This is a genomic window from Photorhabdus hindustanensis (assembly GCF_002968995.1).
Classification (GTDB): domain Bacteria; phylum Pseudomonadota; class Gammaproteobacteria; order Enterobacterales; family Enterobacteriaceae; genus Photorhabdus; species Photorhabdus akhurstii.
Map to the genome: position 1 here is coordinate 1 of NZ_PUWT01000013.1, position 92,524 is coordinate 92,524.

General features: G+C 41.5%; 75 protein-coding genes, 3 pseudogenes and 1 riboswitch. Of the genes and pseudogenes, 48 read left to right on the plus strand and 30 right to left on the minus strand.

Annotation, left to right across the window (positions count from 1 at the left end):
- Window positions 1-136 (minus strand): transposase family protein (locus tag C6H66_RS05205; protein WP_146111023.1); only part of this gene is annotated, 136 nt, incomplete at its 3' end.
- A gap of 284 nt (window positions 137-420) precedes the next feature.
- Here C6H66_RS05205 and glk point away from each other — a divergent pair.
- The 3 genes from glk to pgm all read left to right on the plus strand — a co-directional run bounded on the left by glk (window position 421) and on the right by pgm (window position 4,531).
- Window positions 421-1,386: a glucokinase gene (gene glk / locus C6H66_RS05210; protein WP_105394986.1), complete on the plus strand. Its 966-nt coding sequence runs from the start codon at window positions 421-423 to the stop codon at window positions 1,384-1,386.
- Between the two features lie 920 nt (window positions 1,387-2,306).
- Window positions 2,307-2,831: a replication initiation negative regulator SeqA gene (gene seqA, locus C6H66_RS05215; protein WP_036782502.1), complete on the plus strand. Its 525-nt coding sequence runs from the start codon at window positions 2,307-2,309 to the stop codon at window positions 2,829-2,831.
- Between the two features lie 59 nt (window positions 2,832-2,890).
- A complete protein-coding gene (gene pgm / locus C6H66_RS05220; protein ID WP_105394987.1) occupies window positions 2,891-4,531 on the plus strand; it encodes a phosphoglucomutase (alpha-D-glucose-1,6-bisphosphate-dependent) in 1,641 nt (546 codons plus the stop codon).
- Window positions 4,532-4,592: 61 nt separating this feature from the next.
- Here pgm and C6H66_RS05225 read toward each other — a convergent pair whose 3' ends face one another.
- Window positions 4,593-5,021 (minus strand): EamA family transporter, encoded by a 429-nt coding sequence (locus tag C6H66_RS05225; RefSeq protein WP_105395038.1) that lies wholly within the window; start codon window positions 5,019-5,021, stop codon window positions 4,593-4,595.
- Between the two features lie 682 nt (window positions 5,022-5,703).
- Here C6H66_RS05225 and C6H66_RS05230 point away from each other — a divergent pair.
- From C6H66_RS05230 to C6H66_RS05255, 6 genes are all read left to right on the plus strand, one after another.
- The gene (locus tag C6H66_RS05230) at window positions 5,704-6,936 is read left to right on the plus strand and encodes an MFS transporter (protein ID WP_105394988.1); all 1,233 of its coding nucleotides are present in this window, start codon (window positions 5,704-5,706) and stop codon (window positions 6,934-6,936) included.
- Window positions 6,902-7,297, plus strand: a complete 396-nt coding sequence (locus tag C6H66_RS05235) for a ParB N-terminal domain-containing protein (RefSeq protein WP_105394989.1) — start codon at window positions 6,902-6,904, stop codon at window positions 7,295-7,297. Before C6H66_RS05230 ends, C6H66_RS05235 begins: the two co-directional genes overlap by 35 nt.
- Window positions 7,290-8,486, plus strand: a complete 1,197-nt coding sequence (locus C6H66_RS05240; RefSeq protein ID WP_105394990.1) for a SidA/IucD/PvdA family monooxygenase — start codon at window positions 7,290-7,292, stop codon at window positions 8,484-8,486. Before C6H66_RS05235 ends, C6H66_RS05240 begins: the two co-directional genes overlap by 8 nt.
- Before the next feature lie 113 nt (window positions 8,487-8,599).
- A complete protein-coding gene (locus tag C6H66_RS05245) occupies window positions 8,600-10,456 on the plus strand; it encodes an aminotransferase class I/II-fold pyridoxal phosphate-dependent enzyme (protein WP_105394991.1) in 1,857 nt (618 codons plus the stop codon).
- Window positions 10,453-11,127, plus strand: a complete 675-nt coding sequence (locus C6H66_RS05250; protein ID WP_105394992.1) for a formyl transferase — start codon at window positions 10,453-10,455, stop codon at window positions 11,125-11,127. The genes C6H66_RS05245 and C6H66_RS05250 overlap by 4 nt, the downstream gene beginning before the upstream one ends.
- Window positions 11,128-11,158: 31 nt before the next feature.
- Entirely contained in the window at window positions 11,159-11,971 is an 813-nt protein-coding gene (locus C6H66_RS05255) for a Cof-type HAD-IIB family hydrolase (protein ID WP_105394993.1), read from the plus strand.
- Window positions 11,972-12,036: 65 nt separating this feature from the next.
- On the opposite strand, the gene kdpE is transcribed toward C6H66_RS05255, so the two are convergent.
- The 7 genes from kdpE to C6H66_RS05290 all read right to left on the minus strand — a co-directional run bounded on the left by kdpE (window position 12,037) and on the right by C6H66_RS05290 (window position 20,808).
- Window positions 12,037-12,702 (minus strand): two-component system response regulator KdpE, encoded by a 666-nt coding sequence (kdpE, locus tag C6H66_RS05260; RefSeq protein WP_246550781.1) that lies wholly within the window; start codon window positions 12,700-12,702, stop codon window positions 12,037-12,039.
- Between the two features lie 23 nt (window positions 12,703-12,725).
- Window positions 12,726-15,419 (minus strand): two-component system sensor histidine kinase KdpD, encoded by a 2,694-nt coding sequence (gene kdpD, locus C6H66_RS05265; protein WP_105394994.1) that lies wholly within the window; start codon window positions 15,417-15,419, stop codon window positions 12,726-12,728.
- 8 nt (window positions 15,420-15,427) lie between these two features.
- A complete protein-coding gene (gene kdpC / locus C6H66_RS05270) occupies window positions 15,428-16,009 on the minus strand; it encodes a potassium-transporting ATPase subunit KdpC (protein WP_105394995.1) in 582 nt (193 codons plus the stop codon).
- 11 nt (window positions 16,010-16,020) lie between these two features.
- Window positions 16,021-18,087 (minus strand): potassium-transporting ATPase subunit KdpB, encoded by a 2,067-nt coding sequence (gene kdpB / locus C6H66_RS05275; RefSeq protein WP_105394996.1) that lies wholly within the window; start codon window positions 18,085-18,087, stop codon window positions 16,021-16,023.
- A gap of 20 nt (window positions 18,088-18,107) precedes the next feature.
- Window positions 18,108-19,814 carry a potassium-transporting ATPase subunit KdpA gene (kdpA, locus tag C6H66_RS05280; protein WP_105394997.1) on the minus strand — a complete coding sequence of 569 codons (1,707 nt, stop codon included), beginning with the start codon at window positions 19,812-19,814 and terminating at the stop codon, window positions 18,108-18,110.
- Window positions 19,815-19,904 (minus strand): K(+)-transporting ATPase subunit F, encoded by a 90-nt coding sequence (kdpF, locus tag C6H66_RS05285; protein WP_105394998.1) that lies wholly within the window; start codon window positions 19,902-19,904, stop codon window positions 19,815-19,817.
- Window positions 19,905-20,424: 520 nt separating this feature from the next.
- The gene (locus C6H66_RS05290; protein ID WP_105394999.1) at window positions 20,425-20,808 is read right to left on the minus strand and encodes a hypothetical protein; all 384 of its coding nucleotides are present in this window, start codon (window positions 20,806-20,808) and stop codon (window positions 20,425-20,427) included.
- Window positions 20,809-21,210: 402 nt separating this feature from the next.
- Here C6H66_RS05290 and C6H66_RS05295 point away from each other — a divergent pair, with 402 nt between their 5' ends.
- Together C6H66_RS05295 and C6H66_RS05300 are read left to right on the plus strand one after the other, a co-directional pair.
- Window positions 21,211-21,420: a YbfA family protein gene (locus C6H66_RS05295; protein WP_065390558.1), complete on the plus strand. Its 210-nt coding sequence runs from the start codon at window positions 21,211-21,213 to the stop codon at window positions 21,418-21,420.
- A 66-nt stretch (window positions 21,421-21,486) separates the two neighbouring features.
- Complete coding sequence (locus C6H66_RS05300) at window positions 21,487-22,230, plus strand: type 2 GTP cyclohydrolase I (RefSeq protein ID WP_181150150.1); 744 nt, start codon at window positions 21,487-21,489, stop codon at window positions 22,228-22,230.
- A gap of 434 nt (window positions 22,231-22,664) precedes the next feature.
- Here C6H66_RS05300 and C6H66_RS27585 read toward each other — a convergent pair.
- Window positions 22,665-22,775 (minus strand): annotated as a pseudogene (locus C6H66_RS27585) (IS200/IS605 family transposase); the annotation flags it as partial.
- 59 nt (window positions 22,776-22,834) lie between these two features.
- On the opposite strand from C6H66_RS27585, the gene C6H66_RS05305 reads away from it, so the two are divergent.
- Window positions 22,835-24,004, plus strand: a complete 1,170-nt coding sequence (locus C6H66_RS05305; RefSeq protein WP_105395001.1) for an RNA-guided endonuclease InsQ/TnpB family protein — start codon at window positions 22,835-22,837, stop codon at window positions 24,002-24,004.
- A 72-nt stretch (window positions 24,005-24,076) separates the two neighbouring features.
- Here C6H66_RS05305 and C6H66_RS05310 read toward each other — a convergent pair whose 3' ends face one another.
- The gene (locus tag C6H66_RS05310) at window positions 24,077-25,360 is read right to left on the minus strand and encodes a citrate synthase (protein ID WP_036780850.1); all 1,284 of its coding nucleotides are present in this window, start codon (window positions 25,358-25,360) and stop codon (window positions 24,077-24,079) included.
- 867 nt (window positions 25,361-26,227) lie between these two features.
- Between C6H66_RS05310 and sdhC the strand changes: the two genes are divergently transcribed.
- From sdhC to sucD, 8 genes are all read left to right on the plus strand, one after another.
- Window positions 26,228-26,617, plus strand: a complete 390-nt coding sequence (sdhC, locus tag C6H66_RS05315; RefSeq protein ID WP_105395002.1) for a succinate dehydrogenase cytochrome b556 subunit — start codon at window positions 26,228-26,230, stop codon at window positions 26,615-26,617.
- A complete protein-coding gene (gene sdhD, locus C6H66_RS05320; protein WP_036780845.1) occupies window positions 26,611-26,958 on the plus strand; it encodes a succinate dehydrogenase membrane anchor subunit in 348 nt (115 codons plus the stop codon). The genes sdhC and sdhD overlap by 7 nt, the downstream gene beginning before the upstream one ends.
- On the plus strand, window positions 26,959-28,725 hold the full coding sequence (sdhA, locus tag C6H66_RS05325; RefSeq protein WP_105395003.1) for a succinate dehydrogenase flavoprotein subunit: 1,767 nt from the start codon (window positions 26,959-26,961) through the stop codon (window positions 28,723-28,725). It abuts the gene before it with no gap.
- 36 nt (window positions 28,726-28,761) lie between these two features.
- Entirely contained in the window at window positions 28,762-29,478 is a 717-nt protein-coding gene (locus C6H66_RS05330; protein WP_036780842.1) for a succinate dehydrogenase iron-sulfur subunit, read from the plus strand.
- Window positions 29,479-29,742: 264 nt separating this feature from the next.
- Window positions 29,743-32,550: a 2-oxoglutarate dehydrogenase E1 component gene (gene sucA, locus C6H66_RS05335; RefSeq protein WP_105395004.1), complete on the plus strand. Its 2,808-nt coding sequence runs from the start codon at window positions 29,743-29,745 to the stop codon at window positions 32,548-32,550.
- A 14-nt stretch (window positions 32,551-32,564) separates the two neighbouring features.
- Window positions 32,565-33,782 carry a 2-oxoglutarate dehydrogenase complex dihydrolipoyllysine-residue succinyltransferase gene (odhB, locus tag C6H66_RS05340; RefSeq protein WP_105395005.1) on the plus strand — a complete coding sequence of 406 codons (1,218 nt, stop codon included), beginning with the start codon at window positions 32,565-32,567 and terminating at the stop codon, window positions 33,780-33,782.
- Window positions 33,783-33,950: 168 nt separating this feature from the next.
- A complete protein-coding gene (sucC, locus tag C6H66_RS05345; protein ID WP_036812840.1) occupies window positions 33,951-35,117 on the plus strand; it encodes an ADP-forming succinate--CoA ligase subunit beta in 1,167 nt (388 codons plus the stop codon).
- 3 nt (window positions 35,118-35,120) lie between these two features.
- Entirely contained in the window at window positions 35,121-35,996 is an 876-nt protein-coding gene (sucD, locus tag C6H66_RS05350; RefSeq protein ID WP_011145738.1) for a succinate--CoA ligase subunit alpha, read from the plus strand.
- Window positions 35,997-36,258: 262 nt separating this feature from the next.
- Here the strand turns inward: sucD and C6H66_RS05355 are convergent, their stop codons facing one another.
- The 4 genes and pseudogenes from C6H66_RS05355 to C6H66_RS27230 all read right to left on the minus strand — a co-directional run.
- Entirely contained in the window at window positions 36,259-38,046 is a 1,788-nt protein-coding gene (locus C6H66_RS05355; RefSeq protein ID WP_105395006.1) for a Hint domain-containing protein, read from the minus strand.
- A 718-nt stretch (window positions 38,047-38,764) separates the two neighbouring features.
- The gene (locus C6H66_RS05365) at window positions 38,765-40,534 is read right to left on the minus strand and encodes a Hint domain-containing protein (RefSeq protein ID WP_105395008.1); all 1,770 of its coding nucleotides are present in this window, start codon (window positions 40,532-40,534) and stop codon (window positions 38,765-38,767) included.
- Window positions 40,535-41,207: 673 nt separating this feature from the next.
- Window positions 41,208-42,506 carry a phage tail protein gene (locus tag C6H66_RS05370; RefSeq protein ID WP_105395009.1) on the minus strand — a complete coding sequence of 433 codons (1,299 nt, stop codon included), beginning with the start codon at window positions 42,504-42,506 and terminating at the stop codon, window positions 41,208-41,210.
- A 302-nt stretch (window positions 42,507-42,808) separates the two neighbouring features.
- Window positions 42,809-42,913: pseudogene (locus tag C6H66_RS27230) on the minus strand (tail fiber assembly protein); the annotation flags it as partial.
- Between the two features lie 771 nt (window positions 42,914-43,684).
- On the opposite strand from C6H66_RS27230, the gene cydA reads away from it, so the two are divergent.
- The 11 genes from cydA to fbaB all read left to right on the plus strand — a co-directional run bounded on the left by cydA (window position 43,685) and on the right by fbaB (window position 54,871).
- On the plus strand, window positions 43,685-45,253 hold the full coding sequence (gene cydA, locus C6H66_RS05380; RefSeq protein ID WP_105395011.1) for a cytochrome ubiquinol oxidase subunit I: 1,569 nt from the start codon (window positions 43,685-43,687) through the stop codon (window positions 45,251-45,253).
- Window positions 45,254-45,267: 14 nt separating this feature from the next.
- Entirely contained in the window at window positions 45,268-46,407 is a 1,140-nt protein-coding gene (gene cydB, locus C6H66_RS05385; RefSeq protein ID WP_105395012.1) for a cytochrome d ubiquinol oxidase subunit II, read from the plus strand.
- 12 nt (window positions 46,408-46,419) lie between these two features.
- The gene (gene cydX / locus C6H66_RS05390; protein WP_072165129.1) at window positions 46,420-46,542 is read left to right on the plus strand and encodes a cytochrome bd-I oxidase subunit CydX; all 123 of its coding nucleotides are present in this window, start codon (window positions 46,420-46,422) and stop codon (window positions 46,540-46,542) included.
- Entirely contained in the window at window positions 46,533-46,826 is a 294-nt protein-coding gene (ybgE, locus tag C6H66_RS05395) for a cyd operon protein YbgE (protein ID WP_105395013.1), read from the plus strand. The genes cydX and ybgE overlap by 10 nt, the downstream gene beginning before the upstream one ends.
- A gap of 112 nt (window positions 46,827-46,938) precedes the next feature.
- Window positions 46,939-47,343 carry a tol-pal system-associated acyl-CoA thioesterase gene (gene ybgC, locus C6H66_RS05400; RefSeq protein WP_036780827.1) on the plus strand — a complete coding sequence of 135 codons (405 nt, stop codon included), beginning with the start codon at window positions 46,939-46,941 and terminating at the stop codon, window positions 47,341-47,343.
- Window positions 47,340-48,035: a Tol-Pal system protein TolQ gene (gene tolQ, locus C6H66_RS05405; protein WP_036812848.1), complete on the plus strand. Its 696-nt coding sequence runs from the start codon at window positions 47,340-47,342 to the stop codon at window positions 48,033-48,035. Before ybgC ends, tolQ begins: the two co-directional genes overlap by 4 nt.
- Before the next feature lie 14 nt (window positions 48,036-48,049).
- Window positions 48,050-48,475: a colicin uptake protein TolR gene (tolR, locus tag C6H66_RS05410; protein WP_036780822.1), complete on the plus strand. Its 426-nt coding sequence runs from the start codon at window positions 48,050-48,052 to the stop codon at window positions 48,473-48,475.
- 45 nt (window positions 48,476-48,520) lie between these two features.
- Window positions 48,521-49,591: a cell envelope integrity protein TolA gene (gene tolA, locus C6H66_RS05415; protein ID WP_105395014.1), complete on the plus strand. Its 1,071-nt coding sequence runs from the start codon at window positions 48,521-48,523 to the stop codon at window positions 49,589-49,591.
- 338 nt (window positions 49,592-49,929) lie between these two features.
- Window positions 49,930-50,067 carry a YegP family protein gene (locus C6H66_RS26615; RefSeq protein ID WP_248000610.1) on the plus strand — a complete coding sequence of 46 codons (138 nt, stop codon included), beginning with the start codon at window positions 49,930-49,932 and terminating at the stop codon, window positions 50,065-50,067.
- Window positions 50,068-50,265: 198 nt separating this feature from the next.
- Window positions 50,266-51,627, plus strand: coding sequence for a prephenate-dependent tRNA uridine(34) hydroxylase TrhP (gene trhP / locus C6H66_RS05425; RefSeq protein ID WP_105395015.1), 1,362 nt, complete (start codon window positions 50,266-50,268; stop codon window positions 51,625-51,627).
- 2,194 nt (window positions 51,628-53,821) lie between these two features.
- The gene (gene fbaB / locus C6H66_RS05435; protein ID WP_105395017.1) at window positions 53,822-54,871 is read left to right on the plus strand and encodes a class I fructose-bisphosphate aldolase; all 1,050 of its coding nucleotides are present in this window, start codon (window positions 53,822-53,824) and stop codon (window positions 54,869-54,871) included.
- 142 nt (window positions 54,872-55,013) lie between these two features.
- Here fbaB and thiD read toward each other — a convergent pair whose 3' ends face one another.
- Together thiD and cspE are read right to left on the minus strand one after the other, a co-directional pair.
- Window positions 55,014-55,814: a bifunctional hydroxymethylpyrimidine kinase/phosphomethylpyrimidine kinase gene (gene thiD / locus C6H66_RS05440; RefSeq protein WP_181150151.1), complete on the minus strand. Its 801-nt coding sequence runs from the start codon at window positions 55,812-55,814 to the stop codon at window positions 55,014-55,016.
- 40 nt (window positions 55,815-55,854) lie between these two features.
- A riboswitch (TPP riboswitch) is annotated at window positions 55,855-55,947 on the minus strand.
- 114 nt (window positions 55,948-56,061) lie between these two features.
- Window positions 56,062-56,271: a transcription antiterminator/RNA stability regulator CspE gene (cspE, locus tag C6H66_RS05445; RefSeq protein WP_036781809.1), complete on the minus strand. Its 210-nt coding sequence runs from the start codon at window positions 56,269-56,271 to the stop codon at window positions 56,062-56,064.
- A gap of 603 nt (window positions 56,272-56,874) precedes the next feature.
- On the opposite strand from cspE, the gene pagP reads away from it, so the two are divergent.
- Window positions 56,875-57,498, plus strand: a complete 624-nt coding sequence (pagP, locus tag C6H66_RS05450; RefSeq protein WP_036781808.1) for a lipid IV(A) palmitoyltransferase PagP — start codon at window positions 56,875-56,877, stop codon at window positions 57,496-57,498.
- A 67-nt stretch (window positions 57,499-57,565) separates the two neighbouring features.
- On the opposite strand, the gene C6H66_RS05455 is transcribed toward pagP, so the two are convergent.
- The gene (locus C6H66_RS05455; protein WP_036805075.1) at window positions 57,566-58,945 is read right to left on the minus strand and encodes an amino acid permease; all 1,380 of its coding nucleotides are present in this window, start codon (window positions 58,943-58,945) and stop codon (window positions 57,566-57,568) included.
- Between the two features lie 169 nt (window positions 58,946-59,114).
- The gene (gene mgrB / locus C6H66_RS05460; RefSeq protein WP_082300881.1) at window positions 59,115-59,258 is read right to left on the minus strand and encodes a PhoP/PhoQ regulatory lipoprotein MgrB; all 144 of its coding nucleotides are present in this window, start codon (window positions 59,256-59,258) and stop codon (window positions 59,115-59,117) included.
- A gap of 315 nt (window positions 59,259-59,573) precedes the next feature.
- On the opposite strand from mgrB, the gene C6H66_RS05465 reads away from it, so the two are divergent.
- From C6H66_RS05465 to C6H66_RS05475, 3 genes and pseudogenes are all read left to right on the plus strand, one after another.
- Window positions 59,574-59,957, plus strand: a complete 384-nt coding sequence (locus tag C6H66_RS05465) for a helix-turn-helix domain-containing protein (protein WP_105395019.1) — start codon at window positions 59,574-59,576, stop codon at window positions 59,955-59,957.
- Window positions 59,958-60,165: 208 nt separating this feature from the next.
- Window positions 60,166-60,774, plus strand: a pseudogene (locus C6H66_RS05470) (RNA-guided endonuclease InsQ/TnpB family protein); the annotation flags it as partial.
- A gap of 273 nt (window positions 60,775-61,047) precedes the next feature.
- Window positions 61,048-61,482, plus strand: coding sequence for a DUF805 domain-containing protein (locus tag C6H66_RS05475; protein ID WP_105395020.1), 435 nt, complete (start codon window positions 61,048-61,050; stop codon window positions 61,480-61,482).
- A gap of 353 nt (window positions 61,483-61,835) precedes the next feature.
- Here C6H66_RS05475 and C6H66_RS05480 read toward each other — a convergent pair whose 3' ends face one another.
- The 3 genes from C6H66_RS05480 to C6H66_RS05490 all read right to left on the minus strand — a co-directional run bounded on the left by C6H66_RS05480 (window position 61,836) and on the right by C6H66_RS05490 (window position 67,678).
- Window positions 61,836-62,654, minus strand: coding sequence for an N-acetylmuramoyl-L-alanine amidase (locus C6H66_RS05480; protein ID WP_105395039.1), 819 nt, complete (start codon window positions 62,652-62,654; stop codon window positions 61,836-61,838).
- Window positions 62,655-62,904: 250 nt separating this feature from the next.
- A complete protein-coding gene (locus tag C6H66_RS05485; protein ID WP_105395021.1) occupies window positions 62,905-64,377 on the minus strand; it encodes an alanine/glycine:cation symporter family protein in 1,473 nt (490 codons plus the stop codon).
- Window positions 64,378-66,784: 2,407 nt separating this feature from the next.
- On the minus strand, window positions 66,785-67,678 hold the full coding sequence (locus tag C6H66_RS05490) for a LysR family transcriptional regulator (protein WP_046395875.1): 894 nt from the start codon (window positions 67,676-67,678) through the stop codon (window positions 66,785-66,787).
- A gap of 656 nt (window positions 67,679-68,334) precedes the next feature.
- Between C6H66_RS05490 and folE the strand changes: the two genes are divergently transcribed.
- Both folE and C6H66_RS05500 read left to right on the plus strand, forming a co-directional pair.
- On the plus strand, window positions 68,335-69,030 hold the full coding sequence (folE, locus tag C6H66_RS05495; protein ID WP_105395022.1) for a GTP cyclohydrolase I: 696 nt from the start codon (window positions 68,335-68,337) through the stop codon (window positions 69,028-69,030).
- A complete protein-coding gene (locus C6H66_RS05500) occupies window positions 69,027-69,611 on the plus strand; it encodes a 6-carboxytetrahydropterin synthase (protein ID WP_105395023.1) in 585 nt (194 codons plus the stop codon). Before folE ends, C6H66_RS05500 begins: the two co-directional genes overlap by 4 nt.
- A gap of 196 nt (window positions 69,612-69,807) precedes the next feature.
- Here C6H66_RS05500 and C6H66_RS05505 read toward each other — a convergent pair whose 3' ends face one another.
- On the minus strand, window positions 69,808-70,182 hold the full coding sequence (locus tag C6H66_RS05505; RefSeq protein ID WP_105395024.1) for a hypothetical protein: 375 nt from the start codon (window positions 70,180-70,182) through the stop codon (window positions 69,808-69,810).
- 322 nt (window positions 70,183-70,504) lie between these two features.
- Window positions 70,505-71,758, minus strand: coding sequence for an NADP-dependent isocitrate dehydrogenase (gene icd, locus C6H66_RS05510; protein WP_105395025.1), 1,254 nt, complete (start codon window positions 71,756-71,758; stop codon window positions 70,505-70,507).
- A 138-nt stretch (window positions 71,759-71,896) separates the two neighbouring features.
- On the opposite strand from icd, the gene rluE reads away from it, so the two are divergent.
- The 8 genes from rluE to C6H66_RS05550 all read left to right on the plus strand — a co-directional run bounded on the left by rluE (window position 71,897) and on the right by C6H66_RS05550 (window position 79,778).
- Window positions 71,897-72,526, plus strand: coding sequence for a 23S rRNA pseudouridine(2457) synthase RluE (rluE, locus tag C6H66_RS05515; RefSeq protein WP_036806471.1), 630 nt, complete (start codon window positions 71,897-71,899; stop codon window positions 72,524-72,526).
- Window positions 72,519-72,968: an NUDIX domain-containing protein gene (locus C6H66_RS05520; protein WP_105395026.1), complete on the plus strand. Its 450-nt coding sequence runs from the start codon at window positions 72,519-72,521 to the stop codon at window positions 72,966-72,968. Before rluE ends, C6H66_RS05520 begins: the two co-directional genes overlap by 8 nt.
- 84 nt (window positions 72,969-73,052) lie before the next feature.
- Window positions 73,053-74,156: a tRNA 2-thiouridine(34) synthase MnmA gene (gene mnmA / locus C6H66_RS05525; protein WP_105395027.1), complete on the plus strand. Its 1,104-nt coding sequence runs from the start codon at window positions 73,053-73,055 to the stop codon at window positions 74,154-74,156.
- 2 nt (window positions 74,157-74,158) lie between these two features.
- Window positions 74,159-74,785, plus strand: coding sequence for a high frequency lysogenization protein HflD (hflD, locus tag C6H66_RS05530; protein ID WP_105395028.1), 627 nt, complete (start codon window positions 74,159-74,161; stop codon window positions 74,783-74,785).
- Window positions 74,786-74,808: 23 nt separating this feature from the next.
- Window positions 74,809-76,179 (plus strand): adenylosuccinate lyase, encoded by a 1,371-nt coding sequence (purB, locus tag C6H66_RS05535; RefSeq protein ID WP_105395029.1) that lies wholly within the window; start codon window positions 74,809-74,811, stop codon window positions 76,177-76,179.
- A gap of 242 nt (window positions 76,180-76,421) precedes the next feature.
- Window positions 76,422-77,090, plus strand: a complete 669-nt coding sequence (phoP, locus tag C6H66_RS05540; RefSeq protein WP_036781478.1) for a two-component system response regulator PhoP — start codon at window positions 76,422-76,424, stop codon at window positions 77,088-77,090.
- Between the two features lie 19 nt (window positions 77,091-77,109).
- Window positions 77,110-78,573 carry a two-component system sensor histidine kinase PhoQ gene (gene phoQ / locus C6H66_RS05545; RefSeq protein ID WP_105395040.1) on the plus strand — a complete coding sequence of 488 codons (1,464 nt, stop codon included), beginning with the start codon at window positions 77,110-77,112 and terminating at the stop codon, window positions 78,571-78,573.
- An 83-nt stretch (window positions 78,574-78,656) separates the two neighbouring features.
- On the plus strand, window positions 78,657-79,778 hold the full coding sequence (locus C6H66_RS05550; protein ID WP_046395885.1) for a ribosomal protein uL16 3-hydroxylase: 1,122 nt from the start codon (window positions 78,657-78,659) through the stop codon (window positions 79,776-79,778).
- Window positions 79,779-80,018: 240 nt separating this feature from the next.
- Here C6H66_RS05550 and pepT read toward each other — a convergent pair whose 3' ends face one another.
- The 5 genes from pepT to lolC all read right to left on the minus strand — a co-directional run bounded on the left by pepT (window position 80,019) and on the right by lolC (window position 85,429).
- A complete protein-coding gene (gene pepT, locus C6H66_RS05555) occupies window positions 80,019-81,284 on the minus strand; it encodes a peptidase T (RefSeq protein WP_105395030.1) in 1,266 nt (421 codons plus the stop codon).
- A gap of 55 nt (window positions 81,285-81,339) precedes the next feature.
- Entirely contained in the window at window positions 81,340-82,191 is an 852-nt protein-coding gene (gene cobB / locus C6H66_RS05560) for a Sir2 family NAD+-dependent deacetylase (protein WP_105395031.1), read from the minus strand.
- A gap of 91 nt (window positions 82,192-82,282) precedes the next feature.
- Entirely contained in the window at window positions 82,283-83,530 is a 1,248-nt protein-coding gene (gene lolE, locus C6H66_RS05565) for a lipoprotein-releasing ABC transporter permease subunit LolE (protein ID WP_105395032.1), read from the minus strand.
- A complete protein-coding gene (lolD, locus tag C6H66_RS05570; RefSeq protein ID WP_036781490.1) occupies window positions 83,530-84,234 on the minus strand; it encodes a lipoprotein-releasing ABC transporter ATP-binding protein LolD in 705 nt (234 codons plus the stop codon). The genes lolE and lolD overlap by 1 nt, the downstream gene beginning before the upstream one ends.
- Window positions 84,227-85,429, minus strand: coding sequence for a lipoprotein-releasing ABC transporter permease subunit LolC (gene lolC, locus C6H66_RS05575; RefSeq protein WP_105395033.1), 1,203 nt, complete (start codon window positions 85,427-85,429; stop codon window positions 84,227-84,229). The genes lolD and lolC overlap by 8 nt, the downstream gene beginning before the upstream one ends.
- Before the next feature lie 197 nt (window positions 85,430-85,626).
- On the opposite strand from lolC, the gene mfd reads away from it, so the two are divergent.
- The 3 genes from mfd (at window position 85,627) to C6H66_RS05590 (ending at window position 91,683) form a co-directional block, all read left to right on the plus strand.
- Entirely contained in the window at window positions 85,627-89,073 is a 3,447-nt protein-coding gene (gene mfd / locus C6H66_RS05580) for a transcription-repair coupling factor (RefSeq protein ID WP_105395034.1), read from the plus strand.
- Between the two features lie 721 nt (window positions 89,074-89,794).
- A complete protein-coding gene (pvcA, locus tag C6H66_RS05585) occupies window positions 89,795-90,772 on the plus strand; it encodes an L-tyrosine isonitrile synthase (RefSeq protein ID WP_105395035.1) in 978 nt (325 codons plus the stop codon).
- Window positions 90,773-90,837: 65 nt separating this feature from the next.
- Window positions 90,838-91,683, plus strand: a complete 846-nt coding sequence (locus C6H66_RS05590) for a TauD/TfdA dioxygenase family protein (protein WP_105395036.1) — start codon at window positions 90,838-90,840, stop codon at window positions 91,681-91,683.
- A 516-nt stretch (window positions 91,684-92,199) separates the two neighbouring features.
- Here the strand turns inward: C6H66_RS05590 and C6H66_RS05595 are convergent.
- Window positions 92,200-92,524, minus strand: a 325-nt coding sequence (locus tag C6H66_RS05595) for a DUF2569 family protein (protein WP_105395037.1), incomplete at its 5' end; no start/stop codon positions are given.

Consider the following 92,524-nt stretch of genomic DNA (forward strand, 5'->3'; position numbering starts at 1 on the left):
CACTCCAGCCTTCTGCGCCCGCAATCACGGCACACAGTGACGAAAACAGGATGTCAAATAAAGGATAGGTGACTTTCGCACTCTGGCGAGGGTCTTGGATTGCCGAAAAATGAAGGGTAAAGTTCTCAAGGCACATGATATAGGTTTTCACTCTCAAAAGAGAGTATAAGATCACAGTGCTTTATTTGAAGCAACCTATTTTATTTTTGGCTAAAAAACATTCGTGATCTTGCCCTGGTTTTAGCGCGTTACTCTTCAATTAACACAATCAATCTATCCTCTAAAGCACAAAATATCAACATGCGGGGTACTCATGCTAAATGGACGATATTATCAGATAGTTAAACGATCTATACCAATAATGCCAGATGGGATAAGCTTTACCTAATTGTTGTACTAGCTGATTATTAGGATATAAAAATGAATCTCTACGGACTTGTTGCTGATATTGGCGGCACCAATGCCAGATTAGCACTTTGCAATTTGGAAAATGGGGCTATTGAGCGGATCGAAACATATAGTGCAAAACAACACACGGGATTAGAGTTCATTATCAGTCACTATTTGGCGGAGCAAAAAACAGTAGTGACTTATGCATGTATCGCTATTGCTTGCCCGATAAATGGTGACTGGGTAGAAATGACCAATCACCAATGGGCATTTTCGATTAGTGAGCTGAAACAGACGCTTGGGCTAGAAAAATTAGATGTGATCAATGACTTCACGGCTGTATCTATGGCTATTCCAATGCTGACAGAAGAACATAAGGTTCAATTAGGCGGAGGAGAAGCGGTTAAAGACAAACCGATAGCGGTTTACGGGGCGGGGACTGGCCTTGGTGTAGCTCATTTGATCAAAGTAGACAAACAATGGGTAAGTTTGCCTGGTGAAGGTGGTCATGTAGATTTTGCAGCGAATAGTGAAGAACAAGATGCAATATTGGCTGTTTTACGGCGTAAATTTGGGCATGTTTCGGTAGAAAGAATCTTGTCCGGTAGTGGGTTGGTAAACCTTTATCAGGCGATTGCTATCTTGGATCATCGTCAGCCGGAAGATTTAGAACCAGAAACCGTGACGCAACGAGCATTGGATGAAAGTTGTCAATATTGCCATCGTGCCTTGACACTATTTTGTGAAATTATGGGGCGATTTGGCGGAAATTTGGCGTTAAATATGGGGACTTTTGGTGGTGTGTATATCGCCGGTGGTATAGTGCCGCGATTCCTTGAGTTCTTTAAGCAATCGAACTTTCTTCATGGATTTGAAGATAAAGGGCGTTTTAAAACATTAGTACAACAGATTCCTGTTTATTTGATTACTCATCCACAACCAGGATTATTAGGTTCAGGTACCTATTTACGACAACAACTTTCACTTATTGATTAAATTATAAAGGCAGATATATACATTTCAAAATTAATGATTGTATATATCTGACTGAAATTTTATAAAACATCACCATTTCAACTGTATATTAATATTGAAAGCTATGGAAATCTATTTTATTTTCTAGTATTTATATGAAATCTTGGTTTAATAATATTGTTTTGAATTTGTGGGAATAAATTTAAATAATAGATATTATGATTTATACAATTAATTGGGGGTTATTGTATCTATAATTCACATTGAAAACAGGATATGGAATTTTAGTTTAAAATCTTAATGCTATAAAATGGAATAATAATAACATTGCCAATTTTTTCATATAATTTATATGGTTACGATTTATTTTGGCAAGTGGTAAATATTATATTTAAATAAAAGGTGTGTAATTTACTAAAATGCATTTCCTGTAAAGATTTAATAGCAATAAACAGACATCTCCATGAATTTAAACTGTTTTACCGTCTATAATCAATTTTCCCCTTCGCTGCTTAATCTCCTTTGATTAAATTTATTGTCGGCAATGTTGCAACCAGGTTTTATCATTATCTGGGGGTAATCTCAGAATAAATCATTATGTGACTATCGACACCTAAATAGGTAGTATTAAAAGATTGATATGACATTTTACAATGAATAAATAGGTTTTGTGACATTCTTTACTATCATCATAAAAACTTTCTGTAATATAGCGATGATTTATTCTCCGGCTTGTGGGAAGTCTTTAACATGGTAATGAGATTTATATTCACAATATTTATGTAACTGATTGATTTATTTTAAATGAAAAGTGGATATTTTATTATGCTGTTTTTCATGTTTAAATACTTTTAAGTTATTGAAATTTTAATTGTTTTGTTTTTTCTTTTTATACTTTATAATCTGTCTAAATTTTTTATTTAGAACAGTACTGGATAGAAATGAAAACGATAGAAGTTGATGAAGACCTTTACCGCTATATTGCCAGCCACACACAACATATTGGTGAAAGTGCATCTGATATTTTACGGCGAATGTTGAAATTTAACGCCGAACAGCCAGTACAAAATGCACAACCTATCAGTGCCGTGGAGAAAGCGCCGGTAGCCCGCCAGCGTGATTCTGTCCGTGTGATGCGTGAATTGTTACTTTCAGATGACTATTCTGATAAGAAAAAATCTGTTGAGCGTTTTATGTTGATCTTATCTACATTATATAGCTTGAACAGTGAAAGTTTTTCCCAGACGACTGATGCTATGCATGGTCGTACCCGCGTTTATTTTGCTGGTGATCAACAGACATTACTCGCCAGTGGTAAACAAACTAAACCTCGTCACATTCCGGGCACACCTTTTTGGGTGATTACTAACACCAATACTGATCGTAAGCGTAATATGGTTGAGCAAATTATGCAGGATATGAAATTCTCAGCCAATTTTATCGACAAGGTATGTGGCACGATTTAACTGATTAAGGCTGTGCTGACACAAAGTGCAGCGCAGCTCTTGTCCAGGGGAGATTTAAAGTGGTAAATCATCCGCGTGCGGGACAGATTGCCCGCCAAAGTGATCTGATAAATGTAGCGCAGCTTACATCACAGTATTACACCTTACATCCTCAGCCGGAGAACTCTGAGCATAAGGTTAAATTTGGTACATCCGGTCATCGTGGCAGTTCTCAGCGTCACAGTTTTAATGAGGCGCATATTCTGGCAATTACTCAGGCTGTTGCAGAAGTTCGCAAGCAACGGGGAATCAATGGCCCTTGTTATGTGGGTAAAGATACCCATGCTTTATCAGAATCGGCATTTATTTCCGTATTGGAAGTCCTAACGGCTAACAGCGTCAATGTGATTGTGCAGGAAAATAATGGATTTACGCCAACACCTGCGATTTCTCATGCCATCCTTTGTTATAACCGCTTGGGGAAAGCGTTGGCTGACGGGATTGTTATTACCCCTTCCCATAATCCACCAGAAGACGGAGGGATTAAATATAACCCACCTGATGGCGGCCCGGCAGATACGGATTTGACAGCAATTATAGAACGTCGTGCGAATGAGTTGCTTGCAGAAGGTCTAAAAGGCATTAAACGCTTGCCATTTGTTCAGGTATTGAACAGCGAATATTTGCATCAGCAGGATTTAGTTGAGCCGTATGTTAGTGCGTTGGGCGATGTGGTTGATATGGCTGCTATCCAACAGGCTGGGCTGAAAATCGGTATTGATCCTTTAGGGGGTTCTGGCATTGCATTTTGGCAGCGTATCGGTGAGCGCTACAATTTGGATCTGACGTTGGTTAACGATCAAGTCGATCAGACATTTCGTTTTATGCACTTGGATCATGATGGCGTCATTCGTATGGATTGCTCGTCCCCTTGGGCAATGGCGGGTTTGTTAGCCATGCGCGATAAGTTTGATTTGGCTTTTGCAAACGATCCTGATTACGACCGCCACGGTATTGTCACTCCCGCCGGTTTGATGAATCCGAACCACTATCTGGCAACCGCGATAAATTACCTCTTCCGCCATCGTCCGCAATGGTCAGAGAGTGTTGCGGTAGGTAAAACATTGGTATCTAGCGCCATGATTGATCGGGTCGTCGCCGATCTTGGTCGCAAATTGGTGGAAGTGCCTGTAGGTTTTAAGTGGTTTGTTGATGGGTTGCATAAAGGTGAGTTAGGCTTTGGCGGAGAGGAGAGCGCGGGAGCTTCTTTCCTGCGTTTTGATGGTACGCCGTGGTCTACAGATAAAGATGGGATTATCTTGTGTTTACTGGCGGCAGAGATGACTGCGGTAACGGGGGAAAATCCGCAGCAGCATTACAATAAGTTGGCGGTTCGTTTCGGTACGCCAAGTTATAGCCGCATTCAGGCGTCGGCAACTTATCAGCAGAAGGCATTATTAGCCAAGTTATCGCCAGAAATGGTGAAAGCGGATAAGCTTGCTGGTGATCCAATCACAGCCCGGTTGACAAAAGCTTCTGGTAACGGAGCGTCAATAGGCGGCTTAAAAGTGATAACAGAAAACGGCTGGTTTGCCGCTCGCCCATCGGGGACAGAAGAAGCCTACAAAATTTATTGTGAAAGCCTCCTTGGTCCTGAGCACCGGCAGAAAATTGAGCAGGAAGCACTGGATATCGTTAACCAGGTTTTTGCCGCAGGTTGATCTTTTATTCGATTAAAAAGAATCCGCAATGGTGAAATGGCTTTTGCGGATTTTTTATTTTTCAGCCCAAGGCAACCATTAATGCGCCGGCAGTGATCAGTGCAACACCACCTGCGGCCATAAATGATATCTTTTCACCAAATAAGATAACGGCCAAGATAACAGCAAACACGACACTGAGTTTATCAATCGGGGCAACCTGAGAAACATTGCCGTTTCTGATTGCCAGAAAGTAGAACAGCCATGACAATGCCCCCGCCACACCGCTTAAAACGATAAAAAGCAACGCCTTGCGATTTGCCAGCACTTCACTAACCAGATTTAATTTTCCCTGTACTACAACGACGCCGACAAGAAACAACGCCATAATGACTGCGCGTATTGCTGTTGCTGTATTGGCATCAAGATTTTGCAAACCGATTTTTCCGAAGATAGCGACCAAAGCGGCAGTAAACGCTGATAATAAGGCATAGACAAGCCAGGTACCCATCGCGAGTAATCCTTCATAGTTAGTATCAAATGAGTTGAGATGATAAGACAGTTCTCTTGGTTTGAATATACCATTACTCTCATTAAGGAAATTAAAGAATAAACTCATTACTAATCCCAATTTTAGTTATTGAATATTTTGGGCCTGTGAAATAGTTTCCAGTTTTAATCTCAGATGGCTTCATATAAATCTATAAATAATAATTATCCCCACCAGAGTTTAGCTATTAAACTAAAATACAATTTTATTTATCTATTTCACTTTGAATATAATATTACAGTTTATTTTGGGATTAGATTAAGCTGAGTTTTGATTGCTATTTGAATAGATAAAGATTGAACTGAAAGGTATCTATCTGAGATTAAAGGCCCTTTTTACCTGCGTTTTTGCCGGTTAAAGTGCAAAGTACTTATGTCATTATGTTGCTTACTAACATCACCAGCATTTGATCTACGTTTAACATGTAACAAAAGTGTCATATTTCGTTTGCAATTAACATCTGTTTTGATAATATATTAAGAATAAATCATATATCATTGGATTTGCTTTATCGTACAGATCATCCTAGTACTTTCCTCTACATTTTATTTTTTGTAGAGGAAAGTGGGTTTTATGTACTTTCATAAGTATTTTAAATGATTGTCTTAAAAGATATCAATATAAATAATATAAGAACATAGCAATGAAAAATTTTTCTCTTAATAATTATACATCCATACCGGCATGTATATGGGGTCTATTTCTGGGGACTTTTGTAACAAGATCAACATCAATGATGGTGTGGCCTTTTATATCCATCATATTATATACAAAGTTCCATTTTACTGCATCGATGATTGGATTAGTTCTCTCTTTATCCATTGCGATTTCATCAATATTAAGTTTTTATGCAGGCTATTTCTCTGATAAAGTCGGCCGGGCTAAGATCATCATTATTGGATGTCTTATATCTTCATTGGCATATTTAATATTATGGTTATCTGAACATCAGTCTGGTTTTATTATTGGCACTTTATTAGCGAATATTTCTTGGGCGCTGGTGAATAATCCAATAAAAGCCGTTATCGGTGATATTATTGAAGAAAAACAGGTAAGAGAGAATGCCATGTACTTAAGGTATTTATTTCTGAATGCGGGTGCGGTAGTCGGGCCTTATTTAGGGGTAAAATTAAGCCTGGATATTAATTCTATTTCTTTTCTGATTGTTTCGGTATCCTATGTGATCTTTATGATCCCTGTTTATCTGTTTGGTAAGAAAATAAAAATAAACTTAACAAATAATGATGACTTTAAAGGTACAATAAAGATTTTATTAAATGACCGTGTGTTTTTAATGTTGGTCATCAATAATATTCTCATGATGTTTATTTTTGGTCATTTTGATTCAACTTTGCCACAGTTAATTACTTCATTAGGATTTAATGGGTATGCTGAGTTTATTGCTTCGCTTATTATGTTACATGCGATAACTATTGTCGTTATGCAGTTACCGTTTTCCATGTTAACGCAAAAAATGGCGTTAGAAACGAAAATAAATATAGGGTCTGTATTACTCATTTTATCTGAATTTATGTTCTTTATTTCATTCAAGTATTATGATGTTTATTTATTGTGGTATATGGCTGCTTTTACCATGAGTATCAGTCAAACTATTTTGTTTCCGTGTGTGAATGTTTTTATTGATCGTTTGGCGCCAAATGATTTACGTGGCGCATATTTTGGTGCAGCGTCACTTTATAGTATTGGTTTTTCTATATCGCCGTTGGTTGGTGGTACTATTATTCAATTATTTGATGGTGGAGTGTTATTTCAATTATTAGCGATATTAAGTGTGTTGATGTTGGTAATTTTCTATCGGATGTTTAAACTAAGGGATAAACATGAAATTAATATTAGAAGAAGTCTCAAATCTTAGACCAACTGAATTACATTGTCCTGTTCGTGTCGAGCAGTTAATCGAAAAAGTTAAATTTGAAGGTTTCTGGACTCAACCAATCTGGATTGATGAAGCAACGAATGTGGTTATTGATGGTCATCATCGGCTTGAATTAGCCAAAACATTAAAATTAAGTTGCATTCCTTGTCTGGCATTTGATTATGAGAAGGAGCTATTGGTTTATTCCCGCAATGAGAATAAAACAATTAATCATAGTGATGTTATTAAGGCGGGTTTGGCTGGGAAACCTCTTGGTTATAAACAGACTCGTCATGAGTTTGCCGGAAATGTTATTGAAACACAAATTTCGTTAAAAATGTTAGGGTTTGTCAATGAATAAACAGTTTTATGATGTGGTAATGTGTGGTGCGGGGCCTGCGAATATTTCATTAATCCCGGATTTATTAAAAGATGAAGCCATAAAAAATTGTCTGATTTTAGAAAAAACAGAGATGGTGGGTTCTGGCTCATTAAAGAAATATAAAATTACCGCGAACTCTTTAGGTAGTGTATTTTTAGAGAAGTTTGACGGTTGTGATGACGAACTTAGTCAATATATAAGATCGACATCAGAGTGGGAACATTTTAGCGCCAATAGAGATAAGCCAGTTGAATTGAGATTTGTCGGCCAATATTTGGAGAGAATTGCCCGCTTTATTCAGGAAAACAAATATGGAGAGCGGTTTAATATTTTGACTGATGCGGAAGTAAAAAAGATTAAGCAGAATGAAGATGGTAACTACGATATAACTTATCATAAAGAGAATGAAGATTATATTGTATCAGCAAGAAAAGTACTGTTTAATATAGGTGGAACTCCAAACGAATCCAAATTATTGCATACTAGCAACAATATTACCTCAGGTGATTTCATTAAAGGTTTCTATGATGAAGTTATAAATAAAGGTGATATAAAAAGTATATCAATATTGGGTTCGTCACATAGTGCTGTTTCTTGTTTAATTCGGCTGATAGAGCAATTAAAGTTTACTGGTAAGATAAATGTTCTGGTTAATAAAGATTTTAAATTGTTCTTTGATTCACCTGCAAGTGCAGAATCTTACGGTTATGCTTTCACTCAGGAAGATATCTGTCCTTTAAGTGGGCGGGTTAACCGATATTCAGGTTTGAGATATGATTCTTTTGTATTTGCTCAAGAACTTAAAGAAAGAAGACATAAAAATATTTCTATTTTAAATATCTCAGAAATATCGAGTGACGAAGTTATGCAACGTATTAATTGTGATGATTTATTGATTCACTGTACGGGATATCACTCAAAACTTGTTGAAATTATTGATAAAAATAACATTACTCTTGAATTTAAAAGTGATAAATATGGTTTGTTGATCAACGAAAAATTAAATCCTGTATCAACGTCAGGTGAAGCGCTCAATAATTTTCATACATTTGGTCTGGGGGCTGGTGTAAAGACGGGTGGTGAAAATGGTGGTGAGGCAAGTTTCCACGGAAGAATTGATGGGGTTTGGGTATATCAGCATGTTATATATGACCTCGTATTTAATTAATATTTAATTCAATATCAATTTTATATCATTATTAACGGACTATATTTTAGGTTAATTATTATCTAAGAATAAAATAACCTTTTAACATCAATTTAAAATAATTTATTAAGACTATGAATAAAAAAACAGCAATCCTTCTCTGTGCCGGAAGAGGCAGCCGGTTATCTACCAGAACATCAAATAAACCAAAACCTTTGGTAGAAACAAATCAAACATCATTTATCGATAATGCGCTGAAAAATATCGAAGCTGTCGGTATTAAGAAAGTGATTATTGTGGTGGGTTATAAAAGTGATATTTTAATGTCTCATATTAAACAAAAGACATATAATCTGGATATTGAATTTGTTAATAGTGAAAAGTGGGAATCAACCAATAATATCTATTCTTTATATCTTGCCAGGAATTGGATTAAGCAAGATACGCTGATCCTTGAAGGGGATATCTTCTTCACAAAGAAATGTTTGGAAACAGTGATGTTAAAAGCAGGCGATCTCAATGTGCTTGTTTCTCCTCTTAGTGGCAATATGGAAGGGACTTATGCAAGAATAGATAAAGATAATATTATTGCATTAAATTCTACTAAGGATAGCCATTATCAGGTTGAAGAAGGTCAATATAAGACGGTAAATATTTATAATATTTGCACAGCCAATTTTGCTGAACATATTACTAAGGAATTGGAAAATTATGTTAGTAATGGGTCGACAGGGCTATATTATGAGGATATATTTAAACAGTCTTTACTGAATAATGTGGCTGAATTTAAAGCAACTATTGTTGATCATTCTCAATGGTATGAGGTAGATAACACTTATGATCTTACTATTTGTGACTTTATCTCAAGTAATAATAAATTAGATCTTATTCAAAATAGGCACGGTGGTTACTGGCGTTATCCTATTATTGACTTTGGCTTAATTTATAATTTCAACTTTCCACCTAAGAAATTGAAAAATGAAATAAAGAATAATTTTGATGAAATATTTTTAAATTATCCTGGTGGGAATCGTTTAGTCGAACATGCTTTATCTGAATTTATTGGGATAGAGAGAACGCAATTATGTATTGCAAATGGTGCTGCTGAGATAATTAAACGGCTTCCTGATGTTTATACAGGTAAAGTATTAGTCACGGTACCTTCATTTAATGAATATGCTAATTGCTTTGGTAAAGACAGAACAATATTTAGCTATAGTAAAGAGAGCAGAGATTTTGAGATAGATATTGATGAACTATTAACGTTGGCGAAAGAAGAACAGCCAAATGTGGTAGTGATTGAATCACCAAATAATCCGACAGGTAAACTGACACCTATTGATAGTCTGTTATATTTGGCTGGCGAATTGTTAGCATTAAATATCCACTTAATTGTTGATGAGTCTTTCTTGGATTTCTCTAAAATGCGTGATAATACAATATTAATGCATTTAGATAACTATAAGAATTTATCTGTCATTCGCAGTATGAGTAAAACCTTCGGGATTGGTGGTATTCGTATCGGATATATTGCCACTGCAAATCAGGAATTACTTAGTAAAATAAGAGCGGTATTACCCATTTGGAATATTAATGGTTTTGCTGAAGAGTTTTTATTGAGATTACCTCAATATAGAGAGAGTTATAAATTAAGTTGTGAACAAGTGATTATTGATACGTTAAAATTACAGCAAGAATTAAATTCAATCGAAGGTATTACTGCCTATGAAACGGATTCTAATTTTGTTTACTGTAAATTGCATGTTTCTGATGCAAAAACGATATCACAGTTACTTTTAGATATTCATGGGTTATATGTAAAAGAGTGTTCTGGCAAAGGAAATGTAGACTCTGATAGGTATTTGCGTATTTCTTGCCGAACACCAAGCGATAATGAAATTTTAATACGTTCATTGCGTATGGTGATGCAGGGACTAATTAATATTAGTGATATTAGAGTGGTTAAGGAAATTAACGAGGTTTGCGAATGAGTCATCCAAAAACAGTGGTAATTTGTGGTAAAGGAGAATTGGCAATTTTCATTTGTCAATATTTCTTAAATCATAAAGAGTATAAAATATTGCATGTGGTGGCAGATAAATTCGAACCTGTGAGTACTGATCAGACATTAATCGAATTCTGTTATAAAAATAATATTTCTGTTATTGAGGATAATAAGGTTGAGAATCTACCCGGCTATGACAGCGGTGATTTCACTTGTGATTTATGCTTTGTCGTGTTTCATAAGCGGATATTACCGTTAAAATTCATTAATTCTTGTAAGAGAATCTTGAATATCCATTTGTCCTATTTGCCTAAATATCGCGGCGTAAGGCCGGTAAACTGGGCTTTGAAAAATGGAGAACAGTCCCACGGTGTGACGATCCATGAAATTAATGAAGGTATTGACGCGGGGCCAATTGTCAATCAGATCTCATTTTCTATTTACCCTGAATTTGAAGAGGTTATTGATACTTATACAAGGGCTATTAACTATTCCAGACAATTATTCCTTGACACAATGCCAATATTGGAAAAAATAACTCCAAGACCTCAGATTGATTCAGAGGCAACAATTTATTATGAAAAGGATAATCATAGTCTGGAAGAAAGGATGACATTTACCAAGCAGGCATCGCTCGAATTGCTTAATAAAGCTTAGATGATAATTGCCCTTAATACTGGAACACTCTATGTACAATCTCATTGCCACAGATCTTGATGGAACGCTTCTTCTTCAAGGAGATACAATTGGTAAGTTTACCCGTAAAGTGCTTACTGATTTATCAAGTATGGGAAAGCAAATTGTATTTGCAACCGGCAGGCATCATGCTGATGTAAATTCCATTATTGGTGATTTTGATATACCTGTGCATTTGATTACTTCGAATGGCGCTAGATTAACCAGTGCTTGTAATAACTTGGATATTAGACAACATTTGCCAAGTCACGTCGTAAAAAGAGTGATTGAGGAAACGCAGGCGGATCAGGATTTAGTGATTAATATGTATTGTGGTTCCCAATGGTTAACCAGTGAGCTACACCATAGTTTCAATGATTTTAATCAGAATGATAATTTTAATCCCGCGGTTAGACAGGCTGGTGAAATGCCTTGTGATGCGGTTGAGAAAATCTTTTTCATTCACAAGATGAGAGATCATGATGCGTTGGTTAAATTAGAACGTCATTTAATTGATCTATTTTCTGATAATGTCAGTGTCGCTTTCTCATTTCCTTGGTGTCTAGAGGTAATGGGTAGTGGTGTTTCGAAGGGGCAGGCTTTAATTCAGTTAGCTGAGTTTCTTGACGTCCCAATCAATCAAACTATTGCGTTTGGCGATGGTATGAATGATGTAGAAATGCTTTCAACCGCCGCTAAAGGGGTCATCATGGGCACGGCACAGGATAGGGTTAAACAAGCGCTTCCGGGTGCCGATATTATTGGTTCTTGTTGCGAAGAGTCTGTCGCTTATTATTTATCTGAACATGTGTGTCAGGTGAAATAAGCTAAGTTTGGCTGAGAGATGTTAATTGCCTGAGACATGAAGAGATTCGATTTGTGTTTCAGGCATTAAGGCATAAACCGATAGCCAATGCCGGTTTCAGTCAGTAAATGTTTTGGTCTGGTTGGATCGGTTTCTAATTTTTGTCGTAAATGCCCCATATAAATCCGTAAATAATGGTTGTGTTCAACATAATTAGGGCCCCAAACCTGGTTGAGTAATTGGCGTTGGGTGAGTACTTTGCCGCTATTCGCCAATAATTCACCTAGTAACCGGAATTCAATCGGGGTGAGATGTAGTTCTTCATCGTTTTTGGTGATTCGGCGGTTAACCAGATCGACAACGACATCAGAAAAATGAACGATCGATTCTTCTTTATTAGTTCTGGCAAAACGACGTAAGGCAACCCGGACTCTTGCCAATAGCTCACTGATGCCAAAGGGTTTACTCAGATAGTCATCAGCGCCGACATCCAAGGCCGCAACTTTATCCGCTTCTTTATCACGGGCAGAGAGAACAATAACGGGTATTGAGCTCCACTGGCGCAGATCACGGATCAGGTTAATACCGTCACCATCCGGCAAGCCCAAATCAAGAATAATTAAGTCAGGCTTACGGGTTCCCGCTTCAATCAGGCCCCATTTCAGGGTATCACTGTCAAATACGCGATAGCCTTCACCTTCCAACGCTAGCCGGACAAAGCGTCGGATCTCTTTTTCATCTTCAATAATCAAAATGGTGTTATTACTGGTAATAATTACATCTCCTCAGTGATAATTTCAGGTGGCTTCTCTAACGGTAAAACAAAGTGAAAACTTGCTCCACCTTTTTCGTTATTGGTCGCCCAAATCTTTCCTTGGTGGATTTCAATAATTGCCCGGCAAATTGCCAATCCAAGGCCCACTCCGGGAATGGCGGACTCTTTACGAGCGCGGGAGAATTTATCGAAAATTAACTGTTCTTGTTCCGGGGGAATGCCTTTACCCGCATCCCAAACTTCAATATGAATCTGGTTTTTTTCTGTTGTCGCTTTGATGCCCAGTGGTGTTTGATCATCGGTATATTTGATTGCGTTTTCCAACAGGTTGATAAATACCCGCTCCAGTAAACTGGCATCACAATGCAACAGCAAATCGGATGGCAGGGAAACCGCGACTGGGTGACGGTTGAGCGCATATTCCAGAGAACGTAAGGTACTGCCGACGATCTCTTCCAGCGATTGCCATTCCAGATTGAGCTGAATTCCTCCCGATTGGATACGCGCCATGTCCAGTAAGTTATTAACCAGACGGGAAGTGCTGAGAATTTGTTGGCGGATCTGATTCACCTGTTTGGTATGTGGAGAGCCTTCGGCAGATAAATCTAACATCAGGATTTCCGCTTGTCCGAACAGGACTGTCAGCGGCGTGCGTAAATCGTGAGACAGGGCCGCCAGAAGCGAGTTACGTAACTGTTCCCGCTCTGTATCCAGCTTCGAGGATTCTGCCCGGCGTGAGAGTTGCAATCTTTCCAAGGCATTGGCGATGAGGCCGGTAAATGTTTGCAGTAATCGCTGTTGTTCAGGGATCAGTAACTGGCGCAAATAAGATGGCTCAATAGCCAATACAGCCAGTGTCTGAGAAGGTGTAGCAATAGGCTGTAGTTGGTAAGGTACGCTAGGTAGCGTATCGGTTCCCGCTCCGGCCGGCAGATTTTTATCAAAGCTCCATTTTGCAATGGCATCATCAATCAGCATATGACCGCCATTATTTGTCGTCAATTGATATAAGTTGCCATCGTCGTTGGGTAAAAAGAGGCCGGTTTTAGCCTGAAAACTATTGGTAAGAAAATGGTAGCTGGTGCGGGCAATATCTTCTTCATTCAGCGCTCGGCTCAGTTCACGGGTCATTTCATAGAGATTGCGGGTTCGTTGTTCGCGGTAACGGGCAATTCGCGCCTGATATCTCATTCCCGCTGTGAGGTTTCCAACGACGACGCCCACTATCAGCATGACACTAAAAGTCAGCAGGTATTGCATATCGGTAACAGCAAGAGACCAATGAGGCTGTACAAAGAAGATATCGAAACTAATAACATTAATAAAAGCGGCGAAGATTGAGGGTCGGTGTCCGTAAAATAGCGCAATAATGACGACGCCAAGCAGATAAAGTGTGACAAGATTGGCTTTATCAAGGGTCAGCAAGAATGTTCGGGAGAACAGGGTGATAAGTGTACAGAGCGCAATAGCGATTAAGCAGCCCTGAATCTGTACTCGCCATTTTTCACTCACAGGGCGGTTGTCATGCTCTTTATCCCATTGGCTGCGTTCTTCTAATGCGACAATGACCAGATCCAAATCTGGCCCTAGTTTTCCCAGTCGGTCAGCAAAACCTGGACGCCATTGCCAGCCAAATAGCTTCTGTTTGGAGGTACAGCGACGGCCTATCAGAATTTTGCCGAGGTTATGTTCTCTGGCATAACGTAATACCGCTTTTTCTTTGTTTGAATCGGAAAGTGTCGCGGTTTCAGCACCCAATTCATGCGCTAATCTGAGTGCTTTTAAAATAGTACGCCGTTTACCTTCGGGTAATTGGTACAGCTTTGGGGTTTCAACATAGATGGCGTGCCAGATACAGCCTAATCGGGCCGCAAGGCGAGCGGCGGTGCGGATGAGTTTCTCATTACCTGAGCTATTACCAATGCATAGTAGAAGATTATCACGGGTATGCCAGACCGGTTCAGGCCCTTGTGTGTCGCGGAAAGCACGCATTTGATCATCAACGCGATCAGCCGTCCGGCGTAAAGCGAGCTCCCGCAATGCAATCAAATTACCTTTGCGAAAAAAATTTTCGATGGCACGTTCTGCTTGGCTAGGAATATATACCTTACCTTCATGGAGCCGCTGGCGCAGATCATCTGGAGGCAGATCAACTAAGACAATTTCATTCGCCTGATCAAAGATGTGATCCGGGATAGTTTCCCTGACCCGGATACCGGTAATATCACCCACAACATCATTGAGGCTTTCCAGATGCTGAACATTGATGGTCGTCAGGACATCTATGCCAGCCTCAAGCAACTCTTCAACGTCCTGCCAGCGTTTGGGATGGCGGCTGGTGTGGGGATTACTGAATGCCAACTCATCCATCAAAATGATGGCCGGGTGACGGGCAATGGCGGCATCAAGATCAAAGGCGGTGGTTCTGCGCCGTCGGTAGTGGATCTGTTTAAGTGGCAGTTGTGGCAGACCATTAAGTAAAGCGGCAGTTCCTTGCCGCTCATGGGTTTCGACTACGCCGATAACCACATCCAGCCCCTGAGAACGCAATCTTTGCGCTTCCTGCAACATGGCGTAGGTTTTTCCCACGCCAGCGCAGGCCCCGAAAAATATTTTTAATTTACCGCGCTGTTTCTCGTTAACCAGTGTCAGTAATTCATCCGGGTTAGGGCGCTGTGGTTCGTGTTGATCCATGTTCAACCTTACTGTTTTTTCTTGTGCAAATTATCAAGGGCAAGATTAAGTTTTAACACATTAATCACTGGCTCACCGAGGAATTCCGATGGAGGTGGCTCAATATTATCCCTGATTAATTGTTTTACTACTTTAACCGGTAAATGGCGGGCATCAGCGACTCTCTGTGCTTGGAAGTCAGCGGCGGCGGGTGAAATGTGAGGATCAAGCCCGCTACTGGATGCGGTGACCAGATCAACCGGTACAGGAATGTCTGGTTGGCGGTTAAATTGACGCAGTTGCTTAACTCTGCGTTTGATTTCATCATCTAATATCGGGTTGGAGGGCGCTAAATTGCTGCCGCCAGAGGCCAGAGCGTTATAGGGATAATCTACGGTAGCAGAAGGACGTCCCTGAAAATAGGTCGCTTTAGTGAAGGGTTGACCAATCAGTTCAGAGCCAACGGTTTGACCCTCTTGTTTTACCATAGAGCCTTGTGCTTGATAAGGGAACATCAGTTCTGACAAACCTGTTGCCAGCAATGGATAAGCTACGCCGGTAATCAGTGTCAGAAATATCAACAACACAACAGAAGAACGTAACCAAATCATTTTCATCACCTTTATTTAAGTATCAGCAAAGTGAGCAACATATCTATTAGTTTGATGCCGATGAAAGGCGCTATCAGACCACCCAGACCATAAATCCACAAGTTGCGACGTAAAAGCGACAAGGCATTCATTGGTCGGTAGCTCACGCCTTTGAGAGCCAATGGGATCAGGAAAACAATAATCAGTGCGTTAAAGATAACTGTCGATAAAACCGCCGAAGTGGGCGAATGCAGGTGCATGATATTCAAGATATTTAATTGTGGATAAGTGACGGCAAACGCCGCCGGGATAATGGCGAAATATTTTGCGATATCATTGGCGATACTGAATGTGGTCAGAGAGCCACGTGTCATCAACATCTGTTTACCAATATGGACAACTTCAATCAGTTTGGTTGGGTTGGAATCCAGATCCACCATATTGCCGGCTTCTTTAGCTGCCTGAGTGCCTGAATTCATAGCAACGGCAACATCGGCCTGAGCAAGTGCCGGGGCATCATTAGTGCCATCACCGGTCATGGCGACCAGACGGCCTTCGGATTGATATTGGCGGATCAGGGCTAGTTTGGCTTCTGGGGTGGCTTCCGCCAGAAAGTCATCGACTCCGGCTTCTGCGGCAATCGCCGCCGCGGTCAGACGGTTATCGCCGGTAATCATAACGGTCTTGATTCCCATACGGCGCATTTCATTGAATCGCTCTTTAATACCGCCTTTTACGATATCTTTTAGCGCGACAACTCCCAGTACTTGTTGATTTTCTGCGACAACCAGCGGGGTGCCTCCTTTACGTGCCACTGTCTGTACCAAAATTTCCACGGCTTCTGGGAATTTTCCGTGATTGACTTCGATATGGCGGCGGATCGCATCGACAGCGCCTTTGCGGATCATGCGGTTTTCCACATTAACGCCACTCATTCGAGTCATGGCGGAGAACGGCACAAAAGTTGCGTTCAGGGAGCGCAGATCACGTTCACGCAGATTGAATCGCTGTTTTGCCAGAATGACAATGCTGCGGCCTTCTGGTGTTTCATCGGCTAAAGAAGAGAGTTGGGCGGCATCCGCCAACTGCTGTTCTGTTATGCCGGGCACGGGCAGAAACTGAGAGGCTTGGCGATTTCCCAAGGTGATGGTACCGGTTTTATCCAGTAGCAACACATCCACATCACCTGCTGCTTCAACGGCTCGTCCGCTGGTGGCGATAACATTCGCGCCTAGCATGCGGCTCATACCCGCGACGCCAATTGCAGAAAGTAAACCGCCAATAGTGGTAGGAATAAGACAGACTAATAACGCTATCAATACCGTGACAGTGATAGGTTGACCAGATTGGTTAGCTTCCACGCTGAATATTGAAAAGGGCAGCAGGGTGACACACACCAATAGAAAGATGATTGTCAGAGCCGTCAACAGGATAGTCAGTGCGATCTCGTTTGGGGTTTTACGACGTTTAGCCCCTTCCACCATTGAAATCATGCGGTCAAGAAAAGTTTCACCGGGATTAACCGAACATTCAACCACCAGCCAGTCAGATAGCACATGGGTGCCGCCGGTCACAGAGGAAAAATCACCGCCAGATTCGCGGATAACTGGGGCAGATTCTCCGGTGATTGCACTTTCGTCAACAGAAGCGCCGCCTTCGATAACTTCACCATCGCAAGGGATGGTTTCACCGGCTTCAATAATGACTATATCCCCTTTACGAAGGCTGTCAGAAGGGACTTTCTCTCTGGCTGCATGACGATTGGATGAAGTGAGTTTGGTTGCCCAACTGGTTTTTCTTACTCCTTTGAGACTGGCGGCTTGAGCTTTGCTTCTCCCTTCTGCCAGTGCTTCGGCAAAGTTAGCGAATAGCACAGTAAACCACAACCATAAGGCGATGCTACCGGTGAACAATGCATTTCCCTTGAATTGACCCACTAACATGGCAATCCATAAAATGGTGGTTAACCCACTGCCTAGATAGACGACAAACATCACTGGGTTACGCCACTGTGCGGCCGGATGACATTTTTTGACTGAATCAATCAGGGCATTACGAATCAAAGCAGGCTCGAATAATGTCTGTTGCTTGTTGGTCATGGTATTCCTCTCTTTGGCTCTTATCGGGCCATTAGCCAGATTTGTAAATGTTCAATTACCGGGCCAAGGATCAGAGCCGGAATAAAAGTCAAGGCACCGATTAGCATGATGGTCAAAATCAATAGACTGATAAACAGTGTGCTGTAGGTGGGAAGTGTACCGTTGCTGGCAGGCTGGCGTTTTTTTACGACCAAAGAACCGGCAATAGCAAGTACCGGCAGGATCATGCCAAAGCGACCTAAAAACAGGATGATGGTTAGCAACAGATTGTAGAACATACTGTTGGCATTGAGGCCCGCGAAAGCACTGCCATTATTGTTGGCAGCGGAGGAGAGGGCATAGAGCACTTCACTGAAACCATGAGCGCCAGGGTTCAAAATACCGGCACGTCCACTGGTGGTGGAGATGGCAAGCGCTGTACCTAAAAGAGCCAGTGTCGGGGTAACCAGAATCGCCAGCGCCACCATTTTTATCTCGAATACTTCGATTTTTTTACCGAGATATTCAGGGGCGCGGCCTATCATTAAACCGGCGATAAAAACGGTCAGCAGAACGAACAGTAACATACCGTATAAACCAGAACCGACACCGCCAAACACAACTTCGCCAATTTGTATCAACCACATTGGGATCATGCCGCCAAGCGCAGTGAAAGAGTCATGCATAGCATTGACTGCCCCACAGGAAGCGGCGGTTGTGACTACGGCATAGATTGAGGTTGCGAGGATGCCAAAGCGATTCTCTTTACCTTCCATATTGATATTACTGTTGGCGCCTAACAGGCTGAAATGGGGATTCCCTTTCAGTTCGGCATACATGACTCCTACGGTGGCAATGACAAAGATGATACTCATTGCCCACAATAGAGCGTGCCCTTGACGGTTATCGCCAACCACTTGCCCAAAAGCAAAGCAGAGTGCGCAAGGGATCAAGAAGATAGAGAGTATCTGAACGAAATTGCTGATAGCGGTTGGATTTTCAAAGGGGTGTGATGAATTAGCATCAAAGAATCCACCACCATTGGTTCCCAGTAATTTGATGGCTTCTTGCGAGGCGACAGGACCCATCGGAATTAATTGCTGTTGGCCTTCAATGGTATGAGCTAATTGATACGGTTCGAAATTCTGAATCACTCCCTGACTGACAAAAACGAGCGTGATAACTATAGACAGCGGTAATAGCAGATAAAGTGTGATACGCGTGATATCAACCCAGGCGTTGCCTACGGTTTTGACGCCATGACGGGAAAATGCGCGTATCAGCGCAAATGCCACGGCAATACCGGTCGCCGCAGAAAGAAAGTTCTGCACCGTTAGACCTGTCATCTGGCTAAAGTAACTGAGGGTGTTTTCTCCACTGTATGACTGCCAATCGGTATTGGTGATAAAGCTGACGGCTGTATTCAGCGCCAGATCCCATTTGAGTCCGGGGAAATGTTCAGGATTAAGGGGGAGGGCGTGTTGTGTGACTAAAAGCGTGAATAGCAGCAGTAGTCCGGTCAGATTAAAGATAATGATAGCTAATGCGTATTGCCGCCAGTTCATCTCTTTGACGGTGCCGCCAGGTTTTTGTAAGCCACAACAACGCCAAAGGTTTGACTCTGTTTTAGTCAGCCCGCGCGGAATATTACCGTCGATCAGGTTGGCGATAACGTTTCCGAGTGGCTTTGCCAGTACCATCAAAATCAATAAGAAACTGGTGATCAATAAAAAAGCGGATGCGGCCATTTAAAAATCCTCCGCATGAAGTAGCGCATAAATCAGATAAGCCAATAACAGGGCTACTAATAACGTGCCGGAAATGAAGAATATGCTCACTGCTTATCTCCCGAAAACTTGGATGGATAAAGATTAGGGAAGGGAATGCAAAGATGCTGATAAAAGAGTGAATGGATGTGTAAAAAAAGTGTAAAAACGACTAATAACAGAAGACTTAAATAGAAACCTATCTTGTTTAGAACTATAAAAATAATTCTCTTTTTCAGCAGAAGATACACTTATGAGAAAATGAATGGTTAGGAACATTAGGTGATTTTAAATTAATGGATAATCCTGCATATAAATGTTCTGATTATTCATATATTATTGATGATGTTGATAAAGTAATTGGATTATTAAAATTTTGTGTATAATATGCATATTTTACTAATTATAACGGCTCGTATTGTAAATTAAATTGATTGCTATTTTATAGGATAGGGTAAATCATTTTAATTATTATGCGAATCCACCGTTTAGTATTAATGTGATTGTTAGGGTTGACAAGAAATACTCCATATGTGAATTGTTTGAAAAATATTTAAATAATGGCTTTTTGACACAAAAAAGCCATTATTTTTCAATTAATTAAATGCTTTTCTATTTCTTCAAATTTTATATTTGAATTTATTGCTTGATAGAAACCATTTTCAACATGCATTGGTGTAATGATATTGGTATTTTCTAATATTGGTTTATTGTTGAAGAAAACAGATAGTTTTTTTCCTACGTTTTGCTTTATAAAAAGATTAAATGGTTTACTGCAATGAGAGTTGTTTTTTACTTTAATGAAAATGGAATAGTAATTATCCCCTTTTTTCGGGGTAATTTCCTCTATACATAATGGAGTTAAATGAAAAGTTTCACCATTTGCTTTATAGTCAATAGAAAAAGCGTGTTTTTTGGAGACACAACCTGAAACATTTATTATTAATATTAATAATATAACAGTTAATACCTTCATCTTTCCTCCTATTATCTGTCATAGTTAATCCACAATCATTCTGGAAAATAGTATGGCGCAAAGAATAATATCGTTTTTCTGTGCTTATTAAAATGATTATCAATGAAAGTCTTCATATTGGCAATCCTTGCTTTTATCGCTAGCGTCAAACGGATATTTTCAAATGCCTGTATCGTTAATCTCATTTTCACTGACTGTTAATAAAATGTTTGTAATATTACATTTTTATCATATTTTATGTAATAAAATTACATAAAATAGAAAATGTAGCGATAATAACGGCTTAAAAGCGGTCTGATAAGTGGTAAATTTTCATTTTTTGCGATAAAATTTTAAACAACTTACATATTGATTATTTTTAAGATTCTGCGGAAAAGTGGGATCATTTTAAGGAGGACTAATATGTCTTCATATCGTGAATATCCTTGGTATCAGGTTCTTTTACGTCGTATTGGCGCTGTCACTTTTGGTATCCTGGCGTTGCCGGTGATGTTGTTTCGTCGTGATCGCGTCCGTTTTTACAGTTACTTGTATCGTATATGGATAAAAACCAGCGATAAACCTGTCTGGTTAAAGCAATCAGAGCAGGTTATGACTGTCAGAAACGGCTAACAACTGACAATTAGCGGCAGGTAAAGGTATATTACTGTCATACAACTAATACACAGGACGAATATGATGCGTAATATTGAGCTGGAAAATGTGATTAACCAAGAACTGAATGTTGGTGAGTTTCAGGATTACGCCCCCAATGGTTTACAAGTTGAAGGGCGTACTCATATTCAGCGAGTCGTTACCGGTGTGACCGCTTGTCAGGCTTTATTAGATGAAGCGGTTCGTCATCAGGCTGATGCTATTATCGTTCATCATGGCTATTTTTGGAAAAATGAGCCAACGGTGATTCGTGGTATGAAACGTAATCGTCTGAAAACTCTACTCGGTAATGATATCAATTTATACGGCTATCATCTGCCGCTTGATGCTCATCCATCACTGGGAAATAACGCGCAATTGGCCCGTCTGATGAATGCGAAAGTTGTTGGGTTGATTGAACCATTCGTACCGCATGGGGAATTTGATCAGCCGATATCACCGGTGGAGTTAGCTTCACGTATTGAACAGGCGCTTGGTCGCAAAGTGTTGCATGTGAGCGATAACGCACCTGCGGAGATTCGCACGCTTGCCTGGTGCACTGGCGGTGGGCAGGGTTTTATTCAACAGGCGGCTGAATTTGGTGTTGATGCTTTCATTACCGGTGAAGTGTCAGAGCAGACGATTCATATCGCCCGTGAAATGGGGCTGCATTTTTATGCTGCGGGCCACCATGCCACTGAACGTTATGGTATTAAGGCTTTAGGGGAGTGGTTGGCGGATAATTATGGTCTGGATGTCACTTTTATTGATATTCCAAACCCGGCGTGATCACGTTCTTCTAATGCTGACATTGAAATAAGCGAAGCCCACCGTTGGTGGGCTTCAAAGCTTTTGACAAGCTTTTCATAATTAACGTTTTTTTTATCAATAACGTTATTCTATCCGATTCATAGAACTGTGAATTTTGATCCGGGTGATCTCGCTACACACGCAAGTAGAGGCTACGTTTGATAATTTAGAGAGCAAGTCGCTTGTACCTACTCTTGGATAACGAGCATACACAAGGAAGGTGATGAGATCAATTTTTACAGTGCCTTAAGCCGTACTGGTATGGCATCAAATTTCACCGAACGATCTTTCCAATTAAATAAAGCCCTAGCTATTAAGCTAGCAAAAACTGCGGTAAACCCTTGTATCTTGAAAATTGATTACAACGTCAACATGATTAGATTTGGCACGGTGTGTGCAGACCGATAAACCCTTTCACATCCCAGCTTTGCCACCGCTGAACTGAATGCCTCACGTAACGGGTGTATCATCCGTCCATCAAAGCGCTTTCGACGGGATTTTGTCGTGAATATCAAATGTACAACCCGTTGATATATTCCTGTCACAGGCTAAAATGAAGGCACTTTCTCAATGAGCGCTGAATATGTTAAGAGCGACCAAAGTCCGCCTCTACCCCACACCCGAACAGGCCGCGTATCTTAACGGCCAGTTCGGTGCGGTCCGTTTTGCGTACAATAAGGCGCTGCACATCAAAAAGCATGCTTATAGACGTCACGGTGTGAGTTTAAATCCGCGCAAAGATCTTAAACCGCTACTGGCGGTCGCGAAGAAATCACGCAAGTACGACTGGCTCAAGGCATATGACGCCATCGCGTTACAGCAGGCGGTGATCAATCTGAATACCGCGTTTGATAATTTTTTCAATCCGAAGTTGCAAGCCAAATTTCCCACGTTCAAACGCAAACACGGCCGGCAATCCAGCTATCACTGTATTGGGGTGAAAGTGCTGGATGGCGCCGTGAAGATCCCGAAATTGTCACCGATAAAGGCGCGCATACACCGAGAAATTGAAGGGCAAGTGAAGAGCATTACGCTCTCCCGAACAGCTACGGGAAAATATTTCGCCGCTATCCTGTGTGACGATGGTTGGGATGTACCGGAAAAGCCGGGCGTTATCACCTGCGTGACAGGGTGTGATATGGGTTTATCCCACTATCTTATCCAGTCGGACGGGGAGAAGGTGAATAACCCTCGTCACCTTATCAACGCCGCCCGTAACCTGCGTCGCAAGCAGAAAGCCCTGTCCCGAAAACAGAAAGGCAGCGCCAACCGTCGAAAGGCACGTTTACAGGTCGCCGCGGTACACGAACGGGTAGCCAATGCCCGTGCCGATTTTCAACACAAACTCTCCCGGACAATGGTTGACGAAAACCAAGCGGTCATTGTCGAGACGCTGAAATCGGCCAATATGATGAAGAATCACCACCTTGCTCGGGCTATCGGGGATGCTGGCTGGCATGGCTTCATCAAGAAACTGGAATACAAAGCCGCGGCGGCGGGCGTTCATCTGGTCAAACTGGATCAGTGGTTCGCCAGCTCGAAAACCTGCCATTGCTGCGGCCACAAAGTGCCGGAAATGCCGCTGCATAAGCGGATCTGGCTATGCCCTTGCTGTGGTGTCGAACATGACCGCGATATCAATGCGGCGCTCAACATCCAGTGCAAGGGCACAACAGAATTACAGGCGGCGGGACTCGTCGTTTCTGCCCACGGAGGCCCGCGTAAATCCGTTATATCGACGGTGGCGGCCTGAGAAGTGGGAAGCCTCGCCGTTTGCGGCGTGGAGCAGTCACAGCTTGGCCCTTATCGTAATCGGATTTTATTATTATTTTTCAAGCTGGCTTTTGAAATCACGTTTTGTGTAGCCGGTATAGAGTTGACGTGGGCGAGCAATTTTCACGCCATCATCATGCATTTCATTCCAGTGAGCGATCCAGCCGATAGTACGGGCAATGGCGAAAATAACAGTGAACATGGTGGATGGAATCCCCATTGCTTTCAGGATAATGCCTGAGTAGAAATCCACGTTGGGATACAGTTTCTTCTCAATAAAATAGGGGTCGTGTAGAGCAATACGTTCAAGCTCCATAGCAACTTCCAGCAGGCTGTCATTCAGGCCGAGTTCATCTAGCACTTCATGGCAGGTTTCACGCATGACGGTTGCGCGAGGATCATAGTTTTTGTAAACACGATGACCAAATCCCATCAGACGGAAAGCATCATTCTTATCTTTGGCCCGGTTAATAAATTCAGGAATATGTTCAACTGACTGGATTTCTTCCAGCATACGCAGACAAGCTTCGTTTGCACCGCCATGAGCCGGTCCCCAGAGAGAAGCGATACCTGCGGCAATACAGGCGAATGGGTTGGCGCCGGAAGAGCCTGCGGTACGTACTGTTGAGGTAGACGCGTTTTGTTCATGGTCCGCATGCAGGATTAAAATGCGATCCATAGCGCGTTCCAGCACTGGGTTCACTTTATATTCTTCACATGGTGTAGCGAACATCATGTGCAGGAAATTGCCTGCGTAGGAGAGGTCATTGCGTGGATAAACAAATGGCTGACCAATAGAATATTTGTAGCACATGGCGGCCACTGTCGGCATTTTTGACAGCAGACGGTAGGCGGTAATGTCTCGGTGACGTGGATTGTTCACATCCAGAGCATCATGATAGAAAGCAGCCAGAGCGCCGGTAACACCACACAGCACCGCCATCGGGTGCGAATCACGGCGGAAGCCGTTGAACAGGCGATGGATCTGTTCATGGATCATAGTGTGACGGGTAATAGTTTTTTTGAATTTATCAAACTGTTCTTGTGTTGGTGTCTCACCATACAGCAGGATATAGCAGACTTCCAAATAAGTAGATTTTGTCGCTAGCTGATCGATAGGGAAACCACGGTGCAGCAATACACCTTCGTTACCATCAATGTAGGTGATCTTGGATTCGCAAGATGCTGTAGAAGTAAAACCAGGGTCGTAGGTATAGAAACCTTGGGAGCCGAGAGTACGAACGTCGATGACTTTAGACCCAAGGGTCGGTGTTAGCACGTCCAATTCAATAGCAACTGAACCGTCTGGGGTTAGAGTTGCTTTGTTATCTGCCATTACAGTCTCCTTAGCGCTTTCATTTTTATAACTCTTAACAACCACGGCGGAAAGACACCATATAGAGTCTATCTTATCAGGCTATTTTATCGGCCATTCTTTGTCATCAAGAACGGGCTTGGACGGTGCTCTGACAAAAGCGATCACTTTTGAATGCACTTTGGTGTGGCCCGCGCCGGTGAGCGATTTATGAGTGAATCGCCTCTTACAGACTGTGCGCATACTCCGGTTGCGGTGCAATCTGTGTTCCCAATTTATTGACAAGATGGCCTACACTCATAATGCCTGGTGGAATAGGTTCTTATACTGTGTCCCCTGACACTGTACTACCGGGGAAAAGCTGAAATCAGGCCAATATCACATTTAAGGCTGAAATTTCACCCCGGACGACAATGGTTTTCAGGTTGTTAGCGAATTTTTGAGAGTTATGTTTTATGCATTGACTACAAAAATGATTATGATTCGTGCGGACTACACAGTTACATAACTTTAGCTTTTCTTGAGGTCTTTCCTCTTACCAAAAATCAATCTCAAAAGTGTTTTCAACCATATATGTAAGATAAATGTTTAAAGTTTGTCAAACAAGATAATTAATTTTGTGCAATATGTTTGAATCGTGATCTTAATCACTGTTCAGTGGAAATGTAGCTAATCATATTGTGTTGGAATTGTAATAATAATGTGAAGCACATATACTGCCGCCAGGTCTCCGGATTACCCTGCTGTAGGAGCACCCAGCGTAACTAAATCACAACACTCTTTAACATGAAGGATTTATCGTTTGGTTAAATGTTGTGTCTTTGTATCCTCTTATCGCTGTCTGATTTCCGCCCAGGTCCGGAGGAAGGAAAATAATAAAAGAGCTGTGTGGGCAAAATTGTGAAAAAACAAAGACCTGTCAACCTTGATTTGCAGACGATACACTTTCCAGTCTCTGCAATAGCCTCGATCTTGCACCGTGTCTCTGGCGTCATTACTTTCGTAGCAGTAGGAATTCTCCTCTGGTTGTTAGGAATGTCTCTCTCCTCGCAAGAAGGGTTTCAGCAAGCCGCCGATATTATGACGGGATTTTTCGCCAAGTTTATTGTGTGGGGCATTCTGACCGCACTGGCTTACCATATCTGTGGTGGTATCCGTCATATGCTGATGGATTTCGGCTACTTGGAAGAAAACTTAGCGGTCGGTAGTCTCTCTGCCAAAGTGGCGATCGGGATTGCTATTATTCTGTCGATTCTGGCTGGAGTACTGGTATGGTAAGTAACGCATCTGCATTGGGTCGCACGGGTATCCATGATTGGCTATTATTGCGCGCGTCCGCAATGATTATTGTTTTATATGTTCTTTATATGCTGGGCTTTGTCGTTACAACGTCGGATATCACTTATGAAGTCTGGCGGGGTTTCTTCGCCTCATCCATCACTAAAGTCTTCACTGTGCTGGCCCTGTTTTCCATTCTGGCTCACGCTTGGATTGGTATGTGGCAAGTACTAACTGACTATGTAAAGCCGCTGGCACTGCGTTTAATGCTGCAATTGGCGATTATCGTTGCGCTGATGGCTTACTTGATTTATGGAACAATTGTGGTGTGGGGTGTATAGATGAAACTGCCAGTAAGAGAGTTTGATGCAGTCGTTATTGGTGCAGGTGGCGCTGGCATGCGCGCTGCGCTACAAATTTCACAAATGGGATTATCCTGTGCTTTGATTTCCAAAGTATTCCCAACCCGTTCTCATACTGTATCCGCGCAGGGGGGGATCACCGTTGCGTTGGGTAACTCCCATGATGATAACTGGGAATGGCACATGTATGACACGGTGAAAGGCTCCGACTATATCGGTGACCAGGATGCGATTGAGTACATGTGTAAGACCGGGCCGGAGGCGATTCTGGAGCTGGAGCACATGGGGTTGCCATTTTCGCGTTTGGATGACGGTCGCATTTATCAACGTCCATTCGGCGGCCAGTCAAAAAACTTTGGTGGTGAGCAGGCGGCACGTACAGCCGCGGCGGCAGACCGTACCGGTCATGCCCTGTTGCATACGCTGTATCAGCAAAACTTAAAAAATCACACCACTATTTTTTCTGAATGGTATTCGTTGGATCTGGTTAAAAATCAGGATGGCAGCATTGTTGGTTGCACGGCTATCTGTATTGAAACCGGTGAAGTGGTTTATTTCAAAGCGAAGGCAACTATTCTGGCAACGGGTGGCGCCGGTCGTATTTATCAATCAACAACTAACGCTCACATTAACACCGGTGATGGTGTAGGTATGGCGCTGCGTGCGGGTGTACCTGTACAGGATATGGAAATGTGGCAATTCCACCCAACCGGTATCGCCGGGGCGGGTGTTCTGGTGACGGAAGGCTGCCGCGGTGAAGGTGGTTATTTGTTGAATAAAGATGGCGAGCGCTTTATGGAGCGTTATGCACCAAATGCTAAAGATTTGGCTGGTCGTGATGTCGTGGCGCGTTCCATCATGATCGAAATCCGCGAAGGCCGTGGCTGTGATGGTCCTTGGGGGCCTCATGCTAAGCTGAAACTGGATCATTTGGGTAAAGAGGTGTTGGAATCTCGTCTGCCGGGTATTCTTGAATTATCCCGTACTTTCGCCCACGTTGATCCGGTAAAAGAACCGATCCCGGTTATTCCGACTTGCCACTATATGATGGGAGGCATCCCAACTAAAGTTACCGGTCAGGCACTGATGGTTAATGAAAAAGGTGAAGATGTCGTTATTCCGGGCCTGTTTGCTGTCGGTGAAATTGCCTGTGTATCTGTTCATGGCGCAAACCGTCTGGGGGGGAACTCTCTGTTGGATTTGGTGGTGTTTGGCCGTTCTGCCGGTTTGCACCTGAAAGAATCGCTGATGGAGCAAGGCACTAGCCGCGAAGCTAGCGAATCTGACATCGAAGTGTCCCTGCAACGTCTGAACCGTTGGAATAGCACCCGTACTGGTGAAGACCCGGTTAAAATTCGTAAAGATTTGCAAGCGTGTATGCAGAATAACTTCTCGGTATTCCGTGAAGGCGATGCAATGGCGAAAGGGCTGGAAGAACTTAAAGTTATCCGTGAACGCCTGAAAAATGCGCGCTTGGATGATACTTCCTCAGAGTTCAATACTCAGAGAATTGAGTGTCTGGAGCTTGATAACCTGATGGAAACGGCATTTTCTACGGCGATTGCTGCTAACTTCCGTACTGAAAGCCGCGGTGCTCACAGCCGTTTCGATTATCCGGATCGTGATGATGCGAACTGGCTATGCCATACCCTCTATCTACCGCAAACTGAAACCATGACTCGTCGTAATGTCAACATGCAGCCAAAACTGCGTGAAGCATTCCCGCCGAAAGCGCGTACTTACTAATGAGTTGCTGATAATCCAGTTGCGGAGGAATAGATTATGAAACTTGAATTTTCGATTTATCGTTACAACCCGGATGTTGACAGCGCTCCTCGTATGCAGGATTACACGCTGGAAGCAGAAGAAGGGCGTGACATGATGTTGCTGGATGCGTTAATCCAGCTTAAAGAACAGGACCCAACACTCTCTTTCCGCCGTTCTTGCCGTGAAGGTGTTTGTGGTTCTGATGGCCTCAACATGAATGGTAAAAATGGCCTAGCCTGTATTACGCCTGTTTCGGCTTTGCGGCGTGGCAGCAAGAAAATTGTTATCCGTCCGTTGCCAGGTTTGCCGGTTATCCGTGACCTGGTTGTAGATATGGGGCAATTCTATGCGCAATATGAGAAGATTCGCCCATATTTGCTGAATGACGGTAAAAATCCACCGGCGCGTGAACATTTACAATCACCGGCACAAAGGGAAAAACTCGATGGTCTGTACGAATGTATCCTGTGTGCATGTTGTTCAACTTCCTGTCCGTCATTCTGGTGGAACCCTGATAAATTTATCGGGCCTGCGGGTTTACTGGCCGCATATCGCTTCCTGATTGACAGCCGTGATACTGAAACGGCTTCACGATTAGACAAGCTGAATGATGCTTTTAGTGTTTTCCGTTGCCATAGCATCATGAATTGTGTCAGTGTGTGCCCTAAGGGGTTGAATCCAACAAAAGCTATTGGCCATATTAAGTCTATGTTACTGAAACATAGTGCATAATAGGTCCGCCCTCCGCGAAATTTTTTTGTGGGGGGCACAAAGAATTGAAGAGTATGAGTTGCCAACTGCTAATGATGACAAAAGCTTGAGGAGAGGAACCTTTAAAAACGGTTGGGCGTTTTTTAAAGGTTCCTTGAAGGGTTCCGAAACCCAAAAGAGAACATGCATAAAGCACGTCCAAATGAACCTTTTATCGATACCGTATTTAAACGGTAATAGTTAACCACGGCGAAAACTAAAGCTTTTAAAGCTTAAGGGATCACAATGCAGAACGGCGCAATGAAGGACTGGCTGGATTCAAGCTTCCTGGCTGGTTCAAACCAGTCTTACATAGAGCAGATCTATGAAGACTATATAACCGATCCAAACTCCGTTGATGCAAGTTGGAGAGAGATTTTCCAACAATTGCCGAATGCGGGACTCAACGGTGAACAACTCCACTCGCAGACGCGTGATTACTTCCGCCGTCTTGCGAAGGATACTACGCGTTATCATTCCTCTGTCAGCGATCCAGCAATGGATGCAAAACAAGTTAAAGTTTTGCAGCTCATCAACGCATTCCGCTTCCGCGGTCATCAAAATGCGAACCTTGACCCGTTGGGATTATGGAAACAGGATAGTGTTCCAGATTTAGATCCTGCTTTCCATAATCTGACGGAAGCTGATTTTGAAGAAACATTTAACGTAGGTTCTTTTGCAGTCGGCAAAGAGACGATGAAATTGGCTGATTTGTATGAAGCGCTGAAACGCACTTATTGCGGTTCTATTGGCGCTGAATACATGCACATCACCAATACGGAAGAAAAACGTTGGATTCAGCAGCGTCTGGAATCTGTTACTGTCAGTTCTCAGTTTAGTGTAGAAGAAAAGCGGCGTTTTCTGGCGGAACTGACGGCGGCGGAGGGTTTGGAACGTTATCTGGGAGCTAAGTTTCCGGGAGCGAAACGTTTCTCTCTTGAAGGTGGTGATGCGCTGATCCCAATGTTGAAGGATCTTATCCGTCATGCGGGTAAACATGACACACGAGAAGTTGTGCTGGGAATGGCTCACCGTGGTCGCCTCAACGTCTTGGTTAATATCTTAGGTAAAAAACCGGCTGATTTGTTTGATGAGTTTTCGGGTAAGCATAAAGAGCATCTCGGTACCGGTGACGTGAAATATCATCAAGGTTTCTCGTCTGATTTTGCCACTGAGGGGGCTAAGGTTCATTTGGCATTAGCATTTAACCCATCTCACCTTGAGATTGTCAGCCCTGTCGTTATTGGTTCAGTACGTGCCCGCCGTGACCGTCTGGATGAAGGTCGCAGTAATATGGTATTGCCAATCACTATCCACGGTGATGCTGCTGTTACCGGCCAAGGAGTGGTGCAGGAAACTCTGAACATGTCTCAAGCTCGCGGTTATGAAGTGGGTGGTACAATTCGTATCATCATCAATAACCAGATCGGTTTCACAACGTCTAACCCGAAAGATGCCCGTTCAACACAATACTGTACCGATATTATCAAAATGGTACAGGCACCGATTTTCCACGTTAATGCAGACGATCCAGAAGCGGTGGCATTTGTTACCCGTCTAGCACTGGATTTCCGTAATACCTTCAAATGTGATGTGATGATCGATTTGGTTTGCTACCGCCGTCATGGTCACAACGAAGCTGATGAGCCAAGTGCAACTCAGCCAATGATGTATCAGAAAATTAAGAAACACCCAACGCCACGTAAAATCTATGGTGACAAGCTGGTGGCTGAGAACTTGATATCAGTCGATGATGTGACCGAGATAGTTAACCTGTATCGTGATGCCCTCGACCGTGGTGATTGTGTCGTTGATGAGTGGCGTTCAATGGGGCTGCACTCATTTACTTGGGAGCCTTATCTTAATCACGAATGGGATGAAGAATACCTACATAAAGTTGATGTTAAACGTTTGCAGGATCTCGGTAGACGCATCAGTTCTGTCCCGGAACAAGTGACAATGCACTCGCGTGTAGCGAAAATTTATAATGACCGTGCAGAGATGGCAAACGGCGATAAATTGTTCGATTGGGGTGCCGCAGAAACATTGGCCTATGCAACTTTAGTGGATGAAGGGGTTCCGGTGCGTTTGTCTGGTGAAGATGCCGGTCGTGGCACCTTCTTCCATCGTCATGCTGTTATCCATAATCAGGCTAACGGCTCCGTTTATGTTCCTTTGGCGAACGTTCATAATGGTCAGGGAGCATTCAATGTTTGGGATTCTGTCCTGTCCGAAGAAGCGGTGTTAGCATTTGAGTATGGCTATGCGACAACAGAACCTCGTGCTCTGACAATCTGGGAAGCTCAGTTTGGTGATTTTGCCAACGGCGCACAGGTTGTTATTGACCAATTTATCAGCTCTGGCGAGCAGAAATGGGGCCGTATGTGCGGCTTGGTTATGCTGCTGCCTCATGGTTATGAAGGGCAGGGGCCTGAACACTCTTCCGCCCGTTTGGAGCGTTATCTGCAACTGTGCGCAGAACAGAATATGCAGGTTTGCGTACCATCAACGCCAGCTCAGGTCTACCATATGCTTCGCCGTCAGGCTTTGCGCGGTATGCGCCGTCCGTTGATCGTGATGTCGCCAAAATCACTGTTGCGCCATCCATTAGCTGTTTCTGGTTTGGATGAACTGGCTAACGGTAAATTCCAGACAGTGATTGGTGAAACTGACGCCCTTGATCCGAAAGGCGTTAAACGCGTTGTACTCTGTTCAGGTAAAGTCTACTACGACCTGTTGGAACAACGTCGTAAAAATGAACAAACTGATGTCGCTATCGTGCGTATTGAGCAACTATATCCATTCCCTCATCAGGATGTTCAGTCAACACTGGAACAGTATGCTCATGTACATGATTTTGTCTGGTGCCAGGAAGAGCCATTAAATCAGGGGGCCTGGTATTGTAGTCAGCACAACTTCCGTGAAGTGATCCCGTTCGGGGCTTCTTTACGTTATGCGGGTCGTCCCGCGTCTGCTTCCCCGGCAGTTGGATATATGTCAGTTCACCAGCAACAACAACAAGAGCTGGTTAATGACGCACTGAACGTTGAATAAATAAAGGATATAAAATGAGTAGCGTAGATATTCTGGTTCCGGATCTGCCTGAGTCTGTTGCTGATGCCACTGTGGCGGTCTGGCACAAAGAAGCGGGTGACCGTGTTGAACGTGATGAAGTGCTGGTTGAAATCGAAACAGATAAAGTTGTGCTAGAAGTGCCTGCCAGTGAGGCGGGTATTTTAGAAGCTATTTTGGAAGCGAAAGACGCCACTGTTCTGTCCCGTCAGCTTCTTGGTCGTATCCGTCTGGGCGATAGCACCGGCCAGCCGGCGGAAATAAAAGAGAAAACAGAAGCGACTTTGGCGAAACGCCAGACGGCGGGTTTAGAAGAAGAGAGCAATGATGCACTCAGCCCGGCGGTTCGCCGTTTGATTGCCGAGCATGATCTTGACGCTAAAGCGATTAAAGGCAGTGGTGTTGGTGGACGTATTGTCCGTGAAGACGTGGAAAAATACATGGCTGATAACGAAAAAGTGGCTGGCAAGTCCGCAGAAGCCCCTGTTTCTGCCCAGGATTCTCTGTTGCCGCACCGTAGTGAAAAACGTGTTCCAATGACTCGCCTGCGTAAGCGCGTGGCTGAACGTCTGCTGGAAGCGAAAAACAACACCGCGATGTTGACAACATTTAACGAAGTTAACATGAAGCCCATTCAAGACATGCGTAAACAGTACGGCGAGGCGTTTGAAAAACGCCACGGCGTGCGTTTGGGCTTTATGTCTTTCTATGTGAAAGCCGTGGTTGAAGCACTGAAACGCTATCCAGAAGTGAATGCTTCTATTGATGGCACTGATGTGGTTTACCACAACTATTTCGATATCAGTATTGCGGTGTCGACACCGCGTGGTCTGGTAACGCCAGTACTGCGTGATGCTGATGCACTGAGCATGGCTGATCTCGAAAAACGCATTAAAGAGCTGGCTATCAAAGGCCGCGACGGTAAATTGACCGTTGAAGAGCTGACGGGTGGTAACTTTACCATTACTAATGGCGGTGTATTCGGCTCCTTAATGTCTACGCCAATCATTAACCCGCCACAGAGTGCGATTCTTGGCATGCATGCCATCAAAGATCGCCCAATGGCGGTTAATGGTCAGGTGGAGATCCTTCCAATGATGTACCTGGCACTGTCTTATGACCACCGTCTGATTGACGGGCGTGAGTCAGTAGGCTTCCTGGTGACCATCAAAGAAATGCTGGAAGATCCTGCACGTTTGCTGCTGGACGTATAGCAACATAATCAGGGCGGATACGCGCTAATATCTGCCCAGTCTGAAGTAAACAAATGTATATGTACAGCCAGTCTTTTCTTTGGACTGGCTATATCCAGGGCAACAAAAAAATCAGAGAGCAACCTACTTATTTTTGCTCTCCTCAGACTTAATTATGGATAGAACATCATGAATTTACACGAGTATCAGGCAAAACAGCTTTTTGCACGGTATGGTTTACCCGCTCCGGCTGGTTACGCCTGCACGACACCGCGTGAAGCAGAAGAAGCAGCATCTAAAATCGGCTCTGGCCCTTGGGTGGTGAAGTGTCAGGTTCACGCTGGCGGCCGCGGTAAAGCGGGCGGCGTGAAAGTGGTTAACAGTAAAGAAGAAATTCGCGCTTTCGCAGAACAGTGGCTAGGCAAACGTTTGGTTACTTACCAGACAGATGCGCAAGGTCAGCCTGTTCGTCAGATTTTAGTGGAAGGGGCGACTGATATTGCGAAGGAGCTGTATCTCGGTGCTGTGGTTGATCGTGGTACACGTCGTGTAGTGTTCATGGCTTCTACTGAAGGTGGTGTTGAAATTGAAAAAGTTGCGGAAGAGACCCCGGAACTGATTCATAAAGCGATTATTGACCCACTGATTGGTCCTATGCCTTATCAGGGGCGTGAACTGGCATTTAAATTAGGTTTAACCGGTAAACAAGTCAGCCAGTTCACTAAAATTTTCTTAGGGTTGGCAAATCTGTTCCTGGAGCGCGATCTGGCTCTAGTTGAAATTAACCCACTGGTTATTACCACTCAAGGTGATTTGATTTGTCTGGATGGCAAACTGGGCGCTGACGGCAACGCACTGTTCCGTCAGGCTGAATTGCGTGAAATGCATGACCCATCTCAGGAAGATCCCCGTGAAGCTCAGGCGGCACAGTGGGAACTGAACTATGTCGCGCTGGATGGCAATATTGGTTGCATGGTAAATGGTGCGGGCCTGGCAATGGGAACGATGGATATCGTTAAATTGCATGGCGGGGCGCCAGCTAACTTCCTTGATGTCGGTGGTGGCGCAACCAAAGAGCGTGTTACAGAAGCGTTTAAGATCATCCTGTCAGATGAAAATGTAAAAGCGGTATTGGTTAATATCTTTGGTGGTATTGTTCGTTGTGACCTGATTGCTGACGGTATTATTGGCGCGGTGGAAGAAGTTGGAGTTCACGTACCGGTTGTTGTTCGTTTGGAAGGAAACAATGCTGATCTGGGCGCGAAAAAACTGGCTGACAGTGGTTTAAATATCATTGCCGCAACCAGCTTGACAGATGCAGCTAAGCAAGCAGTAGCAGCAGTGGGGGCAAAATAAATAATGTCTATTTTAATTGATAAAAACACCAAAGTTATCTGTCAGGGTTTCACTGGCAGCCAAGGTACTTTCCACTCAGAACAAGCGATTGCTTACGGCACCCAAATGGTTGGCGGGGTAACGCCGGGTAAGGGTGGTACTGAACATCTGGGATTACCTGTTTTCAATACCGTTCGTGAAGCGGTGGAAGCAACAGGGGCAACGGCTTCTGTTATCTATGTCCCCGCTCCATTCTGTAAAGACTCTATTCTGGAAGCGATTGACGCAGGTATTAAACTGATCATCACCATTACCGAAGGTATCCCAACGCTGGATATGCTGGCGGTTAAAGTGAAACTGGATGAAGCGGGTGTGCGTATGATCGGCCCTAACTGTCCGGGAGTCATTACACCAGATGAATGTAAGATCGGTATTATGCCGGGACACATTCATCGAGCAGGTAAAGTTGGTATCGTTTCCCGCTCAGGAACATTGACTTATGAAGCGGTAAAGCAGACCACTGATGCCGGTTTAGGACAATCTACTTGTGTTGGTATCGGTGGTGACCCTATCCCCGGTTCTAACTTCATTGATATCCTGAAATTGTTCCAACAAGATCCGCAAACAGAAGCCATTGTAATGATTGGTGAAATTGGTGGTACTGCGGAAGAAGAAGCGGCAGCTTATATTAAACAGCACGTTACTAAGCCGGTTGTTGCCTACATCGCGGGTGTGACTGCACCAAAAGGTAAGCGTATGGGCCATGCTGGTGCCATTATTGCGGGTGGTAAAGGAACCGCAGATGAAAAATTTGCTGCTCTGGAAGCGGCTGGCGTGAAGACGGTTCGCAGTCTGGCAGACATCGGTGATGCGGTGAAAGATTTACTTGCTGGCAAGTGATCACTAATAATAAATTCTTATCTATGAGGCCGCTGTAAAGTGGCCTCAGATCGTTAAAAAAGCCCGTTAGAAATAGGTTCTTTAGCATCGAAAATTTCAAGTTCCATCTTTGCCGATTGATTTTCTCCATTGGGTTTTAATATTCCATAATGGCTTTTTTTGATAACCGAATTTTATTCCCAGCGACAAAAATAATATAAATGTGCTATTTAGAAATGAGTGCTGACTAAAAAAGCCAGCACTTTGTTATTAATCTGAGGGATTAATTTGATATCGACACTTTTCTTTGCAGATTATTATCACCAACCAGAATGCCACCGGCAGAAAGCACAGCATCTTCAGGTAATAATTCACTTTGGCTATCTGTCTTTTCTAAGACAAAATTATACACGTTTAATGGTTCTGACTTTCTCTGTTTAACTGAGGTAAGGGTAATTTGGCCATCAAGTGTATGTATTGTATCGCCGACCTTAAGGTCTTCGGCTTTTACTATTCCCTGTGATGTTGAGACAGGATGTGTTGGAGTCAGTGAAATCTGCTCACCATTATTGTAAGTTAAATCAACAAATTCAGTATCGTGACCTACAATACGCTCTTTTACTTGTAAGATGTCTCCTTGTTTTGTTAAAACTTTATCGCCTGGGCGTATATTTTCAACTGCTAACTTTGAACCATCAGCCATATCTATTAATGTTCCTTCAGCAATACAACCATATTGGATTTGAATGGGTGGATAAATGAGTTGTGACTCGCTCTTCTTACTACCAGGGTTATTGGTATAAGAAAACAGGACAGGAAATGCGTTATCACCTTGCATTGTTACGATAGTAGCCTGTAGGTCTAGTATATATCTTTCGTTGTTTTTCCAGCATATTGGTCCAAAATCAGCGTAACCTGTGTTTTTAGAAAATTCCCATGATAAATTTGTATTATTACCTTTGGCATGATCATTATTGATTTTTTTATGTTTCCAAAATGTATCTTCATTTATATCTCTTGCTAATTTACATGCGCCGCCAGTATCGAGACCGACAAGTGTCAGATCTATCGCTGGTGAAATCCCTTGAGCTGCTTTAGGTTTCCTATTTTTATCAATGGCGATAGGGTTCTTGAATGTAACATTACCTATTATTTCCAGTTTGATTGTTGACTGATCATTTGGTTTACCTGGCGACGTAGGACCGTAATCACATTCACTAGGAGCTCCTGGTTCAGGGTTTGCTCTATTTAAGCAAACGATTATCGGTTTCTCTTTCTCTGGTGAATTATTTACATAAGTTGGCGCTTTGTTTTCCATACTTTGAGGAAAAAAGTTGCTAAAAGAATTTTCAAGGTCTTGCAGCGGCAGTGATTTCTCTACTATTGGTGCGTTATTGAGTGGTATCCCATTTATTTCCCCTTGGAAAAAGGAAATGGCTTGATACGTATTACCATGTTGTCCGGAGGTAGCAAGATTATATTCGGGGGTGGATAGTACAAAGTTCCGTACCCCATTATTCTTTGTATTTTCTTGTACGGACACATGTAGTGTTTTAACATCCCGGTTGTCAGAGCTAACAATTGAGAGGCCACCCTGTAACGTTGCCTTTCCAGCGTTAGTTTCAATTGTATTGCTGTTTAAAATATTAGAACCAGGAAAATATAGGGAAGCAAAAACAGTAGCTGAAATTGATTTGGAATTTTCGGAAAAGACTATTCTAGGATGACTAATATAATTTTTTGGTTTTGTAAACGAATCTTGTATTTCAAGTCGTTGTCCATTTTTAAGTAATGCATTTTGGTGTGCTTTCATAGTTTCGATATCTTCAAAAATATCAGGATGTGTCTGTTCTGTAATATGATGGGATTTTAATAATACGATATACCCTTTCTCATTTTGCGGTTGAGTTAAATCGATCAATGTGGGTTTATTAGGTTCAAGGCTATTTAAGAGATGAGACATAGCTTGGCTTTCTTCGGCAGATAACTTAATTTGGGTATCAGCAAAGCATGACATTATAGGGGAAAATAGCATGATGAAAAAAACAAGTGCTCTGTTGAATAGAATCATAATCTTATCCTGTGAAATAATATAGGTTTTGTAAGCAATTAATTACATATACTTTATTTTTTAGTCAGTATAATATTAATGCATTACTGTTTTAAACTGATAATTTGTTAATTTACTTTGGAAATTATGAGTAAGATGAGTAGTAAAGATGCCTACTATATCAACTGACCGCCTTTCTGAAAAATTACACTTATTAGTCGAATCCGCCATATATATAATATTTTTACAGTATATACCTGTTATCTTTCAAGTTGCCTCTTTGTTGGTTGCGCTCACTTACCCCGGTCACATAGTTATCTATGCTCCTAGGGATCCGCTCCCTTGCCGTTGCGATGTATCTTGAAATCTATTGGGTATAGGAGAAATAGATACTAGAAGGTGGAGCTATAATCGTTTATATAATTAATAGTTCTTCGTAAAAGATTGTCAAGTTTCTCATGTCAGATTGTTAACAAATACCACTATTTTTCTCGTGGGACTCTTTATTTCACTTTATTAAGTGCTATTGCAGTATTCTTCTAGCTTTCATTTTAGAGAAAACCGGTTGATGTTGTAGGGCAAAAAGAAGCGTTCTCGGGTAAAGGAGACGATAGAACAGAGTCTTATGGCTGTTTTTCGTTGGCTGGATTTCATTCTCAACCATAAAAATAATTCAAATGCGTTACTTCGAAATGAGTGCTGACTAAAAAAGCCAGCACTTTGTCATTAATCTGAGAGATTAATTTGATATCGACACTTTTCTTTGCAGGTTATTATCACCGACCAAAATGCCACCGGCAAAAAGCACAGCATCTTCAGGTAATAATTCATTTTGGCTATCTGTCTTTTCTAAGACAAAATTATACACGTTTGATGGTTCCGATTTTCTCTGTTTAACTGAAGTAAGGGTAGTCTGACCATCACGTGTATGTATTGTATCACCGGCCTTAAGGTCTTCGGCTTTGACTATTCCTCGTAATGTTGAGACAGGATGAGTTGGCGTCAGTGAAACCTGCTCACCATTATTGTAAATTAAATCAATAAACTCAGTATCGTGGCCTACAATACGGCTTTTTACTTGTAAGATACCTCCTTGTTTAGTTAAAACTTTATCGCCTGGGCGGATATTTTCAACTTTCCACTTTGAACCATCAGCCATATCTATTAATGTGCCTTCTGCAATGCAACCATATTGGATTTGAATGGGTGGATAAATGAATTGTGACGGATGCTCCTTACTCTTGGGGTCATTGGTATAAGAAAAAATGGTAGGAAATACGAGATCACCTTGAATTGTTGCAATAGTAACTTGCAGGTCTAGTATATATCTTTCGTTATTTTTCCAGCATATCGGTCCAAAATCAGCGTAGCCTTTTTCTTTAGAAAATTCCCATGATAAATTTGTATTATTACCTTTGGCAGGATCATTATTGACTTCTGTATGTTTCCAAAATATATCTTTATCTATATTTCTTGCTAACTTACATGCACCGCCAGTATCAAGACCGATCAGTGTCAGATTTGCCTGTGGTTCCACATCTTGAAATTTTGTGGGCTTTCCCTTTTCATCAATCGCGATAGGGTTATTGAATGTAAGATTACCTATTATTTCCAGATTTATATTTGGTGTACCTGGCGACGTAGGGCCGTAATCACATAGACTATTAGCTCCTGGTTCAGGGTTTGCTCTATTCAAGCAGACGATTACTGGTTTTGTTAATGGATTCTTTACATGAGTTGGTGCTGTGTTATTCATCTTGTAAGGTTGAAAGTATTGAGCAAGATCTTCAAGGTTTGTCAGTGTATTTGATTGAATGATTACTGGTCCAGGAGTGATAGGTCTCCCGTTTCTTTTCCCTTGAAAAGTAGCAACAGGTTTAATACTATCAAATTTTTCTAATTTAATAACATCATATTCTTTGGTGTGTATTAAAAAGTCCCGTGCCTTCTCGTTTCTTGCCAGTTCGAATGGGGATGTGATTACTGGTTTAAGTTTTCCCTTTTTGTCTGTGCCAAAAATTGAGAGGCCACCCTGTAATGATATAGTGCTAATGTCAGTTTCAATTGTATTACTGTTTGAAATATTAGAACCAGGAAAATATAGGGAACTAAGAACTTCAGCTGAAATTGATTTGGAGCCATCAGAAAGTAGTATTTTAGGCTGACCAAAATAATCTTCTGGCTCTTTATCTGAGATTTGTATTTCAAGTAGTTCTCCATGTTCAAGCATTGCCTTTTGGTTTTTTTTCATAATCTCGATATCTTCAAAAATATCAGGATGTTTCTGCTTTGTAATACCATGTGAATGTAATAATGCGATATATCCTTTCTCATTTTCCGGTTTAGTTAAATCGATCACTGTAGGTTTATTAGGCTCAATCTTATTTAATAGCTGAGAGATAGCCTGACTCTGCTCGGTAGATAAATTAACTTCGGTATCAGCAAAGCATGATATTATAGGGGCAAACATCATAATGAAAAAAACAAATATTCTGTTATATAGAGTCATAATTTTATTCCATGAAGTAATAGATGGTTTATTAACAATGAATTACACATGTTCTATGTGATAGTCTCTGTATATAAATATAATATTAGAACGTCACTATTAACTGAATCTTAAATTGACAGTGTATTAATGTTGTAATTTCACATTAAAAATTATGAATAAGGATAAAGATGCATAATAACTCCTCTAGTTAGACAAATAGTTGTAAGAATATATATGTAACATTTTGGTATTACAGGATAAAACGGATACTAAATAAATATAGTATTATAATTAATAGTCCTTTATAAAAAATTGTCAAGTTTCCCATGTCAAATTGTTAACAAACCCCCACTATTTTTCTTGCAAGGCTTTTTTAACTTGATTCGTCAGAGAAGACGATACCCAGTGGATATGTAGGTAAAAAAGTACTATCAGTAGAGTCACTTCCTTAATATTTTGCACTGTGGCAAGTCGATATTGTATCTGTACTTTCGATAGATCATGGCGCTGAGTATAACAATGATCATGATATTGTTTCTTATCGGTAAAGCTCCATTCCTATCCACAGGAACTTTCGATAAGCTGTAAATTGCACTGTTATATCATTCACGATTGGCATGAAAAGAATATGGAGTTTGGGCTACCGATCTTGAAGTTCAAATAAAATATAGGGCCATACGGCCCTATATCACTACAATATTTTGTCAGAAACGCTGGCACTCTCTATTTCTTCCCGTAGCTTCTTTCGTTTTAAGTTCCAGAGTGAATCTTCTGGCATTTGGACACGAATATCCAAACGACAGTATTCGGGAATATCACATGGCTCTCCATCTTTGTAGAACACCTGTTTGCCATTGTCATCAATAGATTTGAGTCGCCAGTTCTGAAATTTTTCAGGTAAATGCGAATGTTGGCGGTGGTAGATTTCAATGATAATAGAGCCATCAGGTTGGATATGATCATCAACGAAAATCAATTCAAGATTATTATTGTTTTGGGGAACAGAAATACCGCCATGCACACCCCAGGCGCCATCAGTGTTATAGCCTGATATATTTGATATACGGTATATTCCTGTTTCTTCTTTCGTTACTTCTGCACCCTCTGATTCTTCGTTAGTTGAGAATGTACCATCAGGATAGATTTCTATTATCGGAGAGGATATTTTTAGGTATCCATTAAAATCGGGTTTGGCATTAATATTGTCCCAAAATTTACGTGTAAGTTTATAATATTCATTTATATGATCTGTACGATATGTATCGCCAAAATGAGTAAAAATCAGCCTGTGGCTCCATACATCCTCTTCCCCCTCGCTTGATACACCATTCATATTGCTAATTCTTAACTGAACGCCACCATTGCCACGTGGCAGTCCATATTTAGTCAGGAACGACGCGGAGGGATTAAATCCGGAGCAACCATTACGGAGATTTTCCAATTCATCCAGATGACCGTGTTCCATTGAATGTATTACATTATTAGTTGATATTGCTCCCACATCTTCAGCATTGATATTAATATCTCCAGTCAACTCTTTCCCATTTATTTTCCGGGTGTTGGGTACTTTCTCATTAATATTTTTACTTAATGAGTCTATTTTTTCCTGAACAAGTTTCGGCGTCACTGCCAATGTGTCACTATTGCTAATCTCATTTGTTAGTTGAACAATGCCCTTTTGTGTTAATGAGGCATTGGGAATTTTCTCTGTAACTATTTTTTCTAATGCTCTATTTAACTGCACAGTGAGCTTAGCTATATCACCATCATCCAGAACATTTTCGCCAGATTGTGTCTTGATAAAATCAGCCACCACAGATGCTATTATTGATGATTGGCGTAATACCTTATTTAAAAAGTGAATGTGATTGGTAATTTCACCTTCTGGAATCCCAGTTTGCAAACTCGTATTTTTTTCATAATCTCCTTGGCTCGGCACATTAGCATTATTGCCAATAGAAAAAGCTTTGAAATCATTTTTTAGATTCATATACACCCCTTAAATTAAATAATATTTTTTTATAATCAACATATTGAATTATTGAAAAGCATCTCCATAATTCACATCAATCATAGTCTAGTTCAGTTAATTAATAATTAAATTCTCTTATAGCTTAAAGGATTAACTATTTTTAGTTAATTGGTTAAAATAAAAAAATCCAACATCTGAAAGCTATTGTTTTCTCTCTCAATTTCTTATTGTAAGTCATCCTCAAAATATCCGTGTTATCTAATAATTAATTTACAGTGAAAAATTTGATTTTGTATTAAATAATCAGAAAAAATAATTATTCATTTAATGTTTGGTGCTAATGAAACATCAACCAAACTCAATAATACCAAATACTTTCTCCAGTTCAGCAACAACGCTTTTTTAGCTTCCGACTGCATCTCAGTTTCAACAGCGTATTATGGTGGTGATTCGAGCCTGGAAAAGCCTGTCTGTGGGAGCCGGAAGAAAGGCATTTCGGTCATTACTTGCTGGTACGCGCAGTTTTTCTGTTGTGTAAAATATTTTTACACAATTATTGTTGGGCTGTGTAACTTAAGATACTAAGTTATTTCACTCAGTTTGAAGAGATTTGTCGTAAGAGGGAAGTTTAGTTCTTGAGCTGCGTGTCATTATGCTATCTGAATGACAGCCAAATGGTTGTGATCTCACTGTTAATGCAAAGTTAATAATAATATTTTCTTAAGGATGAAAATAAGAAGTTAATTTTAAAAATCATTTAACAGCAATATAGAAATCAATATTTATCTAAATAAACAAATAATTAACAATATGCCAACTAAAATGAAATAATAGACAGAGTAGTTAACACTAACCAGAAAAAAATCATTAAAATCAATTTATTACTATGGCATTATTTTTCTAATTTGCTTAAATTGATCCTGATCAATGAGTTCCCATTAAACAATAACCGCAATTCTTGACCTATATTCAGAATTCTAATCTGAATCACGTAAAACCTATTTATTGTATGGGAATATAAGCGTACTATACTATTAGTCTAATTAGTTTTTAATTTACTTAGTAATGAGTTGTTATTTTAAAGGCATTTATTGCTGGTAGTTACGGGGCTTTTGCATGAGTAGTTTGAGAAAAGTGCTTATATGAAGTCAGGTTGCCGCAAGTCGGTGTCTTCCTGCTAGGAGCAAGGAGTCAAGATGTTTGATATTGTCGAACTGTCACGATTACAGTTTGCCTTAACTGCGATGTATCACTTCCTATTCGTTCCGCTAACGCTTGGTATGGCGTTTTTGCTGGCGATCATGGAAACGGTATATGTGCTTTCCGGTAAACAAATTTACAAAGATATGACGAAGTTCTGGGGCAAGTTATTTGGTATTAACTTTGCTTTGGGGGTTGCAACAGGGTTGACTATGGAGTTCCAGTTTGGGACTAACTGGTCATACTTTTCTCACTACGTTGGTGACATTTTCGGTGCGCCTCTGGCGATTGAAGGCTTGATGGCGTTCTTCCTAGAGTCTACATTCGTAGGTTTATTCTTCTTCGGTTGGGATCGTCTCAGTAAGACGCAACATCTGACGGTAACTTGGTTGGTCGCACTAGGCTCCAACTTCTCTGCGCTTTGGATTCTGATTGCTAACGGTTGGATGCAAAACCCGATTGCTTCTGATTTCAACTTTGAAACCATGCGTATGGAGATGGTCAGTTTTGCTGAACTGGTACTAAACCCGGTTGCTCAGGTGAAATTTGTTCATACCGTTGCAGCGGGTTATGTGACAGGGGCGATCTTTGTTCTCGGTATCAGCTCTTACTACCTGCTTAAAGGCCGTGATATTCCATTTGCTAAACGTTCATTTGCGATTGCTTCAAGCTTTGGTATCGCGGCTGTGTTGTCTGTTATTGTGTTGGGTGATGAATCTGGCTACGAAATGGGCGACGTACAGAAGACTAAGCTGGCATCAATCGAAGCTGAATGGGAAACTCAGGCACCGCCGGCCGCTTTTACACTGATAGGTATTCCGGATCAGGATAAAATGGAAAACAAATATGCCATCCAGATCCCTTATCTTATGGGATTGATTGCTACCCGTTCCGTTGATACCCCGGTCATTGGTCTGCGTGATCTGATGGAGCAGCATGAGGTGCGTATTCGTAACGGTATAAAGGCTTATGGACTGTTAGAAGAATTGCGTGCCGGTAACACAGACCCGACTGTTCGTACTGCATTCAATGAGAGTAAACAAGATCTGGGTTATGGCATGTTGCTGAAACGTTATACCAGCAAAGTGACTGATGCCAGTGAAGAACAGATCAAAGCAGCCGCGAAAGATTCTATTCCACGTGTTGCGCCGCTCTATTTTGCATTCCGTATCATGGTTGCAGCCGGCTTCCTGATGTTATTGTTGATTGGTTTGGCGTTTTGGAGTGTTATCCGTGGCCGTATTGGTAAACAAAAATGGTTACTTCGCGCCGCACTGTACAGCATTCCATTACCGTGGATTGCCATAGAATCAGGCTGGTTTGTGGCGGAATATGGTCGTCAACCGTGGGCAATCGGTGAAGTTCTGCCAACTGCGGTGGCGAGTTCCAATTTAACAGCCGGCGATATTTTGTTCTCTATGGCGCTGATTTGTGGCCTTTATACCTTATTCCTGATTGCGGAAATGTTTTTAATGTTCAAATTTGCTCGCCTTGGCCCAAGTAGCTTAAAAACCGGGCGTTACCATTTTGAACAGAAAACAACTTCAGCACCCGATGCTCAGTAAACAGGAGTCCACTTATGTTTGATTATGAAGTACTACGATTTATCTGGTGGCTACTGATTGGTGTGCTGCTAATCGGTTTTGCGGTAACTGATGGTTTTGATATGGGAGTTGGTATCCTGTTACGTATCATCGGGAAAAACGATACTGAGCGTCGCATCATGATTAACTCAGTGGCGCCGCATTGGGATGGTAACCAAGTTTGGCTGATTACCGCCGGTGGAGCGCTGTTCGCCGCCTGGCCGATGGTCTATGCCGCGGCATTCTCTGGCTTCTATGTTGCTATGATCCTAGTGTTATCTGCATTGTTCTTCCGTCCGGTTGGTTTTGATTACCGCTCCAAACTGGAAGACCGCAAGTGGCGTAACATGTGGGATTGGGGAATCGTTGTCGGTAGTTTCGTTCCGCCATTAGTTATCGGCGTGGCATTCGGTAATCTATTACAGGGAGTGCCGTTTAACGTTGACTCTCAACTCCGCTTGTTCTACACCGGCTCCTTCTTTGGATTGCTCAACCCATACGGTTTATTGGCGGGAGTGATCAGCTTGATGATGATTGTGACGCAGGGAGCGACTTATCTGCAAATGCGTACTACGGGTGAGTTGCGTCTGCGTTCTCGTACCGCAACTTACCTCTGTGCGCTGGTGACAATGGTGGCTTTTCTGCTGGCAGGCGTATGGATGATTTATGGTATTGATGGTTATGTTGTGACCGGCGGCTTGGATACGATGGCTCAGTCTAACCCATTACATAAAGAAGTCGTTCATCAGGCTGGAGCTTGGCTGACTAACTTTAACAACTATCCGTGGTTGTGGGCTCTACCGGCACTGGGCGTGGCTTCGCCTTTGCTGACGATGCTGATGACGCGCATGAATAAGGCTGGATGGGCATTTCTGTTCTCTTCACTGACAATTGCTGGCATCATTCTGGCCTGTGGTGTAACGATGTTCCCATTTGTGATGCCTTCAATCACTAATCCTAATGTCAGCTTGACGATGTGGGATGCGACTTCAAGCTTGATGACACTGCGCGTCATGTTTGTGGTTGCATTGATTTTTGTTCCAATCATTCTGGGATATACCATTTGGTGTTACTACAAAATGTTTGGGCGTTTGGATAAAAGTTTTATTGAAGATAACAAACATTCACTGTACTAAGGAGCATAAAGCATGTGGTATTTTGCTTGGATTCTCGGAACGCTCTTGGCTTGTAGTTTCGCTATAATCGCTGCCTTAGCTTTTGAGCATAATGAAGAAGAAAAAACCGCTAAAAATAGCGAGAAATCGTGTTGATAGATAAATACTATCGGCTAATGGATAAAGCCCCTGTTCGGGGCTTTATCCTTATTGTTGCATTAATGTTTGCCGCTTGTGTATTTTGGGACCCGGCTCGTTTTGCGGCTAACACCAGTTCATTGCAGATATGGCAAGGTATTTTGCTAATATGGTCTGTATGTACAGGTGTGATTTTCGGGGTGGGTTTTCAGCCAAGAAATATAGTTTGGCGCATCTTTTTTTCTCCTTTGCCGGCATTCTTGATTTTGATTTGGGGTTTGCATCATTTCTTTATGAGTTAATTCTGTATGTTATGGGGCCTCTGACCCATAAATTTTTTATTTGCACATTATTCCAAAGCCGCATTGTCTTGAGTATAGTGGCAGCGTTAATTCGCCTTATGTAGGATTGAAAGTGAGTAATACGTTGTTCCGATGGCCCATTCGTATTTATTACGAAGATACAGATGTGAGTGGGATAGTTTATAATGGCCGTTATGTGGTCTTTTATGAAAGAGCACGTACTGAGATGTTACGTCAGCATGGAATTCATCAACAGCGTTTACTTGATGAACAAATTGCATTTGTTGTTCGGCGTATGGTGGTTGATTACCGTGCCCCGGCCCGGCTTGATGATATGTTAGAGGTGCAGAGCGAAATTACGGATATTCGTAGAGCGTCTTTGACATTTATTCAACGCATTGTTGATGGTAATGGGACAATTCTTAACAGCGCAGAAGTTTTAATCGCCTGCGTGAATACATCTCAAATGAAGCCGATTGCGCTTCCAAAGTCTATTGTCGCGGAGTTTAAGCAGTGACTGACATGAACATTCTAGATTTATTCCTGAAAGCGGGCCTTTTGGTGCAGCTGATCATGCTTATTTTGATCTGCTTTTCCGTTGCTTCATGGGCGATCATTATTCAAAGGACCAAAATTCTCAATGCAGCAACCCGTGAAGCGGAAGCGTTTGAAGATAAATTTTGGTCGGGTATTGAATTATCACGCTTATATAAGGAAAGTCAGTCGCGTCGAGATTCTTTAGGTGGAACAGAACAAATTTTTTATTCTGGGTTCAAAGAATTTGCCCGTCTGCGTCATGCAAATAATCATGCTCCAGAAGCGGTAGTAACAGGGGCTTCGCGTGCAATGCGTATCTCAATGAATCGTGAATTGGAATCGTTAGAAAGCCATATTCCATTCTTGGGTACCGTTGGTTCAATTAGCCCGTATATCGGTTTGTTTGGTACGGTTTGGGGGATCATGCATGCGTTTATCGCGTTAGGTGCGGTAAAACAGGCCACTCTCCAGATGGTAGCGCCGGGTATTGCAGAAGCGTTGATTGCAACGGCGATTGGTCTGTTTGCGGCGATTCCGGCAGTTATGGCATACAACCGCTTGAATCAGCGTGTTAATAAGCTGGAGCAAAATTACGATAACTTTATGGAAGAGTTTCTGGCTATTTTGCATCGTCAGGCTTTCGCTGCTGAAAATAAAGCAGAGAACAAATAGTAAGGGGAGAAGCTATGGCACGCACCCGTAGTCGCAAGCGTGAGCTGAAATCCGAAATCAATATCGTTCCCTTACTGGACGTGTTGCTGGTTCTGTTGCTTATCTTTATGGCGACAGCGCCGATTATCACTCAAAGCGTAGAAGTTGATCTGCCGGATGCGGTAGATTCTAAAACGGTTTCCAACTCCGATAATCCACCGGTAATCGTGGAGGTTTCTGGTGTTGGTCAGTACACCATGATAGTTAACCATGAACGATTGGAATTATTGCCTGAGCCGCAGATTATTGCGGAAGCGCAGGCACGAATAAAAGAGAATCCAAAAACCGTTTTCTTAATCGGTGGTTCGAAGGAAGTGCCTTACGATGAGATTATTAAGGCACTCAACATGCTGCATCGGGCAGGTGTGAAATCCGTTGGTTTAATGACTCAGCCTATCTGAGTTTAGCCGGCAGTTGCTGTTATTTGAAGATCTTGGATATCGAGCGTGGGAAAGACAAACGGGCAAAACAATAAATTAAATCGCGCTGTTATCGTTTCGGTTGTGTTGCATATTATTTTGATTGGGTTACTTATTTGGGGTTCCCTGACACGAAAAACTGAAATGGGTGGCGGTGGTCAGGATGGTTCTGTTATTGATGCTGTGATGGTCGATCCGAATGCGGTAGTACAACAGTACAACCAACAGCAACAACAACAGGCTGATGCTAAACGTGCAGAGCAGTTACGAAAGAAGAAAGCCGAACAGCAGGCTACTGAATTAAGGGAAAAACAGGCCGAAGAGCAGGAGCGTTTAAAGGCGGTAGAAGAAGAACGAATTAAGGCGCAACAGGCAGCGGAAGAACAGAAAAAGCAGGCTGTAGAAGCTGCAAACAAAGCCCGTGAAGAGCAAAAACAGGCAGAAGAAGCGGCGGCAAAGGCTAAGGCTGAAAAAGAAAAACTGATTAAAGAGCAGGCTGAGGCGCAGAAGAAAGCCGAAGCTGAAGCTAAGAAAGAGGCTGAAGCCGCTGCTGCTAAACAAAAAGCCGCGGAAGAAGCGAAAGCCAAAGCAGACGCTGAGGCTAAAGCAAAAGCCAAGGCTGAAGCGGATGCTAAAGCCAAAGCTGAGGCGGATGCAAAGGCTAAAGCTAAGGCCGAAGCTGACGCCAAGAAGAAAGCTGCGGCGCAAGCCGCTAAACAGGAAAGTGAAGTTGATGACTTACTGGGTGGCTTAACTTCCAATGCACCGAAACAGCAAGGAGGGGCTTCTGCCGCCGGTAAAGGCGGCGGCAAGAAAAGTGGAGCTTCGAATGCCGACATTAATAACTATTTGGGGCAGATCCAGATAGCGATACAGAATAAGTTTTACGATCCAAGTATGTATCGTGGGCGTACCTGTACATTACGGATTAAACTTGCTCCTGATGGATTGTTAATTGATGTAAGGTCAGAGGGGGGAGACCCGGCGTTGTGCCAGGCAGCGGTAGCGGCGGCTAAACAAGCGAAAATTCCTAAACCGCCAAGTAAGGAGGTTTACGAAGTGTTTAAAAACGCGCCGCTTGATTTCAACCCTCAATAAAGTTGTTATTTAAAAGTTATTAATAACAAACAGAACCATTCAATGTTATTAAGCTATACCCAATGGATTTCAAGATGGATCGCGACGGCAAGGGAGCGAATCCCCGGGAGCATAGATAACTATGTGACCGGGGTGAGCGAGTGCGGCCAACAAAGAGGCAACTTGAAAGATAACGGGTATATCTGGTTTTGTTTGTTGACGTTTGTTAATATTCTGCGAATTATTGCGACTATTCCATCGTGATAAGGGAGAGAAAGGAATTCGTTCTGTCCAAGCAAATTCACCGGCAGAAAAAAAACTTCGAAATCAGAGAAAACAAATCTGGCAAGTCCTATTTCGTGCTGAAAGCGAGAAACTATCAAGTTATCGGCATCAGCGAATCTCACGATAATGAAGTCGCGGCCAAAAAAGGCATTCAATCTGCGATTAAACATGGCTCGAGCACCAATGTCCGAGATTTAACAAAGTCAGAATGATATTTTTTCATGATAAACCGCACCTTATCAGTTGAAAGTTACTATCAATTGATAAGGCGCCCTTCATCGATCAATAGAACCGAACGATTCATGCTAATAAATTTGTATCCCCAACAAATTAAGCGTTAGAATTCCCCACATTATCCTTACTTTTTATAGTGAAAACTAATCTCAACTCAAATCGAGAACTTTTTAACCATGTTTACTCCAGAATTACTTTCCCCTGCCGGTTCGCTGAAAAATATGCGCTATGCTTTTGCCTATGGCGCAGACGCTGTATATGCCGGTCAACCACGTTACAGCCTGCGCGTCCGCAATAATGAATTTAATCACGAAAATCTGGCACTCGGCATTAAACAAGCTCATGAACTTGGTAAACGCTTTTATGTTGTGGTCAATATTGCACCTCACAATGCCAAACTGAAAACTTTTATCCGTGATCTAAAACCTGTCATTGATATGGGACCAGATGCTCTCATTATGTCCGATCCCGGACTGATCATGATGGTTCGTGAAGCTTTTCCTGAAATGGAAATTCATCTTTCCGTTCAAGCTAACGCAGTTAACTGGGCAACAGTAAAATTCTGGCAACAAATGGGGCTGACGCGGGTTATTCTTTCCCGAGAACTTTCTCTCGATGAAATTAACGAGATTCGCCAGCAGGTTCCCGGTATGGAACTGGAAGTTTTCGTACATGGCGCATTGTGTATGGCCTATTCCGGTCGTTGCCTGTTGTCCGGCTACATTAATAAACGAGATCCCAATCAGGGAACCTGCACTAATGCCTGCCGTTGGGAATATCATGTCCAAGAAGGCAAAGAGGATGATATCGGTAATATTGTGCATATGCATGAACCTATACCGACAAAAAATATCGAGCCAACATTGGGAAAGGGCACACCAACAGATAAAGTATTTACGTTCGAAGAAGCAAAACGCCCTGGTGAATATATGTCAGCTTTCGAAGATGAACATGGTACTTATATCATGAATTCTAAAGATTTACGTGCTATTGAGCATGTTGAGCGATTAACTAAAATGGGCGTTCACTCTTTGAAAATCGAAGGACGGACAAAATCCTTCTATTACTGCGCTCGCACAGCACAAGTTTACCGCCGAGCCATTGATGATGCCGTTGCAGGGAAACCTTTTGATCCAACTCTGCTAACAACGTTAGAAGGACTCGCTCATCGCGGCTATACCGAAGGATTTTTACGCCGTCATACCCATGATGCCTATCAGACTTATGAATATGGCTATTCGATATCCGACACACAAAAATTTATTGGTGAATTTACGGGTAAACGAATCAACGGATTAGCTGAAGTTGCTGTCAAGAATAAATTCATGATCGGAGATCGTCTCGAATTAATGACACCATCAGGCAATATCCAGTTTACATTGGAAGCAATGCAGGATAAAAAAGGCCAACCAATGGAAGTTGCGCCTGGGGATGGGTATATTGTCTATTTGCCAATTCCGGAACAAATCGATATTAATTATGCCTTATTAATACGTAATCTAAATGGTATTAATTCTCAATCTGCTCAAACGAACTGAGACTCAGACAAATAATCATCAATATCCCCTCTTTATGAGGATATATTTCTTTTTTTAGAAACAGATCACATCAATACTATTTTATTTACCGTAGTATTGCTGGCGAAAAATAAAAAATTAAAAAAGTTTTACAGTAAGACTAGGAACCACCTCCTTGGCCGGCTCAATCTCCCTTGAGCTGGCCTTTTCTTTTTTCCTCCGAGAAATAAAATCAACAAGTTACAGAATTCATTTACATGATTAATTAAATAGAGAAATTTAACTATTAAAGCCATGAATATTTATATCAATGTGTTCCTTATACCTATATATTAATAAGAAAATATTTCTACTTATTGAAATATCACACTATCTAAAGAAATGTAATTAAAATTTTCCACTATTCAATAATTCAGGAAATCCATCATATTTAGACCAAATATTATACAATTTGATAGAATTAATCAGGTGAAAATTATGAAAACAGATAATTACAATTTACTTATTGTTAAAACTATTAGTTCAACATTTAGCTGACTATACCGACTTAGCAACCCAAAATGGATTTTGTTTTATATATCCATAGTATAAACAGGGGTAAAATAACCAAATCACCCCAAAGCTGATAAACAACAACACAGTACATGTTACCCTCTCGTAAAGATGAAATTTAATCCCACAATAGGGGCTGTTTAGTAAACAAAAAAACTATAGAAACCCATTTTTACACCGGACCAGCATGAAAAATATCACCTAGCAATAACATCAGGAAAAATTAGCTTAGCGAGTAACAGCAATAGACATTCAACCTTTATCTATCAAGCTCTTAACCTATATCAATAGATCCAATAACTTTATAAAACATCGTTTGCAAACAAATTACTAAAGAAGAAATGTAATAAGAAATTACTCTTGGCAAATGAAAGAAACCTAAATATCACTATTGGTAATAAAAACATGAGAAATTTTCTACCTGTGACAAAATTAAACTATATTGATGTATTTTTCAATTAGTTAATTAATGGATAAATACAAGTTAAAACTAAGAATTTAGTATAATTATTATTTTATATTATTATCACTTTTAAGAAAGAATAAATAACTATATTGACTGTTGCTTACAGGATTATGTGGATCTAAAAACATTGATGTCAAAAATAGTTATTTATCATGTATAATATCGAAACATGGTTATAAATAAATCACAAAAATAGAAAATTATTCACATGAATAATCAAAACCAATTAAACTTATATCAATAGCTGTAATAAAATATGAATATCTAACCTTGTAAAACTCATTTAAATAATAGAAAAACATATTGTATCTTTATAAAAGACTCATGTAATAAAACATTAAGTTTAGCGATATAAATAATAAAATATAAAGAATGACTTTATTTATCGGTTAATTAAATCACGCAAACAATGAAATAATTTAATATTAATCAATGAGTTATTTATTTAGAATGATAAATTAACATTAGTTTTTTCTCCAAAATCACCCAACAATCTTATCAATTCTATCCAACAACATTGTAATATTATAAATCAATAAAGAACAATAACTAAAGGATTAATTCTTTCATAAATAAAAAGGCACTAATAGATAGAGATTTACGATAATAAATTTATTTCCATTTTTTTGATATTGATAAAGAGAAATAATTAAATTTATAACATATAATCTGCATAGATAAAAAACCTAAAATAAATAAAATATAAATTATTTTTCCCGAAACTTTATAGAAACAATAATATATATCCAATCTATAATGAAAACATTTCACTGTTGAATAATAAAAGCAAAGGAAATATTAACAATATCAACAAAGACGATCAGTTTAACTATATTGATATTGCAATTTATCAAAACCCAATAAATATCAATGTCATAAATACAATGAATAATTTATTCTTTATCAGTATTAAATCTCATACATCTATTTATCTTATCCAAGAAAATTGTCTGCTAGCAAGCAATAAGAATTACAAAAATATATAATCCAACACATAAAGAGCTTACGCTTTCGCCCCTATATCCCCTAAAGAATGGTCATGTCACTCTTGCGCTAAATAGCCGCTTTCCAGGTAATAAAATTCTCTTTATCCCCCCCACCTGAAGCGATCCACTACCACTTCCCTCCCAATACAACTTGTTATCCTAAAAAGGATAAATGACAATCAATGATATCTTTTCATAACTGGAGTAAAACATGACTGATATCGCTAAGTTGTTAGGCAAAGATGCGGACAGTTTATTGCAACATCGTTGTAATACCATCCCAAGTGAAAATCTCTATCTGCCAGGCTCCGATTTTGTTGACCGAGTAATGATCGACAATAACCGACCCAATACAGTTTTGCGCTCCATGCAAACATTGTTAAATCATGGTCGTCTTGGAGGCACTGGTTATTTATCTATTTTGCCGGTGGACCAAGGAGTAGAACATTCTGCTGCCGCTTCTTTTGCAGCAAATCCTCTCTATTTCGATCCCAAAAATATCGTTGAACTGGCTATCGAAGCCGGCTGTAACTGTGTTGCCTCTACTTATGGCGTGTTATCCTCTGTTTCTCGTCGTTATGCTCATAAGATCCCATTTTTAGTTAAACTGAACCACAATGAAGCACTGAGCTATCCCGCCCAATATGATCAAACTTTATATGCCAGTGTTGAACAAGCATTTGAGATGGGTGCCGTTGCCGTTGGCGCAACGATTTACTTTGGCTCTATTGAATCACGGCGTCAAATTGAGGAAATTTCAGCCGCCTTTAAACGGGCGCATGAATTGGGCATGGTAACGGTATTGTGGGCCTACCTGCGTAATTCTGCCTTCAAAAAAGAGGGGGTAGATTATCACTCCAGTGCGGACCTAACAGGCCAGGCTAACCATTTGGCCGTCACTATCGGCGCCGATATCGTTAAACAGAAAATGGCCGAAAATAATGGCGGCTATACTGCAATTGGTTTTGGTCATACCGATAAACGTGTTTACACTAATTTGACTAGCGACCATCCTATCGATCTGGTCCGTTATCAGATAGCTAACTGCTACATGGGGCGCGCCGGTATGATTAACTCAGGTGGTGCATCCGGTAATAATGATTTGAGTGACTCCGTTCGTACCGCCGTCATTAATAAACGCGCAGGCGGCATGGGGCTAATTCTCGGTCGTAAGGCGTTCAAAAAATCCATGAAAGAGGGTATTGAACTGATTAATGCGGTTCAAGATGTCTATCTGGATAAACAAGTGACTATCGCGTAAGTCAAGCTTGTCGCCGGTGATAATGAATAGATAGTAGGTCGCTGCCAATGTTAAGTTATACTGCTCTCACAGCATAAATACCTTACTCTTCTTATTCATTATCACTTTCTCACCTAATCCCGAAAACGCCAGTCAGCTATTCTCACCACCACTGATGAAAATGGTGCACAGGCCCAATGCCTTTTCCTACCTCTAACGAGTCCGCCTGTTCTAACGCCGCCTGGAGGTATGATTTGGCAACAGACAGGGTTGTCTGCCAATTCGAGTAACGTGGACGCAAAGCAGCCAGCGCAGCAGAGAGAGTACACCCTGTACCATGTGTATGGCACGTATTGATTCTGGGCGCAGTAAAACGCCATTCACCCTCAATCGTAAATAGCCAATCAGGGCTTTCATGCTCTGTAAGGTGCCCGCCTTTCAGTAAAACGGCTTCGCATCCTAGCGATAATAATTCACGCCCTTGTTTTTGCATGTCCGTTTCGGTTTTTGCTACAGAGCATTTCAATATCGCTGCGGCTTCCGGCAAATTTGGCGTAATCAACGAAACCTTCGGTAATAATCGTTCAACAACCTCGGAAACCGCTTCCGGCGCCAGCAACGGATCGCCACTTTTCGCAATCATTACCGTATCCAATACAACATAAGGAACGGAATAACGACTTATTGCATCAGCAACAACGGCAACGTTGGCTGCATTAGATAACATGCCTATCTTAGCGCTATCAATTCTGATATCTGACAGCACAGATTCAAGCTGTGCCGCAACAAAAGTAGGATCGATATCATAAATGGATTGCACACCACAGGTATTTTGCGCAACAAGCGCTGTCATTACTGTTGTGCCATAAGCACCAAGTGCAGAGAAAGTTTTTAGGTCAGCTTGAATGCCGGCACCGCCGCTAGGATCAGTACCGGCAATTGTCAGTGAATTGATTCTCATTATAAGCACCTCTTCCAACCAGCAAGAGAAAAGCAAGTATCAGGAAAAGACACCATGACTTCCCTACGCTGGCATTATCCAGATCAGGTATTACGGGTTCATCTCAGCTCAATAAAGAGCGCCCCGAGCCAAAACAAAAACACCCTATCAGATAACCAACAGGGTGATATCGGTATGTCATTGTTGCCAGTAAAAAACCAATCAGACAACAAATTTACTTCGTCAATCCAAAATGATCGACAAAAAGAAGTTATGCTGTAGTGACGTTTGCCGCAGAAGGACCTTTCTGACCGTCCTGAATTTCAAACTCAACTTTTTGGCCTTCCGCCAGAGTTTTAAAACCCTCACTCTGAATAGCGCTAAAATGTACAAACACATCTTTGCTACCATCAGCAGGAGTAATAAAGCCAAAACCTTTTGATTCGTTGAACCACTTTACAGTACCAGTGATTTTTGCCATTTTAAGAATTTCCTTTGGATCACTTAATTCTAATTCGCCGTTTCGGCGCAACATAAAAACTAGAGCAAGTTGCTGCTATTAACAGAACTGTATAACAGAACCGTACCTCGTTTACCCGAACGATTTATCACATATTCTTAATATGATGGCAAGCCATTTTTTATCAGCTATGGAGCTAACGCACATATTTAAAATTCTTAACAACAATTATTGTTTAACATAGCTGCAAAAATTTGAAAATCCAAGGTTATCCTAATTAGCTTACAGTTTATCCACTCAACAAAACCCCAGATAACATAAACAATTCTAATTTATTTTGCCTATCTTATTATTAGATTTTTTATATCTATTAGTATGTTCACAGAGGCCAATCTCTACTGTTTGGGTGAAAGAAAAAATCAACACACTCCCAATATTAGTCGACTAAAATATCAGTATCAAATATACCCAGTTAATACCTATCACATCTTAATATTAATTTTTCGTTTAACTTTTATTGAAAATAGCAAGAGTAGAATTCCTGAATTTAGATGTTTGTCATATTTTACGTGATGCGCAGGATCTTCCCAATTTATGTCGTCGGGAAATTTGGAGCAATAAATAATGAAGTTTGATTTAACCACAGCCTGTACCCTATCAGCCACTCTTTTAGTCTCATCTGGGACAGTGTTGGCAGCAACAGCAAATACTGCTAATAAATCATTAGCAACGACTCAATCACACACACCGCTCGGTTATAGCAACAATTCAGGTAGTTTATGGGAAAAATTCAACAATAATGTCGCTCTCACCTGGAATGCACCCGACAATGAACTTTATCTGCCGGTAATTACTTGGCATAACAGGCATACCTACGATAAAGAGAAAATCGATAGATATAATGAGCGGCCCTGGGGTTTCGGCTATGGTAAATATCGTTACGACCAAGACAATGATTGGCATTCCCTTTATGCAATGGCTTTTATGGATTCTCATAACCGTTTGGAACCCATCGTTGGCTATGGATTTCAGAAAATGTGGATACCCGGTGATTTAGATGGTTTCCGAATGGGAATCGGTTTCACTTTAAGCGTTACAGCTCGTCATGATTATTATTATGTCCCTATTCCACTGCCATTACCGTTATTCTCCATAGAATATGATCGGTTATCGCTGCAAGGGACATATATTCCCGGCACATATAATAACGGTAACGTCCTCTTCGCTTGGTTACGTTGGCAATGGTAACTGGATAAAAAATACCAGGCTGTGTAATATCAGCCTGGTATCTTCATAGCGATAATCCAAATATATGTTATCCCTGCTCCTGTGCTCTCATTTTATCACGGCGGGAACGAGACATTAAAAACCCAATCCATAACACACCCACCCAGAATGGCATCAGAATGACTGAAATACGGATGCTGTCCATCATCAAAATAATGACGAGTATAAAGGCAAGGAAAGCCAGACACAGATAATTACCGAATGGATACCAGAATGCCTTAAATGATGGCTCTATTCCCTGTTTAACTTTTTCTGCCCGGAATTTTAAATGCGCCGTACAGATCATAACCCAATTAATCACTAACGTTGTTACCACCAACGCCATCAATAATTCAAATGCTTTGCCCGGCATCACATAATTAATCAATACACCAACGGATGTTGCCAAAGCAGACACGACAATGGCTCTGATAGGAACACCACTCTCATTAACTTTTGTCAGCATCCCAGGAGCATTGCCTTGTTTTGCTAAACCGTACAGCATCCGGCTGTTACAATACACACCGCTGTTATAAACGGACAATGCGGCAGTTAGGACAACAATATTCAGAACGTTAGCTACCCAGAAACTATCCAGGTTGTGAAAAATCATAACAAATGGGCTTTCACCTTCAACGACATTGCCCCACGGATAAAGCGACAACAACACGGTCAGAGAACCAATATAGAAAATCAATATTCTGTATACTACCTGATTGGTGGCCTTAGGAATGCTGATACGTGGATTTTCCGCTTCTGCTGCGGTAATACCTACCAGTTCCAATCCACCAAAAGAGAACATGATCACAGCCATTGCCATGATTAGGCTGGTGATGCCATTAGGCATAAAGCCGCCATGTTGCCAAAGGTTAGTTATACTGGCCTGAGGTCCGCCATTTCCGCTAACTAACAAGTAAGCGCCAAACACAATCATACAGATAATGGCGGTCACTTTAATGATGGAAAACCAAAATTCTGTTTCACCATATAATCGGACATTAATTAAATTTACTGTATTGATTAAGACAAAGAAGACGGTTGCAGAAACCCAGGTTGGAATATCAGGCCACCAGTAGTGGATATACATTCCCACAGCCGTTAATTCAGCCATGCCAACCAGAGTAAACATCGCCCAGTAATTCCAACCTGATAAAAATCCGGGAAAATCCCCCCAATATTTATACGCGAAATGACTAAACGACCCCGCTACAGGCTCCTCGACCACCATCTCTCCTAGCTGACGCATAATCAAAAATGCAATAAAGCCTGCGATAGCGTATCCTAAAATTACGGAGGGACCTGCCATTTTTATGGTTTGTGCAATACCGAGAAACAACCCAGTCCCGACAGCCCCCCCCAAAGCAATAAGTTGAATATGCCGGTTTTTTAAACCGCGTTTAAGTGTTGACCGCTGCGATTGTCCTGCCATCTTGTCCTCTTGATGCAACTTCTATCTTGTTATTAGTGGGAAAACAACCGCTTCCCCTTATCTGCTTTATTCAAAGCAAACAAAACACTAGCTTTAAAGGGTGGATATTGAAGATATATGTTAGCACAGATATATGACGGGAAAATGGCTGATGAGTATCAGCAACTAATCAGAAAGGCAGATATCGAGTCACAGAACAAATACCTGAATCAAACTTTCCCCCCTGATCACAATAGCTATCCAAAGCTAACAGATACAAGAACAGACATATTCCAAGTAATACTAAGATTGCAATGGTTTTTTTTATGTCCAATTCTATTTCCTTCAAGTTCGGTCAGAACGCAATACGTTAAGAATAAAGTTGGAAAATGATATTTTACAACAATGAAACAAGAAAAATATTCATCCTGTGCTTTCATTGCGAAAAAATCGTACCGGCAACAATATGTATGCTAACAACATATCAGAACACGTTTAAACAAATACTAACCATGTGGATTTTATTCACTATGACAAAAAAATCAATTGTCACATTCAGTTACAATCTAAATCGTGATGTCAAGGCTTTGTCATCTTTAGAAAAAGTTGTGTATACTTCCTTTCATTTTCAACCAGAACAAAATTGTTAATGCCACAGGATAATCACTTAGCACTTGTATGCGCTCTCAGCAAATGGATTGAGAATCACCTTGGCCGGGTAATCCACCTGGAAGAACTGGCAGCTTACTCCGGTTACTCGCTTTGGCACATGCAGAAAATATTTAAGGAAGTCACCGGCATTTCGCTTGGTAAATATATCCGCCAGCGACGCCTGGCCGGCGCTGTGCATCTTTTAAGAAACAGCTCTTTGCCTATTTTTGATATCGCTTTAGATTTCGGCTTTGGCTCTCAGTCTCATTTCACTTACATGTTCCGCAAAGAGTATGGCATAACGCCCTATGATTTCCGGCAGAATCCAGATATTGAGCTCGAAGTTAAATTACCTCTGCATTTCGCTACCCACTGTTCGTGACACGATAATCAGAGAATATTGAAACAGGCAATTATCCAGCAATGCAACCGTGCTTTCCGGTGAAAGATAAAGAGCTTCAACCCTTGTGTTCTGATCTTTTATTTGGTGCCAGACACAATACTTCCCTCAACAAAGCTCTCTAGGTTTCATGGTCAGATGGACTAGAGAGTTCTGCCGAATCTTTTAACGGCACTTGGTTTCCGTTAGGTTGTCTCACTATGCGATCACATCCAGTGGGGATAAGATTGCGAATCCACGCCACCTTATCAACGCCAGCCGCAACCTGCGGCGTAAACAGAAAGCGTTATCCCGTAAGACCAAGGGGAGTGCCAATCGTCGCAAAGCGCGTATACAGCTTGCATGTATACACGAACGGGTCGCCAATGCCCGTGCCGATTTTCAACACAAACTGTCTCGTTCAATTGTTGACGAAAACCAAGCGATCATTGTGGAGACACTGAAATCGGCCAACCTGATGAAAAATCCCAAGCTGGCTCGTGCTATCGGTGATGCAGGCTGGCATGGATTCATCACGAAGCTGGAATACAAAGCGGAAGCGGCAGGCATCCATCTGGTGAAACTGGATCAATGGTTCGCCAGTTCGAAAACGTGTCACTGCTGCCGCCATAAAGTGCCGGAAATGCCGCTGAACAAGCGGATCTGTCCATGTCCTTGCTGTGGTGTCGAACATGATCGTGACATCAACGCAGCGATCAACATCCAGCGCAAGGGCATACAGGAATTACAGGCGGCGGGACTCGTCGTTCCTGCCCACGGAGGCCAGCGTAAATCCGTTGCATCAACGGTTGCGGCCTGAGAAGTGGGAAGCCTTGCCGTTTACGGCGGGGAGCAGTCACATAAGCGAATAATCATTTGTCAAATCATCACACAACGGTTTAAACACCAAAAAAAAATCATAAAGGACAAAAACTATCATATAATTTAACAATCATCACCTTATTTATACATATTTAATCATAAAATTACTTTTGAAATATTCTCATCTTAATATCTGATTCATATTTTTCTGTTCATACTATCGTTAAATCAGTTACTATCTGTCCCATTCTTATTTATCTGACTATTATTTATGAACGATTCTCTAGTGAGTTCAATAAAAAGCTATTTCAGCCAAAGATTGAGTAGAAAAGATTATATTATTAGCTTTATTAAAATAGCCGCTATTTTAGGAATATTGATCTTTCTCTCAGGTTATCTAGCAGAAAACAATTACGCAGCTCACATGCAATATGAGTTATCAGTGTGGTTATATATAATCTCTATTGGTCTATGGGCAATGTGCTCCTTCGCTACGGTTTACTATTTAATCATGAAAACAGCCTACAGATTTAATGATGTGGGGCTGTATGGTTGGCCAGTCTCTATTTTTATCTATCTGTGCAGTGTGTTACCAAACTATTTTCCCGACAAAAACAAAATAATAATATATTCACCCTTTATCAGTCTAATTGGAATTATCCTGGCATTGATTCTGCCAAAAAGGAAAAATAATAATAAAAATTAATATTTTCTCCATATTGCAAAAATTTCATTTAATCTGACTATTACTTAAGACAGTAATAGTCACTATAAAATAAAGCGATGATTATTTATATACACTGAATATTCTATTACTTAGCCATAAGCTTAGTTCTTTCTCTATAGAAATAATAATGAAAGCCGCCTAATGTTAAAACAGTGATAGCTGGAAAGATGTGATCAACAACTGCTGAGGTAAGACTGTCATTACAAGTTAAAACAAAATGAAGGAAGGTTCGAAGAATAGATCAAGAGTTAATGAGAGGAATCATGCCATAAAGGTCACTCTGATAAAGTTCTTTCTATGGCACGATCACAACAAGATACTACAAATCAAAACTACTTTTTATATTTCTCAACCAGAGCCAGAGCTATCGATTCAGTTTGTGCATCAGGATTACCACTGATGTCATCTGGCCTGAAATGCATCTGGAACGCACTGATTGTTTTACGGGTATCCTCATCAAGCACACCGGTTTGTGGAATGGTGTAGCCATATTTAGCCAATGTCTTCTGAATTAACTCAACAGAAACACCATCATTCCATTTTCTACCCGCCATATACTTTTCAACGGTTGCATCGTCAGGCCATGCACCGATACCTTGTTCAGCCAAACTCTTCCAAGGGAAAAGTTTACCTGGATCATACTTTCTCAAAGGTGCAATATCACTGTGACCAACGACATTAATAGGTTCAATGCCATAACGTTGAATAATATCTTTCGCCAAACGCGTTAATAGATCGATCTGTTGCTCATTAAACGGATACCACTCTTTCTCAAGTAGCATTTCCGTAAATCCTTTATTAACAATTTCAATGCCAATCGAAGTGTCATTCAAGTCTTTCCGGCCATTCCATCCACTAACACCAGCATGCCATGCCCTCTTATCTTCAGGAACCAGTTGCAAAATAACAGGCTTGCCTCTCACATAATTCGGTAACGATGGGAGCAAATAATGAGCACTAACACCGCCCTGAGTGAGTATACGTAAAGAACCTTCATCATTGACAGCGGTATAGTGGAATACCAAAAACCTTACTCTGTCATTTTGACCTTGTGAAGGAAAAGAGCTATCAACTTTATAAGTGCCCCGATCTTCCAGGCTGGAACACCCCGCCAATAGCATAAATAAGCCAACTAATATGATCTTCTTCATCATTTCCCTGTCCTACCTATTAATTGAAAGCAAGATAATAACACAAAGAAATCAAATGAATACAAAATAAAATTTATGTTTTACATGATTTTTTTATAAAACTACCGGTTTTGCTCTTGACATAGACCACAAGTAAAAATGCCTTATTCCCATAAGTTAGATGGAAATAAGGCAAGAATAATAAATAAACGCGAAAGGCTATCAGCCGCTATGTTGTTAAATAGTATTAACTATACTGTGTTCTAGCATTTCACCTGCGGTCAACCGCTTGGTTAGATTGGGCAAGAGTTGCCGTTTCTTCCCAAATACCAACTTCAACTTTTTTCTGAATCTCAGGATACTGATTGATATCAAATGTCGGTAATTTACCAACACGTCTCTGTTGGTTGTAATCTTTTGCGAGCTTAAATGCGACGCCAGAAAGCAACAAAATAGCGGTCAAATTAGTAATTGCCATCAATGCCATAGACAAATCAGCCATTTTCCAAACTAAAGGCAAATCAGCCAACGCACCAAACATCACCATACCTAACGCCGCCAGACGTAAGATCACTAAACCCGCAGTATGATTACGTTCAAGGAATACGATATTGCTTTCAGCATAAGCATAATTTGCAATAATTGATGTGAATGCGAAAAAGAAGATAGCCAGTGCAATAAATTCAGATCCCCAATCACCGACAGCGGAAGACAGTGCTCGCTGAGTCAATTCTATTCCACTTATCCCTGAAATATTGCCATCAAGCACACCCGATGACAGGATGATAACGGCAGTAGCACTACAGATAACCAGAGTATCCATAAAGACCCCTAGCATCTGCACATAACCCTGAGATGCAGGATGAGGAGGATATGGAGAAGCAGAAGCCGCAGCATTGGGTGCCGAACCCATCCCTGCTTCGTTTGAAAACAGCCCGCGCTGAACACCTTGTGTCATCGCCTGTGCAACACCATAACCAACGGTGCCTGCAACAGCTTCCTGTAAACCGAATGCGCTTTTGAAAATTAATGCAAACACTTCTGGCATGCGTTCAAAGTTATGACCGACGACCCAGAATGCCAGAATCAGATAAGCTATCGCCATAAAAGGGACAACCAACTCTGCAACCCGAGCAATAGAGCGCAAGCCACCAAAAATAATGATCCCGCTAAGAATCACCAAACCGATGCCGACATATAAAGGATTGAAATCGAATGCGAAAGCAGCAGCCTGAACGATGGAATTTGCCTGGACAGCATTAAATACCAGACCAAAAGCAATAATGAGGAATATGGAGAACAGAATGCCCATCCAGCGTACTCCAAGCCCTTTTTCCATATAGTAGGCCGGACCACCGCGGTAATTCCCCTTATCGTCTTTTGTCTTGTACAGCTGGGCAAGTGTACTCTCAATAAAAGAGGTTGCCATCCCAATCAGAGCAACCATCCACATCCAAAAAATGGCGCCAGGCCCACCAGCCGTTAAGGCGATTGCCACACCAGTAAGGTTACCGGTGCCAACCCGTGCTGCTAAGCTGGTACACAGAGCCTGGAATGATGAAATACCTGCACTGTCAGATTTTTTACTGTTTTTCAATACTGAAAACATGTGCCCAAAATGGCGAATCTGTATAAAACCTGTACGTATCGTGAAGTAAATACCGGCGCCAAGAAGAAGATAAATCAGCACGGAGCCCCAAAGGATACTGTTAAGGCTGTTAAGAAAGCTAATTAGTTCCGTCAAGATATTTTTCCCCTTAAATTAGTAAACCCAGTCTGACCATAAAATCGTATCCGGCAGAATTCATTGCGCTTAATATGCCTTTATAATTAACAAGTAACACAATGCTGTATAAAAAAACACAGAGATACCGGTCAGAAAAACACTATGAATGTAACACAAGTTTGAAATTAATGTGTAATGTTTACTGACCTTTTTACATTATCCATCAGATTAAATGAATGTTTGGTGTACTGTTTTTGACTGATAGTTAATAGATATGGCATTCAATCGACTATTGCCTGTCAGTCATTTCATACACTTTTGGCGATGCCTCCTACCTGTGATTCACAATAAGCTACATATATGAAATCCATTACTATTATGAAGCCTACGACGATAGCCCTCATGCAAGTAAAAAAATTCTACCAATGAGCCGCTTGTTAATTAAATCAACAACCAATTAATATCAAGAAAAAAAATTCAAAAATAAGATATTGTGATTAGTTTTGTGAGCAGATTATCAGCTTTAACAAAAAAATCATCATTAATTTAGAAAATTTCGCATAGTGACATCCATCACATAAAACATTAAAAATCAAAAAGATAAAAAACTCACTTATCAGATCACAATGAAATACCAACCCATACACTCAATGTAGGAAATATCATCCCAACAAATAGCATAACATGCAAAAAACTAATAAAAACCTTAACCTATATCTGGCATTTATCTGTAAGCATCCTAAATCACAAGAAAAAATGATATTTTTCTCTTAGCTACTTGTGTTAAGTATCATTAACATTAAAAAGATTTTAACGAATGTTCTCCACTTCTTCATCTGATTCTAACGAACACATTTCTGCTTATTTTTCTATTCTGCAAATATCTTCAAAATATATATCTAATGCCTCCTATTACTCTATTTTCCACAAGATGATTGTCCAATATTTCCGCAAGTGGATTAGAATGAAATGACCATAAAATCGGCATAATAAAATCCTTTTTTATAAAAAATCAAGGGGTACTCTGATTGCCTTTTGGAAGCAAATATCGTTTATTCAGCAAGTTTTCCAGCCGCATCAGGACAAATTTGATCGACTGCCAGATAGACTGAATATTTAATAAAGTTTGTAGAAAATTTACCGCATGAGCAATAGAATTTAAGTAAAATAGAATACACTGCAAAATAAAGTTATCACAATGATATCACCACCTTAAATTTCCCTAAGACTGGATACTACGAGCAGAGGTATCTTGGGTAAATCACAAAAATACCAAGACTCAACGTTGGCAATCCATCGTGATAGCTAGTTAGAGATAGTTTGACTAAAATTACACCCACCATTTTGTTATAACAATTCGTTGAATACCTATATACCCTATGGATTTCAAGATGCATCGCGACGGCAAGGGAGCGAATCCCCGGGAGCATAGATAACTATGTGACCGGGGTGAGTGAATGCAGCCAACAAAGAGGCAACTTTAAAGACGACGGGTATAAGCATCAAAATTCTCCCAAACAGTCAGTTATATGTTAGTCACCACTTCATTCGGCTATAAAAACAGCAGATTTAACCCAACCATGCATAGTTAAAATCAACTTTTATTTTACATTTATCAAACATTGTGTTTTAATTTCCATAAAATATTATTTCATTTTGAAATTATTTTATAAAAAAAATGTGAAAAAACTTCTCTTATATGCAACATAAAACTGGATCTTTTATTATCTACTGCTAATATTTTCATTTGTTATCTTTTACAAAAAAAATATGTTTATGAAGTTAATATTGTATAAATATCTCACTTTTATTCTAAATGCATAATTTAAACAATATACGTTGAGGTTATGAATGATGTTAAGAAGAAAAAGGAAGAATCCCACTGATAACAATTTACCTATAAGAGTCTATCGTGGGAGATCTAAATATGAATATCACCCTCCATCAGGGGGTTCAATATCCATTTGTTGTTTAAGTTCACCATTGTCTGTCGTTTGGGAGGAATATGAAAAAATTCTTAATAAGGAAAAACAATAACTAAATAATAACACTTCAAATATTATACAGTAAGTACTCTATTTACAGTTATAAAACCAGCGGGAGAACAAACTCCCGTTAGCGGTTTTTGCCTAAACACACACGCAATAAAGATTTTTACATGTTATTAAATTAACTATCCAGTTTTAACTTCTTACATCTACTTGTCACTCATCAAACCAAGTTGATCATTCCATTCTTTCTCAAGATAGGTATCTTAAGTCCTCGACTCCGATTGATATGAAAACTTTCATCAAGCATTGGAAAAAAATGGTCAAATATTTGCCAGAAATTCGCAATTCTCTATCAATTTAGATACTTAGATGATTGCGAATTGCACTTTAATCAGTACTAGCAGAACTCCAAAAGGTCCTTTCCCCTAATAAGATCAACAAACACTGGTGTACAAATTTCCAACTCTTTCTTCAAACCGGGCAAGTTCTTCTGTTAACGGTGCATCAAGCCTAAGCATATACGTCACCAGTTTAGGAATATCACCAGCGAATGGTCTTATGGCGACGTCGCCATGCCGAGCTAGGTTGATCTGTGACTCTCCCGCCACCCCAATCCCATATCCAGCAGCCACTAGAGTTAGCAAAAGGTCAAAACTGGCAACCTTTTCGGATATAGATGGCGCTAACTTTGCATTTTGTAATATAGACAGCACCGGCTCCAAATATCCCTCATACGCCTCCTGACCACAGATGATCAGTGGATAACGTAAAAGTTCATCTAACGGCACTTCTTTATACGCTAAAAGCGGATGCCTGATAGGAATAGCCGCCACCAATGAATCATACCAAGCCGGCATGGCAATGATGCCATCGCCTACTGTCGTAGATTGAGCAAATCCCACATCAAAAAGGTTGTCACGTAATCCATTCATGTGTTGAGCTAGGGGTATCTCGTGTAAGCGAATGTCCATCCCTGGCTCGTCGTCACGGCATTTTGCTAACAATTCAGCTAACTTAGGTGGTGTAGCGCCATCAGATAACGCAATACGGAGTTGACTATGAAATCCAGCCGAAACTGCTTTTACGCTATCACGAACCTGACCAAGTACGGAAAAGATGCGAGGAGCCTGCTCCAACAAAATTTCTCCCGCACGTGTAAGTCGGATGTTCCTTGTGGTACGCACGAATAACATCGTACCAAGATCAGCTTCCAAGTTTTTAATTATCCTTGATAGCGGTGATTGTTCTATATGCAGGCGCTGCGCAGCTCTAGCGAAATGTAATTCTTCTGCCACCACCACAAAACACCGTAAATGTCGCAATTTCATATATATGCAACCTCCATCTTTCGCTAAACAGACTTATGCCTATTCTTTCTGAACACACCTTTATTTGTTCTTTCAGATCATCTAAAAGCGTCCAGTTTTAAGTTGGTGTTGTCCCGTAGGTTAGATTAGGGACTATTCCGAATGACATAAAACCTCCTTTAGTAAATATGCTATAACCGATCACCGGGCAAGATTTACCTAACCTTGGTAAAAACAGTATCTGATAGTTGTGAAACCGTTCTCTATCTGGACGCCCCTACAATTAATTAATTTATTTAATGAATAGGCACCAGACTGTACGTCAATACATTTACAATAACAATAAATAAGACTCATTATTTTCTCTGGAAAGATAGGTATTAAATATTCATACCAAGAAATTAAAACAAGCAGAAATAACGGTATAACATATCTAACTTAATACACGATTTCACAATGTAACTAAGTGAGCGGGAAAACACGAATCCCAATATCAGCGCCCCCTATTAAGACTTAAAAGGTCTTAAGAATGACTGCAAAAGACATGATACCCACCACTATTTTATCTAGCATTCAGATAGTAAGGGACTAAATACTGGTGGTCCGTTAAACAAAAATATGCATTTTTCTAAACGGATCATAATGAACCATTTAGTGACAATAACGAGGTACCTACTGTGGAACCAGGAGATTTAGAAATTTCTACACATGGATTTGCAGATGGAATATCCATGCAATTAGCAAAAAAACGCTCATTACACGGACCCAATGAGACTCTGACCAAAACAGAACTTAACCTTATCATAGATAAAGCTGCTATATCATTCGGAGAATTCCTGACCGCTCTTGGCGTAGACTGGCAAAATGATCCTAATTCGAAAGACACGCCGAGACGTGTTGCGAAAGCTTATGTACTTGACCTATGGAAAGGTCGATACAAACCAATGGGACCTATCACTACATTTCCGGCAGATAATTACGATGGCATTGTATTCGACGGCTGGATCGCTCTCGACTCCATGTGCTCTCACCATCATCAAGCAATCAGGGGCTATGTTCACGTTGCCTATATACCAAGTCAATATGGGCGTGTTCTTGGCCTGTCAAAGTTAAATCGAATCGTCGAACATTTTGGCAGACGTGGGCTTATACAAGAACGATTAACAGCAACGATCCATAATGCAGTAAACCAAGTATGTGAAAGAAATCAGGGAGTCGCAGTATTGATAGATGCATCACACAATTGTGTAAGTTGCAGAGGTGTACGCCACCAGAAAAGCCGGATGAAGACACAAATGTTCTCAGGTGTATTCGCCGATACTAATTCACCTGCCAAGCAAGACTTCTATGAATTGATTAGAGGTACCGCATGACAATTCAATATATTACACGTAAAGGTTCTTTTGACTCCGCTCATCGAGTCATGAACGAGAGGGTGAAATGCTTCAATATCCACGGACACACTTATCTGTATGAACTCACTTTCTCATTTAAACAGATGCAGCCAATTGGATACGCAATAGATTTTAAAGAGATAAAGCGTATCGGCGCAGCATGGATTGATGAGTATCTGGATCACGCCTCGATTCTTAATCCCAAGGATGCAGATTTTATATCCGCTGTCCATGCTACGCGCAGTAAATTTAGACTCATGAGCTTAAATCGTAGTGGCGAGTACTGCAATCCAACCGTTGAAAATATTGCAAAAGAGATATTCCTCACTATGGAAGTTCTTTTTAGTGAATGGGATAGCCTCAAAATTCACCACGTCAGACTCTATGAAACCCCCAATTGTTTTACAGATTGCAATGCCGATTCGATTCATGAAGAGGAACGTAACGCATTTCTCAGCCAACGGTTCGAGGAGCTGAAAGCTTATTCACAAGCAATGGGCCGGTTTGAATATGACTCAAGAAATATTGTTACACCAGATTCCACTTATAGGCGCTTATAAAGCAATAAACCACGGTGAATAGGTGTAACGAGGACTTACCAATATAGACAGCGATATCTTACGGCCAACAACCTTGTTATCAATGCCCCTCAATTTTCGATGAACTGGAAGATACTGTAGCCAAAAAGCAATGAAACAGAGAAAAAATAAAAGATGAAAGAATAAGTTAGGCAGTAACTTGCAATAAGGTTGCAAGTTACTGGATAACAGCCGCCGCTTTAAAAATATATTCTTTGAATAGCAATGCCAGCGCCGCCGCAACAATAAACCATTGAAGTCGATCAAATTTACCTTCAAGTTTATCAAAACGTTTATCTATAGATTCAAAACGCTTATCCATAACTTCGAGGCGTCTATCTATTAATTCGAATTGCTTATCAACAGATTCAAAGCGTTTATCAATAGATTCGAAACGCTTATCAAGTGACGCAAAGTTAGCCTCGGTCTCACGGCGCAGATTATCCACACTTTCCTGAGTTGCAAGATGTTGCATATTCTGACCGCGATGTAAGAGAGCATTTAACACATCGCTCGTACTAAACTCTATTTTTTTATCATCTGAGCCACTCATCTTTTACCCCCCTCTCCCTAATCAGACAGAACGAATATTAACCTCAGTATACACTCTGTCATATGTGACTTGCAAAATTTCATGCCTAATAAAACAACAATATATACCTTTTAAGTGATTGAGATTTTCCAATTAAGGCTATAGGGCATAAAAAGGTAAAAACGACAGATAACTATCTGAAAAAAATAAAATTGAAGAATATAACGCAAAAAAAACACGTTTATTTCCACTATTTTTGAGAATTTTACAGCAAAAATCCCTGTAAATTCAGAAAACCCCACGGAAGCATTAGCTACCGTGAAGTTTTCACAATGATGACGGATTACATATGCTGAATAATCGCGTCACCAAATTCGCTACATTTCAGCAGTTTAGCGCCTTCCATCAGACGTTCGAAATCATAAGTCACGGTCTTCGCGGCAATCGCGCCTTCCATGCCTTTAACGATCAGATCTGCGGCTTCTGTCCAACCCATATGGCGCAACATCATCTCAGCGGAAAGAATCACAGAACCTGGATTCACCTTATCCTGACCTGCATATTTAGGTGCTGTACCATGAGTCGCTTCAAACAAGGCACATTCATCACCGATGTTTGCTCCCGGAGCAATGCCAATACCACCAACCTGAGCAGCCAGTGCATCAGAAATATAGTCACCATTCAGGTTCATACAGGCGATAACATCATATTCAGCAGGGCGCAACAGAATCTGTTGTAAAAACGCATCCGCGATGACATCTTTGACAATGATCTCTTTGCCGTTTTTCGGATTCTTAATTTTTACCCAAGGGCCGCCATCCAACAGTTCACCGCCGAACTCTTCACGAGCAAGCTGATAACCCCAGTCTTTGAAAGCACCTTCGGTAAACTTCATAATGTTGCCTTTGTGAACCAGAGTGACAGATTCACGGTCATTATCAATTGCGTATCCAATGGCAGCACGGACTAAGCGTTTAGTGCCCTCTTCAGAACAGGGTTTCACACCGATACCACATTGTTGTGGGAAACGGATTTTATTTACGCCCATCTCTTCTTGCAGGAATTTGATCACTTTATCCGCTTCGTCAGACCCCGCTTTCCATTCAATACCGGCGTAAATATCTTCTGCGTTTTCACGGAAAATAACCATGTCGGTCAATTCAGGTTGTTTGACCGGACTTGGCGTTCCCTGATAGTAACGAACAGGACGGAGACAAACATACAGATCTAATTGCTGACGCAATGCTACGTTCAGAGAACGAATGCCGCCACCAACCGGCGTCGTCAGAGGACCTTTAATGGCTACGCGATATTCACGAATCAGATCCAACGTTTCATCCGGCAACCAAACATCTTTACCGTATACATGAGTAGATTTTTCACCGGTGTAGATTTCCATCCAGGAAATTTTACGCTCACCCTGATAGGCTTTCTGAACCGCTGCATCGACCACTTTCAACATTGCAGGGGTAACATCGACACCAATCCCATCCCCTTCGATATAAGGGATGACCGGGTTATTCGGAACAATCAGTTTACCTTTAGCGTCGACTGTTATTTTTTTACCTTCCGCCGGAATAACTACTTTGCTTTCCATTAACCTCTCCTTCAAGTAAGCGTAATACCTTGTTAATTTTTTGTAAGGGACGTGTCAATACTACTTGAATATTCTGCGAACGCCAATTGATAGCAGACTAATGTATAATACCCCTTCCATTTTATGCAGTGATCTATGATGACAAATTTCTCCATTAAAAAACACAAACTTAACCGATTCAGCCAAAGAAAAATATCACATTCTGTCAAAAAACCAACAGAACCTCGTCGAGTGTTGATATTTAACAAACCTTACGATGTTTTACCCCAATTCACCGATGAAATGGGCAGAACAACACTAAAAGACTTTATCTTGTTGCCTAATGTGTATGCTGCCGGGCGTTTAGATCGCGACAGTGAAGGATTATTAATTCTGACCAATGATGGCAAACTTCAAGCACAGCTAACCCAACCGAATAAAAAAACAGCCAAAGTTTATTATGTGCAAGTTGAAGGCATTCCAGATGAAGCTTCTCTCAATAAGTTACGCAATGGCATCATATTAAAAGATGGTCCCACCCTACCCGCAGGCGCTGAGTTAGTTCATGAACCATCATGGCTTTGGCGTCGCCAGCCACCGATTCGTGAACGTAAAAATATTCCGGTAAGCTGGTTAAAAATAACACTTTATGAAGGCCGAAATCGTCAAGTGCGCAGAATGACAGCACATATCGGTTTCCCCACACTTCGGCTAATTCGTTTTAGTATGGGAAACTTGCAATTAGGCAAGATGAAACCCGGTGAATGGAAGGAGATCAATTTTGTTTAGTCCCCACGTCACAGTTGCCTGTGTTGTCCATGCCCAAAATAAATTCCTGGTCGTCGAAGAGACAATTAATGGCAAAGCATTATGGAATCAACCCGCTGGTCATCTTGAGGCTGATGAAACATTATTACAAGCGGCGGAACGCGAATTATGGGAAGAGGCCGGTATTCAGGCTAAACCACAAGCACTACTGAAAGTTCATCAGTGGGTTGCGCCAGACGGCACACCCTTTATCCGTTTTCTGTTTCTGGTTGAAATGAAACAACAAACCGTAGCCAATCCACAAGACCGTGATATTGACTGTTGCCATTGGGTTACAGCCGAACAAATATTCAATAGCCATTGTCTTCGTTCTCCTCTCGTCGCAGAAAGTATCCGCTGCTACCTGCAAAACGCAAAATATCCTCTCACCCTATTGGATAGTTATGTTTCTCCGTTTATTTAATAACAAAACAGTAATACGTTTGATGCACCCCTGTCTGCAACGTGTTAAAGTACGACGCTCGTTTTTTTCTCCAGTGAGATTCCCATGTCAGATAACAGCCAGAAAAAAGTCATTGTCGGCATGTCCGGCGGTGTAGATTCCTCCGTCTCCGCCTATTTGCTACAACAGCAAGGTTATCAAGTGGCTGGCTTGTTCATGAAGAATTGGGAAGAGGACGATGATGAAGAGTACTGTTCAGCCGCGGCTGATCTAGCTGATGCCCAATCCGTTTGCGATAAGTTGGGCATCGAACTTCATACCGTCAATTTTGCTGCCGAGTATTGGGACAATGTTTTCGAGCATTTTCTTTCTGAATATCGAGCGGGCAGAACGCCTAACCCAGATATTCTATGTAATAAAGAAATTAAGTTTAAGGCATTTCTGGAGTTCGCTGCTGAGGATTTAGGCGCGGATTACATCGCAACAGGTCATTATGTCCGTCGCAAAGATATTAACGGTAAAAGCCAATTATTGCGCGGGCTGGATAACAATAAAGACCAAAGCTACTTCTTATACACTCTGAGCCACCAGCAAATTGCTCAAAGCCTATTTCCTGTCGGTGAACTGGAAAAACCGGAGGTTCGTCGTATTGCCGAAGAAATCGGTCTGGCGACAGCAAAGAAAAAAGATTCCACCGGTATCTGTTTTATTGGCGAGCGTAAATTCCGTGATTTCCTTGGCCGTTATTTACCTGCCAAACCTGGCCCGATTATGACTGTAGATGGAGAAACCGTCGGTGAACATCAGGGGCTGATGTACCATACGTTGGGCCAACGCAAAGGTTTAGGCATCGGTGGAACGAAAGAAGGCAGCGAAGAGCCGTGGTATGTCATAGATAAAGATGTTCAGAACAATATTCTAATCGTGGCGCAGGGGCATGAACACCCTCGCTTAATGTCTACCGGCCTTATTGCTCAACAACTTCATTGGGTTGACAGAGAGACATTAACTGAAAAAATCCATTGCGTCGTCAAAACACGTTATCGTCAGCAGGATATTCCTTGCACTGTCACCCCCATAAACGAAGATAAAATTGAAGTCCGTTTTGCTAACCCTATCGCCGCAGTCACCCCCGGCCAATCAGCCGTCTTTTATCAGGGTGAAGTTTGTCTTGGCGGTGGCGTGATTGAACAACGTTTGCAGGAGTAATTGTGGCAAAGAATTATTACAATATCACACTGGCATTGGCGGGAATTTGCCAGTCAGGTCGTCTGGTACAGCAACTTGCTCATGAAAACCAGTGTGACGCCGATGCTGTTGCCACTATGGTTAATAGCATCCTGAACACTAATCCGACATCTGTTTTAGATGTGTTCGGCAATCATGAACGCAATCTGCGCACCGGGCTAAACGCGTTGCTAGGGATGTTTAATAACTCTAACAATGGTATTTCTGCCGATCTCACCCGCTATATCTTGAGTCTAATCGCACTGGAGCGCCGACTAAATAAAAATCAGGCAGCTTTCGATGCACTGGGTAATCGTATCAATTTGTTAGAGCGCCAGCAGGCACATTTTGAACCCATGTCAGAAGGGATGTTCAACGCGTTGGCCGGTATTTATGTCGATGTTATCAGCCCAATAGGTCCACGTATCCAAGTGACAGGTTCCCCTGATGTTCTGCGCAATCCACTTGTACAAGCGAAAGTTCGGGCTATTCTACTGGCTGGCGTCCGTTGTGCGGTCTTATGGCAACAAGTTGGCGGCGGTCGCTTGCAATTAATGTTTTCTCGTCAACGCCTGATCCAACAGGCGAAAGATATTCTTTCTCATTGTTAAATAAAATCCGGGAGTTGCTACCAATGGAATTGTCCTCACTGACTGCTGTTTCTCCGATCGATGGCCGTTACGGCGATAAAGTCAGCGCATTACGTACCATTTTTAGTGAGTTTGGCTTACTGAAATTCCGAGTGCAAGTTGAAGTACGTTGGCTGCAAAAACTGGCAGAATGTGCTGAAATTAAAGAAGTTCCCGCTTTTGATACAGACGCAAACGCTTACCTGAATGAAATTATCGCAAATTTCAATGAACAGGATGCAATGCGCATTAAAATTATCGAACGCACCACTAACCACGATGTCAAAGCAGTGGAATATTTTCTGAAAGAGAAAGTTGCACATGTTCCTGCATTACACAAGGTTTCTGAGTTTATTCACTTTGCCTGTACTTCTGAAGATATTAACAATCTAGCTTATGCACTGATGCTACAAACAGCTCGTGAAGAAGTACTTTTACCACAATGGCGTCAAATAATTGATACCATCAAAAAAATGGCGAGTGAATATCGAGAGTTACCACTGTTATCTCGCACTCACGGCCAACCGGCCACACCTTCCACCGTTGGTAAAGAGTTTGCCAATGTTGCTCACCGGATGGAACGCCAGTATCGCCAACTGGAACAAGTCGAAATACTCGGTAAAATTAATGGCGCCGTGGGTAACTATAATGCCCATATAGCCGCTTACCCACAGGTTGATTGGCATCAGTTTAGTGAAACTTTTGTGACTTCACTCGGCATCAAATGGAATCCATACACGACTCAAATCGAACCCCATGATTATATTGCTGAATTGTTCGATGTCATCGCTCGCTTCAATACGATTCTTATCGATTTTGACCGCGACATTTGGGGTTACATCGCACTTAACCATTTCAAACAGAAAACGGTTGCCGGTGAAATCGGTTCTTCCACTATGCCACACAAAGTCAATCCAATTGATTTTGAAAACTCAGAAGGCAATCTGGGGCTGGCAAATGCAGTATTTGGTCATCTGGCAAGCAAGTTACCGATTTCCCGCTGGCAACGCGATCTGACTGATTCAACTGTATTACGTAACCTTGGTGTTGGCTTGGGATATGCTCTGATCGCTTATCAATCTACGATGAAAGGCTTAAATAAGTTGGAAGTCAATGAGCAGCATCTGCTGGATGAGCTAGATCAAAACTGGGAAGTGCTTGCTGAACCTATCCAAACAGTGATGCGTCGCTATGGTATCGAAAAGCCTTATGAAAAACTCAAAGAACTTACCCGCGGTAAACGCGTCAATGCTGAGGGGATGAAAATCTTTATCGATGGACTGGATTTACCGGAAGAAGAGAAAACTCGCCTGAAAGCCATGACGCCGGCAAATTATATTGGCAGTGCAATTACACTGGTTGATGAATTGAAGTAATTGATATTCAACAGACGGATAAAACACCCGTCTGTTGCTATCCTTATATAAACCAATCCCAAACACACTTTAAAGTTATATTCTCTATTTCTACTTAACGTCTTGCTGTTACAGATCCATGTATCTAACATGTTCAGCCAGAACCATTGCATTGAATTTTTTACCGGCAGTTTTGTCTATATAACAGTCCGAATGAATTGATTATTACAATACTGCCTGCTGGAGTTGAGAAGGATTATTCCATGCGGATATTGATCGTTGAAGACAACATGTTACTGCGTCACCATTTAACGGTACAGCTTCGTGATACCGGTCATCTAGTTGATGCCGCGGCAAATGCCAAAGAAGCCGATTACTATCTGGTCGAGAGCGAACCCGATATTGCCATTGTTGATCTTGGTTTGCCCGGAGAAGATGGTTTAAGTTTGATCCGTCGCTGGCGCCAAAAAGATGAAAAACTCCCCATTCTTGTTCTGACCGCCCGCGAAAGCTGGCAAGAAAAAGTCACGGTTCTTGATGCAGGAGCGGATGACTATGTTACCAAGCCTTTTCATCTTGAAGAAATTATTGCTCGTATGCAGGCACTCTTACGCCGTAATAATGGGCTAGTTTCTCAGATCATTGAATTCCCGCCTTTCAAAATTGATCTGTCACGCAAGGAGTTAACAGTTTACGGAGAGAGCGTCAAACTAACGGCGTTTGAATACCGAATCATTGAAATACTGATGTGTAATAGCGACAAAGTTGTCACTAAAGAGTCATTAATGCGCCAATTATATCCCGATGCTGAACTGCGCGAAGGCCACTCCATCGATGTCTTAATAGGTCGGCTAAGGAAGAAAATATTGGATATCTGGCCCTATGAAGCTATCGTAACTGTCCGTGGCCAAGGCTATCGCTTTGATGTATAAAACGTTCATAGGTAAAAAAGTGCTTAAGAACAAAAAGCAGCCTTTCTCACTCCGTACCCGGTTTTTAATGGCAACTGCGGCGGTTATTCTTGCTCTTACCATGTCTTATGGTATTGTCGCCATTGTCGGTTATCTGGTTAGTTTTGATAAAACTGCTTATACACTGCTACGCAGTCAGAGTAACCTATTTTTCAGCCTTGCTCAGTGGAATAATAATAAGCTGGATATTTCAGTACCCCCTAATTTCACACTGAATAACCCATCACTGGTTCTGATTTATAACAACAAAGGCACCATCCTCTGGCGTCAACGCCATATCCCAAAAGTCGAAAACTCTATTCCCAGTGAATGGTTAAAAGAAGATGGTTTATATGAACTGGATACTGACCTAAAAAGCAGCCGCGATTTGCTAAAAAACTCGGCTAACACACAAGGGCAATTAGGTAAACTTGATGCACTTGACGAAAATGAAGATAACGAACTAACCCACTCCGTTTCCGTCAACAGATATAGCGCGACAGCTCATTTGCCAGCATTAACTATTGTAGTCATCGATACCATTCCACAGGATTTACAAAAAACGGTTCTGGTGTGGGAGTGGTTCGGTTATGTATTGATTGCCAACCTTATTCTGGTTATCCCATTAATCTGGCTGGCAGCACACTGGAGTTTACGGCCAATTAAATCGCTTATTCATCAGATCAGTGCGTTAGAAAAAGGTGAACGGGAAAAACTGGATGAAAATCCACCGACAGAGCTGCGGGGGTTAGTTCGTAATCTTAATGTGTTGCTCAATAATGAACGCAACCGCTATACAAAATACCGGACAACGCTCGCCGATCTGACACACAGCTTGAAAACGCCACTGGCTGTTTTACAATCAACTCTCCGTTCTTTACGCGACAGCAAACAAATGACTATTCAACAGGCAGAACCTATCATGCTAGAGCAAATTGGCCGTATTTCTCAGCAGATAGGCTATTATCTACATCGAGCCAGTATGCGCAGTGAACACAGCGCCATTATGCGGAAAGTTTCTTCTGTTCCTGCTTTACTGGATAGCCTGTGCAGCGCTTTAACAAAAGTCTATCAACGTAAAGGCGTCAGCCTCACGTTAGATGTCTCACCGGAGATCACCTGGCTTGGTGAGAAAAACGACTTTATGGAAGTCATGGGTAATGTGTTGGAAAACGCCTGTAAATATTGCCTTAAATTTGTTGAGATCTCTGTGGCGATCGATCACGATTCGGTAATGATTATTGTCGATGACGATGGTCCAGGGGTGCCGCCTGAAAAACGGGCAATGATTTTCCAGCGAGGCCAACGTGTTGATACTTTAAAGCCCGGTCAAGGGCTAGGATTGTCAATTGCTTCTGAAATTATCGAACAATATAAAGGTGATATCAGTATCAGTGACAGCCCGCTTGGTGGCGCCAGAATTTGCGTTATATTCCGATGCCAGCAAATTAATGATGACGATTAGTTAAATATGCCAGTACAGTCTGATACTGGATTTAACTATTGGTTATAATACCCTGAAATTCACTTCACACTCAGGATGTCACTATGGACTATCAGTTGAACCTGGACTGGCAGGCATTTTTGCATAATCATTGGCAAAAACGGCCTTTACTGATCAAACAAGGCTTCCGTCAATTCATTGATCCCCTTACTCCCGATGAACTCGCGGGTCTGGCTATGGAAAATGAAGTTGACTGCCGCCTGGTCAGCCAGAAAAATGGCCGTTGGGATGTCTCTCATGGTCCATTTGAAAGTTACGATCATTTAGGTGAAAAAGAGTGGTCACTGCTGGTACAAGCGGTTAATCACTGGCACCATCCTTCCGCCGCATTAATGCAACCATTCCGCGTATTATCTGACTGGCGGATAGACGATCTGATGGTCTCCTTCTCTGTTCCCGGAGGTGGTGTTGGTCCGCATCTAGACCAATACGATGTGTTTATCATTCAAGGAATGGGTCGCCGTCGCTGGCGCATCGGGGAAAAGCTACCAATGGAACAGCGCTGCCCTCACCCCGATCTATTACAGGTTGATCCCTTTAATGCCATTATTGACGAAGAGATGGAGCCAGGCGATATTCTCTATATCCCACCTGGATTTCCGCATGAAGGTTATGCCATCGAAGAGTCACTAAATTATTCAGTTGGTTTCCGCGCCCCCAATTCCCGTGAGCTTTTCAGTAGCTTCGCCGATTATGTGCTGGCTAATGATTTAGGCAGCTATCGTTATAACGATCCTGATCTGACTTTCCGTGAAAATCCAGCACTGGTCCAGCCGCATGAATTATCAAAGCTACATGCCATGATGAACGAGTTATTGGCACAACCTGACACTTTCCAGCAATGGTTTGGTGAATTCATTTCTCAGTCACGGCATGAACTTGATATTGCTCCACCAGAGCCACCTTATGAAAGTGATGAAATTTATGAATTAATGAAACAAGGTGAAAATCTCCACCGACTTAACGGGTTGCGGGTTATAAGGATTGGTGATCAGTGCTTTGTTAACGGTGAATTGATAGATACGCCTCATATTAAAGCGGCTGATGTTCTTTGCCACTATTATGAAATTAATGCCGAAATGCTTGGTGAAGCGATAGATGATGTTCGTTTTATCAGGTTGCTCACTGCATTGGTTAATAGTGGTTACTGGTACTTTAATGATTGATACCTCACCTCAAGAGGTTAATTTCAAGGGAGTTATCAAAGATCATTAATTCTGTTTAACACCCAAGTTAGTGATTAACTCACTGCCTTTGAATCAGAGGCTCTGATTCAAAGGCGATTTTTGAATTTGTATATTAAAGGAAAATACAGATAAATCATGGTATTGCTATCACTCACAAGCAGAAAGCAAGACCTATTAATTTATCTCATATATCGAAAAACAACACAGCAAATTATCGACTTAGTTAATGCTGCACAACGACGGACTTATTTCCGATTTTTTAGACAACAATGCGGTTAATTCAGCAATACGCATGACAACATTGACAGCCTGTTCCATCCCTTCCAACGAAACAAATTCATGTTTACCATGATAATTATACCCTCCCATGAATATATTCGGGCAGGGTAGACCACGGAATGACAATTGCGCACCATGAGTACCACCACGAATAGGTTTAATAACGGGTTCAATATTACAATCCAGCATTGCTTGTTTGGCAATCTCAATAACATGCGGATATTTGATAACTTCATCATGCATATTGTAATAATTGTCATCGATAGTCAGTTCGATATAACAACCAGAATGCAACCCTTCACCGGCTTTTTCAGCAATTTTAATCATCTTCTTTTTACGCTCTTCGAAGTTATTCCGATCAAAATCACGAATGATATAGTGCATTTCAGCACGCTCAACCGTGCCTTTAATACGCTGCAAATGATAAAAGCCTTCATATCCATCGGTATGCTCCGGTGTTTCTTCCGATGGCAATGCCTGATGGATATGAATCGCCAGCGATAATGCATTGATCATGATATTTTTAGCATTACCAGAGTCGATATTATTGCCAACAATCTTAACGGTCACTACTGCCGCATTAAAATTCTCAAATGCCAGTTCACCTACACCGCCACCATCTACGGTGTATGCCCATTCAGCATCAAATGAATTAATATCAAAATAGCTTGCTCCCTTACCTATCTCCTCATCAGGTGTAAACGCAATCCGAATATCACCATGTAAGATATTGCTATTTTTCAGACGAACCATTGCAGTAATGATTTCCGCAATACCCGCCTTATCATCAGCGCCAAGCAGCGTTTTACCATCGGTGGTAATCAATGTTTTCCCTAACATGTTATGCAAGATAGGAAACATAACCGGCGATAACACTTCATTACCCGCTCCCAGAGCAATCTCGCCGCCTCGATAATTTTCCAGCATTTGTGGACTAACATTTTTCCCAGAGAAATCAGGTGAAGTATCAAGATGAGCAATAAAACCGATAGCAGGCACAGGCCAAGAGGTATTGGCAGGTAATGTTGCCATCACACAACCATGAGCATCCTGTGCCACATTGGAAAAACCTAATTCGATCAGCTCCTGTTTTAGCGCGCTAGCAAGTTCGAGCTGTCCATGACTACTGGGAATAGTCTTCGCTGACGGCTTTGACTGAGTATCAAAAGATATGTATTTAAAAAAACGCTCTAGTAATCTGTCCATTATTCTCTTCCCCCAGGGATTTTGTTACCTATTATGAGGAAGAGAAACACAATAATTATTGCGTCAAATCAGCTTTAAATTCTTTAATACTATCAATTAACCTTCTGGCATACTCATCTACTATCTTACTAGCCGGTCCATAGTGCTTTTCATCAAATAAACTTTCCACCTGACTCGGTTCTAAGTTCAACTCTACCGTGTGCGCCCCTGCCAGTTTAGCTTCATGTACAAACCCAGCCGCAGGATAAACATGACCAGAGGTGCCGATAGCAATAAAAATATCTGCCTGGGCCAGTGCGGAATAGATCTGTTCCATCTCCAAAGGCATTTCACCAAACCAAACAACATGTGGACGCAATGGCGAGGGGAACTGACAACAATGGCAGCGTTCATCTGTCGTCAAATCGCCTGCCCACTCAAACACTTGCCCAGATTGGCAACAACGAATTTTAAGCAATTCACCATGCATATGCACCGTGCGATAACTACCCGCCCGTTCATGAAGATTATCGATATTCTGAGTAATCAATAAAAAATTATCGCCAAGCTCACGCTCCAGCGCGGCTAAAGCATAATGCGCTGCGTTCGGTTTTATTTCTGATTGCTGAAGTTGATGACGACGAGCATTATAAAATGCCTGCACCAATTCTGGATCTTTCTGAAAACCCTCTGGTGTAGCAACATCTTCCACCCGATGCTCTTCCCACAACCCATCAGAAGAGCGGAAAGTCCGAATACCCGATTCGGCCGAAATACCGGCCCCCGTCAATACCACGATGTAAGGTTTTTTCATATTAAGCGCCAATCGATTATCCCTATAAAAAATCCGGCTACGAAATCTCTGCTGTCTCACACGCTTAACCTTACGAAGCCGGCCAAGCCGACTAAGCCGACGACGAACTCGCATACTGACTTCCTTTAAGATTTCTTAAATGCTGCTTAGGTTTCTGTTTTTTACACCATAACGTTTTGATTAGCTCGTGCCAATAACAGATTGATTATTTCCCACTTAAAATTCGGGCCGGATCAAGTCTACTTGCTCGTCGCGCCGGATACCAACTGGCCAATAAACTCAGAATCAGAGCCGTCGCCAGAACATACAGAACATCCATGCCATGTAACTCAGATGGCAAGAAATCAATGAAGTAAACATCGCCGGAAAGAAATTGATGCCCGATCAACTTTTCCAACCCATGAATCAGCGCTGTCAGATTCAGTGATGTCAACACACCGGCTACAACACCGGCAATACTGCCCGTCATACCCGTCAGTAACCCATACCAGAGAAAAACTGCTCTAATTTGCCTATCTTTAGCGCCAAGAGTTCGCAGGATAGCAATATCACTACTTTTATCTTTTACCGCCATAATCAAGGTAGAAACGATATTAAAACACGCTACGCCAATCACCAGAATCATCGCCAGATACATAATGCTACGTACCATCTGAATATCATGATACATATAGCCATAATTTCTCATCCAACTGCTGATATAGACATACTCTTGTGATGCTTCCCCGGCAGACTTTACCCGCTGATCAGCGGCAAATACATCATCGACCTTGAGCGCAATGCCCGTGATTCCCTGTCCATAATCCAAATATTGTTGCGCGTCAGCCAAAGGAATCAGGGCCAGACTATGATCAAGCAAGCCGCTCAATTGAAAAATCCCGCTAACCTGTAAACGAATTCGTTTCGGTTGCAACAATTTCATCTCAGGATCATTGTTCGGGATCATAACAGTCAGCCAGTCACCCCGTTTAACCTTCAAGGCATTAGCAACCCCCTGCCCCAGAATGACCTGTTGATGACCGGCTTGAAAATTTTGCCAGGCATTATCTTGTACAAATTGTGGTAATGAGCTGACCTGAGATTCAGAGGCTAAATCAACGCCTCTCACCTGAACCGCATGTAAGCTGGCGCCTTTTTCCATCAAGCCAGTGAAAGTAATATAAGGTGAAGCAGCAACCACACCGGTTGTGTTTTTTACCCGTTCCAATGCAAGTTGCCACTGTTCAAAAGGCTGATGAACCGTATAGATTTCACCATGAGGAACAACAGAGAGGATGCGGTTTCTCAATTCTCGTTCAAAACCATTCATGGCACTCAGACCAATAATCAGAACAGCGACACCAAGCATAATCCCTAGCGTAGAAATCACAGAAATCAGAGATACCATACCGCCACGGCGACGCCCGCGACTAAATCGCAAAGCAGTGACCAAAGAGAGAGGCAAATTCGCCATTACAACGCCCCCGCCAGGGTCAATTTATCCTGTAAATAACCATCACGCATTTCCACCTGACGATTTAATCTGCCGGCGAGATTCAAATCATGGGTGACGACCAGAAATGCCGTGCCTTGCTGCTGGTTGAGCTCGCCCAGTAATGCAAAAATGCTATCTGCATTACGTAAATCGAGGTTACCGGTAGGTTCATCCGCTAAAACTAAAGAGGGTTCATTCACCAACGCTCTGGCAATTGCCACACGCTGGCGTTCACCTCCAGATAATTCTGATGGACGGTGATGAGCTCGCTTCTCCAGACCAACGGCCGCTAGCATTTCTAATGCTTTCTTCTGCGCCTGATTACGATTTTTACCGCCGATCAACAGCGGCATAGCGACATTCTCTATCGCATTAAAATCTGGCAACAAATGGTGAAATTGATAAATAAAGCCCAATTCATGATTACGCAGTTCTGCCCTGGCACTGGAAGACATTTTATTCAAAGAGCGCCCTTTAAACAGGACTTCACCAGAAGTCGGCGTATCCAACCCACCAAGCAAATGTAGAAGCGTACTCTTACCTGAACCGGAACTTCCCACAACCGCCATCATTTCACTCTGATTGATAGCAAAAGTGACATTTTTCAGCACCTCGGTCAGTACTTGTCCTTCCTGATATTTTTTACACAGATTATTACACAACAATAGTGGTTGATTATTCATAACGCAAAGCCTCAGCAGGTTGGACGGCAGCAGCACGCCAGGAAGGATATAACGTAGATAATAGGGCAATCGCCATCGCTGAAATTGCGATTGTAACAACCTGTAGCGGTTCAATGGCAACAGGCAGTTCAACCCCTGAGGTCAACAAGCCAATAAGCGGCATTAAGTTATTAAGCTGACTGGAAAGCAGAACACCAAACCCAGTTCCCAGTAAAGTGCCGATGACCCCGGCTCCCGCGCCCTGGATCATAAAAATCGCCATCACCTGACGCCGTACCAGCCCCTGTGTTTGCAAAATCGCCACTTCACCCTGTTTTTCCATTACCAGCAAACCAAGCGAAGTAATGATATTGAACGCAGCCACAGCAATAATCAGACTTAACAATAAGCCCATCATGTTTTTTTCCATCCTGACCGCTTGGAAAAACTCACCTTTACGTTCGCGCCAATCTTTCCACAACAATCCCTCAGGCAAGTTTTGTAAGCTCAAACTATCTACAGCCAATGGTTCTGAGAGATAGAGACGCCAGCCAGTAATGTGACCTGGCGGATAGCGCATCAGACGAGCCGCATCTTGCTGGTTAACCAGAATCTGTGTGCCATCGACTTCGCTATTAGATGCAAAAGTACCAATAACAGTAAATAGACGCTGACTAGGAATACGTCCCATTGGCGTCAACTGACTTGCACCTGGCACCATCAGGCGAATGCGATCACCACGTTTTACGCCAAGCTCCCCGGCCACTCTTTCGCCCAAAATAACATTGTAGCTACCGGGAGCAAGTTGATGACGATAAGCACCGATCAAATATTCGGCCAGCGGCTCATATTCATCAGAAGTGATGCCCAACATCACACCGACACCGACATTCCGGGCGCTTTGCAATACCACATCCCCCGTCACCAATGATGTAATCCTGTTAACCTGCTTTAGATCCGCAAGTTCACTGGCAGGATGCGCTTTTGGGTCTAGCGAACCGTTTACCGACGTCACAACCGCCTGTGGCATAAAACCGAGAATGCTGGTTTCCAATGAACGCTCAAAACCGTTCATCACAGACAATACTGTAATTAATGCAGCAACACCGAGAGTAATGCCAATTGCTGATAGCCATGAGACAAACCGACCAAATTTGTCAGCCGCCCGGCCACGCATATACCGTAAACCTATAAATAATGAGACAGATTGAAACATGAAATCTGTTACGCCCCTGTTGCCAAAGCAAAGTGTTCGGGGATAATAAAGGGTAGTTATATTTTATGGAACCACCAACACCCAGATTCTGTGGTTTTTTTATTTTCTCTCAACCAGCCTGCGTGTTTACTCGAAGACCATATATGCGTCGAAAGCCCGTTGGAATGGACTGAATCATAAAGAACACATTTACGCTTATGTCCTCAAAATATCGTTATGAACTTCCTGAACGCCGCGGTGATAACCGTCAATTAGGTCGACTTATTGGCGCCGCTTGCGCTGTAGAATGTGCTGAAATTATCGAGCGCCATCAAGGGCCTGTTGTACTGATAACCAAAGACATGCAAAACGCCTTGCGTCTGCATGATGAAATCCATCAGTTTACCGATTGCCCGGTTGATCTTCTTTCCGATTGGGAAACACTGCCGTATGACAGCTTCTCTCCTCATCAGGAAATCATTTCCAACCGCCTGTCTACACTTTACCGTCTGCCGACGATGACCAAAGGTGTTTTAATCCTGCCGATAAATACCTTAATGCAACGGGTTTGCCCGCATGAGTACCTTAACGGACATGCATTGGTTATGCATAAAGGTCAGAGACTCTCGCGGGACAAACTTCGTGCTGAATTAGAACAGGCCGGCTACCGTAGTGTCGAACAAGTTCTTGAGCATGGCGAATTTGCTACTCGTGGCGCACTACTTGATCTCTTTCCAATGGGAAGCGAGCATCCTTACCGTATTGATTTTTTCGATGATGAAATCGATAGCTTACGCATTTTCGATGTTGACAGCCAACGCACGCTAACTGAGGTTAAGCAAATCAACCTACTGCCTGCTCATGAATTCCCAACAGATAAAGAGACGATTGAACTGTTTCGCAGCCAATGGCGGGAACGTTTCGAAGTCCGTCGTGACAGTGAGCATATTTATCAGCAAGTCAGCAAAGGTACGCTACCGGCAGGGATAGAATACTGGCAACCATTGTTTTTCAGCCAACCGCTGCCTGCATTGTTTGATTACCTGCCTGATAACACCCTGATTCTTAGCCAAGAAATCAATAATGCCGCTGAACGTTTCTGGCAAGATATTCAACAGCGCTTCGAGAGCCGTAAAATTGATCCAATGCGCCCTCTCCTCCTCCCAGAAGAACTTTGGCTCCCGGCGGATAAATTATTTTCAGCGCTAAAAAACTGGCCCCGCATTCAACTTAAAGCGGAAGAATTGAGTAAAAAAACGAGCCACGTAAACCTTGATTATCAATTACTGCCCGATCTCTCCGTTGTTGCACAAAATAAGGCGCCGCTGGATAAACTTCGCCGTTTCCTGGAACAATTCAGTGGCCGCGTAATTTTCTCCGTCGAAAGCGAAGGACGAAAAGAAGCATTACAGGAATTATTGTCACGAATAAAGATTAAACCAATTAAAATCAATAGATTAAATCAGGCGCAACCACCCGGCCACTTTTTGATGATTGGTGCCGCTGAACATGGTTTTATCGATACAAAGAATGAATTTGCTCTAATCTGTGAAAGTGACATGCTCGGTGAGCGTATTGTTCGCCGCCGTCAAGATACCCGCCGCACGATTAATACCGATACCCTGATCCGTAACCTTGCAGAATTACGCCCCAATCAGCCGGTGGTCCATTTGGAGCATGGCGTTGGCCGCTATCAAGGGTTAACTACTCTGGAAGCAGGTGGTATCAAAGCTGAATATCTGATTCTAAGTTATGCCGGCGACGACAAACTCTACGTTCCGGTATCTTCCCTGCATCTAATCAGCCGCTACGCAGGTGGTGCTGATGAAAATGCCCCATTACACAAATTGGGCGGAGAAGCATGGAACAAAGCCCGCCAGAAAGCAGCCGAAAAAGTGCGCGATGTGGCCGCGGAACTGCTTGATATTTATGCTCACCGCGCCGTAAAACCCGGATTTGCTTTTAAACATGATTGGGAACAATACCAACTGTTCTGTCAGAGCTTTCCATTCGAAACGACCCCAGATCAAGAACAAGCGATTAACGCCGTTCTGAATGATATGTGTCAACCAGTAGCGATGGATCGCTTAATTTGCGGTGATGTAGGATTTGGCAAAACCGAAGTTGCAATGCGCTCCGCATTTCTGGCAGTCCATAATGACAAACAAGTAGCGGTCCTGGTTCCGACAACACTACTGGCTCAACAACATTTTGATAATTTCCGCGACCGCTTTGCTAATTGGCCTGTACGTATTGAGATGATATCCCGCTTCCGCAGCGCCAAAGAACAGCAGCAAGTCGTTGAAATGGCAGCCGAAGGTAAAGTCGATATTATTATTGGTACGCATAAACTGCTACAAAGCGACCTGCGTTGGAAAGACCTTGGCTTGTTAATCGTCGATGAAGAACATCGGTTTGGTGTTCGCCACAAAGAGCAGATCAAAGCCATGCGTGCCGACGTCGATATTCTGACCCTTACCGCAACCCCAATTCCCCGAACGCTCAATATGGCAATGAGTAGTATGCGAGACCTCTCAATTATTTCGACTCCTCCCGCCCGTCGTCTGGCAGTTAAAACCTTCGTGCGCGAGTATGACAGTCTGGTTGTGCGAGAAGCCATACTGCGTGAAGTTTTGCGCGGAGGCCAAGTCTACTATCTCTATAACGATGTTGAAAATATTGAGAAAGCGAAACTGCGTCTCGAAGAGTTAGTACCAGAAGCACGGTTCGCAATTGGTCATGGGCAAATGCGTGAACGGGATTTGGAACGAGTGATGACTGATTTCCATCATCAACGATTTAATGTTCTGATTTGCACCACAATTATTGAGACAGGCATCGATATTCCAAGCGCCAATACCATCATTATCGAACGTGCTGACCATTTCGGCCTGGCCCAATTGCATCAATTACGTGGACGCGTCGGACGCTCCCACCATCAGGCTTATGCTTACCTACTGACACCACATCCGAAAGCAATGACAACCGATGCGCACAAACGTCTGGAAGCCATCGCCTCCCTTGAAGATTTAGGCGCAGGCTTTGCACTGGCAACTCACGACCTTGAAATCCGTGGAGCCGGCGAACTCTTGGGCGAAGAACAAAGTGGTCAGATGACAACCATCGGCTTCACTCTCTACATGGAGATGTTGGAAAGCGCTGTCGATGCACTAAAAGCAGGCCGCAAACCTTCACTTGAAGACTTGACCAATAGCCAAACTGACGTTGAATTGCGGATACCTATTTTGTTACCCGATGATTATATTCCCGATGTCAATATGCGTTTGTCTTTTTATAAACGTATCGCCAGCGCCAAGGACGAATCAGAATTAGCAGAATTGAAGGTTGAATTGATAGACCGATTCGGCACATTACCTAATCCGGGGCGCCATTTATTACAATCAGCAGCCATTCGCTTGTCAGCTCAGAAGTTAGGTATTAAACGAATAGAAGCCCATGAAAAAGGAGGATTCATCGAGTTTAGTGAGAAACATAAAGTCGATCCAACTTATCTTATCGGCCTGTTACAGAAACAACCTGAAATCTACCGGTTGGATGGCCCCGCTAAACTGAAATTCATCACCGCTCTGAACGAAAGAATGGCACGTCTGGAATTCATTCAGCAATTACTTGATACGTTTGAACATCATCAAATCTGTCCTTAAGTCATTTTCACTTCCCCTATGACTGATCGTCAGTCTATGGGGAAGTACTGCAATTTAATTCACATTGCATAACTACTTTTTTCTACGTAACCCCGCCAAAATCGAGACCAATATTCATTTGTACTATTGAATAATTATGCTGTGATTTATTCATTAATATTTATTCTAAGATAACAAACATATCGTAATATCCATATGGAATAAGGATTATTTCCCCGACTGGGTTAAGGACAAATTCAGTTTCCGAAAAATAATAACCCGACATGATTATAATAACAGTCTATATTATTAATCTGATACAAGAATTTATTTTCTGTCTGAATGACACATCCCCGTTATAATTATATTTTTTTCTTATACAATAATCACAACATATAATCACTATAAATACATTACAGAAGAAAAACAAATTACTTATCAATTTACATACTCAATTATTTATCTCATAAAAAGTGATCGGACCAGTTTTTAAATATTTTAATAACCACGTAAAACTTTGCCTTAATGTAACAATCGATCAAATATATTGATTAACTATATAATTTATATTCAAGCATATTGCTTATTATGAAATAGATTATTAGATATTCTTAAATATTATATTATCTTTTAATTGCGTTATCTTACACTTCGTCTATACCAATTAATTAAACCGCTATTTATCTATTTTAAAGAAACAAAATAATAAATATATTTACAACAAGTATGAGAAATCGTAATTATGCAAAGTGCCACTATTGATAATATTACTCCCGAAAATGTTTCTGTTAATGATATTTCCATGCAGATTTTATGTGAATTATTACAATATCGCAGACACCTTACTGACTCAGAGAAAAATACAGATCAAGAAAGAGAGATTGTTAAAACTGTACAATTACCTAGAATTGAATATTTTATCAAGAAGAAAAAGCCTATCGAATTCATCTTACCGGCATTCCCAACCAAGTCACCAAACAGAAATAAAGTACTTGGCACCTCCCCTGATATGGCAGAGCGCTTGTCTTTGATTTTTCTTAATTCTCTTTGCCAGCGTATTCAGCTTTATTATCCGCCTGGCGCCCGCATTATTATTTGCTCTGATGGACACGTTTTCGGTGATCTCATTCACGTCAGTGATACAGTTATCAGCCAATATCATGAAGATATTAAACAATTACTTCATGAAATGGGTGCTATCAATTTAAGTACATTTAACCTTAATGACGATAAGGAACTCTGCGAACATAGTGATGATTTCAACTTGCAGAGACAGATGTTAATTAAACATTATGCCCGCACAGAAGAATCTATCAAAGAAGAACTATTGCAAAATAGTGACGGATTACAATTATATCGTGCAGTCACTCGTTTCTTATATGAAGACAGCTTATTACCCGGCTATACTGGCTCAAACAATGCTTTACAAAAAGATGCCAAACAAAGGGCCGTCGGTGTTATTCAACGAAGTTGGGCATGGGGAAGTTTATTAGATACTCATTTTCCAAAAGCCATACGTTTATCTATTCATCCTCAGCCAGCAAGTAGTATTAAACTTGGTATTCATATGATGCCAACCCGGGATGATTGGTTAACCCCTTGGCACGGTGTCGCAGCCAATGTAAATGGACAATTCATACTTATGAAACACAAAGAAGTCCAGATGATGGGTGGAAAGCTAGTTAATATTCATGGAAAACCCAGTCACTATGTAATTTAACGTAAGATGGTAATTTAACGTAACATGGTGATTTAAAGAGAAATTATAATTAAAGGAAAATAACTATGACAGAATTAAATAACTTCCAGACAGAAGAGATAACCCCATTTGGTTTAAAAATTACTCCTCAATATTCCGATCAACATATTGATACATTATCAGTGGAACAACTGAAAGAACTGACTAGAAAACACAATCTGCTTATATTACGTGGTTTCAAATCTGACTTATCTGACCACAAAAAATATGAAGAATATGCCCATAATTGGGGAGAAATAATGATGTGGCCGTTTGGTGCTATTTTAGATGTTCGTGAACATCAAGATGCTACCGATCACGTTTTTGATAACAGCTATATGCCATTACACTGGGATGGCATGTATAAACCGACCATTCCCGAATTTATTATGTTCCATTGTGTCCACGCACCTGAAAGTGACCAAGGGGGCAGAACAACCTTTGTCAATACTCGTCGTGTTGTTACTAATGCTACTCAACAGCAACTAGAACAATGGAAAAATATATCTATTACTTATCGCATTAATAAGGTCACTCATTATGGTGGAGAGGTTCATTCTCCTCTACTGGAAGAACATCCTGACGGAAACGGATACGTTATCAGATATAATGAACCCGCGATAGATGGAGAAAAATTCCTGAATAAACATGCTATTGAATACCATAATATCAGCCCTGATCAAGTAGCGGAATTTCAGCAAGATTTCATCAAAACACTCTATGATAAACGCCATTTATATGCTCATACATGGAAAAAAGGCGATCTGGTGATTGTGGATAACTTCTCTCTGCTACATGGACGTGAAGGATTTACCTCCAAATCAGAAAGACATTTACAGAGAATCCATATTCAATCTGATCCAATATTTAATAATCAAGCGTTAAGATCATAGTATTCTTATACGATGAAGAACTAGAAAGATTATTTGATTCCCACTGTAATTTATTGGGAGTCAAATGATCTATCTTTATGAAAAATTGCATTTATTAGTCGAACCCACCGTTTTCTTGAGCAAAATTAAAATCTTTTGAATTATCTCCTTCGCCAGCCTTGATAATCTCAGTATAACATTTACACGTTTATTTTGATTGTAAAAAAATAATTATCAACCAAAATCATTTTTCCATTATAGTCGTTATTAATAGCTGAAATATAAATTCTCTTGACCATAACACTGTTACCCTTTTTCGCCGCACGCTTACGCATCAAGTATAAATTAAATGGTCTGAGTCCAGTAAAATACAGGACTCGGACCTTAATGAAAGCGTGATTTGAATTGTCTGATTTTGGGGAGCAATTCACAAGGCCGAGGTAGTTTTGGCTGTCATATTTTTCAAACAAATATTAATTATAAAAAATTCACCTACTCCCACTGAATATTGTTTATAAAATAGTTTAATTTTAACCATTATTTAATAAATGTCCTTTTAACTCGAATAGATATAATAAAGTAAGGCACCCATACACATGCATAAAACACAGTTCTAAAAAGCAAGAAAAGATGATTATAATCCAGTTTTATTTCATATCCATAATGAGCCAACGCTAAATCGGTGATGACAAATAATGAGGTAAAAACTAACAGGATAATGTAAAACAAAGGTGTTTTCTTCTTTTTTCTAAAGAAGAGAATAGATGTATAAAGTGCAATTCCAAAAATAATTGTAAAACAGAAAAACTCAAATCCTATAAGGATACGTAATTCACCCAGAGAATCATAACTAGAGTTTAAG

Excerpts from the sequence above, each read along its gene's own strand:
- glk (WP_105394986.1), top strand. The coding sequence starts at position 421 with ATGAATCTCTACGGACTTGTTGCTGATATTGGCGGCACCAATGCCAGA.
- seqA (WP_036782502.1), top strand. The coding sequence starts at position 2,307 with ATGAAAACGATAGAAGTTGATGAAGACCTTTACCGCTATATTGCCAGC.
- C6H66_RS05225 (WP_105395038.1), bottom strand. The coding sequence starts at position 5,021 with ATGGGTACCTGGCTTGTCTATGCCTTATTATCAGCGTTTACTGCCGCT.
- C6H66_RS05230 (WP_105394988.1), top strand. The coding sequence starts at position 5,704 with ATGAAAAATTTTTCTCTTAATAATTATACATCCATACCGGCATGTATA.
- C6H66_RS05235 (WP_105394989.1), top strand. The coding sequence starts at position 6,902 with ATGAAATTAATATTAGAAGAAGTCTCAAATCTTAGACCAACTGAATTA.
- C6H66_RS05240 (WP_105394990.1), top strand. The coding sequence starts at position 7,290 with ATGAATAAACAGTTTTATGATGTGGTAATGTGTGGTGCGGGGCCTGCG.
- C6H66_RS05245 (WP_105394991.1), top strand. The coding sequence starts at position 8,600 with ATGAATAAAAAAACAGCAATCCTTCTCTGTGCCGGAAGAGGCAGCCGG.
- C6H66_RS05250 (WP_105394992.1), top strand. The coding sequence starts at position 10,453 with ATGAGTCATCCAAAAACAGTGGTAATTTGTGGTAAAGGAGAATTGGCA.
- C6H66_RS05255 (WP_105394993.1), top strand. The coding sequence starts at position 11,159 with ATGTACAATCTCATTGCCACAGATCTTGATGGAACGCTTCTTCTTCAA.
- kdpD (WP_105394994.1), bottom strand. The coding sequence starts at position 15,419 with ATGGATCAACACGAACCACAGCGCCCTAACCCGGATGAATTACTGACA.
- kdpC (WP_105394995.1), bottom strand. The coding sequence starts at position 16,009 with ATGATTTGGTTACGTTCTTCTGTTGTGTTGTTGATATTTCTGACACTG.
- kdpB (WP_105394996.1), bottom strand. The coding sequence starts at position 18,087 with ATGACCAACAAGCAACAGACATTATTCGAGCCTGCTTTGATTCGTAAT.
- kdpA (WP_105394997.1), bottom strand. The coding sequence starts at position 19,814 with ATGGCCGCATCCGCTTTTTTATTGATCACCAGTTTCTTATTGATTTTG.
- C6H66_RS05290 (WP_105394999.1), bottom strand. The coding sequence starts at position 20,808 with ATGAAGGTATTAACTGTTATATTATTAATATTAATAATAAATGTTTCA.
- C6H66_RS05295 (WP_065390558.1), top strand. The coding sequence starts at position 21,211 with ATGTCTTCATATCGTGAATATCCTTGGTATCAGGTTCTTTTACGTCGT.
- C6H66_RS05300 (WP_181150150.1), top strand. The coding sequence starts at position 21,487 with ATGCGTAATATTGAGCTGGAAAATGTGATTAACCAAGAACTGAATGTT.
- C6H66_RS05305 (WP_105395001.1), top strand. The coding sequence starts at position 22,835 with ATGTTAAGAGCGACCAAAGTCCGCCTCTACCCCACACCCGAACAGGCC.
- C6H66_RS05310 (WP_036780850.1), bottom strand. The coding sequence starts at position 25,360 with ATGGCAGATAACAAAGCAACTCTAACCCCAGACGGTTCAGTTGCTATT.
- sdhD (WP_036780845.1), top strand. The coding sequence starts at position 26,611 with ATGGTAAGTAACGCATCTGCATTGGGTCGCACGGGTATCCATGATTGG.
- sdhA (WP_105395003.1), top strand. The coding sequence starts at position 26,959 with ATGAAACTGCCAGTAAGAGAGTTTGATGCAGTCGTTATTGGTGCAGGT.
- C6H66_RS05330 (WP_036780842.1), top strand. The coding sequence starts at position 28,762 with ATGAAACTTGAATTTTCGATTTATCGTTACAACCCGGATGTTGACAGC.
- sucA (WP_105395004.1), top strand. The coding sequence starts at position 29,743 with ATGCAGAACGGCGCAATGAAGGACTGGCTGGATTCAAGCTTCCTGGCT.
- odhB (WP_105395005.1), top strand. The coding sequence starts at position 32,565 with ATGAGTAGCGTAGATATTCTGGTTCCGGATCTGCCTGAGTCTGTTGCT.
- sucC (WP_036812840.1), top strand. The coding sequence starts at position 33,951 with ATGAATTTACACGAGTATCAGGCAAAACAGCTTTTTGCACGGTATGGT.
- sucD (WP_011145738.1), top strand. The coding sequence starts at position 35,121 with ATGTCTATTTTAATTGATAAAAACACCAAAGTTATCTGTCAGGGTTTC.
- C6H66_RS05355 (WP_105395006.1), bottom strand. The coding sequence starts at position 38,046 with ATGATTCTATTCAACAGAGCACTTGTTTTTTTCATCATGCTATTTTCC.
- C6H66_RS05365 (WP_105395008.1), bottom strand. The coding sequence starts at position 40,534 with ATGACTCTATATAACAGAATATTTGTTTTTTTCATTATGATGTTTGCC.
- C6H66_RS05370 (WP_105395009.1), bottom strand. The coding sequence starts at position 42,506 with ATGAATCTAAAAAATGATTTCAAAGCTTTTTCTATTGGCAATAATGCT.
- cydA (WP_105395011.1), top strand. The coding sequence starts at position 43,685 with ATGTTTGATATTGTCGAACTGTCACGATTACAGTTTGCCTTAACTGCG.
- cydB (WP_105395012.1), top strand. The coding sequence starts at position 45,268 with ATGTTTGATTATGAAGTACTACGATTTATCTGGTGGCTACTGATTGGT.
- cydX (WP_072165129.1), top strand. The coding sequence starts at position 46,420 with ATGTGGTATTTTGCTTGGATTCTCGGAACGCTCTTGGCTTGTAGTTTC.
- tolR (WP_036780822.1), top strand. The coding sequence starts at position 48,050 with ATGGCACGCACCCGTAGTCGCAAGCGTGAGCTGAAATCCGAAATCAAT.
- trhP (WP_105395015.1), top strand. The coding sequence starts at position 50,266 with ATGTTTACTCCAGAATTACTTTCCCCTGCCGGTTCGCTGAAAAATATG.
- fbaB (WP_105395017.1), top strand. The coding sequence starts at position 53,822 with ATGACTGATATCGCTAAGTTGTTAGGCAAAGATGCGGACAGTTTATTG.
- cspE (WP_036781809.1), bottom strand. The coding sequence starts at position 56,271 with ATGGCAAAAATCACTGGTACTGTAAAGTGGTTCAACGAATCAAAAGGT.
- pagP (WP_036781808.1), top strand. The coding sequence starts at position 56,875 with ATGAAGTTTGATTTAACCACAGCCTGTACCCTATCAGCCACTCTTTTA.
- C6H66_RS05455 (WP_036805075.1), bottom strand. The coding sequence starts at position 58,945 with ATGGCAGGACAATCGCAGCGGTCAACACTTAAACGCGGTTTAAAAAAC.
- C6H66_RS05465 (WP_105395019.1), top strand. The coding sequence starts at position 59,574 with ATGCCACAGGATAATCACTTAGCACTTGTATGCGCTCTCAGCAAATGG.
- C6H66_RS05475 (WP_105395020.1), top strand. The coding sequence starts at position 61,048 with ATGAACGATTCTCTAGTGAGTTCAATAAAAAGCTATTTCAGCCAAAGA.
- C6H66_RS05480 (WP_105395039.1), bottom strand. The coding sequence starts at position 62,654 with ATGAAGAAGATCATATTAGTTGGCTTATTTATGCTATTGGCGGGGTGT.
- C6H66_RS05490 (WP_046395875.1), bottom strand. The coding sequence starts at position 67,678 with ATGAAATTGCGACATTTACGGTGTTTTGTGGTGGTGGCAGAAGAATTA.
- C6H66_RS05500 (WP_105395023.1), top strand. The coding sequence starts at position 69,027 with ATGACAATTCAATATATTACACGTAAAGGTTCTTTTGACTCCGCTCAT.
- C6H66_RS05505 (WP_105395024.1), bottom strand. The coding sequence starts at position 70,182 with ATGAGTGGCTCAGATGATAAAAAAATAGAGTTTAGTACGAGCGATGTG.
- icd (WP_105395025.1), bottom strand. The coding sequence starts at position 71,758 with ATGGAAAGCAAAGTAGTTATTCCGGCGGAAGGTAAAAAAATAACAGTC.
- rluE (WP_036806471.1), top strand. The coding sequence starts at position 71,897 with ATGACAAATTTCTCCATTAAAAAACACAAACTTAACCGATTCAGCCAA.
- mnmA (WP_105395027.1), top strand. The coding sequence starts at position 73,053 with ATGTCAGATAACAGCCAGAAAAAAGTCATTGTCGGCATGTCCGGCGGT.
- purB (WP_105395029.1), top strand. The coding sequence starts at position 74,809 with ATGGAATTGTCCTCACTGACTGCTGTTTCTCCGATCGATGGCCGTTAC.
- phoP (WP_036781478.1), top strand. The coding sequence starts at position 76,422 with ATGCGGATATTGATCGTTGAAGACAACATGTTACTGCGTCACCATTTA.
- C6H66_RS05550 (WP_046395885.1), top strand. The coding sequence starts at position 78,657 with ATGGACTATCAGTTGAACCTGGACTGGCAGGCATTTTTGCATAATCAT.
- pepT (WP_105395030.1), bottom strand. The coding sequence starts at position 81,284 with ATGGACAGATTACTAGAGCGTTTTTTTAAATACATATCTTTTGATACT.
- cobB (WP_105395031.1), bottom strand. The coding sequence starts at position 82,191 with ATGCGAGTTCGTCGTCGGCTTAGTCGGCTTGGCCGGCTTCGTAAGGTT.
- lolE (WP_105395032.1), bottom strand. The coding sequence starts at position 83,530 with ATGGCGAATTTGCCTCTCTCTTTGGTCACTGCTTTGCGATTTAGTCGC.
- lolD (WP_036781490.1), bottom strand. The coding sequence starts at position 84,234 with ATGAATAATCAACCACTATTGTTGTGTAATAATCTGTGTAAAAAATAT.
- lolC (WP_105395033.1), bottom strand. The coding sequence starts at position 85,429 with ATGTTTCAATCTGTCTCATTATTTATAGGTTTACGGTATATGCGTGGC.
- mfd (WP_105395034.1), top strand. The coding sequence starts at position 85,627 with ATGTCCTCAAAATATCGTTATGAACTTCCTGAACGCCGCGGTGATAAC.
- pvcA (WP_105395035.1), top strand. The coding sequence starts at position 89,795 with ATGCAAAGTGCCACTATTGATAATATTACTCCCGAAAATGTTTCTGTT.
- C6H66_RS05590 (WP_105395036.1), top strand. The coding sequence starts at position 90,838 with ATGACAGAATTAAATAACTTCCAGACAGAAGAGATAACCCCATTTGGT.